This window comes from Ramlibacter rhizophilus (assembly GCF_004681965.1).
Lineage (GTDB): Bacteria > Pseudomonadota > Gammaproteobacteria > Burkholderiales > Burkholderiaceae_C > Ramlibacter > Ramlibacter rhizophilus.
In genome coordinates this window covers 499,505-611,666 of record NZ_SMLL01000004.1, presented here as the reverse complement: position 1 = coordinate 611,666, position 112,162 = coordinate 499,505, and the positions used below count along the sequence as shown (strand labels likewise).

At 69.9% G+C, this 112,162-nt stretch carries 102 protein-coding genes and 4 tRNA genes (2 of these 106 cut by a window edge); 58 read left to right on the top strand and 48 right to left on the bottom strand.

What is annotated here, in order from left to right; genetic code table 11:
• From EZ242_RS12800 to EZ242_RS12785, 4 genes are all read left to right on the top strand, one after another.
• Positions 1-1,366, top strand: partial view of an FAD-dependent oxidoreductase gene (locus EZ242_RS12800; protein WP_135285542.1) — the 3' portion only. The gene continues 344 nt to the left of window position 1, outside the view; 1,366 of the gene's 1,710 nt are visible here — the last part of the coding sequence; the start codon falls outside the window, past its left edge; its stop codon occupies positions 1,364-1,366.
• Positions 1,367-1,448: 82 nt separating this feature from the next.
• A complete protein-coding gene (locus EZ242_RS12795) occupies positions 1,449-2,468 on the top strand; it encodes an NAD-dependent epimerase/dehydratase family protein (RefSeq protein ID WP_135285541.1) in 1,020 nt (339 codons plus the stop codon).
• A gap of 6 nt (positions 2,469-2,474) precedes the next feature.
• Complete coding sequence (locus EZ242_RS12790) at positions 2,475-2,876, top strand: methylglyoxal synthase (RefSeq protein ID WP_135285540.1); 402 nt, start codon at positions 2,475-2,477, stop codon at positions 2,874-2,876.
• A gap of 127 nt (positions 2,877-3,003) precedes the next feature.
• On the top strand, positions 3,004-6,603 hold the full coding sequence (locus EZ242_RS12785; protein ID WP_135285539.1) for a PAS-domain containing protein: 3,600 nt from the start codon (positions 3,004-3,006) through the stop codon (positions 6,601-6,603).
• Positions 6,604-6,643: 40 nt separating this feature from the next.
• Here the strand turns inward: EZ242_RS12785 and EZ242_RS12780 are convergent, their stop codons facing one another.
• Positions 6,644-7,186: a PaaI family thioesterase gene (locus EZ242_RS12780; protein WP_135285538.1), complete on the bottom strand. Its 543-nt coding sequence runs from the start codon at positions 7,184-7,186 to the stop codon at positions 6,644-6,646.
• 65 nt (positions 7,187-7,251) lie between these two features.
• Here EZ242_RS12780 and EZ242_RS12775 point away from each other — a divergent pair, with 65 nt between their 5' ends.
• The 4 genes from EZ242_RS12775 (at position 7,252) to EZ242_RS12760 (ending at position 9,892) form a co-directional block, all read left to right on the top strand.
• Complete coding sequence (locus EZ242_RS12775; RefSeq protein WP_135285537.1) at positions 7,252-7,710, top strand: MarR family winged helix-turn-helix transcriptional regulator; 459 nt, start codon at positions 7,252-7,254, stop codon at positions 7,708-7,710.
• Positions 7,703-8,944, top strand: a complete 1,242-nt coding sequence (locus tag EZ242_RS12770) for an MFS transporter (protein WP_135285536.1) — start codon at positions 7,703-7,705, stop codon at positions 8,942-8,944. The genes EZ242_RS12775 and EZ242_RS12770 overlap by 8 nt, the downstream gene beginning before the upstream one ends.
• 7 nt (positions 8,945-8,951) lie before the next feature.
• Positions 8,952-9,389, top strand: coding sequence for a DUF1810 domain-containing protein (locus EZ242_RS12765; RefSeq protein WP_135285535.1), 438 nt, complete (start codon positions 8,952-8,954; stop codon positions 9,387-9,389).
• A gap of 83 nt (positions 9,390-9,472) precedes the next feature.
• The gene (locus EZ242_RS12760) at positions 9,473-9,892 is read left to right on the top strand and encodes a BLUF domain-containing protein (RefSeq protein ID WP_167784749.1); all 420 of its coding nucleotides are present in this window, start codon (positions 9,473-9,475) and stop codon (positions 9,890-9,892) included.
• A gap of 27 nt (positions 9,893-9,919) precedes the next feature.
• Here the strand turns inward: EZ242_RS12760 and EZ242_RS12755 are convergent, their stop codons facing one another.
• From EZ242_RS12755 to EZ242_RS12710, 10 genes are all read right to left on the bottom strand, one after another.
• The gene (locus tag EZ242_RS12755; protein WP_135285533.1) at positions 9,920-11,740 is read right to left on the bottom strand and encodes an ABC transporter ATP-binding protein; all 1,821 of its coding nucleotides are present in this window, start codon (positions 11,738-11,740) and stop codon (positions 9,920-9,922) included.
• A complete protein-coding gene (locus EZ242_RS12750; protein ID WP_135285532.1) occupies positions 11,730-13,472 on the bottom strand; it encodes an ABC transporter ATP-binding protein in 1,743 nt (580 codons plus the stop codon). The genes EZ242_RS12755 and EZ242_RS12750 overlap by 11 nt, the downstream gene beginning before the upstream one ends.
• A 781-nt stretch (positions 13,473-14,253) precedes the next feature.
• Positions 14,254-15,048, bottom strand: coding sequence for a WecB/TagA/CpsF family glycosyltransferase (locus tag EZ242_RS12745; RefSeq protein WP_135285531.1), 795 nt, complete (start codon positions 15,046-15,048; stop codon positions 14,254-14,256).
• A complete protein-coding gene (gene epsG / locus EZ242_RS12740) occupies positions 15,045-15,953 on the bottom strand; it encodes a chain length determinant protein tyrosine kinase EpsG (protein ID WP_205960637.1) in 909 nt (302 codons plus the stop codon). Before epsG ends, EZ242_RS12745 begins: the two co-directional genes overlap by 4 nt.
• Positions 15,950-17,335, bottom strand: coding sequence for a GNVR domain-containing protein (locus tag EZ242_RS12735; protein WP_135285530.1), 1,386 nt, complete (start codon positions 17,333-17,335; stop codon positions 15,950-15,952). The genes epsG and EZ242_RS12735 overlap by 4 nt, the downstream gene beginning before the upstream one ends.
• 19 nt (positions 17,336-17,354) lie before the next feature.
• Positions 17,355-18,230 (bottom strand): polysaccharide export protein EpsE, encoded by an 876-nt coding sequence (epsE, locus tag EZ242_RS12730; protein WP_135285529.1) that lies wholly within the window; start codon positions 18,228-18,230, stop codon positions 17,355-17,357.
• A gap of 53 nt (positions 18,231-18,283) precedes the next feature.
• Positions 18,284-19,453, bottom strand: a complete 1,170-nt coding sequence (epsL, locus tag EZ242_RS12725) for an XrtB/PEP-CTERM-associated polysaccharide biosynthesis outer membrane protein EpsL (protein WP_135285528.1) — start codon at positions 19,451-19,453, stop codon at positions 18,284-18,286.
• Positions 19,454-19,582: 129 nt separating this feature from the next.
• Entirely contained in the window at positions 19,583-21,007 is a 1,425-nt protein-coding gene (locus EZ242_RS12720; protein WP_135285527.1) for an undecaprenyl-phosphate glucose phosphotransferase, read from the bottom strand.
• Positions 21,000-21,803, bottom strand: coding sequence for an XrtB/PEP-CTERM-associated transcriptional regulator EpsA (gene epsA, locus EZ242_RS12715; RefSeq protein WP_135285526.1), 804 nt, complete (start codon positions 21,801-21,803; stop codon positions 21,000-21,002). Before epsA ends, EZ242_RS12720 begins: the two co-directional genes overlap by 8 nt.
• Before the next feature lie 450 nt (positions 21,804-22,253).
• The gene (locus EZ242_RS12710) at positions 22,254-22,559 is read right to left on the bottom strand and encodes a hypothetical protein (protein ID WP_135285525.1); all 306 of its coding nucleotides are present in this window, start codon (positions 22,557-22,559) and stop codon (positions 22,254-22,256) included.
• A gap of 101 nt (positions 22,560-22,660) precedes the next feature.
• Between EZ242_RS12710 and EZ242_RS12705 the strand changes: the two genes are divergently transcribed.
• On the top strand, positions 22,661-23,464 hold the full coding sequence (locus EZ242_RS12705) for a hypothetical protein (protein ID WP_135285524.1): 804 nt from the start codon (positions 22,661-22,663) through the stop codon (positions 23,462-23,464).
• Here the strand turns inward: EZ242_RS12705 and EZ242_RS22020 are convergent.
• The 3 genes from EZ242_RS22020 to EZ242_RS12700 form a co-directional block, all read right to left on the bottom strand.
• Positions 23,461-23,628, bottom strand: a complete 168-nt coding sequence (locus tag EZ242_RS22020) for a hypothetical protein (protein ID WP_167784748.1) — start codon at positions 23,626-23,628, stop codon at positions 23,461-23,463. The genes EZ242_RS12705 and EZ242_RS22020 overlap by 4 nt on opposite strands.
• Before the next feature lie 4 nt (positions 23,629-23,632).
• Positions 23,633-23,800, bottom strand: coding sequence for a hypothetical protein (locus tag EZ242_RS22015; protein WP_167784747.1), 168 nt, complete (start codon positions 23,798-23,800; stop codon positions 23,633-23,635).
• A gap of 94 nt (positions 23,801-23,894) precedes the next feature.
• Complete coding sequence (locus tag EZ242_RS12700) at positions 23,895-24,173, bottom strand: hypothetical protein (RefSeq protein WP_135285523.1); 279 nt, start codon at positions 24,171-24,173, stop codon at positions 23,895-23,897.
• Between the two features lie 221 nt (positions 24,174-24,394).
• On the opposite strand from EZ242_RS12700, the gene EZ242_RS12695 reads away from it, so the two are divergent.
• Together EZ242_RS12695 and EZ242_RS12690 are read left to right on the top strand one after the other, a co-directional pair.
• Entirely contained in the window at positions 24,395-25,399 is a 1,005-nt protein-coding gene (locus EZ242_RS12695; RefSeq protein WP_135285522.1) for a 2-hydroxyacid dehydrogenase, read from the top strand.
• Between the two features lie 14 nt (positions 25,400-25,413).
• Positions 25,414-27,492, top strand: coding sequence for a PAS domain-containing hybrid sensor histidine kinase/response regulator (locus tag EZ242_RS12690; RefSeq protein ID WP_135285521.1), 2,079 nt, complete (start codon positions 25,414-25,416; stop codon positions 27,490-27,492).
• A gap of 16 nt (positions 27,493-27,508) precedes the next feature.
• Here EZ242_RS12690 and EZ242_RS12685 read toward each other — a convergent pair whose 3' ends face one another.
• Positions 27,509-28,384, bottom strand: a complete 876-nt coding sequence (locus tag EZ242_RS12685) for a YihY/virulence factor BrkB family protein (RefSeq protein ID WP_167784746.1) — start codon at positions 28,382-28,384, stop codon at positions 27,509-27,511.
• A 182-nt stretch (positions 28,385-28,566) separates the two neighbouring features.
• Positions 28,567-29,406: an intradiol ring-cleavage dioxygenase gene (locus EZ242_RS12680; RefSeq protein ID WP_135285519.1), complete on the bottom strand. Its 840-nt coding sequence runs from the start codon at positions 29,404-29,406 to the stop codon at positions 28,567-28,569.
• 132 nt (positions 29,407-29,538) lie between these two features.
• Here EZ242_RS12680 and EZ242_RS12675 point away from each other — a divergent pair, with 132 nt between their 5' ends.
• Both EZ242_RS12675 and EZ242_RS12670 read left to right on the top strand, forming a co-directional pair.
• Entirely contained in the window at positions 29,539-30,468 is a 930-nt protein-coding gene (locus EZ242_RS12675; RefSeq protein WP_135285518.1) for a LysR family transcriptional regulator, read from the top strand.
• Between the two features lie 22 nt (positions 30,469-30,490).
• A complete protein-coding gene (locus tag EZ242_RS12670) occupies positions 30,491-32,137 on the top strand; it encodes an FAD-dependent oxidoreductase (protein WP_135285517.1) in 1,647 nt (548 codons plus the stop codon).
• A gap of 114 nt (positions 32,138-32,251) precedes the next feature.
• Here the strand turns inward: EZ242_RS12670 and EZ242_RS12665 are convergent, their stop codons facing one another.
• Positions 32,252-33,310 (bottom strand): maleylacetate reductase, encoded by a 1,059-nt coding sequence (locus EZ242_RS12665; protein ID WP_135285516.1) that lies wholly within the window; start codon positions 33,308-33,310, stop codon positions 32,252-32,254.
• Positions 33,311-33,555: 245 nt separating this feature from the next.
• Between EZ242_RS12665 and EZ242_RS12660 the strand changes: the two genes are divergently transcribed.
• From EZ242_RS12660 to EZ242_RS12640, 5 genes are all read left to right on the top strand, one after another.
• Complete coding sequence (locus EZ242_RS12660) at positions 33,556-34,161, top strand: nuclear transport factor 2 family protein (RefSeq protein WP_135285515.1); 606 nt, start codon at positions 33,556-33,558, stop codon at positions 34,159-34,161.
• A 27-nt stretch (positions 34,162-34,188) separates the two neighbouring features.
• A complete protein-coding gene (locus EZ242_RS12655; protein WP_135285514.1) occupies positions 34,189-35,367 on the top strand; it encodes an FAD-dependent monooxygenase in 1,179 nt (392 codons plus the stop codon).
• Between the two features lie 19 nt (positions 35,368-35,386).
• Entirely contained in the window at positions 35,387-36,406 is a 1,020-nt protein-coding gene (locus EZ242_RS12650; RefSeq protein WP_135285513.1) for an amidohydrolase family protein, read from the top strand.
• Positions 36,407-36,435: 29 nt separating this feature from the next.
• Complete coding sequence (locus EZ242_RS12645; protein WP_135285512.1) at positions 36,436-37,410, top strand: Bug family tripartite tricarboxylate transporter substrate binding protein; 975 nt, start codon at positions 36,436-36,438, stop codon at positions 37,408-37,410.
• Between the two features lie 139 nt (positions 37,411-37,549).
• Positions 37,550-38,353: a helix-turn-helix domain-containing protein gene (locus tag EZ242_RS12640; protein WP_240787067.1), complete on the top strand. Its 804-nt coding sequence runs from the start codon at positions 37,550-37,552 to the stop codon at positions 38,351-38,353.
• On the opposite strand, the gene EZ242_RS12635 is transcribed toward EZ242_RS12640, so the two are convergent.
• The 3 genes from EZ242_RS12635 to EZ242_RS12625 are packed head-to-tail and all read right to left on the bottom strand — an operon-like array spanning position 38,341 to position 40,446.
• On the bottom strand, positions 38,341-39,621 hold the full coding sequence (locus tag EZ242_RS12635; RefSeq protein WP_135285510.1) for a cytochrome-c peroxidase: 1,281 nt from the start codon (positions 39,619-39,621) through the stop codon (positions 38,341-38,343). The genes EZ242_RS12640 and EZ242_RS12635 overlap by 13 nt on opposite strands.
• A gap of 4 nt (positions 39,622-39,625) precedes the next feature.
• Positions 39,626-40,072 carry a FixH family protein gene (locus tag EZ242_RS12630; RefSeq protein WP_135285509.1) on the bottom strand — a complete coding sequence of 149 codons (447 nt, stop codon included), beginning with the start codon at positions 40,070-40,072 and terminating at the stop codon, positions 39,626-39,628.
• A gap of 17 nt (positions 40,073-40,089) precedes the next feature.
• A complete protein-coding gene (locus EZ242_RS12625; protein WP_135285508.1) occupies positions 40,090-40,446 on the bottom strand; it encodes a DUF3703 domain-containing protein in 357 nt (118 codons plus the stop codon).
• A gap of 154 nt (positions 40,447-40,600) precedes the next feature.
• Between EZ242_RS12625 and EZ242_RS12620 the strand changes: the two genes are divergently transcribed.
• Positions 40,601-41,446 (top strand): NmrA family NAD(P)-binding protein, encoded by an 846-nt coding sequence (locus EZ242_RS12620; protein WP_135285507.1) that lies wholly within the window; start codon positions 40,601-40,603, stop codon positions 41,444-41,446.
• 114 nt (positions 41,447-41,560) lie between these two features.
• On the opposite strand, the gene EZ242_RS12615 is transcribed toward EZ242_RS12620, so the two are convergent.
• The 9 genes from EZ242_RS12615 to folC form a co-directional block, all read right to left on the bottom strand.
• A tRNA-Asp gene (locus EZ242_RS12615) sits at positions 41,561-41,637 on the bottom strand.
• Between the two features lie 48 nt (positions 41,638-41,685).
• Positions 41,686-41,761, bottom strand: a tRNA-Glu gene (locus EZ242_RS12610).
• A gap of 36 nt (positions 41,762-41,797) precedes the next feature.
• Positions 41,798-41,873 (bottom strand) — tRNA-Ala (locus EZ242_RS12605).
• A 22-nt stretch (positions 41,874-41,895) separates the two neighbouring features.
• The gene (gltX, locus tag EZ242_RS12600) at positions 41,896-43,290 is read right to left on the bottom strand and encodes a glutamate--tRNA ligase (RefSeq protein WP_135285506.1); all 1,395 of its coding nucleotides are present in this window, start codon (positions 43,288-43,290) and stop codon (positions 41,896-41,898) included.
• A 4-nt stretch (positions 43,291-43,294) separates the two neighbouring features.
• Entirely contained in the window at positions 43,295-44,512 is a 1,218-nt protein-coding gene (locus tag EZ242_RS12595) for an O-succinylhomoserine sulfhydrylase (RefSeq protein WP_135285583.1), read from the bottom strand.
• Entirely contained in the window at positions 44,512-46,020 is a 1,509-nt protein-coding gene (gene purF / locus EZ242_RS12590; RefSeq protein ID WP_135285505.1) for an amidophosphoribosyltransferase, read from the bottom strand. Before purF ends, EZ242_RS12595 begins: the two co-directional genes overlap by 1 nt.
• A 6-nt stretch (positions 46,021-46,026) precedes the next feature.
• Complete coding sequence (locus EZ242_RS12585) at positions 46,027-46,515, bottom strand: CvpA family protein (protein ID WP_135285504.1); 489 nt, start codon at positions 46,513-46,515, stop codon at positions 46,027-46,029.
• 13 nt (positions 46,516-46,528) lie between these two features.
• Positions 46,529-47,320, bottom strand: coding sequence for an SPOR domain-containing protein (locus tag EZ242_RS12580; RefSeq protein WP_135285503.1), 792 nt, complete (start codon positions 47,318-47,320; stop codon positions 46,529-46,531).
• 20 nt (positions 47,321-47,340) lie between these two features.
• Complete coding sequence (gene folC / locus EZ242_RS12575) at positions 47,341-48,630, bottom strand: bifunctional tetrahydrofolate synthase/dihydrofolate synthase (protein ID WP_135285502.1); 1,290 nt, start codon at positions 48,628-48,630, stop codon at positions 47,341-47,343.
• A 34-nt stretch (positions 48,631-48,664) separates the two neighbouring features.
• Here folC and EZ242_RS12570 point away from each other — a divergent pair, with 34 nt between their 5' ends.
• The 5 genes from EZ242_RS12570 (at position 48,665) to EZ242_RS22010 (ending at position 51,944) form a co-directional block, all read left to right on the top strand.
• Positions 48,665-49,018, top strand: a complete 354-nt coding sequence (locus EZ242_RS12570) for an ArsC family reductase (RefSeq protein WP_135285501.1) — start codon at positions 48,665-48,667, stop codon at positions 49,016-49,018.
• 94 nt (positions 49,019-49,112) lie between these two features.
• Entirely contained in the window at positions 49,113-49,895 is a 783-nt protein-coding gene (locus tag EZ242_RS12565) for a glycine zipper 2TM domain-containing protein (protein ID WP_135285500.1), read from the top strand.
• Positions 49,896-49,964: 69 nt separating this feature from the next.
• Positions 49,965-50,282 carry a pyrimidine/purine nucleoside phosphorylase gene (ppnP, locus tag EZ242_RS12560; RefSeq protein ID WP_135285499.1) on the top strand — a complete coding sequence of 106 codons (318 nt, stop codon included), beginning with the start codon at positions 49,965-49,967 and terminating at the stop codon, positions 50,280-50,282.
• 26 nt (positions 50,283-50,308) lie between these two features.
• Positions 50,309-51,640, top strand: coding sequence for an argininosuccinate synthase (gene argG, locus EZ242_RS12555; protein WP_135285498.1), 1,332 nt, complete (start codon positions 50,309-50,311; stop codon positions 51,638-51,640).
• Between the two features lie 130 nt (positions 51,641-51,770).
• A complete protein-coding gene (locus EZ242_RS22010) occupies positions 51,771-51,944 on the top strand; it encodes a hypothetical protein (protein ID WP_167784745.1) in 174 nt (57 codons plus the stop codon).
• Positions 51,945-52,075: 131 nt separating this feature from the next.
• On the opposite strand, the gene murB is transcribed toward EZ242_RS22010, so the two are convergent.
• The gene (gene murB / locus EZ242_RS12550; RefSeq protein ID WP_135285497.1) at positions 52,076-53,116 is read right to left on the bottom strand and encodes a UDP-N-acetylmuramate dehydrogenase; all 1,041 of its coding nucleotides are present in this window, start codon (positions 53,114-53,116) and stop codon (positions 52,076-52,078) included.
• A 43-nt stretch (positions 53,117-53,159) separates the two neighbouring features.
• Here murB and EZ242_RS12545 point away from each other — a divergent pair, with 43 nt between their 5' ends.
• Genes EZ242_RS12545 through EZ242_RS12535 form a run of 3 tightly spaced genes read left to right on the top strand, consistent with a single transcriptional unit; the run spans position 53,160 to position 55,914 of the window.
• Positions 53,160-53,645: a YajQ family cyclic di-GMP-binding protein gene (locus tag EZ242_RS12545; RefSeq protein ID WP_135285496.1), complete on the top strand. Its 486-nt coding sequence runs from the start codon at positions 53,160-53,162 to the stop codon at positions 53,643-53,645.
• Between the two features lie 14 nt (positions 53,646-53,659).
• Positions 53,660-54,316, top strand: coding sequence for a retropepsin-like aspartic protease family protein (locus tag EZ242_RS12540; RefSeq protein WP_205960636.1), 657 nt, complete (start codon positions 53,660-53,662; stop codon positions 54,314-54,316).
• The gene (locus tag EZ242_RS12535; RefSeq protein ID WP_135285495.1) at positions 54,316-55,914 is read left to right on the top strand and encodes an MFS transporter; all 1,599 of its coding nucleotides are present in this window, start codon (positions 54,316-54,318) and stop codon (positions 55,912-55,914) included. The genes EZ242_RS12540 and EZ242_RS12535 overlap by 1 nt, the downstream gene beginning before the upstream one ends.
• Before the next feature lie 7 nt (positions 55,915-55,921).
• Here EZ242_RS12535 and plsY read toward each other — a convergent pair whose 3' ends face one another.
• From plsY to EZ242_RS12510, 5 genes are all read right to left on the bottom strand, one after another.
• Positions 55,922-56,554 (bottom strand): glycerol-3-phosphate 1-O-acyltransferase PlsY, encoded by a 633-nt coding sequence (plsY, locus tag EZ242_RS12530; RefSeq protein WP_135285494.1) that lies wholly within the window; start codon positions 56,552-56,554, stop codon positions 55,922-55,924.
• Positions 56,555-56,714: 160 nt separating this feature from the next.
• Entirely contained in the window at positions 56,715-57,212 is a 498-nt protein-coding gene (locus tag EZ242_RS12525; RefSeq protein ID WP_135285493.1) for an aminoacyl-tRNA deacylase, read from the bottom strand.
• Between the two features lie 3 nt (positions 57,213-57,215).
• Positions 57,216-58,274, bottom strand: coding sequence for an aldo/keto reductase (locus EZ242_RS12520; RefSeq protein ID WP_135285492.1), 1,059 nt, complete (start codon positions 58,272-58,274; stop codon positions 57,216-57,218).
• Between the two features lie 68 nt (positions 58,275-58,342).
• Positions 58,343-59,620, bottom strand: a complete 1,278-nt coding sequence (locus EZ242_RS12515; RefSeq protein ID WP_135285491.1) for a glycerate kinase type-2 family protein — start codon at positions 59,618-59,620, stop codon at positions 58,343-58,345.
• Positions 59,617-61,365 carry an acetate--CoA ligase gene (locus EZ242_RS12510; RefSeq protein WP_135285490.1) on the bottom strand — a complete coding sequence of 583 codons (1,749 nt, stop codon included), beginning with the start codon at positions 61,363-61,365 and terminating at the stop codon, positions 59,617-59,619. The genes EZ242_RS12515 and EZ242_RS12510 overlap by 4 nt, the downstream gene beginning before the upstream one ends.
• A gap of 24 nt (positions 61,366-61,389) precedes the next feature.
• Here EZ242_RS12510 and EZ242_RS12505 point away from each other — a divergent pair, with 24 nt between their 5' ends.
• From EZ242_RS12505 to EZ242_RS12480, 6 genes are all read left to right on the top strand, one after another.
• On the top strand, positions 61,390-62,301 hold the full coding sequence (locus tag EZ242_RS12505; RefSeq protein WP_135285489.1) for an alpha/beta fold hydrolase: 912 nt from the start codon (positions 61,390-61,392) through the stop codon (positions 62,299-62,301).
• 73 nt (positions 62,302-62,374) lie between these two features.
• A complete protein-coding gene (locus EZ242_RS22225; protein WP_135285488.1) occupies positions 62,375-63,304 on the top strand; it encodes an SEL1-like repeat protein in 930 nt (309 codons plus the stop codon).
• Positions 63,305-63,443: 139 nt separating this feature from the next.
• Positions 63,444-64,548 (top strand): peptide chain release factor 2 gene (gene prfB, locus EZ242_RS12495; protein WP_135285487.1). Its coding sequence is split into 2 segments (ribosomal slippage): positions 63,444-63,524 and positions 63,526-64,548, totalling 1,104 coding nucleotides; the frame shifts between segments, so codons are not numbered across the junction.
• An 11-nt stretch (positions 64,549-64,559) separates the two neighbouring features.
• Positions 64,560-67,223: an aminopeptidase N gene (gene pepN, locus EZ242_RS12490; protein WP_135285486.1), complete on the top strand. Its 2,664-nt coding sequence runs from the start codon at positions 64,560-64,562 to the stop codon at positions 67,221-67,223.
• A gap of 25 nt (positions 67,224-67,248) precedes the next feature.
• Positions 67,249-68,274: a class 1 fructose-bisphosphatase gene (locus EZ242_RS12485; RefSeq protein ID WP_135285485.1), complete on the top strand. Its 1,026-nt coding sequence runs from the start codon at positions 67,249-67,251 to the stop codon at positions 68,272-68,274.
• A 29-nt stretch (positions 68,275-68,303) separates the two neighbouring features.
• Positions 68,304-68,379: transfer RNA gene (locus EZ242_RS12480), tRNA-Thr, on the top strand.
• 181 nt (positions 68,380-68,560) lie between these two features.
• On the opposite strand, the gene EZ242_RS12475 is transcribed toward EZ242_RS12480, so the two are convergent.
• Together EZ242_RS12475 and EZ242_RS12470 are read right to left on the bottom strand one after the other, a co-directional pair.
• Entirely contained in the window at positions 68,561-69,265 is a 705-nt protein-coding gene (locus EZ242_RS12475) for a potassium channel family protein (protein WP_135285484.1), read from the bottom strand.
• Positions 69,255-70,583 carry a TrkH family potassium uptake protein gene (locus EZ242_RS12470; protein WP_135285483.1) on the bottom strand — a complete coding sequence of 443 codons (1,329 nt, stop codon included), beginning with the start codon at positions 70,581-70,583 and terminating at the stop codon, positions 69,255-69,257. The genes EZ242_RS12475 and EZ242_RS12470 overlap by 11 nt, the downstream gene beginning before the upstream one ends.
• 410 nt (positions 70,584-70,993) lie before the next feature.
• Between EZ242_RS12470 and EZ242_RS12465 the strand changes: the two genes are divergently transcribed.
• Positions 70,994-72,208, top strand: a complete 1,215-nt coding sequence (locus tag EZ242_RS12465) for a sensor histidine kinase (RefSeq protein ID WP_167784744.1) — start codon at positions 70,994-70,996, stop codon at positions 72,206-72,208.
• Positions 72,209-72,423: 215 nt separating this feature from the next.
• Here the strand turns inward: EZ242_RS12465 and EZ242_RS12460 are convergent, their stop codons facing one another.
• Together EZ242_RS12460 and EZ242_RS12455 are read right to left on the bottom strand one after the other, a co-directional pair.
• Positions 72,424-72,780: a response regulator gene (locus EZ242_RS12460; protein ID WP_167784743.1), complete on the bottom strand. Its 357-nt coding sequence runs from the start codon at positions 72,778-72,780 to the stop codon at positions 72,424-72,426.
• A complete protein-coding gene (locus EZ242_RS12455; RefSeq protein WP_135285480.1) occupies positions 72,777-74,294 on the bottom strand; it encodes a DUF7125 family protein in 1,518 nt (505 codons plus the stop codon). The genes EZ242_RS12460 and EZ242_RS12455 overlap by 4 nt, the downstream gene beginning before the upstream one ends.
• A gap of 228 nt (positions 74,295-74,522) precedes the next feature.
• On the opposite strand from EZ242_RS12455, the gene EZ242_RS12450 reads away from it, so the two are divergent.
• The 3 genes from EZ242_RS12450 (at position 74,523) to EZ242_RS12440 (ending at position 78,147) form a co-directional block, all read left to right on the top strand.
• Positions 74,523-76,559, top strand: coding sequence for a hybrid sensor histidine kinase/response regulator (locus EZ242_RS12450; RefSeq protein ID WP_167784742.1), 2,037 nt, complete (start codon positions 74,523-74,525; stop codon positions 76,557-76,559).
• A 77-nt stretch (positions 76,560-76,636) separates the two neighbouring features.
• On the top strand, positions 76,637-76,975 hold the full coding sequence (locus EZ242_RS12445; RefSeq protein WP_135285478.1) for a hypothetical protein: 339 nt from the start codon (positions 76,637-76,639) through the stop codon (positions 76,973-76,975).
• A gap of 38 nt (positions 76,976-77,013) precedes the next feature.
• A complete protein-coding gene (locus EZ242_RS12440) occupies positions 77,014-78,147 on the top strand; it encodes a sensor histidine kinase (RefSeq protein WP_167784741.1) in 1,134 nt (377 codons plus the stop codon).
• On the opposite strand, the gene EZ242_RS12435 is transcribed toward EZ242_RS12440, so the two are convergent.
• Entirely contained in the window at positions 78,148-79,221 is a 1,074-nt protein-coding gene (locus EZ242_RS12435) for a flavodoxin family protein (protein WP_135285476.1), read from the bottom strand.
• Between the two features lie 286 nt (positions 79,222-79,507).
• Here EZ242_RS12435 and EZ242_RS12430 point away from each other — a divergent pair, with 286 nt between their 5' ends.
• The 3 genes from EZ242_RS12430 (at position 79,508) to EZ242_RS12420 (ending at position 83,351) form a co-directional block, all read left to right on the top strand.
• Positions 79,508-80,671, top strand: a complete 1,164-nt coding sequence (locus tag EZ242_RS12430; protein WP_135285475.1) for a mandelate racemase/muconate lactonizing enzyme family protein — start codon at positions 79,508-79,510, stop codon at positions 80,669-80,671.
• 263 nt (positions 80,672-80,934) lie between these two features.
• Entirely contained in the window at positions 80,935-82,047 is a 1,113-nt protein-coding gene (locus EZ242_RS12425; RefSeq protein WP_135285474.1) for an endonuclease/exonuclease/phosphatase family protein, read from the top strand.
• Positions 82,035-83,351: a DUF2254 domain-containing protein gene (locus tag EZ242_RS12420; protein ID WP_135285473.1), complete on the top strand. Its 1,317-nt coding sequence runs from the start codon at positions 82,035-82,037 to the stop codon at positions 83,349-83,351. Before EZ242_RS12425 ends, EZ242_RS12420 begins: the two co-directional genes overlap by 13 nt.
• 51 nt (positions 83,352-83,402) lie before the next feature.
• On the opposite strand, the gene EZ242_RS12415 is transcribed toward EZ242_RS12420, so the two are convergent.
• Positions 83,403-84,305 (bottom strand): LysR family transcriptional regulator, encoded by a 903-nt coding sequence (locus EZ242_RS12415; protein WP_135285472.1) that lies wholly within the window; start codon positions 84,303-84,305, stop codon positions 83,403-83,405.
• Positions 84,306-84,399: 94 nt separating this feature from the next.
• On the opposite strand from EZ242_RS12415, the gene EZ242_RS12410 reads away from it, so the two are divergent.
• From EZ242_RS12410 to EZ242_RS12330, 17 genes are all read left to right on the top strand, one after another.
• On the top strand, positions 84,400-85,470 hold the full coding sequence (locus EZ242_RS12410) for a tartrate dehydrogenase (protein WP_135285471.1): 1,071 nt from the start codon (positions 84,400-84,402) through the stop codon (positions 85,468-85,470).
• Positions 85,471-85,526: 56 nt separating this feature from the next.
• The gene (locus EZ242_RS12405) at positions 85,527-86,480 is read left to right on the top strand and encodes a tripartite tricarboxylate transporter substrate binding protein (RefSeq protein ID WP_135285470.1); all 954 of its coding nucleotides are present in this window, start codon (positions 85,527-85,529) and stop codon (positions 86,478-86,480) included.
• Positions 86,481-86,691: 211 nt separating this feature from the next.
• Positions 86,692-87,996: a capsular biosynthesis protein gene (locus EZ242_RS12400; protein ID WP_167784740.1), complete on the top strand. Its 1,305-nt coding sequence runs from the start codon at positions 86,692-86,694 to the stop codon at positions 87,994-87,996.
• The gene (locus EZ242_RS12395) at positions 87,993-88,808 is read left to right on the top strand and encodes an ABC transporter permease (protein WP_240787066.1); all 816 of its coding nucleotides are present in this window, start codon (positions 87,993-87,995) and stop codon (positions 88,806-88,808) included. Before EZ242_RS12400 ends, EZ242_RS12395 begins: the two co-directional genes overlap by 4 nt.
• On the top strand, positions 88,805-89,470 hold the full coding sequence (locus EZ242_RS12390; protein WP_135285468.1) for an ABC transporter ATP-binding protein: 666 nt from the start codon (positions 88,805-88,807) through the stop codon (positions 89,468-89,470). Before EZ242_RS12395 ends, EZ242_RS12390 begins: the two co-directional genes overlap by 4 nt.
• The gene (locus EZ242_RS12385; RefSeq protein ID WP_135285467.1) at positions 89,467-90,576 is read left to right on the top strand and encodes a KpsE/RkpR family capsule polysaccharide export protein; all 1,110 of its coding nucleotides are present in this window, start codon (positions 89,467-89,469) and stop codon (positions 90,574-90,576) included. The genes EZ242_RS12390 and EZ242_RS12385 overlap by 4 nt, the downstream gene beginning before the upstream one ends.
• 2 nt (positions 90,577-90,578) lie before the next feature.
• Complete coding sequence (locus tag EZ242_RS12380; RefSeq protein ID WP_135285466.1) at positions 90,579-92,318, top strand: polysaccharide biosynthesis/export family protein; 1,740 nt, start codon at positions 90,579-90,581, stop codon at positions 92,316-92,318.
• A 31-nt stretch (positions 92,319-92,349) separates the two neighbouring features.
• Positions 92,350-95,868: a capsular polysaccharide export protein, LipB/KpsS family gene (locus EZ242_RS12375; protein WP_135285465.1), complete on the top strand. Its 3,519-nt coding sequence runs from the start codon at positions 92,350-92,352 to the stop codon at positions 95,866-95,868.
• 34 nt (positions 95,869-95,902) lie between these two features.
• Positions 95,903-97,990 carry a capsular polysaccharide biosynthesis protein gene (locus EZ242_RS12370; RefSeq protein WP_135285464.1) on the top strand — a complete coding sequence of 696 codons (2,088 nt, stop codon included), beginning with the start codon at positions 95,903-95,905 and terminating at the stop codon, positions 97,988-97,990.
• 57 nt (positions 97,991-98,047) lie between these two features.
• Positions 98,048-99,109 carry a dTDP-glucose 4,6-dehydratase gene (rfbB, locus tag EZ242_RS12365; RefSeq protein ID WP_135285463.1) on the top strand — a complete coding sequence of 354 codons (1,062 nt, stop codon included), beginning with the start codon at positions 98,048-98,050 and terminating at the stop codon, positions 99,107-99,109.
• 12 nt (positions 99,110-99,121) lie between these two features.
• A complete protein-coding gene (gene rfbD / locus EZ242_RS12360) occupies positions 99,122-100,039 on the top strand; it encodes a dTDP-4-dehydrorhamnose reductase (RefSeq protein ID WP_135285462.1) in 918 nt (305 codons plus the stop codon).
• Between the two features lie 11 nt (positions 100,040-100,050).
• A complete protein-coding gene (rfbA, locus tag EZ242_RS12355; protein ID WP_135285461.1) occupies positions 100,051-100,938 on the top strand; it encodes a glucose-1-phosphate thymidylyltransferase RfbA in 888 nt (295 codons plus the stop codon).
• Positions 100,938-101,486, top strand: a complete 549-nt coding sequence (gene rfbC / locus EZ242_RS12350) for a dTDP-4-dehydrorhamnose 3,5-epimerase (protein ID WP_135285460.1) — start codon at positions 100,938-100,940, stop codon at positions 101,484-101,486. The genes rfbA and rfbC overlap by 1 nt, the downstream gene beginning before the upstream one ends.
• Positions 101,487-101,877: 391 nt before the next feature.
• Complete coding sequence (locus EZ242_RS12345) at positions 101,878-102,795, top strand: lipase family protein (RefSeq protein WP_135285459.1); 918 nt, start codon at positions 101,878-101,880, stop codon at positions 102,793-102,795.
• A complete protein-coding gene (locus EZ242_RS12340; RefSeq protein ID WP_135285458.1) occupies positions 102,788-103,522 on the top strand; it encodes an SGNH/GDSL hydrolase family protein in 735 nt (244 codons plus the stop codon). The genes EZ242_RS12345 and EZ242_RS12340 overlap by 8 nt, the downstream gene beginning before the upstream one ends.
• Positions 103,519-104,904 carry a cytochrome P450 gene (locus tag EZ242_RS12335; protein WP_135285457.1) on the top strand — a complete coding sequence of 462 codons (1,386 nt, stop codon included), beginning with the start codon at positions 103,519-103,521 and terminating at the stop codon, positions 104,902-104,904. The genes EZ242_RS12340 and EZ242_RS12335 overlap by 4 nt, the downstream gene beginning before the upstream one ends.
• A complete protein-coding gene (locus EZ242_RS12330) occupies positions 104,901-105,251 on the top strand; it encodes a hypothetical protein (protein ID WP_240787065.1) in 351 nt (116 codons plus the stop codon). Before EZ242_RS12335 ends, EZ242_RS12330 begins: the two co-directional genes overlap by 4 nt.
• Positions 105,252-105,371: 120 nt before the next feature.
• On the opposite strand, the gene EZ242_RS12325 is transcribed toward EZ242_RS12330, so the two are convergent.
• Positions 105,372-105,893: a hypothetical protein gene (locus tag EZ242_RS12325; RefSeq protein ID WP_135285456.1), complete on the bottom strand. Its 522-nt coding sequence runs from the start codon at positions 105,891-105,893 to the stop codon at positions 105,372-105,374.
• A gap of 317 nt (positions 105,894-106,210) precedes the next feature.
• Between EZ242_RS12325 and EZ242_RS12320 the strand changes: the two genes are divergently transcribed.
• On the top strand, positions 106,211-106,501 hold the full coding sequence (locus tag EZ242_RS12320; RefSeq protein ID WP_135285455.1) for a hypothetical protein: 291 nt from the start codon (positions 106,211-106,213) through the stop codon (positions 106,499-106,501).
• Positions 106,502-106,505: 4 nt separating this feature from the next.
• On the opposite strand, the gene EZ242_RS22520 is transcribed toward EZ242_RS12320, so the two are convergent.
• From EZ242_RS22520 to EZ242_RS12295, 6 genes are all read right to left on the bottom strand, one after another.
• Positions 106,506-106,637, bottom strand: coding sequence for a hypothetical protein (locus EZ242_RS22520; RefSeq protein ID WP_276606538.1), 132 nt, complete (start codon positions 106,635-106,637; stop codon positions 106,506-106,508).
• Between the two features lie 141 nt (positions 106,638-106,778).
• Positions 106,779-108,041, bottom strand: a complete 1,263-nt coding sequence (locus EZ242_RS12315) for a phospholipase D-like domain-containing protein (protein ID WP_135285454.1) — start codon at positions 108,039-108,041, stop codon at positions 106,779-106,781.
• Between the two features lie 68 nt (positions 108,042-108,109).
• The gene (locus EZ242_RS12310; RefSeq protein WP_135285453.1) at positions 108,110-109,429 is read right to left on the bottom strand and encodes a TRAP transporter large permease; all 1,320 of its coding nucleotides are present in this window, start codon (positions 109,427-109,429) and stop codon (positions 108,110-108,112) included.
• Positions 109,430-109,445: 16 nt separating this feature from the next.
• A complete protein-coding gene (locus EZ242_RS12305) occupies positions 109,446-110,009 on the bottom strand; it encodes a TRAP transporter small permease (RefSeq protein ID WP_135285452.1) in 564 nt (187 codons plus the stop codon).
• Positions 110,006-110,986, bottom strand: coding sequence for a TRAP transporter substrate-binding protein DctP (dctP, locus tag EZ242_RS12300; RefSeq protein WP_135285451.1), 981 nt, complete (start codon positions 110,984-110,986; stop codon positions 110,006-110,008). Before dctP ends, EZ242_RS12305 begins: the two co-directional genes overlap by 4 nt.
• A 128-nt stretch (positions 110,987-111,114) precedes the next feature.
• Positions 111,115-112,162: the 3' portion of an indolepyruvate oxidoreductase subunit beta family protein gene (locus EZ242_RS12295; protein ID WP_135285450.1), read on the bottom strand. The gene runs 425 nt beyond the window's last position; 1,048 of the gene's 1,473 nt are visible here — the last part of the coding sequence; its start codon lies beyond the right edge, outside the window; it ends in the stop codon at positions 111,115-111,117.

Genomic DNA, 112,162 nt, shown 5'->3' with positions numbered 1-112,162 from the left:
GGACCTGCTGCCCCACTACGTGGCCGCCAACGCCCTGGCCGAGGCCGGCCGTTACGCCTACGACGCGCGCGAGGCCTTCCCGGACTCGCCGCCGCTCATCGCCGGCTTCGCCAGCGAGGTCGTGCGCAGTACCGGGCTCGAGCGCTTTTCCTGCCCGACGAACTTCGGACTGCGCTACCAGCGCCGCCTGGCCCTGGCGCGCAATGTGCGCGTGCTGCAGGGTGCGGTGTGCACCGGCATCCGCCTGGCGCCCGAGGGCGGCAGCGTGCGCACCCTGGACGTGGCCACGCTGGGCGGACCGCGCCTGCAGGTCAGCGCCCGCGCCACCGTGCTGGCCCTGGGCGGGCTGGAGACGCCGCGCCTCATGCTCGCCTCCAACGACGTGGTGCCGCAGGGCGTGGGCAACGAGCACGACGTGGTGGGCCGCTACTACATGTGCCACATCGCCGGCAACGTCGGCAACCTGGAGGTGCACGGCCGGCCCTCGGACGTGCGGCACGGCTACGAGATCGCGCCCGACGGGGTCTACTGCCGCCGGCGCCTGTCCATCGCCGCGCCCCGGCAGCGTCGCGAGGGCCTGCTCAACGCGGTGGCGCGGCTGCACTTCCCCCGCATCACCGACCCCTCGCACCGCAACGGCGTGCTCTCGGGCCTCTTCCTCGCGCGCCACTTCATCAGCTACGAGTACGGCAAGCGCCTGCACGACGCACCGGGCGCCTCGCCCGCGCTCTACCTGCGCCACCTGCTGAACGTGATGGCCGACCCGCTGGACACCGCGGCCTTCCTCACCCACTGGGTGCGCCACCGCACGCTCGCGCAGCGCAAGTTCCCCTCGGTGATCCTGCGCAACCGCCTGAACCGCTTCAGCCTGGAGCTGCAGGGCGAGCAGGTGCCGCAGGCGGCCAGCCGCGTGCGCCTGGGCGAAGGCGTGGACGCCCTGGGCATGCGCCGCCTGCACATCGACTGGCGCTACTGCGCCCAGGACATCGACTCGCTGGCCCGCACCCTGGACTGGATCGCCGCCGAGATGGCCCGCAGCGGCGCGGCGCGCCTGAGCTACTCGCGCGAGACGCTGGAGCAGGACCTGCTGCGCTACGGCGCCTACGGCGGCCACCACATCGGCACCGCGCGCATGGGCCGCGATCCGCGCGAGAGCGTGGTGGACCGCGACTGCAAGGTGCATTCCGTGGACAACCTCTACGTGGCCGGCAGCGCCGCCTTCCCCACTTCCAGCCAGGCCAACCCGACGCTCACCATCCTGGCGCTGTCCCTGCGCCTGGGCGCGCACCTGGCCGAGCGCCTGTCCACGCGCCGCGCCGCGCCGCTGGAGCTGTCGGCGGCGAATGCCACGGAGGCGAGCGCATGAGCACGCCGGGTCGCCCCAAGCGTTCAATCCCGGCGCACGCTGCGCGCAGGGTTCCCGGCGCACGCCGTGCGGAGGCAGCCCGATGAACCGCGTGCTGGTCCTCGGCGGCACGGGCTACATCGGAGCGCGCCTGGTCGCGCGGCTCGCCGCCGCCGGCATGCAGCCGCTGGCGGCGTCCTCGCGCGGCGGGCCCGGCGTGCTGCGGCTGGACACGCGCGACGAAACGGCCCTGTCCCAGGCCCTGGGGCAGTGCGACGCCGTGGTCAACTGCGTCGCCGGCAGCGGCCCGGCGATCGCCCTGGGCGCGCAGGTGCTGGCACGGGCCCTGGCGGCGAGCGAGTGCCGGCGGCTGGTCCACTTCAGCACCATGTCGGTGTACGGCGCGCAGGAAGGCCTGCTGGACGAGCAGGCCACGCTGAATGCCGGCCTGGGCTGGTACGGGCGGGCCAAGATCGACGCCGAGGCGCAGTTCGCCCGCCTGCCCGAGGCGAGCGTCACGGTGCTGCGCCCCGGCTGCGTCTTCGGACCGGGCAGCGAACTCTGGGTGGGCCGCATCGCGCGCTGGCTGGAGGCCGGCCGCCTGGGTGACCTGGGGCCGGGCGGCGACGGCTGGTCCAACCTGGTGCACGTGGACGACGTGTGCCAGGCCGCCGTGCTGGCGCTGCAGGCGCCGCCCCATCCCGACCAGCTGCGCACCTACAACCTGGCAGCGCCCGACAGCCCGCGCTGGAACGACTACTTTGCCGACCTGGCCCTGGCGATCGGCGCCACGCCGCTGCGGCGCGTGCGCTCGCGCCAGCTGCAACTGGACGCCTTCGTCGCCGGGCCGCCCCTGCACATCGGCCGCAAGCTGCTGGCGCGCGTGCGCCGCGACGCGCAGCTGCTGCCGCCCCCCATCACGCCCGGGCTCCTGGGCCTGTGGCAGCGCCACCTGCGGCTGGACGCCCGGGCCGCCACGCGCGAGCTGGCCCTGCCCTGGACGCCCTATGCCAAGGCCGTGCAGCAGTGCGCGCGCTGGTGGATCGACCGCACGCAGGAGCAGGCGCGGCCCTGGAACCCGCCGGCCCAGGCCCGCGCCGCCCGCCCTGACGGCAATGCGTGAAACGCCATGGCCACGGCGCCTTCGCCCCCGCGTGTCGCGCTGGTCGCCCACGACCGGATGAAGCCCGCGATGGTGCGGCTGGCGACCGAGTTCCAGCAGGTGCTGCGCCGCTGCGAGCTCTACGCCACCGGGACCACCGGCGAGCGGCTGCAGGCCGAGCTGGGCCTGCCGGTGCAGCGCATGCTCAGCGGTCCGCTCGGCGGTGACCTGCAGATCGGCGCGCGCCTGGCCACGGGTGGGATCGACTTGCTCATCTTCCTGCGCGACCCCATGACGCCCCAGCCGCACGAGCCCGACATCGGCGCCCTGCTGCGCGCCTGCGACGTGCACGACGTGGCCTGCGCCACCAACGTCGCCTCGGCGCGGCGCCTGCTGGCCACGCTCCTGGAGGCCCAGGCGGGCTCCTGAACGGCGCCGCGGCCCCTCGCAGTCGCGGCCGCGCCACGCTTCAGGCCCGCGAGGTGGGATTTTTATCAAGGGGCCGCCACGCCCCTTCCCTAGAATCGGCCAGCCCATCGGGCGCAAAGCCGAACCCGTGCAACCGAACCTCCCCCTGTCCGACGCGACCGTGCCGCAGCCGCAGGAGAGCCCCGTGCCGGAGCCGGTCGCAGCGGCTGCCTGGCGCGAGCAGATGCGGCTGCAGGGCGAGGCGCTGGACGGCATCGAGGTGGCGCTGTGCGCCTTCGACCTGGAGGACCATGCGCTGGTCTGGAACCGCGCCTTCCTGCGCCTGTTTCCCGAGCACCTGGGCCACATCCACGTGGGGGAGCACTACCGCCACAACCTGCGGCGCTTCTACGAGACCCGGCTGGAGCCGGACGAGATGCCCCGCATCGAGCAGTACGTCGCCGCCGGCGTGGAGCGGCACCGGCGGCAGACGCGCCCCTTCGAGTTCCTGCACGCAGGCCTGCGGGTGCAGGTGTCCTCCACCCTGCACCGTGGGCTTGGGCGGGTTCGCGTGTGGCGCACCCTGCAGCCGCTGCCGCAGGAGAGCGCGGGCGGCCTGGGTTTCCTGGCCGAGCAGGGCAGCGCCCTGCTGGAGGCCGTGCCCGAGGCGCTGGTCGTCTGCGCGCCGAACGGTCGCATCGCCTGGGCCAACGAGGGCTTCGCCAGGCTGTACGGTGCGCACTGCCCCCTGTCCGTGCTGGGCGAGACCACCATGACGATGTACGCGCGGGCCTGGGAGGCCGCCGGCGAGCCGGACAACCCCGAACGGCAGCGCGGCATGGCGCTGCTGCTCGAGCGCCTGCGCATGGCGGGCGCCCCCTTCGAAGTGCCGCTGCCCAAGCGGCGCTGGTGCCGCATCATCGCCCAGCCGGCGCGCAACGGGGCCATCTTCTACATCCACGCCGACATCTCCGAACTCAAGCGCTACGAGGCCGCGCTCCAGCTCACTCTGGACAATGCCGGCCGCGGCATCACGCGGCTGGATGCGCAGGGGCGGATCGTCCTGTACAACCGCCACATGCTCGAGCTGCTGGAGCTGCCAGAGTCCATGCTGGCCGGCGCGCCGCACGTGGACGAGATCGTGCGCTTCCAGGCGCAGCGCGGCGACTTTGGCGAGCACAACGAACTGCTCGATCCCGCCGTCCAGCCGCTGATCGCGCACCGCGGCGTCAACCACCTGGCGGCCATGGCCCACGTGCAGCGCTACCTGCGCCGCACGCGCGCGGGCCGCGTGATCGAGATCACCAACCATCCCCTGCCCGAAGGCGGTGCGGTGCGCACCTTCGCCGACGTGACCGACTACGTCCACGCGCAGGAGGCGCTGGCCGAGAAGACCCGAGCCCTGGAGATCACGCTGGACAGCATGAGCCAGGGCATCTCTGCCTTCGATGCGCAGGGCCGCGTCACGCTCTCCAACCGGCGCCACCAGGAGCTCTTGGACCTGCCCGAGGCGCTCATGGCGAGCCGGCCCACGCTGGAGCAGCTGGTGCGCTTCCAGATCGAGCGTGGCGACTTCGGCCCCCGCTTCGAGTACGTGGACGCGCAGGCGCGCGGCTACGTCTCGCTGGGCGACAAGCTCAGTGCGCTGCAGGGACCGGAGACCTACCTGCGCAAGACCGAGGACGGCCGCATGCTGGAAGTGCACACCCGGCCCCTGCCCGACGGCGGCGCCGTTCGCACCTTCACCGACGTCTCGGCCCATGTGCAGGCGCAGGAGGCCCTGGCGACGCAGCGCGCGCAGCTTGCCACGCTGGTCAACAACCTGCCCGACCGCGTCTGGCTCAAGGACGCCGAGGGCGCCTATCGCCTGTCCAACCCCGCGCACCGGCGCCACCACGGCCTGGCCGAGGAAGACGTCATCGGGCGCACCAGCCAGGAGCTCTTCGGGCCCGAGGTCGGCCGGCGCCACGCGGCCTCCGACGCGGCGGCGCTGCAAGCCGACGGCCCGCTGCTCTACGAGGAACGCATCGTGCGGCCCGACGCGAGCGTGCAGTACGTCGAGCTGGTCAAGGTCCCCATGCGCGACGAGCAGGGCCGCTGCCTCGGCCTGCTGGGCATCGCCCGCGACATCACCGCGCGCAAGGAGGCCGAAGCCGCCCTGATCCATGCCAAGAACGTGGCCGAGGCCGGCGAGCGCGCCAAGGCGGAGTTCCTGGCCAACATGAGCCACGAGATCCGCACCCCCATGAACGCCGTCATCGGCATGAGCGACCTGCTGCTGTCCACGCCGCTCACGCCGACGCAGCGCGAGTTCTCGCAGGCGATCCGCACCAGCGGCGACGCGCTGCTGCGCCTGATCAACGACATCCTCGACTTCTCCAAGATCGAGTCGGGCCACCTGGAACTCGAACGCGGGTCCGTGGACCTGGTCGAGTGCATCGAAAGCGTGCTGGAGATCATGGGCGGCGCCGCCGCCGACCGCGGCCTGGAGCTGCTGTACGACGTGGCCCATGACGTGCCGCCGCACGTGATGGGTGACGGCGGGCGGCTGCGGCAGCTGCTGGTCAACCTGGTGAGCAACGCGGTCAAGTTCACCCCGGCCGGCGAAGTGGTGGTGCAGGTGACGCGCCGCAACGACGCGCAGGGACGCGCGCTGCTGCACTTCTCGGTCCAGGACAGCGGCATCGGCATCCCGGCCGACCGCATGAACCGCCTGTTCCAGGTGTTCAGCCAGGTGGATGCCTCCACCACGCGCAAGTACGGCGGCACCGGCCTGGGCCTGGCCATCTGCCGGCGCCTGGTGACGCTCATGGGCGGGCGCATCTGGGTCGACTCGCGCGAGGGTGAAGGCTCCGACTTCCAGTTCGAGCTGCCCCTGGAAGCGGACCCCGATGCACCGCCGTCCAGCCCGCCCGCCTTCCACCAGGACGGCACGCTGCTGCTGGTGCATTCGAACGCCCGCGCCGGCGCGATCCTGTGCGCCCAGCTGCGCCGCTGGGGTTGGCAGGTGGACTGCACCCGCAGTGCCCAGGCGGCCCGCGAACGGCTCTGCGGCCCGCAGCCGCCGGCGGCGCTGGTGCTGGACGAGCGCGTGCCGGAAGCGTCCGACCTGCTGGACTGCATGGGCAAGTGCATCCCCGAGACGCCGTGGCTGCTGCTGCGCTGCGAATCGCGTTCCTCGCTGCCCGGGAACCTCGCGCCGAGCCAGGTCCTGCGCCGGCCCTTCCGGCGCGATGCCTTGCAGCAGGCACTCTCGGCCGTGCTGGACAGGACATCGCCCCCGGCGCCTGCGGCGGAAGCTGCCGCGCCCGCGCCGATCGCCCCGGCCACCGAGGGCGCACCGGCGCTGCGCGTCCTGCTGGCCGAGGACAACGACATCAACCAGATGGTGGCCGAGCACCTGCTCGCCAGCCTGGGCTACGCCGTGGAGATCGTCGAGAACGGACAGCTCGCCGTCGATGCGGTCGCGGCCGCCTGCGCGCCGGGTGGGCGGCCCTTCGACATCGTGCTGATGGACGTGCAGATGCCCATCCTGGACGGCCTGGCCGCCACGCGGCAGCTGCGCCAGGCCATCCCGGGCGGCCCGAAGCGGCCCTGGATCATCGCCATGACCGCCAACGCCATGCAGGGCGACCGCGACGAGTGCCTCGCAGCCGGCATGGACGACTACCTGAGCAAACCCATTCGCGCGAGCGACGTGGCGGCGGCGCTGCAGCGGGCCGCCACCGAGCTGGCGGCACGGGCCTGACAAGGCCGCTGCGCCGCCGCGCCCCGGCCCTGCGCGGGGCTCATCTCGTCATCTCGAACACCAGGCACGTCGTCGTCGCGTGCGCGTAGAGCGCGCCGTCCGGGCCGACCAGTTTCGCCTCGGCGGTGGCGAGCTGGCGGCCGCAGTGCAGCACCCGCCCCTCGGCCCGCACGCGCGGCGCCCGGGCACCGATGGCACGCACGAGGTTCACGCCCAGTTCCGCCGTGGTGTAGCCGCGCCCCGCGGGCAGGGCCGTCTGCACTGCGCAGCCGAGCGCCGAGTCCAGCAGCGTGGCGTACCAGCCGCCGTGGATGGTGCCCATGGGGTTCAGGTGCGCCGGGCCGGGCGTGCCCTGGAACACCGCCCGTCCCTCGCCCACCTCCAGCAGGATGAAGTCCAGCGTGCGCGCGATCGGCGCGTAGGGCAGCTCGCCGCGCAGCATGGCCTGCATGGCCGCCAAGCCCGTGAGCCCCGCGATCTGCTCCGGCCGGGCCACGCCGGGGCCGGGGCCGGCGTCGAGCACGGCGCGCACCGCCTGCTCCTGCGCCAGCCAGGTTTGAAGGACATCCTCGGCTCGATCCATGTCTGCTCCAATAGAGGTTGAAAAACAGCTTGCATATGCAACGGTTGCATCTACACTAATCGCCCATGGACGCCGTTGTCAAGCCGCAGGGCTGCACCAACTTCAAGCTGCGCCAGCTCATGCGGCGGGTGGCGCAGCATTACGACGCCGAGCTGGCCAAGGCGGGCCTGCGGACCACGCAGTACTCCCTCCTGTCCCATGTCGCCAGGCTGGGGCCGCTGCGGCCGGTGGACCTGGCGGCAGCCATGAAGATGGACGCCTCCACCCTCACCCGCAACCTGCGCCCGCTGGTGCAGGCCGGCTGGGTCACGCTGGCGCCAGGGCCCGATGCACGCAGCCGCACAGTGACGATCACCGCCGCCGGCCGCGACAAGCGCAGCCAGGCCCAGCGCCACTGGCGGGCCGCCCAGGAGGCGCTCAATGCCCGGCTGGGGCCTCAGCGCGTGATCGCCCTCCATGCACTGGTGGACGACTGCATGGAGCTGCTCGATCCCGCCTTCCACGAAGGGGCCGACGATGAATGAACCCCGCCTTTCGCCGTCCGCCGCGCCCGCCCTGTGGCTGGTGCTCTTCGCCGCGGCCGGCACCTTCGCGCTGACCATGGGCACGCGCCAGACCATGGGCCTGTTCCTCTCGCCCCTGAACACCGCCACCGGCCTGGGCTTCGCGAGCATCAGCCTGGCCTTCGCCTTCGGCCAGCTCTGGTGGGGCGTGACGCAGCCGCTCGCCGGCCTGGTGGCCGACCGCTGGGGTGCCGGGCGCGTGCTGATGGCCGGCGTGCTGCTGGTGACCCTCGGCACGCTGATCACGCCCTTCATGACGAGCACCCTCGGCCTGGTGCTGGCCGTGGGCGTGCTGGCGGCCGGCGGCGCCGGCATGGCCGGCCCGGCCGTGCTCATGGCCGCGACCATGCGCCTGATCCCGGCGCCGCGCCGCGGCCTGGCCACCGGCATCGTCAACGCCGGCGGCTCGCTCGGCCAGTTCGCGCTGGCGCCCCTGGCCGCCACGCTGATCGTGGGCATCGGCTGGGTCTCGGCCATGCAGGCCCTGGCGCTGCTGGTGCTGCTGTGCCTGCCGGCCGCCTGGCTGCTGCGCGGCGCGCCCTTGCCCGCCGCCGCACGAGGACCGCTGGCCGGCGCCACGGCGGGGATGGGCACGGGGGCGGCGATCCGCACGGCCTTCGCCCACCCGGGCTACCGGCTGCTGTCGGCCGGCTTCTTCGTCTGCGGCTTCCACGTGGCCTTCCTGGCCACGCACCTGCCAGGGGTGGTGGCGTCCTGCGGGCTGCCGACCCAGTGGGCGGGCTGGTCGCTCGCGATGCTGGGCCTGTTCAACATCGTGGGCAGCCTGGCCGCCGGCTGGGCGATCGGCCGCTGGCGCATGAAGTCGCTGCTGGCCTTCATCTACCTCGTGCGCGCGGCGGCGGTGCTGGCCTTCCTGCTGGCGCCCAAGACCGGGCCGGTGATGCTGCTGTTCTCGGCCGTGATGGGCCTCACCTTCCTGTCCACCGTGCCACCCACCGCCGGGCTGGTGGCCCGCTTCTTCGGCACCGCGCACATGGCCACGCTGTTCGGGCTGGTCATGCTCACCCACCAGGTGGGCGGCTTCTTCGGCGCCTGGCTGGGCGGCAAGGTGTTCGATGCGACCGGCAGCTTCGACTGGATCTGGTGGCTGGACATCGTGCTGGCCATCGGTGCGGCCCTGCTGCACCTGCCGATCCGCGAAGCGCCGCCGCGCCTGGCCGCGAGTGCCGCCTGAGACCGCCATGAACCGCCCCGACGACCCCTTCGACCTGGAACGCTTCACCGCGGCCCAGGACCCCGTTTGGACCGAGGTGCAGTCCGAGCTGGCACGGGGCCGCAAGCGCAGCCACTGGATGTGGTTCGTCTTCCCGCAGCTCGCCGGGCTGGGCCGCAGCACCATGGCGCAGTTCTACGGCCTGCAGGACCTGGAGGAGGCGCGCGCCTACCTGGCGCACCCCGTGCTGGGCGAACGCCTTCGCGCCTGTTGCGCCGCGCTGCTGGTCCACGCCGGCCGCCCCGCCGAGGACATCCTGGGCGCCATCGACGCCATGAAGCTGCGCTCCTCGCTCACGCTGTTCCTGCGCGCCTCGCCAAGCGAGCCGCTGCTGTCCGAATGCCTGGACCGATTCTTCGCCGGCCAGCCGGACGCTGCGACCGATTCGCTCCTGGCCAGGCACTGAAAAGCGGCCGCATCACCCCGCTTTTCCGCGCCGGCACACACAGGCGGCAAACCAGAATGGGTTGCACGCTTCGACCCTCGCGCATGCACGAGCCCGCTTCTTCCGCCTCTTCACCCGCCAGCCTGCCCCTGCGCAGCATCGGCTACGTCAGCACCGCCACCACGCCCCTGACACCCCCGCAGCTGCAGGAGCTGCTGGCGTTTTCACGCCGCACCAACCAGGAGGCCGGCATCACCGGGCTGCTGCTGCACTGCGGCGGCAACTTCATGCAGGTGATCGAGGGACCGTCCCTGGCATTGCAGGCGACCCAGGCCCGCATCCGCCGCAGCGCGGCGCACCACGGAATCATCCAGCTCTTCGACGAGCCCATCGAGGCGCGCGACTTCGCCGACTGGGACATGGCCTGCCGCTCCATCGGCCAGCCGCAGCTTCGGCAGGTGACCGAAGCCACGCCGTCGTTCCGGCGCCAGTTGCTCAAGGACTTCTGGGAGCGCAATCGCTGAAGCGCGGGTGGGCGCTCAGTCGGGCGTTCAGTCTGCGGCGTCCTCGTCCTCCAGTTGCTGCAGCTGGTAGAGGCGCTGGTAGAGCCCCCCGTCGATGGCCATGAGCTCGGCATGCGTGCCGCGCTCGGCGATCCGGCCGTGATTGAGCACGAGGATGCGGTCCGCATCGCGCACCGTCGAAAGCCGGTGCGCGATGGCCACCACCGTCACGCGGCCGCGCAGCCGGGCCAGGGCCTGCTGCACGAGCTGCTCGGTCTCCGAGTCGATGTGGGCGGTGGCCTCGTCCAGGAACAGGATGCGCGGCAGCCCGGCCAGCGCCCGCGCGATCGACAGCAGCTGCTTCTGCCCCACCGACAGGCGCGCCCCCCCTTCGCCGAGCGGCGTGTCGTAGCCCTGCTCCAGCCGCTCGATGAAGTCGTGGGCCTGCGCCGCGGCGGCGGCGGCCTGCACCTGCCCGTCGGAGAGCGCGCGCCCCATGGCGATGTTCTCGCGCACCGTGGCCGCGAGCAGGAAGGGCTCCTGCGGCACCAGGCCCACGCGGGCGCGGAATTCGTCCTCGCCGATGGCTTCCAGCGGGATGCCGTCGATGCGGATGCGGCCCGCTTCGGCGCGATAGAACCGCAGCAGCAGCGACAGCAGGGTGCTCTTGCCGCTGCCGGTGTGGCCCACGATGCCGTGGAAGCTGCCGGCCGGCAGGTGCAGGTCGATGTCCCGCAGCACCGGAAGCCCCGGCCGGTAGGCGAAGTCGAGCTGCTCCACGCGGATCTCCCCACGTGTCACCGCGCCCTCCTCCGGCGCGGCCGGCACCTCCGCCTGCGCCAGCAGCGCGTGCACGCGCGAGGCGCCGACCAGGGCCTGCTGGAGCTGCGAGAACTGCAGCGTGATCTGGATCAGCGGCTCCACCACGCGCGAGATGTAGCTGATGAACGCATACAGCACGCCCACCTCCACCGCGCTCAGCGCGCCCCCGGCGGCACGGGCGCCGAAGACCCACAGCACCGCCGCCAGCAGCAGCACGTTGAGCAGGTCCAGCACCGGCCGCAGCAGCCAGGCATTGGCGCGCAGTTCGCGCAGCCGCGAGCGGTAGTGTGAATCGTTGAGCGCCTCGAAGCGGCTGCGGAAACGCCCGGTGGCATTGCTCGCCTGCAGCACCGGCATGCCGGCGATGGACTCGGCCACCTGCGCGTTGAGCTCGCTGCGCAGCTCGCGCGTGCGGGTCACGGCCGGCGCGGACAGGCGCTGGTAGACCACCACGATCAGCACCACGGCAGGCACGAGCGTGGCCACGATCAGCATGAGCCGCCAGTCCAGCCAGAGCATGGCCACCAGCGAGCCGGCCAGGATGATGAGGCTGTCCAGGATGACGAAGAGCACCTGCACGTAGAGGGTCTTCACGGCCTCGGTGTCGTTGGTCACGCGGCTGACCAGCTGGCCGGTGATGGCCTGGTCGAAGAAGGCCATGGGAAGCCGCAGCACGTGCCGGTACACCTCCTCGCGGATGCGCTGGACCGAGCGCATGGCCACGCCGGCGAGCCGCACGAGCTGCCGGTAGCGCAGCCAGCTCGCGACCAGCCCGGCGACGAGCGCGCCCCCGAGCAGGCCGGCGATGGCGGGCACATCCGTGCGGCGCGGCAGCAGGAAGTTGTCGATGAAGTACTTGCCCGCGAGCGGCCCCAGCGCCTCCAGGCCGGCGGCCAGCAGCAGCCACGCCACCCCCAGCAGCAGGTGACGGCGTTCGGGCGCGGCGGCGCGCACGAGGAGGGCCGCGGCCGGGCCGGTCAGGCGCGGGCGCTTCGCATCGGCGGTCTCCGCGCGGGCGGGCGTGTCGGCGAGGGATTCAGCTGGCATCGAGGCTGGCCTGCAGTTGCTGGTAGCGCCACTGGCGCGCGTACCAGTGGCCGCTGGCCACCAGTTCGGCATGGGTGCCGCGCTCGGCCACGTGGCCGGCCTGCAGCACGACGATCTGGTCGGCGTCCTGCACGGCGCTCAGGCGATGGCTCACCACCACCACGGTGCGCCCCACCCGCGCGCGCCGCAGGTGCGCCAGGATGGCCGCCTCGGTCTGCGTGTCCACCGCCGACAGCGCGTCGTCCAGCAGCAGCAGCGGTGCGTCGGCCAGGAGTGCGCGGGCGATGGCCACGCGCTGGCGCTGCCCGCCCGAGAGCGTGACGCCGCGCTCGCCCACCGGCGTGTCGTAGCCCTGCGGCAGGCGCAGGATGTCTTCGTGCACGGCCGCCAGCCGCGCCGCCTCCTCCACCTGGGCGCGGCTGGCGTCGGGCCGGGCCAGGGCGATGTTCTCGGCCACGGTGGCCGAAAAGAGGAAGGCCTCCTGGGGCACCCAGGCGATGCCCGCGCGCAGCGCCTGCAGCGTGTAGTCGGCCAGGGCCGTTCCGCCCCAGCGCAACTCGCCCCGCGAGGGCGCGTTCTGCCGCAGCAGGAGCCGCAGCAGCGTGGACTTGCCCGCGCCGGTCGCACCCACCAGGCCCAGCGTTCGGCCGGGGGCGAGCGTGAGCGTCACGTCGTGCAGCGCCCAGCGGGCGCCGGGCGCATAGGCGAAGCTCACCGCATCCAGCTCGATCGCGCCCGGGCGCACCTGCGGCACGCTGCCGTGGTCGTCCACGCTGAGCGGCGCCTCCAGCACCGGCTCCAGCCGCGCCCAGGCGGCCTTGCCGCGTTCCAGCAGGGACAGCACCCAGCCCGCGGCGAACATGGGCCAGATCAGCTGCCCCAGGTACAGGCTGAAGCTGGTGAGCTGCCCCACGCTCAGCTCGCCCTGCCAGACCAGCCAGCCGCCCACGCCGAGCACGAGCACGGTGGCGGCTGCGAAGCTGAAGCCCACCGCCGGTTCGTAGGCCGCCTCCCAGCGCTGCGCATCGAAGCTGGCCTGGGCGGCGGCGGCCGTGCGCCGGCCGAACTCCGCCTCGTTGCGCGCCGACAGGCCCAGCGCGCGCACGGTGCGCACGCCGGACAAGGTCTCCTGCACGTGGTCGTTGAGCGCGCCGAAGCGCTCCAGCGACAGGCGCGAGGCCTCGTGCACGTGGCGCGAGATCCACCAGAAGGCCAGCGCCATGGCCGGGAACGGCAGCACCGCGAAAGCCGCGAGCCGCCAGTCCACGCCCAGGGTCATCATGGCCAGCACCAGCACCAGCGTGAGCGTGCCGTCGAAGCCGGCGAGCAGCGCCTCGCCGGCCGCCATCTCGACGGCGTCGATGTCGTTGGTGGCCAGCGCCATGAGGTTGCCGGTGCGCCGGCCCTGGTAGAAGGACGCGCCCTGCAGGCTCAGGCGCTCGTAAAGCCGCGCACGCAACTCCACGCCCAGGCGATAGGCGGCCGCATAGAGCTTCAGGCGCCAGCCCACGCGCATGACGTACACCACGGCGCCGGCGGCGATGAGCCAGGCGATCTCGACCGCCAGCTCACGCTGGCCCAGGCGGTTGGCCACCAGCGCATCCACCACCTGGCCGATCTGGCGCGGGATCCACACCAGCAGCACGGCGATCACCAGCAGCATGAGCGCGGACGCGGCATAGGCGCTGCGGTGGCGCGCGACGAAGCGGGCGATGAGGTGGTGCAGGGGCATGGAGCTGGGGGCCCTGGCGGCGGGCGGAACCGGTGATTGTTGTCCAGACGCGGGGCCTCTTGCGCGCTTCGGGCTTCTTTGAAGTGAACGTCCTGGGTTGCGTGGCTTGCCGGGTCTCGGCCCGGCGGCCGACCTCCTTTCTTTTGCTTCGCCAAAAGAAAGGAGGCAAAGAAAAGGCGACCCGGGTGGCTGCGACCCCGCGGCGTCGCCGCGGGGCGACCTGCGCCGAAGCGCTTCGGCCGGGGTCCGCGTGAAACTCGCCCTGCGGGCTCAGACAGCACGCGGCCCTTTTCCCGGCCGAAACACTCCGGCGCAGGCGCATCCACACGGGCGGCAGAGAGGGACACGGCCTGCGGCCGTGTCCTCGGGTGGTATTGCTCCCTCCCCCTCTGGGGGAGGGTTAGGGTGGGGGCTGCGTGCGACAACCACGCCACTTCTCGCGAGCCCCCATCCCGACCTTCCCCCAGCGGGGGAAGGAGGAAAGCCAGGCCGAGCGCAGCGATGGCCCGAGACAGCTCCCCTGTGGACGTGCCGAGGAGCGCAGGGCGGCGGGGAAAAAGAAGCGGGCCTTGTCTGAGCCCGCAGGGCGAGTTTGGCCCGCTTCCCCCGCCGTCCGAGCACCGCAGGTTGCCCTCTTCACCGCAACGCGGTGAAGAGGGACACGGCCACCGGGGTCGCCTTTCTTTGCCTCCTTTCTTTGGCGAGACAAAGAAAGGAGGTCGCCCGCCGGGGCGAGACCCGGCAAGCCACGCAAAAGATAACGCAACCAAAAAAAGAAAGCTTAGGCCGCCCGCCGCGCCGGCACGTCCCGCCTCAAGCTGTGCATCGCCAGCGTGAGCGCCCTGCGCACGAACACCGGATTGCCCATCACGTAGCGGTGGAACAGCCGCTTCGGCTCCCTTCCCAGCCGGTACAGCCACTCCAGGCCGAGCCGCCGCATCCACTGCGGCGCGCGCGGGGTGCGCTGGCCGAGGAAGTCGAGGATGGCGCCGCCGCACACGATGACGCAGGGGAAGTTCAGGGCAGCGCGCAGCACGACGGCTACTTCCTCCTGGCGCGGCATACCCATGCCCAGCACGATCAGCCGGGGCCGGTGCAGGGCGGCCAGGCGCACGTAGGTGGCCGTGTCGTGGAAGCCGTGCGCCACCACGCAGGGCGAGCCCGGCGCGATGCGGCCGACCACCGCCTGGCGCGCCCGCGACAGCCAGGGCTCCTGGGTGCCGAACAAGGCCATGGTGCTGCCCTCGTGCCGGGCCATGATCTTGGGGATCAGGTCGGTGCCGTTCATGTTCAGGCCCGGGCGCTGGTTCAGCAGCTCCATCAGCAGCGACAGGCCGATGCCGTCACGCAACAGCACGTCGGCCGACATCAGCGCCTCGAAGAACCGCCCCGAGACCGCCGTGCAGTTCATGGCATGGGCATTGACGAAGCCCACCACCACCGGTTCGCGCGGCTCGCAGAGCCAGTCGAGCAGCTGCTGTTCGCCGTGGGCGGAGTGCACCCGCGCGATGGATCGCACCAGCTCCTGCCAGCGCGGCAACCATGCGTGGGGAGGCACTGCCGCCGTGACGTTCATGAGCGACCGGCTCCGTTGAGCACCGCGCCAACCACCGTGACGCCGAAGTCGCGCAGTTCGGCCGTGAGCGCCGAGACGGCGGAGACGTTGCTGGAGTCGCGGCAGGTGACGATCAGGGCCGCGCCGGCCCGCGCCGCCACGGTGGCCGCGTCGGCACAGCCCATGGCCGCCGGGGTGTCCACCAGGATCACGTCGAAGCTGGCGCGCAGCGAGGCCATGAGACGGGCCAGGCCCTCGCGCGCCAGCAGCTCCTGCGGGTTGGGGGGGCTGATGCCGGCGGGCAGCAGCGACAGCCCCGGCACGCCCTTGATGTCCACCACCGCCTCGGGGCCGCTGCGGCCGGCCAGCAGGGCCGACAGGCCGATGCGCCCGGGCACGCCGAAGATGCGGTGCTGGCGCGGCCGGCGCAGGTCGGCGTCGATCAGCAGCGTGCGCTTGCCCAGCTGGGAGAACAGCACGGCGAGGTTGGCGGCGATGTAGCTGCGGCCTTCGCCCTTCTGCGGGCTGACCACGGCGAGCGCGGCATGCCGGGCGTCGTTCTCGAACCAGCGCAGCAGGAGCTGGCTGCGCACCGAGCGCAGGTGCTCCACGGCCGGGCTGTCGGGCTGCCAGGCCGCGACCAGCTCGCTGCTCAGGCCCGATTCCCGCGGCAGGGCGATGTGCCCGAACTGCAGGGCCAGCGCGAGGCGCACGTCCTGCGCGGTGAGCAGGCCCATCTCGATGCCGGCTTCGCCATAGAGCTGGCCGGTGCGCTCCTGGTAGTCGTGGATGCGCTCGGCATCCTCGAAGGAGATGCGTCCGGTATCCACCAGCAGCGCGCCCATGGGCAGCACGGCTTCGCGCGGCAGGGCGAGGGCCCCCTCGGATTCCCGGGTGAGGGCGACGACACGGGTACTGGTGCTCATGAGGCGCTCCCGGGAGAGAAGGCGAGCCGCTGGCGTGCGGCCGGCAGGGCGGTGTAGCGGCCGCCGGTGGCGGCGGGAACGGTGCCCAGGACCGGCAGCTGCGTGGCCATGGCGACGTCGTCGATGCTGCGCACGCGGCGGTTGGCCAGCTCCAGCAGCAGGGCGATGGCCAGGCCGAGCAGCAGGCCGGCGGCGGCGGCGATGGTCACCGTCTGGCGCTTGCTCGGGCCCACCGGGTCCTGCGGCGCGACGGCCGGCGCCAGCGGGCGCAGGTTGGTCATGGTCGTGAGCGCCGCCAGGCGGGTCTTGGACGCGTTGTCGCTGACCTGGTTGAAGGCCTGCTGCGCCGCCTGCACGTCCTGGCGCAGCAGGGCGAGGGTGCCGCGTTCGCGGTTGAGGGACAGCACGCGGCTGCGCTGGGCATTGAGCGCGGCCTGCAGCTCGCGTTCGCGGGCGCGGCCGGTCTCGAAGCTGGTGGTGATGGAGCTGTTGATCCGGCCGGTCTCCATGGCCAGGCGGCTGCGCAGCGACTGGAGCTCGGCCTGCAGCTGCAGGATCTGCGGATGGCGCGGGCCCAGCGTGGCGCCGGCCTGCTGCAGCTGCGCCTCGGTGCGGCCGATGTCCGCCTTCAGGCCGTTGATCAGGGGGCTCTGGATGACCTCTGCCACGGTGTCGCCGTTGCCACGCTTGCTCATGGCGTCGGTGGTCTGGGCCTGCACCTGCGCGAGCTGCGTGGCCAGCGTGGTCAGGCGGGCCATCTCGTGGTCGGCCATCTCCTCGCCGACGATGCCGGCGCGCTGCTGGAACTCGGACAGGCGGTTCTGCGCGACCTCCAGCTTCTGGCGGGCGGCGCGCACCTGGTCGTCGAACCAGGCGGACTCCTGCTTGGCCGGATTGGTCTTGAGGTCCAGCGCCGTCTCGACATAAGCCTTCGCGAAGGCGTTGGCCACGCGCGCGGCCTCGGCCGCCTCGTCGCCGGTCCAGTCGATGTTGATGATGTTGCTCTCACGGGCGGGGCGCACGTTCAGGCGTTCCTGCAGCCGCTCGATCTGCTCGCGCCGCTGGCCCTCGGGGGTGGTGGCGCGCAGGGGCTCGCGCAGCGCCTCGGGCAGGTCGGTGCTGAGCATGTCCAGCACGCGCCCGGTGACCCGGTCGCCGCGGGCGATGTCCATCTGCGTGGACAGGTAACTGGACAGCATGGCCGGCGAGTAGCCGCCGCCCACGTCCTGCGCGTTCACGTCGACCAGCACGGGAGCCCGCGCGGTGTAGGCGCTCGGGCGCAGCAGCGCCCAGGCGGTGGCTGCGCCGACGACCAGCAGGAAGACCACCGCAGCGGTCACCCAGCGCGCGCGCAGGATGGAGAGGAATTGATGGAGGTTCATGGACGGGCCTTCACGCGATTCAGAACAGGCTTTCGCGCACGTAGATCACGTCGTTGGGCTGCACCAGGTCCGTCAGGCGCGGCGTGGTCTCGACGATGCGACCGTCCGGGCCGGGGCGGTGCAGCTTGAGTCGGTTCTCGCTGCCGCGCGGGGTCACGCCGCCGCCGGCCGCCAGGGCCTGCATGACGGTCATGTTGCGCTGGACGCGGTACGGGCCGGGCCGCTGCGCCTCGCCGTAGATGTAGAAGACCGGCGCCCGGCTCACGTAGAGCGTGTCGCCGTCCTGCACCACGATGTCGTCCTCGGGTCGCGTGCCCGCGAAGAGGGACGGGATGTCGATGGCCTTGCGGAACTGCTGGCCGTTGCGGCTGCCGGTGACGACCAGCACGTCGTCGCCGTCCTGCGTGACACCGCCCGCGGCCGCCAGCATCTCGCTGGCGCGCACGCCGGTGGTTTCGAGCGGGAAGCGGCCGGGCTTCTGCACCTGGCCGAGCACGGCGACCTGGTTGCCGCGCACCTGCAGCAGGTTCAGGTTGACCTGCGGCGACTTGAGGTAGCCGCCCCGCACCAGCGCATCGGCAATGCGCTTTTCGGCTTCACCGATGGACAGGCCGCCGATCTGCACGCTGCCGATCAGGGGGTAGCGGATGCTGCCGTTCTCGGACACCCGGGCCTCGACGGTGAGGTCCGGGTTCTGGAACACCTGCACGCGGATCGAGTCGCCCGGCCCGAGCTTGTACTCGGGCCCGGGCTGCTGCGCGCTCGCGGGTGCCGCCGCCGAGCGGGCCGGCGCCTGGGGCGTGCCTGCACGCACCGGCCCGCCCGCCTGGGCGAAGGCCGAGACGGCGAAGGCGGAGGCGAGTGCGCCGATGACGATTCGTTGCGTGGTGTTCATATTGATTTCTCCCTGAGCGTTTGCGTGTGACAGCGTTGGATGCCGCCCGGCGGTTAGAAGCTGTACTTCGCCGCCACGCCGACGATGTTGGCGCGGTAGTCGAAGGCGTTGACGTTGGAGTCGCGGCGCTCCTGGCGCACGGTGCCCGTGACCAGCAGGTTGCGGCGCGGCTCCCAGTCGACGAAGACACCGAAGGTGTTCACGTCGTCCTCACGGCCGGCGTCGGGCGCGGCGGCCGAGTTGGTGTTCCAGTCGCGCGTCTCGTGCGCGTAGCGAAGCCGCACCTGGGTCTTGGCCGTGGCCCGCCAGATCGGCTGGATGTAGGTGCGCCAGGCGCGGACGTTGCCGCCGCCGGCCGTCTCGTAGGCGCCGATGTCGCGCTCGAAGCCGCCGGTCAGGGAGGTCTTGCCGGTGATTTCCCAGGCGGCCTCGACGTTGGCGATCATGCCGCTGAAGTCCAGGCCCGCGGCCGCGGCGCCTTCATGGTTGCGCTCCAGCCAGCCCAGCTTGCCATTGACCGAGGTCTTGGCGGTCAGCGGCAGGCGGGCTTCGACGGCCAGCTCGTTTTCCTTGAAGTCGGCGGCGAGGTTGTCGTAGCTGCCATCGCCGCGGCGGTAGACGACCACGGCGCGTGCGCCCGAGCGGAACTCGTAGCCCGTGCCCAGGCGCAGGCTGGTGACCGAGGGGCTGGACTCGATGGAGCGGGCCACCTCGCTGTCGCTCGTGCGGTGGCTCAGGCCGGCCAGGGCCAGGAAGCCGCCGCCGGGGGCGTAGGTGCCCTCGAGCAGCTGGGTGCGCTCGGTGCGTACGAAGGCCTCGGTCACACCGGTCGTGGCCGTGGTGGTGTCGCGGTACTCGCGCTGGGTGGCGCTCAGCACGCCCGTGAAACGCGGCGTGAAGGCGTAGTTCCAGGCGGCGCTGTAGTTGAAGGTGCTGTAGTTCAGGTCCGAGAAGTCCTGGTGCCGGTAGGCCGCCAGTTCGGCGTCCAGCACGATGCGCTGCAGGCTGTAGCGCTTGTCGATCCGGGCGCCGGCCGAGAGGATGCCGATGGTGTCCGACTCACCGTTGGGCGCGCGCAGCACATTGGAGTCGTGCTCGACCCCGGCGCCGACGCGAAACTGCAGGGTGTCTCCGGTCTCGGGGTTCTGCGCGTGGGCCAGCGGCCAGGCGATGCACAGGCACGCCACCGGCATCCATGCGTTCGTTCTAAGTTTCTTGCTCACTTCTTTCCTCTTTCTTCGAGTCGTCTGCCCTCGCCCCGGGCCGGGGTGTTTTCCCGTGACAACCCGTCATGCATGTTGAGTGACCTGGGACCATCACAACAATGGCTCCTTCGGGCTAGACCCCACTCCTCAATACGCCGAGCTGTCTCGAAAGACGAGTCGGATCGTACGGAAGATGATGTAGAGGTCAAGGCGCAGCGACCAGTTGCGCAGATAGTCCAGGTCGTAGCGGATGCGTCCTTCCATCTTTTCCAGGGAGTCGGTCTCGCCCCGGTAGCCGTTCACCTGGGCCCAGCCGGTGATCCCCGGCTTGACCTTGTGGCGGACCATGTAGCTCTTGATCAGGGCGCGATAGAACTCGTTGTGGGCCACCGCGTGGGGGCGTGGACCGACGATGCTCATGCGCCCCTGCAGCACGTTGACGAACTGCGGCAGCTCGTCCAGCGAGGTGCGCCGCAGGAAGCCGCCGATCGGGGTGACCCGGTCGTCGTTCCGGCTGGCCTGGCGGATGGTTTCGCCATCCTCCACCACGCGCATGGAGCGGAACTTGTAGACCAGGATCTCCTGCCCATCGAGGCCGTAGCGGCGCTGGCGGAAGATGACCGGCCCGGGCGAGCTGAGTTTCACGGCCAGGGCCACGGCCAGCAGCACCGGCGTGAGCAGCAGCAGGATGAGGCTGGCCAGCACGACGTCGCTGGCGCGCTTGAGGACGCCGTCCGGTCCCCGGAAGGGGGTCTCGCACACCGAGATGACCGGCATGCCGCAGACCATGTCCGTGCGGCCCTGGATCAGGTCCGTCACGAACATGTCGGGGACGAAGTAGACCGAGGCGGTGGTGTCCTTCAAGGCGTCGAGCAGCTCCTTGATGCGTGGCTGCGACGCCATGGGCAGGGACAGGTAGATCAGCTGCACGCGCTGCACCTTCACGAAGGCGGCGATGTCCGCCAGCCGACCGAGATAGCGCAGGCGGCCGTTGTGGTGGTGGCGCCCGTCGCTGCGGTCGTCGAAGTAGCCGACCAGCTCGACGCCGGTGTCGCGCTCGTTCGACAGCCGCTCGGCCAGGGACGCGCCCTGCTCGTTCAGGCCCACGATCACCGCCCGCAGCGGCGGTCCCTGCAGCCGCACCAGGTGCGGAGCGGCCCAGCGCAGCGCCCAGTGCACTCCGAGCTGGCTGGCCGGCGCGAGCCAGAGCCAGTTGAGGATCACGCCGCGCGACATCTGGCCCAGGTGCCCGGTGGCGATCCCCGTGGCCATCAGCAGTCCGGCGATCCAGCACCAGTCGAGCAGGGTGGACGTCACGACCCGACCTGCGGGCGCCCGAAGCCGTGCCCGGCCGGGAAAGGACAGCGCGAAGGCCAGGACCGAAGTCACCAGCCAGGCGGGCGACAGGGCTCCTTCGACCCACCAGACCAACGCCCAGAGCGACAGCACCAGGGCGAGCGGGTCCAGCAAGGCCTCCAGGGCGCGCAGCAGCCGGCTTTCGCTGGGTGCGCCCGGCGCGAGCGACAGGGGTACCGGCGGGGCCAGCACCGGGTGCGGCGATCCATCAGGCATAGGCACCGCTCATTCGCGTGAGCTTGGCCACCGCCTGCGCGCGATTGGTCACGTCCAGTTTCGTGAAGATGCTCTTCATGTGGTTCTTCACCGTGAACTCGCTGATTCGCAGGATGCAGCCGATCTCCGGGTTGGTCTTGCCCATGGCAACCCAGACCATGATCTGCCGCTCGCGCTCGCTGAGCGTGCCCAGGGGGCCGACCAGGGCATCGAGTTCGCCGCGCTCGAAGCGCTGCTGGCGCGAGGGCGCAGCCGGCATGGCGCGCAGCGCCAGGTCGATGAAGGGCATGAGCAGGCGCAGCATGGCAGGCGCGCCCTCGCTCGCATGGGCCTGCTCGCTCAGGGCAGCGAAGATGCGCTCGGCGCCGGTGCGGGGGTCGCGCGTGCCGTGCACCACCGCACTGCGCATGCCGGCCAGCGACTGCCCCGCGGGCCAGCCCGCGGCGGCGGCGCCGAACAGCTCGGCGCATCCGCGCAGGTCCACCCGGCAGGCGCCGTGCCGCGCCGCCACCCAGCAGTCGCGCAGGTAGTTGACCAGCGGCATCAGCCGTGCAGGCCGGCATTCGTGCGTGCGCAGGCCCGGAAGGCTGGAGACCAGGTCCACCTGCACCTCGGGCGACTGGAAGTCGCCCCAGGCGACCAGCAGCAGTTCGTGCGGCAGCAGCGCCTGCACGTCGTCGCGCAGCCAGCGCCACAGGTCCGCATGTGTACTCAGGGCCGCTCCACGCGTGGCTACCCGGAGGAAGGCCGCCGCGTGGGGGCTCTGCGCCACCGGCATGTCCAGCAGATCGTTCATTCGCAAACTCCCCGCGATTCAGTACGCCCGCTTACAAGCGGGGAGGGTCGGCATGGCACGAGACGCGCCATCGGCGGCTCCAGCCGGCGTGGCGTGTGCCGACGCGTCACCTCGAACACGAGCATGGCGCTCGGCTTGCAGCGATGGACGACTTCGCGGCAGCAGTGTGAAATTGCACATTTTTGGGCCTCCCTCGGTAACGACAGGATGCAATCGTGCTGCAGCGGGACAGCAGCGCTGTGTAGGCGGCCGACGGACGCCGCTGTCGGAGCCGCGCCAGCGTCCTGATGTGCATATCCAAACTGTGGTTTGCGTGAGCAGATGTGACGGCAGCCCCCTTGGCGTTACATCGCTTCACGGGTTGGCGCTCGTGGATGAGCGAAAACGCGCTGCGCATTCGCAACGCGGCTGGGTGGCTGCGGCGCGATGACAACGGCCGCGTGAAGGTGTTCAGAACCGCGGCAGGTCCTGCAGCCGGGTGCCGCTCGGCTCCTCCCCCAGGGCGAGGGTTTCGCGGCCGGCCGGCGTGACGCCGACCTTGAAGTTGGGGCCCAGGGGGCCCATGCCCTGCTCGGGCGTCCAGGCCACCACCGGGTCGCCTTCCAGCAGGCGGTCGATCACGGTCGTGGTCCGGGTGGGCGCCGGCGCCAGGTCCCACTGCATGCGGTCGACGTCGAGCAAACCCATCATGGCCTCCTCGATCTCGTCGGGGCTGAGCCAGCGCAAGGCGGTGATGGCGTAGACGGCGTGTTCCATGCGCAGGGATTGTGGGTGGCTCGGGCGCGGCACCGATCGGGCAATCGCGACACGCGTCGTGGGAGGGAACCGACGGCGGCAGGCCTAAACTTCCCGGCCTCGTGAACGCCTCGTCCTTCTTTCCAGCGCCGCTCGGTCGCGCGCACGCACGACGGCTGCGCGAGCTGTACCGCTCGGCCGGCTGGCCCTGCCAGGACACGGTGGAGCTGGAACTGCTCGCAGCCGGCATGCTCGAGCGCCTGCGCGACGCCCACGGCCGCGAAACGCTGCGCCTGACCGACGCCGGCATCGGTTTCGCCGCCGCCCAGGCGCAGCGCAACCGAGCCGCGCTGTCCCTGCACGAATCGCTGGTGGACCTCGTGGCGCAGCACATGATGCGCGCCGGCCGGGTGGTATGGACGGGGCTGAGCCTGCGGGCGCAGGTACCCGCCGACGCGGCGGGCGAAGCGTCGAGCCAGGCGGCGGGGCTGCGCTGGTGCGTGGCCCGGCCGGACGTGTTCTCGATCCGGCACACCTCGGTGGAAGCCTACGTGGAACCGGTGGTGCACGAGATCAAGGTGCGCCGCGCCGACCTGCTGGCCGACCTGCGCCAGCCGGGCAAGCGCGCCGCCTACCAGGACCTGGGTGCCTGCTGGTACGTCATCGGGCTGGACCCGGGCGGCCGCCCCATCGCCGAACCGGAGGAGATTCCCGCCGAATGCGGCGTGCTGCTCGCGCGCGGAACGCAGCTGGAGTGCCTGCGGCCGGCACCACCGCGGCCGCGCAGCACCCTGCCCTTCGGCGTCTGGATGGCGCTGGCCAAGGCCACGCCATTGGCACCGGAGCCGCTCCTGGGTGCGCAGGCGCAACTGCGCGACGACGCGCCGCCGGCAGAACCGCCGGAGCCGCCGCCGGTCAGCGCCTAGGTCCTCACCTCGTGCGCCTTGGGCGCACCCGGCGCTTCCGGCTCCACCGGTTTCCAGTCCGGCTGGAACTCCGGTTCGACCGGCAGGCGCGTCGGGTTGGCCGGCTCGGGCGATTCATCCCCGCCGGGCTGGTCGGGATCGGGTTCGACAGGGTGGGTGGCCATGGGATCAGAACGGGCTGGGGTCGCCGGCCAGTCCGGTCGTCGTCCTGGCTTGCTCCTCGACGGACGCCGGCTGCGGCGAGGCGGGCTGTGGCGGCGGCGCGAAGCCATCGCCCAGGTCCGTGGGCTGCGGCGGTGCGGCGTGCAGGCTCGGATCGAGCTGGTAGGGAATCATCGGGGGCCTCCTTGCCTGCCATGGTTGCACCGCACAACCATCGCGGCACGCGGCGCGGCACCCGCGTGCCTGTCAGTGCAGGCCGCGGCGCGCGTCAGAGCTTCTCGTCCTCCGAGATGCGCTGGGCCTCGCGGCGCATGACGGTGCTGGGTTCGTGGGTGAAGGGCAGCTTGGGCAAACCGATCAAGCTCTGCAGGTGAGCATGGGCGCGGTCCATGTCGGCGCCGATCATGGCCAGAGCGACTTCATGGCCGGGCTCGTTCTTGGCGATCTCGAGGTAGGCGGCGCGAAAACGCTGGTAGTCGGCTTCGGCCCGTGCAACTTCCTGCTGCGCCGCGACCATCTTGGCGTACTCGGAACGGCTGTAACGCATGGGGGATCCTGGTGTCCTTTGCCAATCGACAAATCCTAGGCATCGCGGGCCGCGCGTGTGTTCCCAGACTGAAACAAACGCGTGAAGGTATCGCTGAGGAACGAGCGACGCAGGCGTGCATGCAATTTGCTGCGACGCCAGCGAAGTGCTCCTACAGACCGGTGGCTCGGCCTGGCCGACAGTCAGGGGTCGTGTAACTTCCAGCCTCCACCGGCCCATCCATGCGCGTTGCGGTTTTCAGCAGCAAGTCCTACGACCGTGAGTTCCTGGCCCGCGCCAACGCCGCGGGCCGCCACGAACTGGTCTTCCTGGACGCCCGGCTGGACGCGGCCACCGTGCCCGCAGCGCTGGGCGCCCAGGCGGTCTGCGCCTTCGTGAACGACCGGCTGGACCGCGAGGTCCTGCAGCGCCTGCAGGAGATGGGCGTGCGGCTGGTGGCGCTTCGAAGCGCCGGCTTCAACCACGTCGACCTGGAGCAGGCGCAGGCCCTGGGAATCGCAGTGGCCCGGGTGCCCGAATACTCGCCCTACGCGGTGGCCGAACACACCGCGGCCCTGGTCCTGAGCCTGGACCGCAAGATCCACCGGGCGCATGCCCGCGTGCGCGAGGGCAACTTCGCGCTGGAGGGCCTGCTCGGCTTCGACCTGCACGGCCGCACCGTCGGCGTGGTGGGAACGGGAAAGATCGGCGAATGCTTCCTGCGCATCATGGGCGGCTTCGGCTGCCGGCTGCTCGCCACCGACCCGCAGCCCAGCGAGAGCTGCCGGCAGCTCGGCGTGCGCTACGTCGAACTGCCGCAGCTCCTGGCGGACGCCGACGTGGTGAGCCTGCATTGCCCGCTCACGCCCCAGACGCGCCACCTCATCGACGCGCCGGCACTGGCCCGGATGAAGCGCGGCGCCATGCTGGTCAACACCAGCCGCGGCGCGGTGCTGGACACACGCGCGGTCATCGGCGCGCTCAAGTCGGGCCACCTGGGCAGCCTGGGCATCGACGTGTACGAGGAAGAGGCCGATCTCTTCTTCCGCGACCTGTCCGGCGAGGTGATCCGCGACGACGTGTTCGCCCGCCTGCTGACTTTCCCCAATGTGCTGGTGACGGCGCACCAGGCCTTCTTCACCGAGGAGGCACTCACGGCGATCGCGCAGGTCACGCTGCGCAACCTGGATGCCTTCGAGGACCGCGGCCAGCCCGAGTACCCGGTCACGCCGGCGCGCCTGGCCTGACGGCACCGGCCCCCATGAACGACCGCAGTCCCCTCCTGACCAAGCCGCACCCGCTGCTGCTGCCGGACGGCGGCCAGGCCTCACCGCAGACCGGCAAGCTGCTGCTGGCCACCGACTGGTCCGCCACGCCGCTGGGGCCCATGGACGGCTGGCCCATGAGCCTGCGCATCGCGGTGAGCATCTGCCTGAACTCGCGCTTCCCGATGTTCGTCTGGTGGGGGCCCGAGCTGGTCAACATCTACAACGACGCGTACGCGCCCGTCCTGGGGCGGCGCCATCCTGCCGCCTTCGGCGAGGCGGCGCGCACGGTCTGGCACGAGATCTGGGACGTCGTCGGACCGCAGCAGGAGGCCGTGATGCTGCGCGGCGAAGCCACCTGGAACGAGCGCGTGCTGCTGGTGATGGAGCGCAACGGCTTCACCGAGCCGACCTACTTCACCTGGTCCTACAGCCCCATCTATCGCGAGGACGGCCGCATCGGCGGCCTGTTCTGCGCCTGCACCGAGGAGACCGGCCGCGTCGCCACGGAGGTCGAGCGGGACCGCCTCGTCGCCGAGGCGCAGCACACCGCGCGCATGCTGCAGAAGTGGTTCGACAACGCGCCCGGCTTCGTGGCGCTGCTGCGCGGGCCGCGCTATGTGTTCGAGATGGTCAACAAGGCCTACTACCAGCTGGTGGGCCACCGCGACATCCTGGACAAGCCCGCCTTCGACGCCCTGCCCGAGATGCGCGCGCAAGGCTTCGAGGCATTGCTGGACGAGGTGGTCGCCACCGGGCGGCCGTATGTCGGCCGCGCCGTTCCCCTGAAGGTGCAGAAGGCACCGGGGGAGCAGATGGTCGAGCGATTCATCGACTTGGTGTATCAGCCGGTCTTCGACCCCGCGGGTCGGGTGGTCGGCATCTTTGCGCAGGGGCACGACGTGACCGAACAGGTGGAAGCGACACGCACGCTGGAAGACGCCGACAGGCGCAAGGACGAATTCCTCGCCACGCTGGCGCACGAGTTGCGCAACCCGCTCGCGCCCCTGCGCCAGGCGGCGCAGCTGGCCCGGGAGCCCGGCCAGGATGCGCGGCGCCATGCCTGGGCGATGGACGTGATCGAACGGCAGGTGGGCACCATGAGCCTGCTGATCGACGACCTGCTCGACGTCTCGCGCATCTCCCGCGGCAAGCTGGACCTGCGGCTTGCGCGCATCGACCTGCGCACGGTGGCCACGCACGCGATGGGCGCGGCCTCGGCGGCCCTGGACGCGCGCCGGCACGCGGCGGGGCTCGACCTCCCCGCCGAGCCGGTCTGGCTGCAGGCCGACCCCGTGCGCGTCGAGCAGGTGCTGTCCAACCTGCTGTCCAACGCCTGCAAGTACACGGACCCGGGTGGCCGCATCGAGGTGGCGGTGAAGCGGACGGAATCGGAGGCGGTCCTCACGGTGCGGGACAACGGCATCGGCCTGGCCGCCGCGGACCGCGAGCGGGTGTTCGGCATGTTCTCGCAGGTGCATGCCGCGCTCGATCGCGCCGAAGGCGGGCTAGGCATCGGCCTGGCCCTCAGCCGGGGCCTGGTCCACCTGCACGGTGGCCGCATCGAGGCCCACAGCGAAGGCGCCGGGCGGGGCTCGACATTCACCGTGCACCTGCCGCTGGCGCAGGCCGGGAGCGTGGACGGCGAGGATCCGTCGGCACCTTCCAAGCAGGCGGGCGGCGCATCGTCCGCGGCGCGTTCGGAGAATCGCCGCGTCCTCCTGGCCGACGACAACCGCGACGCCCTGGAGACCATGGCCCTGCTGCTGGAGGCGCACGGCTACGAGGTGCATACGGCCGGCGATGGAGAAGAAGCGCTCGCGGCGCTGCGGCGCCTGCGCCCGCGCGTGGCCATCCTGGACATCGGCATGCCGCGCCTGAACGGCTACGAGGTTGCCCGGCAGTTCCGCGAGGACGGCGAGGCGGCGGTCGCCGTGCGCCTGATAGCGCTCACCGGCTGGGGGCAGACACAGGACCAGGTGCGGGCGCTGGAAAGCGGCTTCGACTTCCACTGCACCAAGCCGGTGGAGATCGCCCGGCTGCTCGAACTGCTGGAGCGCACCGCGCCGGACTGAGTTGCCCCGCAGCCACTCAGCTCGGCTGTTCGTCGGCCTTCACGCCCGGTGCCCGCTCACCTTTGCTCTTGCCCTTGGAGGAATGGTGCTCCAGCAGCGCGTTCACCTCTGAGCCCAGCAGGATGGTGAGGCCCGCGATGTAGAGCCACAGCATGAGCGCGATCACCGCGCCGATGCTGCCGTACACCGCGTTGTAGTTGCCGAAGTTCTGCACGTAGAACGCGAAGCCGCCCGAGGCGACGATGAGCACCAGCGCGCCGATGACGCTGCCTGGCAGCACGTAGCGCAAGCGCTGCTCGGTGTTGGGTGCGTAGTAGTAGGTGATGACGAAGGCACCGAAGAGCGCCAGCACGATGATGACCCAGCGCAGCACGACAAAGAAGGTGAGCAGGGCCTGGCTGAAGCCGAAGCGGTTGCCGATCCAGTCCTGCACCACGCCGCCGAGCACGATCATGGAAAAGGCCAGCAGCACCAGGACGACGAACAGGATGCTCAGGCCGATGGCCACCAGCCGCGCCTTCACGAACGGACGTCCTTCGGGCACCTTGTACGACGCGTTGAGCTGCTGCATCACCGCGTACATGCCGGTGGAGGTGGCCCAGATGGTGCCCAGGATGCCGAAGGACAGCAGGCCGCCGCTGCGGTCCTGCGTCACGTCCTCGACCACGCCGGTGAACATCTCCGCCGCCTGCTGGGGCAGGGCCTGGCGCAGCAGGTCCATGATGGCGTCGTCCACCCGTGGGATCGGCAGGTAGGGGATCAGCGCCATGGTGAGGATGGCCGCCGGAAAAACCGCCAGGGTGAGATAGAAGCCGAGAACGGCCGCGCCATTGCTGATGTTGTCGCGGCTGATTTCCTGGTACAGCTCGCGCAGGAACTGGCGTGTCGTCATGCCATGGAACATGGAACACCTCGTGTGTGTCGATGGGGGTGGCGCCGCAGCCCGGTGGCCGCGGAAGATCTGGCTCCAAGCCTGCCTTCGCGCCATGGCCGACTTCGTAGGCGCTCGCCGCATGTGCCTGCGCGCAGGCGTGAGGCGTGCCGCAGAGGTGCGCGGCTTGAGCCCCGTGTCGCTCAGGCGCCTTCGGACACGGGATTGAGCACGAAGTCGTACTCGACGAGATAGCTGCCGTCGGGCTGGCGCACCCAGTCGGCGATCAGCGACTGGCGCACGCCGAACACCGCATCCGAGTCCAGGTAGGCATCGCCGTTGCGAAAGACGTGGGTGATGAGCGTCTCGTAGCCCGGCGCCTCGATCATGAAGTGCAGGTGCGCCGGCCGCCAGGGATGGCGGCGCGTCGCCTCCAGCATGTCGCCGACCGGGCCGTCGTGCGGAATGGGATAGGACTCGGCCAGGATGGACTTGAAGTGGTACTCGCCTTCCGGTCCCGTGCGCAGCACGCCGCGCCCCTGGGGCTGCGCGAGGCCCGGGCGCTGCACGTCGTAGGTGCCTTCCGCGTCGGCCTGCCACACGTTGAGCTGCGCACCCGGCACGGGCTCGCCGCCCAGTCCCCGCACATGCCCGCGGACCTGGCAGGGGATGCCGGCCGCGCCGTTGGCCACGTCGGCCCCGAGGTCGTACTCGGGCGCGCCCTCGACGTAGAACGGGCCGAACACCGTGGCCTCCGTGCAGCCGGCGGGCTTGTCGTTGTTCATCGCCACCGTGAGCATGGACAGGCCGAGCGTGTCGGACAGCAGGATGAACTCCTGCCGCTTGTCGTCGGTGATGTGGCCGGCGCGGGTGAGGAAGTCGATGCCGCGCATCCACTCGGCCTCGGTGAGCCTCACCTCGCGCGCGAAGGCGTGCAGGTGCTGCACGAGGCTGGTCATGATCTCCTTGAGGCGCGGATCGGGCGTGTCGGCGAAGCGGGCGATCACGGCCTGCGTGATGTTGTCCTGGGTCAGGTTCCTCATGGCGTCTTCCTCGGGGCGCGGGCCCTCGCAACGTGGAGCACTGTAGGCACGGCCGATAATCCGCGGAAGGGCCTGGCGGCAATTGAGTTTTCCACCGCCCGCAACAAAGGCCCGGCCCGCGCAGGAGACACTGTGGATCGATGGAGCGAGATGGCCTTGTTCGTGCAGGTCGCCGAGACCGGCAGCCTCAGCCGCGCCGCGGACGCGCTGGGCCTGTCCAATGCCGCCGCGAGCCGGCACCTGGCCTCCCTGGAAGAACGCCTGGGCGCGCGGCTGGTCGAGCGCAACACGCGCCGGCTGTGGCTCACCGAGCAGGGGCAGGAGTTCCTGCGCCGCAGCAAGTCGATCCTGGCCGAGCTGGCCGAGGCCGAGTCCGCGGTGAACGCGGCCGCGCTCGATCCCACCGGCACCCTGCGCATCAGCGCGTCGCTCTCCTTCGCCATGCAGCACATCGCGCCGCGGCTGCCCGAGTACACGGCACGCTTTCCGAACGTGACGGTGCACGTGGAGACGGCCAACCGCTACCTGGACCTGATCGACAACAACATCGACGTGGCGGTGCGCACGCGCGAGTCCGAGCCGGACTCGAACATCACCATCCGCCGGCTGGCCGAGACGCGCCGCATCCTCGCCGCCTCGCCGGGCTACCTCTCGCGCCGCGGCCGTCCGCGCGCGCTGGAGGACCTGCAGCGGCACTCGCTCCTGATCTACACCTACGCCAACAACCCGCACGAGCTGCGCTTCAGCCGGGGCGGCGAGACCACCACGCTCTCGGTGCGCGGGCTGCTGGAGTCCAACGACGGGCAGGTGCTGCGCGCGGCGGCCCTGGACGGCCTGGGCATCCTGGTGCAGCCCACCTACATCCTCTACGAGGACATCGTGGCCGGCCGGCTGGTGCCGGTGCTGGACGAGTGGGACCTGCCGCGCCTGGGCATCAACCTGGCCTACCCGAGCCGCAAGTACCTCTCGGCCAAGGTGCGCACCTTCATCGACTTCATGGCCGACCACTTCCACCGCATGGATTACGAACGCAAGTGGACGCAGCGCTTCGGCAGCTACTGAGGCCCTGCCTCCCCCATTCCCGATGATCGACACCGATGTCCTGGTCGCCGGCGGCGGCCCCTGCGGCCTCATGCTGGCCAACGAACTGGGCCCGCGCGGCGTGCGCCTGCTGCTGGTCGATGCCAAGCCCGGCACCGCCTTCAATCCCCAGGCCAACGCCACCCAGGCACGCACCATGGAGCACTTCCGGCGCCTGGGCTTCGCCTCCGAGGTGCGGGCACAGGGCCTGCCGGCGGACCACCCCACGGACATCGCCTACTTCACCCGCTACACCGGCCACGAACTGGCGCGCATTTCGCTGCCCACCGCGGCCGAGGCCGTGCGCCGCATCCGCGAGATGGGCGGCTCCTGGAGCGCGGCCGAACTGCCACACCGCATCTCGCAGAAGTTCGTCGAGGCCATCCTGCGCCGGCACGCGCAGGCGCACCAGAGCAACGACATCCGCTACGGCTGGCGCCTGGCCGCCTTCGAGGACCGCGGCGACCATGTGCTCGCGACCATCGAGCCCTCGGGCGGCGGGCCGGCGCAGCAGGTGCGGGCCAGGTACCTGGTCGGCGCCGACGGCGCGCGCAGCAGCGTGCGCCAGGCCCTGGGCATCGCCTGGGGCGGCGAGACCGGCGTGCGGCGCGAGTTCATGGGCGGGCAGATGTTCGCGGTGTACCTGCGTGCGCCGCGCTTCTACGAGGTGCTGCCGCACGCGCGCGCCTGGATGTACGTGTCCTTCAATCCGCAGCGGCGCGCCTTCATGGCCTCGGTGGACGGGCGCGAGGAGTTCGCGCTGCATGCCGCGCTCCATCCGGGCGAGGACCCGTCCACCTGGACCGAGGCCGACGCGAAGCGGGTGTACTGGGAAACGCTCGGGCGCGAGATCGACTGCGAGGTGCTGTCCTTCGGCACCTGGCTGGCCGGGCATGCCCTGCACGCGCAGTCCCTGCAGCGCGGGCGCGTGTTCATCGCCGGCGACGCGGCGCACCTGTTCACGCCCACCGGCGGCCTGGGCTACAACACCGCGGTCGAGGACGCGGTGAACCTCGCCTGGAAGCTGGCCCACGTGATCCAGGGCCGCGCCACGCCCGCGCTCCTGGACAGCTACGAGGCCGAACGCCGGCCGCTCGCGCAGCGCAACACCGCCTTCGCGCGCCAGTTCGCCGACTCCGTGGGCCTTTTTCCCGCCGCGCCGCGCCTGGAGGAGGACAGCCCCGAGGGCGAAGCCCTGCGGGCAGAAGCCTCGGTGCGCCTGGACGCGCATGCCCGGCTGGAGTTCAACATTCCCGGCGTGACCTTCGGCGGCCGCTACGACGGCTCGCCCCTCATCGTGGCGGACGGCACGCAGCCGCCGCCGGACCGGCCCAACGAATACCAGGCTACGGCCTGCCCGGGCGGAAGGCCGCCGCATGCGTGGCTCGACGACGGCCGCTCGCTCTACGACAGCTTCCATCGCGAATGGACGCTGCTCGCCCTGGGCCCGAGCCCGCCGGACGCCGCCCCCTTCATCGACGCGGCACAGGCGCTCGGCCTGGACCTGCGGGTGGTGGCGCACGAGTCGCCCGCACTGCGGGAGCTCTACGCGGCACCGCTCGCCCTGATCCGGCCGGACCAGGTGGTGGCCTGGCGTGGCGGCGATGCGTCGTCGGCAATCGCAGTCCTGCGGCAGGCGACAGGCAGTTGACCCCTTCCCCCTCTGGGGGAAGGCTGGGATGGGGGCCTCGCGAGAAGCAGTGTGGTCGGCGCGCGCGGCCCCCTCCCCAACCCTCCCCCAGAGGGGGGGGAGGGAGTAACTCCCTCACGCCGGCCGCCGCCCCTCCCACGCATCCTGCAGCAGCTGCCGCAATGCGCCGCGCTCCAGCGGGCGCGGATTGGGGTACTGGTTCTGCAGCGCGATGTCGCAGGCGCGGTCCAGGTCTTCCGCTCGAAGACCGATGTCGCGCAGCGCCACCGGGGCGCCGTTGTTCGCCGCCAGATCGAACACCGCCTGCGCAGCGCTGGTCCCGGCCAGCGCACGCGCGATGCGCGCCATGGCCTCGGGCGCGGCCGGCGCGTTGTAGGCCAGCGCGTGCGGCAGCACGATGGTGTGGGTCTGCGCATGCGGCAGGTCGAAGCTGCCGCCGAGCGTGTGGCACAGCTTGTGGTGCAGCGCCATCCCCACGTGGCCCAGCACCGTGCCGCACAGCCAGGCACCGTACAGCGCCTGCGCGCGCGCCTCGAGGTCCCCGGGGCGGGCGCGCACGGTCGGCAGGCTGCGCGCCAGCGCGGCGATGCCCTCCTCGGCCATCAGGTCCATGACCGGATTGCCGTCGCTCGCATAGAGGCCTTCGGCCGCATGCGCGATGGCATTGATGCCGCTGGTGACGCTGATATCGGCCGGCAGGCCGAGGGTCAGCTGCGGGTCATAGAGAACCGTTCGCGGCAGCACGCGCGCGTCGCGTCCGGTCTTCTTCAAGCCGCCCTCGGTGATGCCGTAGATGGGCGTCATCTCGCTGCCGGCGTAAGTGGTGGGAACGGCCAGGATCGGGAGCCCCGATTCGAGCGCGATGGCCTTGCCCAGGCCGGTGGTCGATCCGCCGCCGATGGCCACCGCGCCGTCGGCGCCGAGTTCTCGCGCCCGCTCCCGCGCCTGGCGCGCCACCTCGACCGGCACATGCATGGCGGCGCCGTCGAAGATGCCGGCCGCCCGCGCGCCCAGCAGCGCTGCCGCCTGCTCGGCCAGCGCGCGCTGCCCCGGCGTGCACAGCACCAGCGCGCGGCGCACGCCCAGGCGTTCGATCTCCTCGTCCAGCCGCGCCAGCGATCCGGGACCGAAGACCACGCGCGCAGGCTGGGCCGTGTAGGTGAAGGGCTTCACGGCGTCGCTCCTGCGTGAGCCGGCCGAGCCAGGTCGTTCATGGGGGTGTCCTCGGAAAAGCAAGGCCCGCTGAGCTTCCAGCGAGCGCGGGCGGCGCAAATTATGGGCACGCGGCCCCGCCTCCGGCGGGTACAGAGTTCCAGCTGGCGCAAAAGTCCTTTTCGCAGGGCGCCCTTACGCGGCTGGGGCCTGCGGCTTAGAGTGGCCGCTGCAAGGGCTGCCTGCCCTGACGAGAGGAGACACCCATGAGCGACGAGCTCAGCGAAGAACTGAAGATCCGCCGGCTGGTCGAGCGCTGGGCGGTATGGCGCGACGCCGGCGACTGGGAGCGTTTCGCGACCGTGTGGCACCCCGAGGGCGTGATGATGGCCACCTGGTTCCAGGGCCCGTACCGCGAGTTCATCCGCGTGACGCAGGAGGGCTGGGCCAAGGGCGTGAGCATCCTGCACTTCCTGGGCGGCTCGGCCATCGAGATCGCCGGCGACCGCGCCATCGCGCAGACCAAGATGACCATCTCCCAGCGCGGCCCCGTGGAGGGCGTGCTGTGCGACGTGGTGTGCACGGGCCGCTTCTACGACTTCATCACCCGCCACGAGGGCGAGTGGAAGCTGCTGCACCGGCAACCGATCTACGAGAAGGACCGCATCGACCCGGTGGACCCGGCCGCGCGCCTGAACCTCGATTCCGCGCGCCTGGAGCAGATGCCCGAGGGCTACCGGCACCTGGCCTACATCCAGACCGGCATCGGCTACCAGGTCAAGATGGACATGCCCATGCTCAAGGGGCCCGAGGTGCAAGCGCTGTACGCACGTGGCGCACGCTGGTTGGCCGGCGGCGCGCTCGAGCGCTGAGCGGCACCGCCCGATGTGGACCGGGGCATGAAGGTCATCATCGCGGGCGCGGGCCTGGGCGGCCTCACCGCGGCGGCCTGCCTGCTGCAGCGGGGCGTTTCCGTTCGCGTGTACGAACAGGCGCGGGTGCTGGGCGAGATCGGCGCGGGTGTGCAGTCGAGCGCCAATGCGGTGAAGGTGCTGGACAGCCTGGGCCTGCGCGAGGCGCTGGACCGGGTGGCCGTGCGGCCGAAGGCCTTCGAGTTCCGGCGCTGGGACAGCGCGGCGCTGATGCACCGCATCCCCCTGGGCGAGCAGCACGAGGCGCAGCACGGCGCGCCCTACTTCCACATCCACCGCGCCGACCTGCACGAGCTGCTGGTGCGCAAGGTGCGCAGCCTCGACGCCGATGCGATCGTGCTCGAAGCGAAGGCACAGCGCTTCGAGGAATCGGCGGACTCCGTGACGCTGCATCTCGAGGACGGACGCCGGGTGTCCGGCGACGTGCTCGTCGGCGCCGACGGCATCCGCTCGGCGATCCGCGAGCAGATCCTCGGGCAGACGCCGGTGAGCTACACGGGCGATGTCGCCTGGCGGGCCGTGGTGCCCGTGGAGCGCCTGCCGCCGGACATCATGGACCGCGTCTCCACCGTGTGGTGCGGGCCGAAGAAGCATGCCGTCATGTATTACCTGCGCAGCGGCGCGCTCATGAACTTCGTGGGGCTGGTGGAGCACGCACAGCCCGAGGGCGAGTCCTGGACGCAGAAGCGCCCCTGGGAGGACCTCAAGGCGGACTACGCCGGCTGGCACCCGACGATCCAGACCGTGATCGACGCCATCGACCGCGACGCGTGCTTCCGCTATGCCCTCAACGACCGCACGCCGGTGGCGGGCTGGAGCACGCAGCGGGCCACGCTCCTGGGCGACGCGGCGCATCCCACCCTGCCCTACATCGCGTCCGGCGCGGCCATGGCCATCGAGGACGCGGGCGTGCTCGCGCGCTGCCTGGCGGAGAGTGCCTCGGTCCCCGGCGCGCTCGCGCGCTACGAGCACGCGAGGACCGAGCGCACCGCGCGCGTGGTGCGCGAATCCACCGCCAGCCGGGGCCTCTACCGCATCGAGAGCGAAGAGGCCATGCGCGAAGCGTTTCGCCAGAAGGACCTCACGCGCAGCCGCGCCGAGTGGCTCTATTCATACGACCCGGTGACCGTCGCGCTTCCCGCGTGAACACCCTGGGCAGGACCCCATGAAAAAGATCGACATCTACAACCACGTGATGCCGCAGCGCTACCTGGCGCTGGTGCAGCAGCACTCGAAGGACCCCGGCATCGTCAAGCGCATGACCAACCTGCGCATGCTCTGGGACATCGAGGCGCGGGTGGACATGCTGCAGAAGTGGCCCGAGGTGCAGCAGGTGCTGACGCTGGCGCTTCCGGCCCCGGAAGTGCTGGGCAACCCCGAGCTCTCGCCCGGATTCGCGCAGGTGGCCAACGACGAGATGGCCGCCATCGTGGCCCGCTGGCCGCAGCGCTTCCCTGCCTTCGTGGCATCGCTGCCGATGAACAACATCCCCGCGGCACTCGCGGAGATGGACCGCGCCATCGGCGAGCTGGGCGCGCGGGGCATCCAGATCTCCACCAACATCAACGGCCGTCCGCTGGACGAGGCCGAGTTCTTCCCGGTGTTCGAGCGCGCCACCCAGACGCACGGCGTTCCCATCTGGATGCATCCGGCCCGGCCCGCGAGCCGCGCCGACTACGCGAGCGAGGACAAATCGAAGTACGAGATCTGGCAGGTGCTGGGCTGGCCCTACGAGACCAGCGCCGCCATGGCGCGCATCGTCTTCTCGGGCCTGTTCGACACGCTGCCGGACCTGCGCATCATCACCCACCACTGCGGCGGCATGATCCCCTATTTCGCCGGCCGCGCCGAGACACTCTGGGCGCAGCTGGGAAGCCGCAGCGCCGACGAGAACTACGAGGACGTCCTCAAGCGCATGGCCAAGCGGCCCATCGAGTACTTCCGCCTCTTCTTCGGCGACACCGTGCTGGGCGGCAATGCCTCCGCCCTGCGCTGCGGCCTGGACTTCTTCGGCGCCGACCGCGTGGTCTTCGCCAGCGACTGCCCCTTCGACCCCGAAGGCGGCCCCATGTTCATCCGCGAGGGCATCCGCTCGGTGGAATCCCTGGGGCTGTCCGAGGAGGACAAGAACAAGATCTACCTGGCCAACGCCCTCAAGCTCCTGGGCCTGCCGCCGCAGCCCTGAAACGAATCCCCACCACCCGAGGAAAGCGAATGAACACCTTGACCCGCCGATCTCTCGTTGCAGCCGGCCTGCTGCTGTCGCTGGCCGCCACGGTGTCCGCGCAGGGCTGGCCCCGCCAGACCGTGACCATCGTCGTGCCCTACACGCCGGGCACGGGCATCGACATCATCGCGCGCACCCTCGCGCCCCGGCTGGCGCCGCGCCTGGGCCAGGCCGTGCTGGTGGACAACAAGCCGGGCGCCAGCGGCAACATCGGCGCCAGCGCCGTGGCCAAGGCGGCGCCCGACGGCCACACGCTGATGATCACGGTCAACACCTTCACCATCACGCCCGCGCTGATGAAGAGCATGCCCTACGACCCGGTGGCCGACTTCGCACCGGTCACCAAGCTCGCGTACGGCTCGATGGCGCTGGTGGTGAACCCGACGGCCATGCCGGTGAACAGCCTGGACGAGCTGGTGCAGTACGCCAAGGCGCGCCCCGGCAAGTTGAACTACGGCTCCCCCGGCAATGGCACGCCGCAGCACCTGGTGATGGAAGTCCTGAAGGACCGCCTGGGGCTGAACATCGTGCACGTCCCCTACAAGGGTGCAGCGGGCGCGAACACGGACCTCCTGGGCGGGCAGATCCAGCTCATGGTGCTGCCCCTGCACACGGCGCTGCCCTTCGTGCAGCAGGGAAGGCTGCGCGTCATCGGCGTCTCGGGCGAGCAGCGCAACCCCCTGGCGCCGGACACCCCCACCCTGTCCGAGCTGGGCCTGAAGAACCTGGAGGCGGACCTGTACTTCTGGCTCGCCGCACCCGCCGGCACGCCGCCCGCGGTGCTCGAGAAGCTGCGCAAGGAGTCCCACGACATCCTCGCCATGCCCGAGGTCCGCGAGAGCCTGCTCAAGCAGGGCCTGGTGCCCTCGCCCAGCACGTCCGAGGAGATCGCCAGCACCATCCGCAACGACGTCCAGCGCTGGAAGAAGTTCGTGGCGGCGCAGAACATCACGGCGGACTGAGGGCCGCGGCGGGCATCGGCGCGGCCGCCAGGGCTGCCGTGGGAAGCCGTCCGTGGCGGCTTTCCACGAGCGCTTGCCACGCGTGCGGTGATACGCTCGTGCGGCCATGATCCGGGCGCATTCCGCCCCCATCGCCACGATGCCCAGAGCCCAGTACACCGGAGACTTCGTCGCCTGGACAGGCGGCGCGATGTTCATCGGCTCCGGCGGCGGCACCGTGCAGCCGCACGCGCACTACGCCATCCAGATCGTCGTGGGCGCGCCCGGTGGCCTGCTGGTGCAAGACGGCCGGCGCGGCGCCTGGACGCCCTGCGCCGGCGCCATCATTCCCTCGCGAACGGTGCACAGCATCGACGTCGGCGCATGCGCCTGGTCCGCCGTGGTGTTCGTCGAGCCCGAGACCACGGCGGGCAAGGCCCTGGCGGTGCGCACCGAGCGGCGGGTACGCTTCCTGGAACCGCAGGACCTGTCCGCCACCATGGGCGCTCTCGAACAGGCCTGGCGCGATGCCCGCAGCGTCGCCGCGGTGCGGGACGCCGCCCACCATCTGCTGTCGAGCCTTTCCGGAACCAGCGCCAGCGCCCCTTCCGACGCACGGGTGCTCAAAGTCATCGAGTACCTGCGAGATCGCCCGGACGAAGCGCCGAGCCTGGAAGACGTGGCACGCGCCGTCCATCTTTCACCCAGCCGCTTGCGCCACCTCTTCGTCGAGGAGACCGGGATGCCGCTGCGCACCTACCAACTCTGGCGGCGCGTGCTGCGGGTCTGGGAGTTCCTCATGCAGGGCGAAACCCTGGCCGGCGCTGCCCACGCCGCCGGGTTCTCGGACTCCGCGCACCTGTCACGCACCTGCCGGACCATGTTCGGGCTGGCTCCCTCGGCCATGCAGATGTCCGGACCCTTGAGCGAGCGGCTGCGTCGCCCACCGCACTACCTGGGCTGATTCACGGGGCCGTCGAGGGTTCGCAGGAAGGCGGCCAGGTCCGCGATGTCGCGATCGCCGAGCGTGATGGTCTGACGCTCCGCGTGCTTCTCACCGGGGCGTGCGAGCTCGCTGTGACCCAGGACCGCCCGGGGCGACTCGGCGTAATGCCGCAGCACGTCCTCCAGGGTGGCGAACTGGCCGGCGTGCATGTACGGAGCGCGCGCCGCCACGTTGCGCAGACTCGGCGTCCGGAAGGCGGCGAGGCTGCCCGGGTCGTCGCTGGACAGGAAGTTCAGCTCCCCGCACTGCGGCGGCTTCGCGTCGCTGTAGGGACCCAGGCAGTTGAACGGGTCGGCCAGCAGCTTGCGCAGGCCGTCGGCGCGGCCGCGGTCGGGCCTGGTCGGGTCCAGCGGCGGCACGCCGGTGTTGTGGAACGCATGGTCCGTCATCAGCGGCCCGTTGTGGCAGCTCACGCACTGACCCTTGCCCAGGAACACGCGAAGCCCGCGCACGTCCTGCGGCGAGAACACCGCCTGCGCCTGGCCGTCCCGTGCGAGCGTCGCTTCCACGTAGCGGTCGAAGCGGGAAGGACCGTAGCTGATGCGGCTCTCGTACGCGGCGATGGCCTTGCCCATGTTGGCGAAGACGCGGTTGACCCGGTCACGCGTCGGCTCGGGCATGGCGGCCCACGCCGCCTTCTCGGCCGGGCTGCCCAGCGGGCTGGCATCCGGCAGCGTCCCCAGCGCAGGCAATTCGCCGAACGCGCGCCGGTAGTCGTGGGCGTAGTGCTCCTGGATGATGCGCGCGAACTTCGCCCGGTTGCCGCCGTGCTCCGCCGGGTCCTCCATCGGACCGAGCGCCTGGGACCAGAGGCTGTCCTTGCGGCCGTCCCAGAACAGAAAGGGCGTGTGGGAGGCGCCCGGCAAGGGCATGGTGCGCCGCGTGCCCCTTGCCAGGCCTTCCCCCAGGCGCTTGCCGTCTTCGAACTGCCCCGAAGCCGAGTGGCAGCTCGCGCAGGACACGCGTCCGTTGCGGCTCAGGCGCACGTCGTTGAACAGCGCCTCGCCGAGGCGGGCTGCGTGCGGATTCGACTCGTAGGCGTTGGACGGATCCTGGGGGCGGGGTCCCGCCTCCCGGATGTGCATCGAGGCGAGCACCTGCAGCTCGGACGGGGACCAGAGGTCGCGCAGCGGCGCCAGTGCCTGCGCGGCGACGACGGACAGGCCGACGCCGAGCAGCGCGACCCACAGCGTTCCCATGGCCAGGGCATGGATGCGGGGCTTCATGGCGTCACCGGGACGGAATCGCCGGATCCACGACGATGTTGAAGGTGACCGCATCGGCGCCTTCGCTGCCTCGGATCCCGAGCTTCAGGTCCCACCAGCCGGTCATGCTGAACTTCATGCCGTCGAGCAGGTACGTTCCATCTTCGAGCTCGCGCGTCACCCGGGGTCGGGTCGGATAACCGTGGCCGTGCTGCGGCATGCCGCCGTCGACGGAGAACTCGGCGCCCTTGACCGGGCGGCCGTCGGCGCCGGCCAGCCTGACCTTCCAGGCGTGCAACTGGTTGACGGCAGGCGCCGGCGTGGGCGCCACGATGGCCACCCGGTAGTGGCCGGCGGCGGACGGCTTCTCGCGCGACAGGTCCAGCGTGGAGGGCGGTGTCATGCAGCCGGTGAAGCCGGCGCAGGATGCGATGACCGCGGTGGCGGTGAGGAAGCGGGTGAACGTTCGCATGGTGTGCTCCCGGGGCTTCACCTGGCCGTGTCGATGAGCGCCTGGAGGTCACGCGGCACGGCGGCCGGCCGCAAGCCGCTCGTTCGCGTGGCCCCCGGATTGCCCTTGGGCAGCAGCCCGAGCGGCGTGAAGACGGCAGCGGCCGCGATGCGCCAGAGCTGCCCGGCGGCTTCGGCGGTCCAGTGGTTGCGAACGGCCATCTGCAGCATCAGTCCGTGCACGCGCACGTGGTGATACGTCGAGCGCTGGCCGAGCACGTGGGCGCGTTCGAGGTGGCGCATCGCGGTGTGGAACTCGCCCTGCGCTTCGGCGCTCAGGGCCAGGCGGATCTCTGCATCCACCGATGGGCGGATTCGTTCGGTAAAGCTGTTCATGGCGGCATCTCCAGGAAGTGGTTGTCGATGGCGCCATTGTTCGAAGCGAGGGCCGGTGTGACTTGAACGAATCGGCCGCTGTCGCAGCCCTTTCGTACAAGCGCGCCCGCGGCTCCTGCCGGCACCATCCGGCCCTTTTGAAAGGAGCGATCGAATGGAAAGCAGATTTCTCGTCACCGGTTCCACCGGCCTGGTGGGTGGCCTCGTGCGGCGTGCGCTGGCTGCCGAAGGACGCGACGTGCGGGCCGCGACGCGGCGGCCGGCGGCACCGGGTGATGTCCTGTTCGACCTGCTGGACGAGAAGACCTTCGCGCCGGCCCTGGCGGGCGTGAGGACGGTGATGCTCATCTCACGGCCCGGCGACGAGGACGCCCACCTGCTCGCGGAGCCCTTCGTCGCATCGATGAAGCAGGCAGGCGTCGCGCGGGTCGTGGTGCTCTCGGCGCTCGGCAGCGACAAGCGCCCGGCGTTCTCGCTGCGGAAGGTGGAGCAGCTGGTGGAACGCTCCGGCATGGCCTGGTCCCACGTGCGCCCGAACTTCTTCATGCAGATGCTCGCGCTGCCACCGCTGTCGTCCGAGCTTGCGAGCCAGGGCAGCCTGAGCCTGCCGCTGGCAGACGCGCGCATCGCCTACGTGGACGCGCACGATGTCGCTGCGGTCGTGCACCGGGCGATGCTGGACCCGCGGATGGATGGACGTGCCCTCGACGTCAGCGGACCGTCTGCCTGGAACCACGACGAATTGCTGGCGGTGCTCGCCGCGCGGGCCGACCGGCCGCTGCGATACGCCCGTCTGACGCACGACGAGGCGCGTGAGCTGATGCTGGCGCGGGGCATGGCGCCGCGTCAGACCGAACGCGTGTTGACGTTCTACCGTCTCATTCGGGAGGGCTTCTGCGCCAAGCCGGATGCCGAAGTCGCCCGACTCCTGGGCAGGCCCCTGCGGACCTGGCCGGCGTTCGTCGACGCGCATCTCGCGGCCTGGTCGCCACAGGCCTGAAGCCGGTCCTCACGCGAGGACAGGTCCGCCGTGTGCAGCGACGCTGTCGGCGTGAACCACGGAAAAAGGAAAAGCCGCTGCAGGTCATCGACTTGCAGCGGCTATCCAGAGACTTGGCGGAGTGGACGGGACTCGAACCCGCGACCCCCGGCGTGACAGGCCGGTATTCTAACCGACTGAACTACCACTCCGCGTCGGGGTTGCTTCGCACTCCGGGTGGAGTCAAGTGCAACCAAACTTGGCGACCCTACGGGGATTCGAACCCCGGTACTCACCGTGAAAGGGTGATGTCCTAGGCCTCTAGACGATAGGGTCAAAACCTTTGGACTTTTTACGTTCCTTCTCGACGACTGGTGGAGGTAAGCGGGATCGAACCGCTGACCTCTTGCATGCCATGCAAGCGCTCTCCCAGCTGAGCTATACCCCCGTTTGGCGTCGAGACCGAGATTCTATACCGGTTTTTGGCCCATCAGCAGACGCGACACAACTTCTTTTCGATCGGACAGCGCGAGCACCGCATCGAGCGAAGGCGTCTGCGGCGTGCCCATGACGAGGACGCGCACCGGCATGGCCAGTTGCGGCATCTTCAGGCCCGTGGCGCGCAGCGTTTCCTTGATGGCGGCGCCGATGGACTCCGGGGTCCAGTCGCAGCCTTCCAGCATGCGCGCGAGCATGCCGATGGCCGGGCGCACGCTCTCACCCAGGTGCTTGCCCAGGTCCTCGGCCGAGGGCTGCACGGGCCGGTAGAACTTCTGCGCCCAGTCGGCCAGGACGAGAGTGGTATCGCAGCGGTCCTTGAAGAGCGCGCAGATGCCGGCAAGGCGCGCATCGGGCTCGATGCCGCGCGCGCGCAGCTGCTCGGCGACAAGCGCGGCAAGCGTTTCGTCGCTGGTCATCTTCATGTGCTGCGCGTTCACCCAGCGCAGCTTGGCCTCGTCGAACTGCGCGGCGCTGCGACCGAGGTGGTCCAGGTCGAACCACTGCAGGAACTGTTCGCGGCTGAAGATCTCGTCGTCGCCGTGGGACCAGCCCAGGCGCGCCAGGTAGTTGACCACCGCGTCGGCGAGGAAGCCTTCGTCACGGAATTGCGTGACCGGCTTGGCGCCATTGCGCTTGCTCATCTTCTCGCCCTTCTCGTTCAGCACGGTGGGCAGGTGGGCATACACCGGCGGCTCCTGGCCGAGGGCGCGGAAGATGTTGATCTGGCGCGGCGTGTTGTTCACGTGGTCGTCGCCGCGGATCACGTGCGTGATGCGCATGTCGATATCGTCGACCACCACGCAGAAGTTGTACGTGGGCGTGCCATCGGGCCGCGCGATGACGAGGTCGTCGAGTTCGTCGTTGCTGATCTCGATGCGGCCCTTGACCTTGTCCTCCCACGCCACGGAGCCGCCCAGCGGGTTGCGAAAGCGCAGCACCGGCTGCACGCCCTCGGGCACGGGCGGCAGGGTCTTGCCCTCCTCGGGTCGCCAGGTGCCGTCGTAGCGGGGCTTTTGTTTGCTCTCCATCTGCCGCTCGCGCAGGGCGTCGAGTTCGGCCACGCTCATGTAGCAGGGGTACACCAGGCCCTCGTCGCGCATCTGCGCGATGACTTCGCGGTAGCGGTCCATGCGCTGCATCTGGTAGTGCGGCCCCTCGTCGTGGTCCAGGCCCAGCCAGGCCATGCCTTCGAGGATGACGTCCACCGCCGCCTGCGAGGAGCGCTCCAGGTCGGTGTCCTCGATGCGCAGGATGAAGTCACCGCCCTGCGAGCGGGCGAAGGCCCAGGGGTACAGGGCCGAGCGGATGTTGCCCAGGTGGATGAAGCCGGTGGGCGACGGTGCGAAACGGGTACGGACTTTCACGGGTTCAAATCAGGTCCAGGCCGCGCGCGAGGTCGGCCTTGATGTCATCGAGGTGCTCCAGGCCCACGGCCACGCGCACGAGGTTCTGGCGGATGCCGGCGGCCTGGCGCTGCGCCTCGGTGAGGCGGCCGTGCGAGGTGCTGGCCGGCTGGGTGATGATGCTCTTGACGTCACCGAGGTTGGCGGTGATCGACAGCAGTTGCGTGGCGTCGATGACGCTGAAGGCGTTGCGACGCGCGGTGTCGGGGTCCTGCCCCTTCACGTCGAAGGAGACCACGGCGCCGCCCTTGCCGGACTGCTGGCGCATGGCCAGCGCATGCTGCGGGTGGCTCTCCAGGCCCGGGTAATAGACGCGCTCGACCGCGGGGTGCGCCTCCAGCCAGCGCGCCAGTTCCAGCGCGCGCTGCGACTGCGCTTCCATGCGGATGCCCAGGGTCTCCAGGCCCTTGAGGACCACCCAGGCGTTGAAGGGCGAGAGGGTGATGCCGGCACTGCGCATGACCGGGATCAGCTTGTCGCGGATCAATTGCTGGCTGGCGCAGACCGCCCCGGCGATGACGCGGCCCTGCCCGTCCAGGTACTTGGTGCCGGAGTGGACGACGATGTCCGCGCCCAGGCGCGCCGGCTGCTGCAGCGCCGGCGTGCAGAAGCAGTTGTCCACGGCCAGCAGCGCGCCGCCGTCATGCGCGATGTCGGCCAGCGCGCGGATGTCGCAGACCTCGGTGAGCGGGTTGGTGGGCGTCTCGGCGAAGAGCAGCCGGGTGTTGGGACGCATGGCGGCCTTCCACTCGGCCAGGTCGGTCTGCGAGACGAAGCTGCTTTCCACCCCGAACTTGCCGAACTCCCCCGCGATGAGCTTGATGGTCGAGCCGAAGACCGAACGCGAACACACGACGTGGTCGCCGGCCTTGAGCAGGCCCATGCACAGGAGCAGGATCGCGCCCATGCCGCTGGCCGCCGCGATGGCGCCTTCCATGCCCTCCATGGCCGCCAGGCGCATCTCCATGCTGGCCACCGTGGGGTTGGTGAAGCGCGAGTAGATGTAGCCCTCTTCCTCCCCGGCGAAGCGGCGGGCCGCGGTCTCGCTGTCGGGCTGCGTGAAGCTGGAGGTGAGGTACAGCGCCTCGGCGTTCTCGCCGTACTGGCTGCGCTCCACCGCGGCGCGCACGGCCAGGGTGTCGGGGTGCAGTCCTTCGGGCAGGGGTTTGGGGGTGCGGGGCATCATGCTTCCTGCGCGTTGGGCAGGGCCAGGCGGGAGGTGTCCTCGCCCAGCGGGTCTTCCTGGCCGACGCGCGCCTCGTTGATGCGCGCGATGTCGTTCGGGTCGATGTCCCCGGTGACGTACACGCCGTCGAAGCAGGACGCGTCGAAGCCATCGAGCTTCGGGTTGAGCGAGCCGACGGCGCGCTTCATGGCTTCCACGTCCTGGTAGATGAGGGCATCGCAGCCGATGATCTGGCGCACTTCCTCGATGGTGCGGCCGTGCGCCACCAGCTCGTCGGCCGTGGGCATGTCGATGCCGTACACATTGGGAAAGCGCACCGGCGGCGCGGCGCTGGCCAGGTACACCTTCTTCGCGCCGGCGTCGCGCGCCATCTGCACGATCTCGCGGCTGGTGGTGCCGCGTACGATGGAGTCGTCCACCAGCAGCACGTTGCGGCCCTTGAACTCGCTGCCGATGACGCTGAGCTTCTGGCGCACCGACTTCTTGCGCACGCCCTGCCCCGGCATGATGAAGGTGCGGCCGACGTAGCGGTTCTTCACGAAGCCTTCGCGGTAGGGCACGCCCAGCAGGTGCGCGAGCTGCGTGGCGCTGGGCCGGCTCGATTCCGGAATGGGGATGATCACGTCGATCTCGTTCGGCGGCACGGTGCTGATGACCCGCTTGGCCAGCGTCTCGCCCAGGTTCAGGCGCGCCTGGTAGACCGAGATGCCGTCCAGCACCGAGTCGGGCCGGGCCAGGTACACGTACTCGAACATGCAGGGATAGGACCGCGGATGCTCGGCGCACTGGCGGGCGTGCACGTGGCCCTGCAGGTCCACGAACACCGCCTCGCCCGGCGCGATGGGGCGCTCCAGCGCGTGGCCGGTGCTCTCCAGCGTGACGGACTCGCTGGCCACCATCACCGTGCCGTCGGCGCCGCGCCCCAGCGACAGCGGCCGGATGCCGTAGGGGTCGCGGAAGGCGACCAGGCCGTGGCCGGCGATGAGCGCCACCACCGCATAGGAACCACGCACGCGCCGGTGCACCGCGGCGACGGCGGCGAAGACCTCCTGCGCCTGCAGCGGCACGCCGCGCGAGGCCCGGTCCAGCTCGTGCGCGAACACGTTGAGCAGGACTTCGGAGTCGCTCTCGGTGTTGATGTGGCGGTGGTCGGTCGAGAAAAGCTCGGCCTTGAGGGCCTGCGCGTTGGTGAGGTTGCCGTTGTGCGCCAGCACGATGCCGAAAGGCGCGTTCACGTAGAACGGCTGGGCCTCCTCCTCGCTGTAGGCATTGCCGGCCGTGGGATAGCGCACCTGCCCCAGGCCCACGTTGCCGGGCAGGGCCCGCATGTTGCGCGTGCGGAAGACGTCACGCACCATGCCCTTGGCCTTGTGCATGAAGAACTTGCGCTCCTGCTGGGTCACGATGCCGGCCGCATCCTGGCCGCGATGTTGCAGCAGCAGCAAGGCGTCGTAGATCAGCTGGTTGACTGGGGCGTTGCTCACAACGCCGACGATTCCGCACATTGCCAATTACCCCGGTAGATACCGCCCGAACCGTTCGGGCAGCATCGGTTTCAATCCTCTGATCGCCGCGACGGCCAGGGGTGCCCCGGCCGATTCGCGCCAGGTGGGCGTGCTGGTCAGCGGCACCAGCAGGAACACCACCGCGATCGCCAGCACGATCACCACGCCGCGCATGACCCCGAAAGCCGTGCCCAGCACGCGGTCCGCCGGCCGCAGGCCGATGGCCGACACCAGCCGCCGCACCAGCGTCGCCACCAGGCCGGCCGCGAACACGGCCACGATGAACAGCAGCACGAAGCCCACGGCGTAGCGCAGCGGCTGGCTGGCCTCGCCCATCGGCAGCCAGCCGGCGACGTCGGGCGCCAGCCACTGTGCCACCACGAAGGCCGCGATCCAACCCAGCAGCGACAGCAGCTCGTACATGAAGCCGCGCCAGGCGCCGATCAGCACCGACAGGCCCAGCACGGCCACGAACACCCAGTCGAGCACGGACATCCGGCCGCAGGCCCTACAAGGTGAGGACTGCGGCGGGCAATTCCAGGCCCTTGATCTTCTGGGCCGCCTTGTCCGCCTCGGCCCGCTGCGTGAACGGGCCGACGCGCACGCGGATGCGCGGGCCCTCGGCCGTCTGCGCGACATGCACATAGGTCTTCACGCCCGCCCGCTCCAGCCGCTGGCGCACCTCGCGCGCCTTGCCCGCTTCGGCAAAGGCACCGACCTGCACCACGTAGCGCTCGGCCGCCACGGCCGAGGCAGCCCGGCCTTCGAGCAGCGCGCGGGCGCGGGCGGCTTCGTCGGCCGCGGCCTCGGCGCGGGTGGCAGGCTTGGGTTCGGCAGGCTTCGGCTCTGCGGGCTTGGGTTCGGCAGGCTTGGCGTCCGCGCCGGGCCGCGACTCGGCGGCGGGACGGGCTGGCGATGCGGCAGGCGCGGGCGGGGCGCTGTCGGCCTGGGCCACGGCTCGCTTCGCAGGCTCGGACGCGGGCGCAGCAGGCGGCGTGGCGGCGGGGCTCGCGACGCCGCCGGAGGTGGCCGGTGCGGGCGTGACCGCGCCGGCGGCCTCGGTGCCGGCGGCCAGGGGCGCCGCACGCTGGCGGTCGGGGATCTCGATGGGGATGTCCACGGCCACCGGACGGGGCTGCGTGTCGAACAGAAGCGGGAATCCGATGATGCCCGCCAGCACCAGCACCGCCGCGCCCATGAGGCGTTGCCGCGCGCGTCGCCGCATGGCCTCCACGCTCTCTGAGGGAGCGGGCCTGGCGACGGTTGCGCCCTCACCCTTGCGGAACTTGAAGAAAGCCATGGCGCCGGGTCTGGATGGTGTCAGTGACGCAGGTGCGGAGCCTGCAGGCGAGGCGTGCCGCCTTCGAGGATGCCGCCCACGGTGTAGAACGAACCAAAGACCACGATTCTATCAGTGGGGTCCGCCGCGGCCGCCGCGGCATCGAGCGCCTCGCGCGGGCTCGCATGCTCGCTGGCTTCGACCGCGCGCGGCCCGCGCACCGCCTCCCAGCGCGCGCGCAGCTGCGCGGCGCTCGCGGCGCGCGGCGTGGGCAAATCGCAGAAGTACCAGCGGTCGGCCAGCGGCTCCATGCGGCGCAGCATGGCCTCCAGGTCCTTGTCGGCCATGGCGCCCAGGACGACGTGGGTGCGCGGGTAGAAGCCCATGGCATCGAGGTTGGCGACCAGGGCCGCGACCGAGTGCGGGTTGTGGGCCACGTCCAGCACCAGCGCCGGCTGGCCGGGGATGATCTGGAAGCGCCCCGGCAGCTCCACCATCGCGAGGCCCGTGCGAACCGCCTGGGCCGTGATGGGCAGGCGCTCGCGCAGGGCCGTGAAAGCCGCCAGCGCACCGGCGGCATTGATCAACTGGTTGGCGCCGCGCAGCGCCGGATAGGCCAGGCCCGCATAGCGCCGCCCGCGACCGGCCCAGGCCCATTGCTGCTTGTCGCCCGCCACGTTGAAGTCGTGCCCGAAGCGCCACAGGTCGGCGCCGATCGCCTGCGCGTGCTCGATCACGCTGGCCGGCGGCACGGGGTCGCTCACGATGGCCGGCCGCCCGGCGCGCAGGATGCCGGCCTTCTCGCGGCCGATGGCCTCGCGGTCGGGCCCCAGGAATTCCTGGTGGTCCAGGTCGATGCTGGTGATGATGGCGCAGTCCGCGTCGATGACGTTGACCGCGTCCAGCCGGCCGCCCAGGCCCACCTCCAGGACCACCAGGTCCAGGCCGCGCGAGGACAGCAGGTCCAGGATGGCCAGCGTGGTGAACTCGAAATACGTCAGTGCGACGCCCTCGCGCGCCGCCTCCACGCGGGCGAAGTGCGGCACCAGCGCCTCGGCCTGCACCGCCTCGCCGCCGATGCGGCAGCGCTCCTCGAAGCGGACCAGGTGCGGCGAGGTGTAGAGCCCGCACCGCCAGCCGGCCTTGAGCGCGATCGATTCGAGCATGGCGCAGGTCGAGCCCTTGCCGTTGGTGCCGGCCACCGTGATGACACAGGCGTCGAAGCGCAGCGCCATGCGGTCCGCCACCGCGCGAACGCGGTCCAGTCCGAGGGCGATGGTTTTCGGATGCAGGCGCTCGCAGTGCGCCAGCCAGTCTTGCAGCGTTTCCATGAGGGGCCGATTGTCGGGCTTAGGATCGGGCGCCATGATCATCGTCCACGGCATCCCGAATTGCGACACGGTCAAGAAGGCGCGCGCCTGGCTGTCGGCGCGGCAGGTCGAACATCGCTTCCACGACTTTCGCAAGGACGGGCTCGATGCCGGGCGGCTGGCGCAGTGGATCGCGGCACTGGGCTGGGAGGCGCTGCTGAACCGGCGGGGCACCACGTGGCGCAAGCTCGACGAGGCCAGCCGCGCCGCCGTCATGGATGCGCGCAGCGCCAGTGACCTCATGCTGCGCGAGCCTAGCCTCATCCGCCGACCGGTGGTGGACTGGGGCCCGGGGCTGAGCGTCGGATTCGACGAGGACGACTGGGCGGAGCGGCTCGGCAGGACCTGAAGCGCGGCTTTTCACGCTCTTTACTCCAGGCGCATGGGCAGGAGGCTGCCGGGTGCCTAGAATTTCAACATCCCGTGCGAGCCGAGTCGTCATCATGAACACGCCCCTCTCCAAGCCCGTCGGCATCGCCGTCCTGGGCGCCCTCACCTTCCTTGTCTCGCCCGCCCTGCATGCACAGGAAGTCGGCCGCGTGATCTCCAGTGTCCCGGTCATCCAGCAGGTCGCCGTGCCGCGGCCGGTGTGCAACAGCAACCCGGTGCTGGTGCAGCAGCCGTCGAGCGGCGCCGGCGCGCTGATGGGCGCCATCGCGGGCGGCGCCGCAGGCAATGCCATCGGCGGCGGCAGCGGCCGCGCGGTGGCCACGCTGCTGGGCGTCATCGGCGGCGCCGCGCTGGGCGACCGCGTCGAAGGCCCGAACACCCAGCTGCAGCAGGCCACGAACTGCGTCACGCAGACCTTCTACGAGAACCGCGCCGTGGGCTACAACGTGACCTACGAGTACGCCGGCCGGCAGCACACGGTGCAACTGCCCTACGACCCGGGCCCCACCCTCTCGCTGCAGCTCGTGCCCGTGGGTGCTGCGCCCACCGCGCCGCCGGCCCCGGCTGCCGCCGCACCGGAGGCATCCCCCCTGCCCCCGGTCACCCTGCCCTCGGCCAGCCCGCCCGTCACCGTCATCCGCGAAGTGGTCACCGTGCCGGTCTATCCCCCGGCCTACGCGCCGGCCTATCCCTCCGCGGTCTATCCCTCCGCGGTCTATCCCTCCGTTTATCCGCCGCCCTACGGCTACTACCCCGCGCCCGCCTACCGGCCCTTCGTGCCCAACGTGTCGCTGCACCTGGGCTACGTGCGCGGCTCGCGCAGGCACTGGCACTGAGCGCGCGGCCGGGCCCGGGGCCCGGCGCTCGGCCTAAAATGCCCGGTTTTCCACGGCGAGACCGGGTCCATGAGCACCACGAGAATCGACGGCGTGTCCGTCACCCCCCAGGCCAATGTGTACTTCGATGGCAAGTGCGTGAGCCACAGCCTGGTCTTTCCCGACGGCACGAAGAAATCGGTGGGCGTGATCCTGCCGTCCACGCTCACCTTCAACACGGGCGCCGCGGAGATCATGGAGTGCGTGGCCGGCGCCTGCGAGTGGCGCATGGCCGGCGAGGAAACCTGGCAGCGCAGCGGCGCCGGTGAGCGCTTCAGCGTCCCCGCCAACGCGCGCTTCGAGATCCGCACGACCGAGCCCTACCACTACATCTGCCACTTCGGCTGAACCCGTCCCTTGCCCCCGCGCCTGCCATGAGCACCATCCTCGAACACGTTCCCGTCGGCCAGAAGGTCGGCATCGCCTTCTCCGGCGGGCTGGACACCAGCGCCGCCCTGCACTGGATGCGCGGCAAGGGCGCCATCCCCTACGCCTACACCGCCAACCTCGGCCAGCCCGACGAGCCTGACTACGACGAGATCCCGCGCAAGGCCATGCAGTACGGCGCCGAGAAGGCGCGCCTGATCGACTGCCGCCGCCAGCTCGCGCAGGAAGGCATCGCCGCACTGCAGTCCGGCGCCTTCCACATCTCCACCGCGGGCCTGACCTACTTCAACACCACGCCGCTGGGCCGCGCCGTCACCGGCACCATGCTGGTGGCCGCCATGAAGGAGGACGACGTCAACATCTGGGGCGACGGCAGCACCTTCAAGGGCAACGACATCGAGCGCTTCTACCGCTACGGCCTGCTGACCAACCCGGCGCTGAAGATCTACAAGCCCTGGCTGGACCAGACCTTCATCGACGAACTCGGCGGCCGCGCCGAAATGTCGGCCTTCATGAACAAGGCCGGCTTCGCCTACAAGATGTCCGCGGAGAAGGCCTACTCCACCGACTCCAACATGCTGGGCGCCACGCACGAGGCCAAGGACCTGGAGCACCTGAACTCGGGCATCCGCATCGTCAACCCGATCATGGGCGTGGCCTTCTGGCGCGACGACGTGGCGGTCAAGGCCGAGGAAGTGTCGGTGCGCTTCGAGGAAGGCCAGCCCGTGGCCTTGAACGGCCGCAGCTTCGCCGACCCGGTGGAACTCATCCTGGAAGCCAACCGGATCGGCGGCCGCCACGGCCTGGGCATGAGCGACCAGATCGAGAACCGCATCATCGAAGCGAAGAGCCGCGGCATCTACGAGGCCCCGGGCCTGGCGCTGCTGTTCATCGCCTACGAGCGCCTGGTCAGCGGCATCCACAACGAGGACACCATCGAGCAGTACCGCGACAACGGCCGCCGGCTGGGCCGCCTGCTCTACCAGGGCCGCTGGTTCGACCCGCAGGCCCTGATGCTGCGCGAGACGGCCCAGCACTGGGTGGCCCGCGCCATCACGGGCGAAGTCACGCTGGAGCTTCGGCGCGGCAACGACTACAGCCTGCTGGACACGGCCTCGCCCAACCTCACCTACAAGCCCGAGCGGCTCACCATGGAAAAGGCCGAGTCCATGTTCTCGCCACGCGACCGCATCGGCCAGCTCACGATGCGCAACCTGGACATCAGCGACACGCGCGAGAAGCTGGGCGTCTATGCCCAAGCCGGGCTGCTCTCCGGCGGTGACGCGGACCAGCTGCTCAAGCTGGCCGGCGGCAAGTAGCTCGTCGCTGCAGGCGCCGCCGACGCGCGGGTCGGCGCGCGCTGACGCCCAGCCGCGCCAAACTCGCGCTCGGCCCGGGCAGGCGCGGCCTCAAGCTGGCGGTTTTCAACGATCAACGAAGGAAACCGCCATGGCCCTGCTCAGAAAAGTCGTCATGCTCGCCGTCACGTCCGGCCTCGCCAAGAAGGCCTGGGACTCGTACCGCCAGAAGAATCCCTTGGCCGCCGCGCGCGCCAAGGACAAGCTCAAGGAGACCGGCCGCGATCTCAAGCAGGGCGACCGGGACCGTCCGAAGTCCTGGTAGGGCTGTGGGGTTCAGGCTCCTTCCCTCTCTGGGGGAAGGCTGGGATGGGGGCTGCGAGAGAAGTGGCATGGCCGGCGCGCGTGGCCCCCACCCCTGCCCTCCCCCAGAGGGGGAGGGAGTGAGTTCCAACATCAGACCACCACCGGCTCCGGCTCCAGCCGGATGCCGAAGCGCTCGTACACGCTGGTCTGGATGGCGCGGGCGAGCGTGACCACCTCCCCGCCCGTGGCGCCGCCCCGGTTGACCAGCACCAGCGCCTGCTTCTCGTAGACGCCGGCCTTGCCGACCGACTTGCCCTTCCAGCCACAGGCGTCGATGAGCCAGCCCGCGGCCAGCTTCACCGTGCCATCGGGCATGGGGTAGTGCACGATGTTCGGCTCGCGGGCGATGATGTCGTGGCACTGCTCGGGCGTGACCGTGGGGTTCTTGAAGAAGCTGCCCGCGTTGCCCAGCACCCGCGGGTCGGGCAGCTTGCTGGCCCGGATGGCGCAGACCCAGTCGTACACCTGGCGCGCCGTGGGGTCCTGCACGCCTGACTCGGCGCGCCGCCGCGCCAGGTCCATGTAGCCGAGCACCGGCCGCCAGGGCTTGGGCAGGCGAAAGCGCACACGCAGGATCAGCGCGCGGCCGCACAGGCCCATGTCGCCCGGCTTGGCCGGCGTGTGCTTGAAGACCGAGTCGCGGTAGTCGAAGGCACACTGGGCCGGGCCCAGGGTGAACACGTCCCCGGTGGCCAGGTCGATGGCGTCCAGCGACTCGAAGCGGTCCTGCACCTCCACGCCGTAGGCGCCCACGTTCTGCACCGGCGAGGCGCCCACGCTGCCCGGGATCAGGGCCAGGTTCTCCAGGCCGGGGAAGTCGTGGTCCAGGGTCCAGGTGACGAAGTCGTGCCAGTTGACCCCGGCGCCGGCCTCGATCACCGTGGCGCGCGGACCGTCTTCCACCACGCGGATGCCGGGGATCTCCACCTTCAGCACCAGCGGCTTGACGTCACCGGTCAGCACGATGTTGCTGCCGCCGCCCAGCACGAACTTCGGAGTCTGCGCATGCTCTCCATCGGCCAGCAGCGCCTGCACGTCGGCGTCGCCGCGCACGCGCACCAGCTCGCGCGCCTTGGCGACGATGCCGAAGCTGTTATGCGCCTGCAGCGGCACGTTGTGCTCGACGATCATGGGAGAATTGTCGCATCCGGATTCGGGACACGGAGCCTGTTCAATGCCATCTTTCGATACCGTCTGCGAACCCAATCTCGTCGAGGTGAAAAATGCCGTCGACAACGCCGCCAAGGAAATCGGCACGCGCTTCGACTTCAAGGGCACCTCGGCCCACGTCGAGATCAAGGACAAGGAAATCACCCTGCTGGGCGACGCCGAGTTCCAGCTCCAGCAGATCGAGGACATCCTCACCGGCAAGCTCGCCAAGCGCAGCGTGGACGTGCGCTTCCTCGACAAGGGCACCGTGCAGAAGGTCGGCGGCGACAAGGTCAAGCAGGTCTTCACGGTGCGCAGCGGCATCGAAAGCGAGCAGGCCAAGAAGATCCAGCGCCTCATCAAGGACAGCAAGCTGAAGGTCCAGGCCGCCATCCAGGGGGACGCCGTGCGCGTGACCGGCGCCAAGCGCGACGACCTGCAGGCCGCCATGGCCCTGATCCGCAAGGACATGCCCGACCTGCCCCTGAGCTTCAACAACTTCCGCGACTGAACACCCTGCCTCCCATGATCCGCCTGCCGATCCGGCGCGCCCTTGCCGCCTGCGCGGTGCTCGCCGGGGCCGGCTCGGCCCTGGCCCAGGCCGTCGCGCTGCAGGGCACCTTCGGCCAGCGGGCGCTTCTGATCGTGGACGGCGCGGCGCCCAAGGCGGTGGCCGTCGGCGAGACGCACCAGGGCGTGCGGCTGGTGTCGGTCGCCAACGACCAGGCCGTGGTGGAGGTCGGCGGCGTGCGCCAGAGCCTGCGCGTGGGCGAGGCGCCCGCCAGCGTGGGACAAGGCGCGGGCGGGCCGCGCGGCCACCGCATCGTGCTGACCGCCGGCACCCACGGCCACTTCACGGGGGTGGCCGCGGTCAACGGGCGCGCCATTCCCTTCCTGCTGGACACCGGCGCCTCCACCGTGGCCCTGGGCGCGCCCGACGCCGAGCGTGCCGGCCTGAACTACCGCGCCGGCCGGCCGGTGCGCGTCAACACGGCTAATGGCGCCACGCAGGGCTGGTTCCTCAAGCTGTCCTCCCTGCGCATCGGCGAGGTGGAAGCCTACGAGGTGGACGCCATCGTGGTGCCACACCCCATGCCGCACATGCTGCTGGGCAACAGCTTTCTCACGCGCTTCTCGATGAAGCGCGAGAACGAGCAGATGGTGCTGGAGCGGCGCTACTGATGCCCCCGGCCAAGCCGCCGCTGGAGACCCAGTCCGCCCTCGGCCCCCTGCGCCTGCCGGTGTTCCGCATGCTGTGGATCACCTGGTTCATGGCCAACACGACCATGTGGATGAACGACGTGGCGGCCGCCTGGCTCATGACCTCGATCGCGCCCACGCCCCTGTGGGTGGCACTGGTGCAGGCCGCCTCGACCCTCCCCGTCTTCCTCCTCGGCCTGCCCAGTGGCGCGCTGGCGGACATCGTGGACCGTCGCCGCTACTTCATGGTCACGCAGTTCTGGGTGGCCGGCATCGCCACGGTGCTGTGCGTGGCCGTGCTGCTGGAGTGGATGACGCCGGCGCTGCTGCTGTTCCTGACCTTCGCCAACGGGGTGGGGCTGGCCATGCGCTGGCCGGTGTTCGCCGCCATCATTCCCGAGGTGCTGCCGCGCCCCCAGCTGCCCCAGGGGCTGGCCCTGAACGGCATCGCCATGAACGGCTCGCGCATCGTGGGGCCGCTGCTGGCCGGCGCCATCATCGCGAGCGCGGGCAGCGCCTGGGTCTTCGTGCTCAATGCGGGCCTGTCGATGCTGGCCGGCTTCATCATCATGCGCTGGCGTCGCGAGCACCGCGAGAGCCCGCTCGGCCGCGAGCGCCTGACCAGCGCCATGCGCGTGGGCCTGCAGTTCGTGCGCCAGTCGCAGCGCATCCGATCCATCCTGCTGCGCGTCGCGCTGTTCTTCCTGCACTCCACCGCCATCCTCGCGCTGCTGCCGCTCCTGGCCCGTTCGCTGCCGGGCGGCGGGGCCGGTACCTTCACGCTGCTGCTGTCGGCCATGGGGGCGGGCGCCATCGTTGCGGCCCTGCTCATGCCGCGCATCCGCCGCGCCGTCACCATCCCCCAGCTCGTCTTCGGCGGCACCGTGGTCCAGAGCGCCTGCGCCGCCGTCCTGGCCTACGCCAACACCACCTGGGTGGCGGTGCCGGCCATGCTCATCTCGGGCATGGCCTGGATCTCCTCGGCCAATTCACTCACGGTGTCCGCGCAGATGGCCCTGCCCGACTGGGTCCGCGCGCGCGGCATGTCGATCTACCAGATGTGCCTGATGGGCGCCACCGCCGGTGGTGCGGCGCTGTGGGGCCAGGTCGCCACCGTCAGCAGCATCCACGACGCCCTGCTCTGGTCGGCTGGCAGCGGCCTGGTGCTCATGACGCTGGCCTACCGCCTGATGCCCGACCGCGGCACCGAGGAAGACCTCACGCCCTCCAACGTGCTGAAGGTGCCGGACATTCCCGTGCCCAAGGAAGCCGGCCGCGTCCTGGTGCACATCGAGTACCTGATCGACCCGGCCCGCGCCCGCGAATTCCGCGCCGTGATGTACCACAGCCGCCGCAGCCGCCTGCGCCAGGGCGCGCTGGACTGGCAGTTGCTGCACGACATCAACGAGCCCGGCCGCTATGTGGAGCAGGTGGTCGACGAATCCTGGACGGAGCACCTGCGCCGCTTCGACCGCATCACCAACGCCGACACGCAGCTGCGCGAACGGCGCCTGAAATTCCACATCGGCAGCGAGCCGCCGCGGCTGACGCGCTTCGTGATCGACGACCTCGCGCGCTGAAAAGCTCTCAGCGCGCCTTCTTCGCCCCCAGCCGCGACTCCGTCCCCTTCAGGAGCCGGTCGATGTTGGCGCGGTGCCGCCAGATCAGCAGCAGCCCCATCACCACCAGCGCCATCACCAGCGGCGCATCGGCCTGCCAGGCGAGGCGGTCGCCGAGCAGGAAGTAGGCCGGCGCGAACACCGCCGCGACCAGCGAGGCGAGCGAGGAGTAGCGGAAGAAGAAGGCGATGATGAGCCAGGTGAGACCGGTGGCGAGGCCCAGCAGCCAGTCGATGCCGAACACCGCGCCCAGGAAGGTCGCCACGCCCTTGCCGCCCTGGAAGCGGAAGAACACGGGGTACAGGTGGCCCAGGAAGGCCGCCACCGCGACCAGCCCCACCGTGCCCGACTCCAGCCCGTAGGGCGCGCCGAAGGCCTTGACCAGCAGCACGGGCACCAAGCCCTTGCCGGCGTCGAGCAGCAGGGTGATCAGCGCCGCCGGCTTGCTGCCCGAGCGCAGCACATTGGTCGCGCCCGGGTTGCCGCTGCCGAAGCTGCGTGGATCGGACAGGCCCATGAGGCGGCTGACGATCACTGCGAAAGCGAGGGAGCCGAGGAGGTAGGCGGCGACGGCGGCGAGGAGGGGCAGGAGGTAGGGCACGCCGCGGATTCTGCCAAACGCGGCCGTGGGGTCTGGGGATCGTCGCGCCGGCTACGCTGCTTCACGCGCAGCCCCCATCCCTGCCTTCCCCCAGAGGGGGAAGGAGAGGAACCCCCCTCCCCCTCTGGGGGAGGGCTGGGGTGGGGGCCTCGCCCGCCGACTACGCCACGTCCAGCGCGCAGCGAACCGCCTTCGCGTCCAGCAGCCGCACGCACACCCCCGGCTCGATCCCCACCAGATACCCCCGCCGTCCCCCATTGATCACGATCCGCGGCAGGGCCAGGATGCTCTCCTCCACGTACACGGGCATCTGCCGACGCGTCCCGAACGGCGAGGTTCCGCCCACCTGGTAGCCGCTGTGGCGGCTGGCCACCTCCGGCTGGCAGGGCGCGACGGACTTGGCGCCGATCTGGCGCGCGAGGTTCTTGGTGGAGACGCTGCGGTTGCCGTGCATCAGCACGACCAGGGGCCGCGCCTTCTCGTCCTCCATCACCAGCGTCTTGACCACCGAGAACGGGTCCAGCCCGAGCACCTGCGCGCTGTGCTGCGCGCCGCCATGCTCCACCCACTCGTAAGGGTGCTCGGTGAACGCGACGCCATGCGCCTTGAGGAAGGCGGTGGCGGGTGTTTCGCTGACGTGGGCCGCCTTGCGGGCCATGTCTCAGGCGGCGGGGTCGCGCATCTCCCAGCGGATCTGGTCGATCTGCGCGAGCAGTTCGGGCGACAGGCGCGTGCCCCAGGCGTCCAGGTCTTCGTCCAGCTGCGCGAGCGAGGTCACGCCGATGATGGTGCTGGCGACCTGCCACTTGGTGTAGCAGAAGGCCAGCGCCATGCGCGCCGGCGTCATGCCGTGGTCGCGCGCGAGCTGGTTGTAGCGGCGCGCGGCGGCCAGCGCCTCCGGGCGGCCCCAGCGCTGCTTGCGCACGCTCTCGTAGCGGGCGATGCGCCCGTCAGGCGCATCGGGCCCCTCCACGCCGCTCGCGTCGTACTTGCCCGTGAGCAGGCCGAAGCCAAGGGGCGAATACGCCAGCAGCGACACGCCCAGGCGGTGCATGCTCTCGTCCAGCCCGTTCTCCAGCGCGCGGCTGATGAGGCAGTACACGTTCTGCACGGTGGCGATGCGCGGCAGCCCGTGCTGCTCGGCCAGGCGCACGAACTCGTGCACGCCGTACGGCGTCTCGTTGGACAGGCCGATGTGGCGCACCTTGCCATCGCGCACCAGGCGGTCCAGCGCTTCGAGCTGCTCCAGGATGGGGGTCTGGCTGCGCTCCTTGGACGGGTCGTAGTAGAGGCTGCCGAAGGCCGGCACGCTGCGCTCGGGCCAGTGGATCTGGTAGAGGTCGATCACGTCCGTCTGCAGCCGGCGCAGCGACCCTTCGCAGGAGGCGACGATGTCGGCGGCCGTCATGCCCGCGCCCTCGCGGATCCAGGGCATGCCACGCGAGGGGCCCGCCACCTTGGTGGCCAGCACGATGCGCGAACGCGCCGACGGGTTCTTGCGCAGCCAGTTGCCGATGATGGTCTCGGTGGCACCGCAGGTCTGCGCGCGCGCCGGCACCGCGTACATCTCGGCGGTGTCGATGAAGTCCACCCCGCGCTCCAGCGCCCGGTCCAGGATGGCGTGCGCGCGGTCTTCGGGCACCTGCTCGCCGAAGGTCATGGTGCCCATGCAGATGGGGCTGACTTGGAGGTCGCTGTGGCCGAGTCGGACGGGGGTCATGCGTGCAATGGGGTCGAGTGGGGACGAAGCCGGCGAGTGTAGGCCGCATAGACCGGCCCGCGGGTCGGCTACACGATCAGCGTCGCCCGGAAATCGTTGACGTTGGTGCGCGTGGGCCCGGTGACGACCAGATCGCCCAGGGCCTCGAACCAGGAGTACGCGTCGTTGCGCGCCAGGAACTGCGGCGCCGACAGGCCCGCGGCCAGGCCACGCTGCCAGCTGTCGGGCCCGAACACCGCGCCGGCGTTGCTCTGGCTGCCGTCGATGCCGTCGGTGTCGGCGGCCAGGCCCCAGATGCGCGCGTGACCGGCCAGGCCGATGACCTCGCCCAACAGGAACTCGGCATTGCGCCCGCCGCGCCCATTGCCGCTCACCGTCACCGTGGTCTCGCCGCCCGAGAGCAGCACCGCCGGTGCGGCCAGGGGCTGCGCGAAACCGGCCACCTGCCGGGCCATGCCCGCGTGCACGCGCCCGACCTGCCGCGCCTCGCCTTCGATCGCATTGCCCAGGATCAGGGCATTCAAGCCCTGGCTGCGCGCCGCCTGCGCGGCCGCTTCGAGGGCCGACTGCGCGGTGGCGATGACGCGGCATTCGCGCGGACCCGCCGCGCTGCCCACGGCTGGCGCCGGCGGCGACACCAGCACGCGGCGGATGGACGGCGGCGGCGTGATGCCGTAGCGCGCCAGGATGTCGAGTGCGTCCGCGGCGGTGGAGTCGTCCGGCAGGGTCGGCCCCGAGGCCACGGTGCGCGGATCGTCGCCCGGCACGTCGGACACCACCAGGGTCCAGACCGCCGCCGCGCCCGCGGCCTGCGCGAGCCGGCCGCCCTTGAGCGTGGACAGGTGCTTGCGCACGCAGTTCATCTCGTGGATGTCGGCGCCCGAGCGCAGCAAGGACGTGGTGAGCGCGCGCTTGTCCGCCAGGCTCACGCCGTCGGCCGGCGCGGTCAGCAGCGAGGAGCCGCCGCCGGAGATGAGCGCGACGACGAGGTCGTCGGGGCCCAGCCCCGTCACCAGCGCACGAATGCGCTGCGCCGCCTGCAGGCCCGCCTCGTCCGGCACCGGATGCCCGGCCTCGACCACCTCGATGCGCTCGCAGGGCTCGCCATGCCCGTAGCGCGTGACGACCAGGCCCGACAGCGGCCCGTCCCAGGCCCGTTCCAGCGCCAGCGCCATGCGCGCCGCGGCCTTGCCGGCGCCCACCACCACCGTGCGCCCGCGCGGCCGGGGCGGCAGGTGGCGCGGCACGGCCTGCAGCGGATCGACCGCATCCAGCGCCTGGGCGAACAGGCCGCGCAGCAGTTCCCGGCCGGCTTCCGGCGTGAGCGAAGTGAAGTGTGTCGTCATGCCGCCTCCCGGGCGCGCGCCTCTTCCTGCAGGCGCAGCACGCGGCGCTGCACCTTGCCGGTGGTGGTCATGGGCAATTGCTCGATGAACTCGATTTCCTTGGGGTATTCATAGGGCGCGAGCTGCCCCTTGACATGCTCCTGCAGCTGGGCGACCAGCCGCGCCTCGTACGCGGCCTTCTGTGCGCGCGAGCGCTCCTCCTGCGCCTGGGCCGACAGCACCACATAGGCCTTGACCACCGCGCCGCGCTCGCGGTCCGGCTTGGGCACCACGGCCGCGTTGGCCACCGCCGGGTGCTTGACCAGGCAGTTCTCGATCTCGCCCGGGCCGATGCGGTAGCCGGCGGCCTTGAACACGTCGTCCGCGCGGCCCTGGTACCAGAGGTAGCCGTCCTCGTCGCGCACCGCCAGGTCGCCGGTGCGGCACCAGTCGCCGCTGAACTTGTCGGCGCTCGCCTTCGGGTTGTTCCAGTAGCCCAGGAAGAAGATGGGATCGGGCGCGCCGTGCGCGTCCAGGCGGTGCAGCGCCACGTCGCCGGCGACGCCGGGCGGGCATTCGTGGCCGTCCTCGTCGATCACCGCCACGCGATGCCCCGGGTAGGGCCGCCCCATGCTGCCCGGACGGGCCGGCCAGGCCACGGGCGAGTCGCGGCCGTTCATGGCGCAGTTGCCCACGATGTAGTTGATCTCGGTCTGCCCGAACATCTCGTTGACCACCACGCCCAGTGCCTCGCGGCACCAGTGGAAGACCGCATCGCCCACCGCCTCGCCGGCGCTCATGATGGCCTCCAGCCGCAGCTTGTAGCGGCGGCGCGGCTCGGGCACGGCCTTCATCATGGCCTTGAGGGCGGTGGGGAACAGGAAGCTGTGCGTGACGCCGTGCTGCTGCATCAGCTCGAAGGCCAGCTCCGGCGAGAAGCGACCGTTCCAGGCCACGATGGGCCGCCCGAAGTACAGCGTGGGCAGCAGCGCGTCCATGAGCCCGCCCGTCCAGGCCCAATCGGCCGGGGACCAGAACACGGCTTGCGAGGCGCGCGCGGCATGCTCCGGGTCGAAGCCGAACCAGTTCTGGCTGCACACGAAGCCGGGCAGGTTGCCGATCAGCGCCCGGTGCGGGATGAGCGCGCCCTTGGGCGGGCCGGTCGTGCCGCTGGTGTAGATCAGGACCGCCGGGTCCTCGGCGAGGGTGTCCACCAGCGTGAAGCGGGTGGGGCGGGTCGCGGTTTCGGCCGCCCAGTCGATGTCGGCACGCAGGGCCGCCGCGCCCAGGCCCACCAGGCAGCGCAGCGCGGGGCAGTCCTTGCGCACCGCCGCCAGCGAGGCGATGGCGGTCTCGTCGCACAGCGCCACCACCGCGCCGCTGTCCTGCAGGCGGTACTGCAGCGCCTCGGGACCGAACAGCATGGACAGCGGCATGGCCACCGCGCCCATCTGCAGGATGGCCATGTAGGCAATGGCGGTCTCGAAGCGCTGGGGCAGCACCAGCGCGACGCGGTCGCCGCGCTGGACGCCCAGGTCCGCCAGCAGGTGGGAGAGGCGGCTGGCGCGGCGCTGCAGTTCCGCGTAGCTCAAGGCGCCCTGCCCGTTCGGCGCCCCGTGGGCCAGGATGGCGACGCGCCCGGCGGCATCGTCCGCCTCGGCCCAGCGGCCGCAGCACGCCTGGGCGATGTTGAAGTGTTCGGGCACCTGCCACCGGAAGGCGCCGTGCAGCGCCGCGTGCGTGTCTCTGGCTTGACTGCCTGCCATCCGCCGTCTCCTATGATCGGCCGAATGTATCAACCCCGGCGCGAGGCGCGCAGCACGTTTGTCCCGATCCGCCAGCACCGCTACCACCTGCGCCTGTGGGGGGAGCCCTCGCCCGCGCAGCCGCCGCTGGTGCTGCTGCACGGCTGGATGGACGTGTCGGCCTCCTGGCAGTTCGTGGTGGACGCCCTCGAACAGGACCGCTTCATCGTCGCGCCCGACTGGCGTGGCTTCGGCCTGACCGAGGGCCCGGTGGTCGACCATTACTTCTTCCCCGACTACCTCGCCGACCTCGACTTCCTGCTCGACCACTTCGCCGGCGACGCGCCGGTGGACCTGGTCGGCCACAGCATGGGTGGCAACGTGTCCATGCTGTACTGCGGCGTGCGCCCCGAGCGCATCCGCCGCCTGGTGAACCTGGAAGGCTTCGGCATGCCGGCCTCCCGGCCCTCACAGGCGCCGGGCCGCTACGCCCGGTGGATGGACGAACTCAAGGAACTGCACCGGGGCGAGAAGACCTTGCAGACCTACGCCTCGGCCGAGGGCGTCGCCCAGCGCCTCATGAAAACCAACCGCCGCCTGCCGCAGGACCAGGCCGAGTGGCTGGCGCGCCACTGGGCGCGCGAAGGCGACGACGGCCGCTGGCACATCCTGGGCGATGCCGCGCACAAGGTGGTCGGCGCCCAGCTGTACCGCGTGGACGAGGCACTGGAATGCGCGCGCCGCATCACCGCGCCCGTGCTGTGGGTGGAAGCCGGCGACGACAGCCTGGACAAGTGGTGGCAGGGCAAGTTCACCCTGGCCGAGTTCCATGAGCGCCTGAAGCTCGTGCCCGTGCTGGAAAAAGCGCGCGTGGAGGACGCCGGCCACATGCTCCACCACGACCAACCGACGCGCGTAGCCCATCTGATCGAGACTTTTTTTGCGAAAAGCACCTGAGCTCAACGTAGGTCGCTTGCACCCGTTGTCGTAGGAGCACTCCTACCCTAAGCTGTAACCTCAGATTGCTGAGGTGAAGGCTTTGAAGTTCAAGATGCTTTCGGCGCTGCTCGCGGCGGCGCTCCTCGTCCCGGGCCTGGCCCGTGCGAACGACGATTTCCAGCAGGGGCTGGCCACCATGTGGGAAGTCCTGTGGCACCAGAGCGGCACGCCCACGCGCGTGGTGCGCTGGGAGAACGCGATCCACATGCGGCTGTCGGGCATCGACCTGGCAAAGCATCGCGCCACCGTCGTGCAGGCCATGGACGCCGTCACGCGCGAAGCCGGCGTGCGGCTCATCGACGTCACCGACCAGCCGGACGTCCATGCCAACCTCACCATCGAGATCACGCCCGACGTCGCGCTGGAGGACAACCAGCCCTGCGTGACGGTGCTGGGCTTTCGCAACGAGACCCACATCGAGAGCGCCTCGGTGCAGATGCGCAGCAAGGACGCCTGGCGCTGCGCCCACCATGAGGCCATGCATGTCATGGGCGTGCGCGGCCATCCCGCCGGCAAGACGGTGCTGAGCTATTTCCCGATCAAGGTGGACGGGCTGCTGCCCCTGGACCAGGTCATGCTGCGCGCCTGGTACTCGCCCCGGATGATGGGCGGCATGACCCCCTTCGAGGCCATGAACGTGCTGGCCGACGAGCTGGTCGCCACCCAGCCGGACTCCGCCCTGGCCATGGCCGAGCGCGACCGCTTCCTCTCCGACACGGTCAACCAGATGCGCGCCTTCGCCAGCGGCGCGGGCGACGTCCCGGCGGTGGTGCGCCGCTCGGGCAAGAGCACCGAGGACGGCATCCGCTGGGGCCGCACGGAAATGAGCTACTTCCTGGGCGTGGCCTACCTGCAGGGCGCCGGCGTCGCGGCCGACCGCACCCAGGCCATCCAGTGGCTGGAACGCGCCGCCAGCGCCGGCAACCGCCGGGCGCAGGCGCACCTGGGCAGCTTCAGGTAAGCACGAACAAGAGCGGAGGGCCGAGGGGCCGAGAGGCTGGGCAGGGGCCGGGAAGCGATTCCCGGCCCCTTCTCCTTTGGGCGCCCTCGCTCCACGGGGGGCGCGTGCCAAAATCCGCGTCTTTGGAAGACCCCTCCCCATGGACGCAGAACGCATCAACCTCATCGGCACCCAGCTCCAAGACCTCCAGTCCCGTTGCGCGGACTTACGGAGGTATCTTTGACTACGATGCCAAAGCCGAACGACTGAGGACCGTCAACGCCGCGCTGGAAGACCCCGCGGTCTGGAACGACCCCAAGAAGGCCCAGGAACTGGGCAAGGAAAAGCGGCAGCTGGACGACATCGTCCTGAAGCTGCAGGAGCTGGACCGCGAACTCGCCGACGACCTGGAGCTCTACGAGATGAGCAAGGACGAGGGCGACGAGGCGGGCCTGGCCACCATCGAGGCCGACGTCGCGCGGATCACGGAGCACGTCGAGGCGCTGGAATTCCGGCGCATGTTCAACAAGCCCGCCGACCCCATGAACGCCTTCCTGGACATCCAGGCCGGCGCGGGCGGTACCGAGGCCTGCGACTGGGCCGGCATGCTGCTGCGGCAGTACCTGCGCTATGCCGAGCGCAAGGGCTTCAAGGCCGCGGTGGAAGACGAGTCCGCCGGCGAGATCGCGGGCATCAAGAGCGCCACCATCAAGGTCGAAGGCGAATACGCCTACGGCCTGCTGCGCACGGAAACCGGCGTGCACCGCCTGGTGCGCAAGTCGCCCTTCGACTCCGCGGGCGGACGGCACACCAGCTTCGCCAGCGTCTTCGTCTATCCGGAGATCGACGATTCGGTCGAGATCAACATCAACCCGGCCGACGTGCGCGTGGACACCTTCCGCGCCTCCGGCGCCGGTGGCCAGCACATCAACAAGACGGACTCGGCCGTGCGCCTCACGCACGTGCCCACCGGCATCGTGGTGCAGTGCCAGGACAGCCGCAGCCAGCACAGCAACCGTGACGTCGCCTGGCAGCGCCTGCGCTCACGCCTGTACGACCACGAGATGCGCAAGCGCATGGAAGAACAGCAGAAGCTTGAGGACACCAAGACCGACGTGGGCTGGGGCCACCAGATCCGCAGCTACGTGCTGGACCAGAGCCGCATCAAGGACCTGCGCACCAACCTCGAGATCTCCAACACCCAGAAGGTGCTGGACGGCGACCTCGACCCCTTCATCGAAGCCTCGCTCAAGCAGGGCGTCTAAGGACACAAGCAATGCGTGAAGGACAGAACGCGGTGATCCACCGCGCCGACTACCGGCCGCCGGCCTTCTGGATCGACAGCGTGGAACTCTGTTTCGACCTCGATCCGGTCAAGACCCGCGTGCTCAATCGCATGCGGCTGCGCCGCAACCCGGACCAGCCCGCCCAGGCCCTGCGCCTGGACGGCGAGGAACTCAACCTCGCCCGCGTGCTGGTCAACGGCCAGGGCACGTCCTTCAAGCTGGAGGACAGCCAGCTCATCCTGGAGAACCTGCCCGAAGGCAACGCGCCCTTCGAGCTGGAGGTGTTCACCACCTGCGCTCCGGCGAAGAACACCAAGCTCATGGGCCTGTACGTGAGCAACGACTCGTTCTTCACGCAGTGCGAGGCCGAAGGTTTCCGGCGCATCACCTACTTCCTGGACCGCCCGGACGTGATGGCCAGCTACAACGTCACCCTGCGCGCGGACAAGGCCGCCTATCCCGTGCTGCTGTCCAACGGCAACCTGGTGGAGCAAGGCGACCTGGACGGCGGCCGCCACTTCGCGCGCTGGGTGGACCCGCACCGCAAGCCCTGCTACCTCTTCGCCCTGGTGGCCGGCAAGCTGGTCGCGCGCGAGCAGCGCATCACCACCGCCAGCGGCGCCGACCACCTGCTGCAGGTCTACGTGCGCCCCGGCGACCTGGACAAGACCGAGCACGCCATGAACTCCCTCATGGCCTCCATCGCCTGGGACGAGGGCCGCTTCAAGCTGCCCCTGGACCTGGAGCGCTTCATGATCGTCGCCACCAGCGACTTCAACATGGGCGCGATGGAGAACAAGGGCCTGAACATCTTCAACACGAAGTACGTCCTCGCCAGCCAGGCCACCGCCACCGACACCGACTACGCCAACATCGAGAGCGTGGTCGGCCACGAGTACTTCCACAACTGGACCGGCAACCGCGTCACCTGCCGCGACTGGTTCCAGCTCTCGCTCAAGGAAGGCCTCACGGTCTTTCGCGACCAGGAGTTCAGCCAGGACCTGGCCGGCGAGGCCTCGGCCCGCGCCGTGCGCCGCATCGAGGACGTGCGCGTGCTGCGCACCGCGCAGTTCCCCGAGGACGCCGGCCCCATGGCCCACCCGGTGCGGCCCGACCAGTACCTGGAGATCAACAACTTCTACACGGTCACCATCTACGAGAAGGGGGCCGAGGTCGTGCGCATGATGCAGACGCTCGTGGCCGGCGAGGGCGACCCGCTGGGCCGCGCCGGCTTCGCGCGCGGCATGGCGCTGTACTTCGAGCGGCATGACGGCCAGGCCGTCACCTGCGACGACTTCGCCCAGGCCATCGCCGACGCCAACCCCGGCTCGCCCCTGGCGCGCCTGCTGCCGCAGTTCAAGCGCTGGTACAGCCAGGCCGGCACGCCCCGCCTGAAGGCCCGCTCGCACTGGGACGCGGCCACCGGCACCTACAGCCTCGCCCTCTCGCAAAGCTGCACGCCCACCCCGGGCCAGCCGCACAAGGACCCCTTCGTCATCCCGGTGCGCCTGGGCCTGCTGGACGCCGAAGGCCGGCAGATCAGCGACGGCCTGCACGTGCTCACCGAGGACAGCGACACGCTCACCATGAGCGGCCTGGCCGGCGAGCCGGTGCCCTCCATCCTGCGCGGCTTCACCGCCCCGGTGATCCTGGAGTACGACTACACCGACGCGCAGCTCCTCATCCTGCTCGCGCACGACACCGACCCCTTCAACCGCTGGGAGGCCGCGCAGCGCCTGGCCATCCACCGCGCGCTGCACTTCATCCGAAGCGGCGAGCACGTGGAGCTGGACGCGCCCTTCGTCGAGGCCATGCGCGCCGTGCTGCGCCACCCCACGCTGGACTCGGCCTTCAAGGACCTGGTCCTCACCCTGCCCTCGGAAACCTACCTGGCCGAGCAGCTGGACGAAGTCGATCCGCAGCGCATCCACGCCGTGCGCGAAGCCATGCGCATGGGGCTGGCCACGGCCCTGCGGCACGACTGGGAATGGGTGTACGAGCAGAACAAGGACACCGGCGCCTACCGGCCCGACTCGCGCTCGGCCGGCCGCCGCGCCCTGGCCGGCATGGCCCTCACCCACCTGTGCCTGGCCGCGCGCACCAGCGGCGACCCGGTCTGGCCGGGCAAGACGCTGCAGCGCTTCAAGGACGCGGGCAACATGACCGACCGCTTCAACGCCCTGGCGGCCCTGGTCGCCTGCGGCCACGAGCTCGCCGCGCCGGCGCTGGCGAGTTTCCATGCCCTCTTCAAGAACGAGGCGCTGGTCCTGGACAAGTGGTTCGCCCTGCAGGCCGGCGCGCCCGACCATGGCGGCAACATCCTGCCCGTCGTCAAGCAGCTCATGCAGCACCCGGACTTCAACCTGCGCAACCCGAACCGCGCGCGCAGCCTGATCTTCAGCTACTGCAGTGCCAACCCCGGCGGCTTCCACCGCCGCGATGCGGCCGGCTACGTGTTCTGGTGCGAACGCGTCATGGAGCTGGACGCCATCAACCCGCAGGTGGCCGCGCGCCTGGCGCGCGCGCTCGATCGCTGGAAGAAGCTCGCCGACCCCTACCGCGGCGCCGCCCGCGAAGCCATTGCCCGCGTCGCGGCCAAGCCCGACCTGAGCCGCGACGTGCGTGAAGTGGTCACGCGCGCGCTGGCCGACTGAGCGAACACGAGGAGAACCCGACACCATGACCCAGAAGCGAATCTCCCTGACCCAGTACCTCGTCGAGCAGCAGCGCGTCGACGGCCTCATTCCCGGGCAGCTGCGCCTGCTGCTGGAAGTCGTCGCCCGTGCCTGCAAGCGCATCAGCCACGCCGTCAACAAGGGCGCGCTCGGCGACGTGCTGGGCACGGCCGGCAGCGAGAACGTGCAGGGCGAAGTGCAGAAGAAGCTGGACATCATCGCCAACGAGGTGCTGATCGAGGCCAACGAATGGGGCGGCCACCTCGCGGCCATGGCCAGCGAGGAGATGGACGGCATCTACCAGGTGCCCAACCGCTACCCCCAGGGCGAGTACCTGCTCATGTTCGACCCGCTGGACGGCTCGTCGAACATCGACGTCAACGTGAGCATCGGCACCATCTTCAGCGTCATGCGCAAGCCCGAAGGCGCCGCCGTCTCCGAGCAGGACTTCCTGCAGCCGGGGCACCGGCAGGTGGCGGCCGGCTACTGCGTCTACGGCCCGCAGACCACGCTGGTCCTCACCGTGGGTGACGGCGTGGCCATGTTCACGCTGGACCGCGAGATGGGCAGCTTCGTGCTGGTGGAGGAACACATGACGATCCCGGCCGACACCCGGGAATTCGCCATCAACATGAGCAACATGCGCCACTGGGACACGCCGGTGCGCCGCTACATCGACGAATGCCTGGCCGGCAAGGAAGGCCCGCGCGGCAAGGACTTCAACATGCGCTGGATCGCCTCCATGGTGGCCGACGTGCACCGCATCCTCACCCGCGGCGGCATCTTCATGTACCCCTGGGACAAGCGCGAACCCAACAAGCCCGGCAAGCTGCGCCTCATGTACGAGGCCAACCCCATGGCCTGGCTGGTCGAACAGGCCGGCGGCGCCGCCACCAACGGCTACGAACGCATCCTGGACCTGCAGCCCACCCAGCTGCACGAGCGCGTGAGCGTCATCCTGGGCAGCAAGAACGAAGTGGACCGGGTCACGCAGTACCACCAGGGCAAGGAGGCCCCGGGCACGGTGTGAGGGTCTGGCTATAATCGCCGGCTTCGGTCGCCGGAGTAGCTCAGTCGGTAGAGCAGCTCATTCGTAATGAGAAGGTCGGGGGTTCGATTCCTCTCTCCGGCACCATTTGACCAATCAGGTCGTCTCACCGAGCCTCAAAGTAAGCCCGTTTCCCACTGGAACGGGCTTTTTTTGTCTCAGCGCATGTGAGTCTCTGCCATGGCGTTCCATCACAGAGGCGGTACTTGGGTTGGCAGTCGGCTTGGCCCCGTTGGAAGTCCGCTGCTCCCTCTGAGCGCATTGAGGCCTATTTCGCCTTCAGCGCCTGCGCCGCGAACTGCTCAACCCGCTTGGTCGGCCCGGAGACGATCAGGAGGTCGCCGGGGCGTACCACCGTGTCAGGAGTGGCGTGCTGGAAGTCCTGGCGGGACCGCTTCACGCCCACGACCGTGACTCCGAAGCGCTCGCGCACGCCCGACGCGGCGAGCGACTGGTCCTGGCACATGGCCGGAGCCAGGATCTTGGCGATCGCGAACCCGTCCTCGAACTCGATGTAGTCCATCAACCGCCTGGAGATCAGGTGCGCCACGCGCAGGCCCATGTCCGCCTCGGGATAGACGACGTGATGGGCGCCAATGCGCTCGGCGATCCGCCCGTGCTCCGGTGTCATCGCCTTAACCCAGATGTCCTTGATGTTCAGCTCGGTGAGGGCCACGACGGACATCAGGCTGGCCGCGAGGTCGGTTCCGATCCCGACGATCCCATGCGCAAAGTCTGCTACCCCCAACTGCCGCAGTACGCTGACGTCGGTCGCGTTCGCCTGCACGGCATGGGTCAGGCGGTCGGCCCAGTGTTGCACGAGCGCGCCGTCGGAGTCGATTCCCATGACGTCGTGACCGAGCTCCACGAGCGACTGCGCCAGCGCACCGCCAAAGCGGCCAAGCCCGAGCACGACGACGCTGTCTCCCCGCGCGAAGGAGAACTGTTCAGTGAAAAGCAACTTACCCAACAATTGGATGCTCCTCTGCGTACCGATAAGGCATGCGCCGCCGGCCTAGCACCAGGGCAGCGGCGAGCGTGATCGTGCCGACGCGGCCGGCATACATCAGCACCGTGAGCACCAGCAGCCCGGCCGGGGGAATGTCGGCCGTGATTCCGGTGGAGAGGCCCACGGTGGCAAAGGCGGAGATGACCTCGAAGATCACCCTGTCCGCTGAATAAGGCGTCAGGCGCAGGAGGATCATGGTGCCGGCCGTGACCAGCAGCGCGCCCAGCACCAGCACCGTGATGGCCTGCCGCTGCGCGGTGGTGGAGATGCGCCGACCGAAAGCCTCGTTGTCGGGCAGGCCGCGGATCTCCGAGAAGACCAACAGGACAAGGATGAACACCGTTCCAACCTTCACGCCGCCGGCCGTGCCGGCGCTGCCGGCTCCGATGAACATCAGTGGATAGTGAAGCGCCCAGGTTTCCCGATACAGGGCCGAGATGTCCAAACTGTTGAAGCCGGCGGTGCGAGCCGAGACCGAGGCGAATGCAGCGTTGAGGACTTTCTCGCCCAAGGGCATGGGGCCGAGCGTGGCCGGATTCGTCCATTCGAACCACAGCACGAGGACAAATCCGACCGCCAGCAGAATGCCCGTGCCGAGCAGCGTGAGCTTGCTATGCAAGGACCAGTGGCGCGGGTCGCGCAGGCGCAGGCGCAGATCGTGCAACACGGGGAATCCGATGCCCCCAACAATGATGCCGAACATCAGCGGGACCAGGATCCAGCCGTCCCGCCCGTAGCGCATCACACTGTCCTCATGAATGGAGAAGCCCGCGTTGTTGAACGCAGACACTGCGTGAAACACCGCGTTCCATGCCGCCTCGCCCCAGCCGAGGCCATACCAGGCGTGCAGGCGCGCTGCCAGGATGGCGGCGATCAGCAACTCGCATACCGCGGTGACGACTAGCACCAGGCGGGCGACGCTCGCGACATCGCCCAGACCGATCACATGCGCTTCCACCTGGGTTACGAGCCGCGTCCGCAGCCGAAGGGAGCGGTTGACCATCACCCCCAGCAGCGTCGCGCCGGTCATGAAGCCGAAGCCGCCCGCCTGGAACAGCAGGAGGATCACTACCTGGCCGAACGGGCTCCAGTAGGTCCCCGTGTCGACAACCACGAGTCCGGTGACGCAGACCGCGGAAACGGCGGTGAAGAACGCCGTGACGGTCGGGGGCGGCTCGCCGGTCGCCGTGGCAACGGGGAGCATCAGCAGCAGGGTCCCAAGGGCGATGGCGAGTAGGAACGCCATCGCGACCGCCCGGGTGGGATGGAGCAGGGTTCTCATCGGGGTGGAGTCGATCTGCCTGGCGTGCTACTCATGTTGCGGCGTTCGCGAGTCGCGCAGGAATGTCATGCCTGGATGTTCGCACAGCCGAACCACAGGCTCGACCGCGCGCACACTGGCACAAACACAGTCGTGTAGTCGTCGCCACCGCTAGAAGCAGTAGCGCCAGATCAACTAGACTGGATCAACAGGCGCATGTGGCCGGAAGAGGACACTCTGGGAGTTGCCGGTATTTTTGGTGGTATTTTGGCCAGTCCGGGCTCGTGGCTAAGCTTGGTGCGCCCTGCAGCCCGGTTTTGGATTCCTCTCTCCGGCACCACCAGAAAAGGGCTTGCCGCTGCTCGATGCGCAGCGACCCCTTTTTCCGTTTCCGGCGCTTGGAGGCGGCCTGCAGATGTCGTGAGCAGGAAATGAACATCAGTGCCTTCTTGAACGAGCAGGTGGAACCCATCGTCGATGAGTGGGTCGTCTTCGCGCGGTCGAAGCTTCCTGCATCTCACCAATTCACCCGTCACGAACTTGCCGACCACGCGAAAGTGCTGTTGCTCGCGATTGCGGCCGACATGGCGCAAGCCCAGGGGGGCGGCGACCAGCACGACAAGTCCCAAGGCAACAAGCCGGAGAACGCGCCGAACATCACGCGCACCGCGCGCGAACACGCCGAACAGCGCTTCGACCAGGGATTTTCACTGGACCACCTGCTGTCGGAGTACCGCGCACTCCGTGCCTCCGTCATCCGCAGGTGGACCCAGCAACTCCAGGAAGCACGCAAAGACGACCTGGAACAGCTGACTCGCTTCGGCGAGAGCATGGACCAGGCGCTCTCCGAGTCGGCTTCCCTGTACTCGAAGAAGGTGGATGACTCGCGCAACCTCCTGCTGGGGGTCCTGGGGCATGACTTGCGCACGCCGCTGGGCGTGGTCCAGATGAGTGCGCAGTACCTCCTGCGGGCCGACACGCTGACCGGTGGCCAGACGAAGGCCGTCGCCCGCATCGTGACCGCCTCGGAGCGGATGCGGGACATGGTCAAGGACATCCTCGACTTCACCCAGACCGCCTTCGGTGTGGCGCTTCCCATCACCCCCGTCCCTGCAGATTTCGGCGTCATCACGACGAACATCGTCACCGAGGTCGCGGCATTGCACCCCGACAGCAGGATCGAGCTGACTTGCGAAGGGGACCTGAGCGGCCGCTGGGATGCCGCCCGGATCGGACAGATGCTCGCCAATCTCATTGCAAACGCGGTTCAGCACGGCGCAGCAGGGGCGCCCGTGAACGTCTCCGTGGACGCAGACGAGGAGGCTGTCCGCGTGAAGGTCACGAACGCGGGCCAGCCAATCCCCGCGCGAGCACGAGAGAACATGTTCACGCCGCTGCGCCAGAGGCCCACCGTCGAGGCAGACAGGCGGCCTGGCTCCTCCGGCTTGGGCCTGGGCCTCTACATCACCAAGGAAATCGCAGTCGCACATGGTGGCACCGTCGAACTGGCGTCGGATGACGAACAGACCACCTTTTCCGTGCGGCTGCCACGCGTTCCGCCGTTGGCAGCGGACAGGCGGGCCCAGAACCCCCAGCTGTCACTCAAGCCGCCGCCGCTCGGCGGCGCGGGGAACGCGCAGCCGTAGGGCTTGCCGAGGGCAACTACTACGTCAAGGGCGGAACCGGCCGCTTCGAGGAGGCGACCGGCACCGGCGCGCTCTTCGGAACCCTGCAGGGCGATCTCACGACCGTGGTCCAGCTCGTCTCGATGTCGGCCGAAGGGCGGATCAAGTACTGAGGAGCGCGGGCAGCAGAAAGCGGCACACCGTCACGCGGCCGCAAGGGTGGGCGGCCCATGCTCCTACTTGCCCTTCGTCAGCTTCCCCACCACCTCCAGCAGCCCGTCCAGCGTGAACGGCTTCTGCATCACCTCGTCCCAGGCGCCGTGCGGGTGCAACTCCGGCTCCACCGCGCTCATGATCACCACCGGAAGGTCTTTTCCTTGCGGGCGCTTGCGCACGGCTTCCACGAGGTCGTAGCCGGACACGTAGGGCATCATCACGTCGGTCAGGAGCAGGTCCGGCCGCACCTGCTCCAGCACCTCCAGCGCCTGGCGGCCGTTGCGCGCGGAGGTGGCCTCGTAGCCTTCCAGTTCCAGCACCGCGCAGATGGTCTGGACCAGGTCGTATTCGTCGTCCACGACGAGGATCCGGGTCACGACATGCCTCCTGCACTGCGCGGGAATCCGGAAAGAATCTGCTCCGCCGATTCGAACGAGCCGCTGACCTCGATGCCGCCTTCACGGATCGTGAATTCGCGGATGGACGTGTCGTAGCCGCTCTCGCGCATCTTCATGATCGACAGCAGGCGGTGCAACTGCGACTTGAGCTCCACGTACCGCAGCAGGATGACCGTTTCCACCACGTGCGCCAGCTCCGGGTGCGGCAGTTCGATGGAAGTGCCGAACATGGGCAGCTCCGCCGAGATGAGGGTGGTCACGTCCCAGGTGCGCAGCTGGTTGGTCAGCGCGGAGAGAAAGCGCGGCAGCCGGTCGTCGTACACCGCCGCGGCGGCGAAACCCTGCACGCCGTCGATGAAGAGGCGCCGACGCGCGGGCTGCTCGGCGCGCACGCGATCCAGCAGGGACTCGGCCAGGGCGTCCATGTAGTGCTCCAGGGGCGGCTGCCAGACCAACTCGATCATGCCCTGCTCGACATACGGGCGAAGGGGAATGCCCATGTGCTCGGCGCGCTCCAGAAGGCGCGGCGGCGGCTCGTAGAACGCGAAGTACAGGCCCTTGTGGCCCTGGCGAGCGCCTTCCACCAGGAAACTCAGGCCCAGCGTGGTCTTGCCCGAGCCCGGCGCTCCCAGCAGCGCAAGCGTGGAGCCGGACAGGATCCCGCCGTTCATCATGCGGTCCAGCTCCGCGATGCCGAAGCCCATGCGCTTGCGCTCCTCGTTCGCCAGTTCGGGCGGCGCGTCGAACTGGATTTCGATGCGTGGATGGATCTGGACGCCCAGCCCGGTGATCTCCACCTCGTGGCGGCCGCGCAGGTAGCCGCTGCCGCGGAACTTGTGGACGGTGAGCTCGCGCACGGCGCGGGGGCCGACCAGCTTGTCCGACAGCTCGATCACGCCATCGACCATCGCGTCCTCGTCCCGGCGCTGCTCACCGCCTTGCTCCACCGCGCACAGGAGCGTGGTGGTCTGCGTGAGCGCGGTGAAGGCCTGCAGCTGGTTGAGGAATTCGCGCGCCCGTACGCGGTCGCTGGCAGCCTGCTCGATGGATTCAAGCCCGTCGATCACCAGCAGGCCCGGCCGCTGCTGGTGCAGCGTGGACTGGATCAGGCGCAGCACGCCGTGCGGTCCTTCGTCGCGCAGCGTCTGGTAGGCCGCCATGTACTTGAGCCGCGATCCCACCAGCCTTGCATCGAAGAACCGGAGGCTGGACAGGTGCCGGACCATCTTGCCGTGCGACTCCGCCAGGACCGTGAGGTACACGCAGTTCTGGTCGGTGAAGGCGATGTGGTTGAAGCACAGCTGGTTCGCCAGGATGGTCTTGCCCGCGCCCGGAGGGCCGTAGAGCGTGTAGGTGCCGCCGCGGAAGAAGCCGCCCTTGAGGATGAAGTCCAGGCGCGGCACGCCCGTCTTCACGCGGCCGCCCTCGGCCGTCACGTCCTGTTCGGTCTCCGGCCTGGGCGGCTGGGGGTTCTCGTCTTCGGGTTTGGACACTGGCGCTGGCCTCCCATCGGCGGCAGGACTTCTCTTCGCGGGACGCAGAACGTAATGGGCAGGCGCCGCCGCTCCTGTAGGCGCGCACCCCGGCCCGCAGTGCGACGGCCCGGAAGGCTGAGGAAGCCGAATCGCCACTGACGATGTGCATGACTGCCGACGCGTGCAGGCGCGTGGGAGCAGATACCCTGTTGCATGCTCCGCGCGTCCGTATTCCAGTCCGTCTTCATGCAGTCCCCCATCGGGGAGTACCTGCTGAGCCCCAGCGAGGACCCGGTGATCCTGGCCGTCAACGACTGCGTCCTGCGCAGCGCCGGCCGCTCGCGGGAAAGCCTGGTCGGCCAGCGCCTCTTCGCGGCCTTTCCCGGCAATCCGGACGACCCGGGCGACACGGGCGTGCCGGCGCTGCGCAGCTCGCTCGCCCGGGTGATCGCCACCGGACTCAGCGACACCCTGCCGCTGCAGCGCTATCCGATCCGCACCACGCGGCCGGACGGCAGCGAGGACTTCGAGGAACGCTACTGGCGCGCCATCAACATCCCGATCCACGACGCCGAGGGCCGGCTCGTATGCATCGCCCACCGCACGGAGGACGTCACGGACCAGGCCCGCGTCGCCGACGCGCTGCGAAGCAGCACCGACCGGCAGACTTTCCAGTTGAACCTCGCCGACGCCCTGCACGAACTCGAGTCGCCCGAGGAGATCGCCCTCACCGCCTCGGCCATGCTGGGCGAGCAGCTGGGCATCACCCGCGTGACCTACGTGGAGGTGGACGACGTGAGCAGCACCTTCGTGCAGCGGCACTGGGAACCCAGGGGCTCCGAGCCATTGTCGACGGAGCGGCGGCGTCTCGACGAGTTCGGCCCGGAGGTCATCGCCACCTTGCGCGCGGGCGTTCCCCTGGTGATCCGCGACGTGGAGCAGGACCCGCGCACCGCACCGCACAAGGCCGCCTACGCGAGCCTCGGCGTGCGGTCCAACGTGGCCATTCCCCTGATCAAGGGCGGGCATCTCGGCATGGTGCTGAGCCTGCAGCACGACCAGCCGCGGGACTGGACCGACGCGGAGATCGGCCTGGCGGTCGATGTCGCGGCGCGGACCTGGTCCGCCGCCGAGAACGCGCGCGCCCAGATGGAGCTGCGCGACGCGAGCCGGCGCAAGGACGAGTTCCTTGCCATGCTGGCCCACGAACTGCGCAACCCGCTGGCCCCGATCAGCACCGCCGCGGAACTGCTCTCGCTGCAGCCGATGGACGAAGGCCGCCTCCAGCGCACGGCCGCCATCATCACGCGTCAGGTGCGCCACATGACGGGCCTGGTGGACGACCTGCTGGACGTCTCGCGCGTGACGCGCGGACTGGTGAACCTGGAGGAGTCCCCCCAGGACATGAAGACCATCGTCGGCAACGCGGCCGAACAGGTGCGTCCGCTCATCGAGATGCAGGGCCACCAGCTCACGCTCGCCCTGGCGCCGGTGCCGGCGCACGTCCTCGGCGACGGCAAGCGCATGGTGCAGGTGCTGAGTAACCTCCTGAACAACGCCGCCAAGTACACGCCCCCGGGCGGGCACATCCAGCTGGTGACGGAGGTGGACGAGGCGAGGGTGTGCGTGCACGTCAAGGACGACGGCATCGGCATTCCGAAGGACGTGCAGCCGCGCATCTTCGAGCTGTTCGCGCAGGCCGAGCGCACGCCCGACCGCTCGCAAGGTGGCCTGGGCCTGGGGCTTGCGCTGGTCAGGAGCCTGGTCGAACTGCATGGCGGCACGGTGTCCGTGGCCAGCGACGGCCCCGGCAAGGGGAGCTGTTTCACGGTCACGCTTCCACGCCTGCCGGAACCGGCCGGCAGCGGCCAGCCGGCGAGCGGCCCGGTGCCCCGCCCGAAAGGACGAGCGCTGGACGTGCTGGTGGTGGACGACAACCGCGACGCCGCGGAGACACTGCAGCTGCTGCTGGAAAGCGCGGGCCACCGCGTGCGCATCGAGCACGACCCGTTCCGCGCCCTGGAGGCCGCCGTGGCGCAACCGCCCCAGGCCGCCATCATCGACATCGGCCTGCCGGCCATGGATGGTTACGAGCTGGTGCAGCGGCTGCGGGCCAGGCCGGACACGGCCGATGGCGTGTACATCGCCCTCACCGGCTACGGACAGGCCGCCGACCGCGCGAAGGCTCGCGACGCGGGCTTCGACGCGCACCTGGTCAAGCCGGCAACGCCGGACGACATCCTCGCGCTCCTCGAACGCTCGTCGCGCGTGGATGGCCGCTGAGGCGCGCTGCGTTGCGCCTTCGCCGCAAGGCGCAATTGCTTACAGCCGCACCGCGGCGCCGCCAGTACAAGGCGCGCATGACGTTACTGCACAGCATCATCGCCCTCGCCATCGGCGCCCTGCCCCTCGCCGCCCTGGCCGACCGCGACAAACATGAGCACGGCTGGCGCGGCCACCACGGCGCCTACAAGCAGGAGTGGTGGGACGGCCATTGCAAGGTCGAGCGCAAGTACAAGTCCAACGGCGACTACAAGGAAGAGCGCAAGTGCCGGAACCCGCAGCCGCCGGCCGTGGTGTATGTGCCGGCGCCCGTCGTGGTGCCGGCGCCCGTCTACATGGCGCCGCCGGTCATCATGCCGGCACCGGTCTTCGTCGAACCGGGGCTCGTCATCCAGGGCACGGTGCGCGTGCGCTGAGGCTGTCAGGCGCGGCCTTGCGGCTCTACACTCAGCTCGTGAGCGCCTCCCCGCCCCTGGAGACCCCCATCGCGTTACGCCGCCCCGAGCTGGCAGGCGCCGCGAGGCGCTACGGCACGGCCGCTCTCATCGTGGCGGGCGCGGCCGTTCTGCGCTGGCTCCTGCAGCCCGTCGCTGGCTCGACGCCGCCCTACATCACCTTCTACTTCGCCGTGCTTGCGGCCGCCGCGCTGGGCGGGCTGGGACCGGGCCTGGCGGCGACGGCCCTGGGCGCGGCCCTCGGCTTCACGCTGGGGCGGCTGGAGGGCTACCAGCCCGCCGAGCTGTCCGAGCCGATGCGCCTGCTGCTCTTCGTGCTCCTGGGCATCGGCGCGAGCCTGATCGCCGGTCGCATGCACCGCGCCCTGGGCGCGGCCCACGAGACCGCCGAGCGCTTTCGCGCGAGTTCCGAGGCGCTGGCCCTCGCCAACGAGCGCCTGCGCGAGACCGACCGCAACAAGAACCGCTTCATGGCCGTGCTCGCCCACGAGCTGCGCAATCCGCTGATGCCCATCCGCAATGCGCTGACCATCATGGCCCAGGGCGATCCGCAGCGGACCCAGCGCATGCTGCAGGTCATCGCGCGGCAGGTGGGCCACCTCGAGAGCCTCGTCACGGACCTGCTGGACGTGACGCGCATCGACACCGACAAGCTCACCCTGCACCGCCAGCCCATGGACTTGCGCGAGCTCGTGCGCCAGGCCGCCGACGACTATGCCCCGCTGCTGGCCGCGCGCGGACTCGCGCTATCGGCCCAGGTGCCCGATGCGCCAGTGCCCCTGCACGGCGACCCGGCCCGCCTGGCGCAGGTCCTGGGCAACCTGCTGTCCAACTCGCTCAAGTTCACGCCCCCAGGCGGTGAGGTGCGCGTGCGGCTGGAGCGGGAGGCAGGCCAGGCACTGCTGCAGGTGGAAGACACCGGCTGCGGCATTCCGGCCGAGGCGTTGCCGCATATCTTCGACGCCTTCGCGCAAGGCGAGCACGAACGCTCCGAAGGCCTGGGCCTGGGCCTCACGCTGGTCAAACGGCTGGTGGAAATGCACGGGGGCCAGGTGCAGGCCACGAGCGAGGGGCAGGGGCGGGGCAGCCGGTTCGTGCTGGTGCTTCGCCTCGAGCCTCCAGCCCCCGGCTAGTCACTTCGGCCGCGGCCGCTTCAGGTCCTTGCCGGGAGCGCTGAGGCGGCCTTCACGCAACTCGGACACCGCCTGCGCCAGGGCACGGGCGGCGTTGCGGACTTCCTCCTGCACGGCGGTGTCCTCGTCCAGCGTGGCGTGGCTGGTGGCATAAGGTTCGTAATAGCCGATGTAGCGGTCCAGCCGCGCGGCGGGCCCGGCGTCGATCAGGCCCATCCAGTCCAGCCAGTCACTCAGGACCCGGCGCGTGTTTTCGATGCCGGCCACGTCGCCGTGCACCACCACGCCATAGGCTCGCCCGGCCAGGTGCTTGGGGTAGTCCCAGCCTGCCAGTTCCAGCGCCTTGGCTTCCTTGGGCGTCTTGCCGTGCGTCGTCGTCGGGTCGGGGTTGCCGCCGTCGGCGCAGACCAGCCGGTCCATCATCAGCTTGAGCGGGCTGGAGACGGTGTACCAGTGCGTGGGTGCCACCAGCAGCACCCCGTGCGCGCCGACCCACTGCTCGTAGATCTCGCCCATCCAGTCGTTCACCTGGCTCAGTTCGTGGTTCGGGTAGCAGCTGCAGGGCCAGTGGCACAAGGGCATGGCGGTGGACACGCAGCCCTTGCAGGGATGGATGTGGCGGTCGTAGTCCGAAGCCAGCCGGCTCAGGTCCAGGAAGTCGGTTTCCAGCCCCGCGCCCGCGAGCGTCTCGCGGGCGATCTGCGCCAGCCGGAAGCTCTTGGACATCTCGCCCGGGCAGGTGCCGTCGTTGCGGGGCGAGGCGTTGATCACCAGCACGCGCGAGGGCGTTCCCGCCTGGGCCCACCGGGCCTGCGCCGCGGCGAGCCTGCGGCTGGTGTCCATCCACTGCACCGACAGCTCGTGCGCCGGATCGGCGAAGCCCGCGCCCGCTGGCTTGGTCACCGGCGACTTGCGGGCTCCGCAGTAGCCCTGCCAGGCAATCTCCTCCAGCCGGGCGATGGCCTCATCCTCACTGCGGAACGCCGGGTCGAAGAAACGCGCACGAAAGCGCTCGCGGAACTCCTCGCGTGAATGCGCCTGCGGCGCCTGGCCTTTTCGCACGTCCACATTCATGCCGGCTTTCTCCTTCAGCTGGCGTTCACTGTAAGCAGATCGGACGCGGGCAGGGCTCCATGAGTCGCCACAGCGGTGGCAAGACGTATCGTGGCCCGACGCTACGCCAGCGCGGCGGGGCACCGCCGGCCGGACGCTGAAGCCGCCAAACAGCCGAGTCACGGTGCGCGAAGCAGTCGCAGGCACAACCATGCCCTCCGTCTTGCGAACCGGCCGCCGGAGGCGAGCCTTGCGGCGGGCCGCGCCGTAACATGCGGGCCTCCTGAGCTCCCACGCCACCCGCGCCATGAAGATTCTCGAAATCCGCGAACAGACCCTGCCCATCGCGAGCCCGATCCGCAACGCCTACATCGACTTCAGCAAGATGACGCTCAGCCTCGTGGCCGTCGTCACCGACGTGATCCGCGACGGCCGGCCGGTCGTGGGCTACGGCTTCAATTCGAACGGACGCTACGGCCAGGGCAAGCTGATGCGCGAACGCTTCATTCCACGCGTGCTGGAAGCGGGCGCCGACACGCTGCTCGACGAGCGCGGCATCCTCGATCCCCACAAGGTGTGGGCGGCCATGTTCACCAACGAGAAGCCCGGGGGGCACGGCGAGCGCTCGGTCGCCATCGGCACCATCGACATGGCCGTCTGGGATGCGGTTGCCAAGATCGAAGGCAAGCCCCTGTTCCAGCTGCTGGCCGAGCGCTATGGCACGGGCCAGCCGAACCGGCGCGTCTTCGTCTATGCGGCCGGTGGCTACTACTACCCGGGCAAGGACCTGGCCAAGCTGCAGGACGAGATGCGCAGCTACATCGACCGCGGCTACTCGGTGGTCAAGATGAAGATCGGCGGCGCCTCGCTGGATGAGGACCTGCGCCGCATCGACGCGGTGCTGGAGGTGCTGCAGGACGGCCAGCGCCTGTGCGTGGACGCCAATGGCCGCTTCGACCTGGATGCCGCCATCGCCTATGCCAAGGCGCTGTCGCCCTACGACCTCTTCTGGTACGAGGAAGCCGGCGACCCGCTCGACTTCGAGTTGCAGGCCACCCTGCGCAGCTACTACCGCAACCCGATGGCCACCGGCGAGAACCTGTTTTCCATGCAGGACGCCCGCAACCTGATCCGCTACGGCGGCATGCGCCCGGACCGCGACTGGCTGCAGTTCGACTGCGCGCTCAGCTACGGGCTGGTCGAATACCTGCGCACCCTGGACATGCTCCAGGCCCACGGATGGTCGGCCAGCCGCTGCATTCCGCACGGAGGCCACCAGATGTCCCTGGCCATCGCGGCCGGGCTCGGCCTGGGCGGCAACGAGTCCTACCCGGACCTGTTCCAGCCCTTCGGCGGCTTTCCCGACGGCGTGCAGGTGCAGGACAGCCACGTGGTCCTGCCGGACCTCCCCGGCATCGGTTTCGAGGGCAAGGCCGACCTGTACCGGCAGATGAAGGCGCTGTCGGACTGAGGCGCTGTCGGGCGGAGACGCTGTCGGACGGAGTCCCGGCGGCGGCGCTGAAAGGCGCCAAGCTCCCGCGCTGCCGCGTCCGCTGCGAAGGCGCGCCGTCCTACCGCGGCAGGCATTCGGCACCTCTATGGTTCGACTCCGATCCTTGTCGCGCGCTGCGCGGCAGGGGACCCCCGCCATGCCAGGACACGCGCGCTCGGCGCCGCCAGCCGATGGGGAGCCGCGAGTCCTGGCCCGGCGCAGAGCCTGGAGGAGCGTGAACGATGTGGAACGCAGCCGCCGTCACCCTGGGCGCCTTGGTCATCGTGCTGAGCGTGCTGCCGCTGCTGCGCAGCAAGGTGTGGTGGATCCGCGTGTGGGAGTTTCCCCGCCTGCAGCTGGGCCTGCTGGGCGTGCTCGCGCTGGCGTGGCTGATCAGCCTGTCTCCCCTGGACACCCTGCCCCGCCTGATCCTGGTGTCCCTGCTCGCCCTCTGTACCGTGGCCCAGTTCGCCGCCGTGTGGCGCTACTCGCGGCTCGCGCCGGTGGAGGCGCAGACCAGCGACGGCGCCGACCCGGACCGGCGCCTGAGCCTGACCGTGAGCAACGTGCTGGAAAGCAACCGCCAGGCCGATCGCCTGCTGGCCCAGCTGCGGCAGGCGGATGCCGACATCGTGCTCTGCGTCGAGACCGACGACTGGTGGCGTGAGCAGCTGGACGCGCTGACGGCGACCCATCCCCACACGATCGCCTGCCCGATCGCCAACACCTACGGCATGCTGCTGTACTCGCGCCTGCCCCTGCACGAGCCGCGGATCGAGTTCCTCGTGCAGGACGACGTGCCCTCCTTCCACATGCTGGTGGGCCTGCGCAACGGCCAGCGCGTGCGCCTGCACTGCGTGCACCCGCGTCCGCCGGCGCCCAGCGAGGCCGAGAGCTCGGTTCCGCGCGACGCCGAACTGCTCATGGTCGCGCGCAAGATCCGCGATGAGACGCTGCCGGTGATCCTCTGCGGCGACCTGAACGACGTGGCCTGGTCCCGCACGACCCGGCAGTTCCAGAAGGTGAGCGGCCTGCTCGACCCGCGCAAGGGACGCGGCATGTTCGCGACCTTCCACGCGCGCCTGCCCGGTTTGCGCTTCCCGCTGGACCACATCTTCCACTCGCCGGAGTTCCGCCTGGTCTCGATGGGCCGCCTGGGCTACGTGGGCTCGGACCACTTCCCCATGCACGCGGTGTTCAGCCTGGAGCCCTCGGCACGCCACGTCCAGAGCGCCCCGCAGGCCGACGCGGAAGACCTGCAGGAAGCGCGCGAGACGGTGGCGCAGGGCCTGCGCGAGGAAGCCACGCCGCGGCAGCAGGAAGCCGGCGCACCGACGCCGCGATGGACACCCTGAACTTTCTTTTGTATCGCCTGCGCGAGAAGCTGTGGGTCAAGCCCCTGCTGGCCTGCCTGCTCTCCGTGGGCGGCGCTCTGGCGGCGCAGGGCGCCGACGGGATCGACCTGGGCCGCAAGCTCCCGCAGGTGTCCGCCGACACCATCGAGGAGCTGCTCAAGCTGGTCGCGGCCAGCATGCTGGTGATGGCGACGCTCGCGGTCGGCTCGATGGTGGCCGCGTATGCATCGGCCGCCGGCTCCGCCACGCCCCGCGCCTTCCCGCTGGTGGTGGCCGACGACGTGTCGCAGAACGCGCTGTCGGCATTCACCGGCGCCTTCATCTTCAACGTGGTGGCCTTCATCTTCGTGAGCAACGGGTACTACGGTCGCGTCGGGCGCTTCACCCTGTTCGTGCTGACCGTCCTGGTGCTTGCGTTCGTGCGGGTGACCTTCGTGCGCTGGGTGGACCGCATCGCGCGGCTCGGCCGGCTGGGCATGGTGGTCGGCACGGTCGAGAAGGCGACGCTGCAGGCGCTCCAGGCGCGGCGCTGCACCCCGAACCTGCGCGCACGGCCCGGCGACGCGGCCAGCCACGACGGTGCGCCGGTGTACTGCGACGCGATCGGCTACGTGCAGTACGTGGACGTCGGCAAGCTGCAGGCGTGCGCCGAGGCGCTGGACGCCCGCATCGAGGTCACCGGCCTGCCGGGCACCTTCGCGGCGCCGGGGCGGCCGGTGGCGCGCGTGGTCAGGGGGGCGGCAGGCGGGCCGCTCCCGCCGGCGCAGCAGGAGCAGGTGGCGCGCTGCTTCACCATCGGCAACGACCGCAAGTTCGACCAGGACCCCCGCTTCGGACTGATCGTGCTGTCGGAGATCGCCAGCCGCGCGCTCTCCCCGGCCGTCAACGACCCGGGCACCGCCATCCAGGTCATCGGCGCCTTCGTGCGCCTCTTCGTGGCCTGGGGGCGCCCGCTGCAGGCGGACGAGGTGCAGCCGGTGCTGCATGACCGCGTGTCCGTGCTCCCCCTGTCCCTGGAAGACATGTTCGACGACGCTTTCTCGGCCATGGAGCGCGACGGCGCTTCCGTGGTGGAGATGGGCGTGCGCCTGCAGAAGGCCTTCGTGGCGCTGGGCGCAAGCGGACACCCGCAGATGCGCACGCTGGCGCAGACGCATTCGCGCCGCGCACTGGAGCGCGCCGCACGCAGGCTCGACGCCCCCGAGGATCTGGCGGCGCTGGCGAAGGCCGCCCGGACCCTGGGACCCCAGGCCACCGCGCAAGCGACGCCGGCCCGGACGGGCCAGGCCCGCACCAGCGCCTGAGCGCGCGCCCGGCCCACCCCCTGCAGGCCATCGCGCGCTGCGCGGGCAGGCTCAGTCCCCGCGAGTGAAATGCTCCGCCAGGTGGTCCACGAAGGCGCGCACGCGCGTCGTGGACTGGTGGCGCACGGGGTAGACCGCATGGATGTCGGCGGCCGGCGCCTGCCAGTTCGGCAGCACCTGCACCAGCCGGCCGCTTCGCAGGTAGCGCCCCACGTCCCATTCGGCGCGCAGCACGATGCCCAGCCCCGCCAGCGCCCACTGGACGGCGACCTCGCCGTCATTGGTGCTCAGGCTGCCGTGGACCTTGACGGCCTCCACCCGCTTGCCCGCGCGCAGGCGCAGCAGACCATAGGCCTGGTCGCCCTGGCGGATGGCGATCAGGCTGTGGGCCGCCAGCTCGCGCGGGCTGCGCGGCTCCCCCTGGCGCTGCAGGTAGGCCGGTGAGGCGCACAGCAGGCGCCGGTTGGGCGCCAGCATGCGTGCCACCACGCGGGCGTCCGGCGGTTCGCCGAAGCGCACGCAGACGTCGAAGGCGTCCTCGGACAGGGCGGGAGGGTTCACCGACAGCTGCAGCTGCACCTCCAGCTGGGGGTGCCGGCGCGCGAAGGCGGCGATGGCCGGCGCCACGTGCATGCGCCCGAAGCCCAGCGTGGCATTGACCCGCAGCAGCCCACCCAGCGCAGCGCGCCCGCCCTGCAACTCGCGCTCCAGGGCATCGATCTCGCCCAGGATTCGGCGCGACTGCGCCAGGTAGGTCTCCCCCTCCGGCGTCAGCACCAGGCGCCGGGTGGTGCGGTGCGCCAGGGACACGCCCAGCCGCGCCTCCAGGGCGGCGAGCCGCTTGCTCACGGCCGAAGGGCTGACCTGCAGGTCGCGGCCGGCGGCCGAGAGGCTGCCGCAGCGCACCAGCACGCTGAAGAACTGCATGTCCTGGGACGCGGTGGAGGACGGCATGGATTCGTGAGCCTGGAGTCAACAATGGCTTGAATTCTGATGCGTCTTTTCCTCGCCGGCGCCCCTAAAGTGCACCGCAGAAGGACACACCACGATGAAGACCTACAAGATCGCCTGCATTCCCGGCGACGGCATCGGCAAGGAAGTCGTGCCGGCGGGGCAGGAAGTGCTGCAGGCGCTCGCCGCGAGCCAGGAGCGCTTCCGCTTCGAGTTCACCAGCTTCGGCTGGGGCGGGGACTTCTACCGCGAGCACGGCGTGATGATGCCGGCCGACGGCCTGGACGCGCTGCGCGGGATGGACGCCATCCTGTTCGGCTCGGCGGGCGACCCGCACATTCCCGACCACGTCACGCTCTGGGGCCTGCGGCTGAAGATCTGCCAGGGCTTCGACCAGTACGCGAACGTGCGCCCCACGCGAATCCTGCCGGGCATCGACGCGCCGCTCAAGCGCTGCGCGCCGGCCGACCTGGACTGGGTCATCGTGCGCGAGAACTCCGAGGGCGAGTACGCGGGCGTGGGCGGCCGCGCCCACCAGGGCCACCCGATCGAGGTCGCCACCGACGTGAGCGTGATGACGCGTGCCGGGGTGGAGCGCATCATGCGCTTCGGGTTCCGGCTGGCGCAGTCGCGCCCGCGCAAGCTGCTCACCGTGGTGACCAAGTCCAACGCGCAGCGCCACGCCATGGTGATGTGGGACGAGATCGCCCTGGCCGTGAGCCGCGAGTTCCCCGACGTGCGCTGGGAAAAGGAACTGGTGGACGCCTGCGCCGCCCGGATGGTGACCCGGCCGGCTTCGCTGGACACGCTGGTGGCAACCAACCTGCACGCCGACATCCTGAGCGACCTGGCGGCCGCCCTCTCGGGCAGCCTGGGCATCGCGCCCACGGGGAACATCGATCCCGAGCGGCGCTACCCCAGCATGTTCGAACCGATCCACGGCTCGGCCTTCGACATCATGGGCCGGGGCCTGGCCAACCCGATCGGCACCTTCTGGAGCTGCGTGATGCTGCTCGAACACCTTGGCGAGACCGACGCCGCGGCGCGCCTGATGGCGGCGCTGGAAGCCGTGACCGCCGATCCTGCGCTGCACACGGGCGACCTCGGTGGGAAGGCCCGCACCGCCGACGTCACGGCAGGGGTTTGCCACCAATTGCTCCAGCGCTGATTTCCTGCGACAAAGCGCAGCGCCAGCCACTATCACCAACGACAGGAGACGCACCGATGAAACGAGTCCTCAGCACGCTGGCCCTTGCGCTGGCAGCACCGCTCACCATGGCGCAAACCGCCACGTGCCCGGACAAGAACGTGCAGTACTGGCAGGCCTTCCCGCCGGGCGGCGAATCGGACCTGTCCGCGCGCCACCAGCAGGCGGTGATGAAGAAGAAGTGCCCGGCCATCGAAACCGTGGTCCAGTACAAGGCGGGTGCCGGCGGCGCGCTGATGTGGTCGCAGATGAACCAGCTGCCGGGCGACGGCGTGAACGTGGTGGGGGTCAACCTGCCGCACATCGTGTTCCAGCCGATCCAGGGCGACGTGCAGTACAAGACGCAGGACGTCACCCCGGTGTTCTGGTTCCACTTCACCCCGGACATCCTGGTCGTGCACGGCGAAAGCCCCATCAAGACTTTCCAGGACTTCGTCGCCGCCGCCAAGGCCACCCCCGACAAGATTTCCCTGGGCGGCTCCGGCCAGCTCTCGGCCAACCACGCGGCGCACGAGCGGCTGAACAAGGCCTTCGGGATCAAGACCGTCTATGTGCCGTTCAAGGGAACGGGCGACATGGCCACCTCGGTGATCGGCGGCCAGGTGAACGGAGCCATGACCTACGTTCCCTTCGCCATCGCCAACAAGTCGCGCGTGCGCCCGCTGGCCGTGGCCATGGAGCAGCGCCACCCCCTGCTGCCGGACGTGCCCACCTTCAAGGAGCTGGGCGTCAACTGGGTTGACGGCGCCTACCGCGGCATCGGCGTGCCCAAGTCCACGCCGCCAGAGGCGCGCAAGCGCCTGTCGGACCTGTGGCGGGCCATGAACGAGGACCCGGAGATGAAGGCGCTGGCCGCCAAGAGCGGCTTCGAGCTGGTGAACGTCGGTGTCGAGGAAATGGACAGCTTCATGGCCGACAAGGTGAAGCTCTATACCGAAGGCGCGAGCCTGATCGGGCTGGGCAAGAAGTAAGGCGCCTGCGCAACGGGCTGTCCCTCGCGCAGCCCACTGCTCAACGAAAGGCAGAGACGACTAACTGATTCATATACCAAGCGGTACACCCAGCATGGTTTGATTTAGCTCCTCGACAAGAGAACCTTCGTGTAATAGCATGCACGGGGTCGGCGGGGGCATTCAGGTGTACAGCGAAGTAGGCGTGTTCGGCAGGGCAGCGCGCGGGGTCGTGAACGACTCCGCGGCTGATGCCTTCCTGGCCGATCTTTCGCCGCAGTGCGTGGGCGCCAACCCTGCCCTGCTGCGCCTCATGCAGGCGCGCCGTGTCCTTTTGCTGCAGGGGCCCGTCGGCCCCTTTTTCGACCGCCTGGCCGACTGGTTGAAGCAGCGCGGCACGGACGTCGCGCGCGTGGCCTTCAACGGCGGCGACCTGCGCGACTGCCGCAGCGTCCAGCCGGTGGTGTTCGACAAGGGACCCGCACAGTGGCCGCACTTCCTGGAGCAGCTGCTGCACCTCTGGGAGCCCGACACCATCGTGCTCTTCGGCCAGTGCCGCAGCCATCACCGCGTGGCACGCGAGCTCGCCGGCCGCCGCAGGCTCGCCTTGATCGTGACGGAGGAAGGCTATTTCCGCCCCGGGCACCTGACCATGGAGCTTGACGGCGTCAACGGCCTTTCCACGACGCTCAATCGTTTTTTCTGGGATCCCGCCGCGGTCCCTTCGGTCAGCCTGCCACCCGCGGGCCGCGAGACGTGGCTTTGGCAGAAGATGGCCCTGCATGCCTGCGCGCACTACCTCGCCCTGTGGCGCGGCCGCAAGGCTTTCCCCGACTACGAGCACCACCGCGAGACCTCCGTACTGAACTACAGCAGCTACTGGATCGGTTCGCTGGCGAAGAAGTACCTGCGTGCGCTCCCGGATCACCTGACCACCTCGAACCTGAGCGCCAGCTCCTACTTCTTCGTTCCGCTGCAGCTGGAAAGCGACTCGCAGATCACGCAGCACAGTCGTTTTCCGGGCATTGCCGACTTCGTGGTTGAAGTCATGCACTCCTTCGCAAGGCATGCGTCCGATCACATGCAGCTTGTATTCAAGCAGCACCCCCACTCGCGCGGCGGTCCGGGCCATGCGGCGCTGATCCGCGCCACGGCGCGCGAGCTGAGGATCGCCGGGCGCGTGGTGCACCTCGTGGAGGGCCACACACCCACGCTGGTGGAGAACGCGCTGGGCGTGGTCGTGATCAACAGCACGGTGGGCCTGCAGGCGCTGGCACGCAGGCGTCCGCTCAAGGTCATGGGCGAGGCGCTGTACAACCAGCCCGGCCTCACCTTCCAGGGCGACCTGGACTCCTTCTGGTTCGAGCGCCCCGCGCCGCGGGCCCGGATCGTCGCCGGCTTCCTCGAACAGTTGCGCAACCTCACCCAGGTGCCCTGCCACGTCTACGGGCTGCGCGATACGCCCCTGCCCTGGCCCGTGGAGCCCTCGCGGCGGCGGCGCGGCACCGCGGCAGCGGTCCCGAAGGACCCGCGGTGAGCGCTACCCCCTCCCTCCCGGCGCCGCGCGCGCCGGGCCGCTCGCCCTGGCGCATCACCTGGCAGGTCTGGAACGCCCTGCTGCTGCGCGAAGCGCTCGCCCGCATGTTCGGCAAGCGCGCCGCGCTCGTATGGCTGGTGCTGGAGCCGGCGGCGCACATCGCCTTCATGGTGTTCGTGATGTCGGTGCTGCGGCTGCGACACATCGGCGGCATCGACACCGCCCTGTGGCTGATGACGGGCATGCTGGCCTTCTTCCTGTTCCGCCGGGTGGCCTCGCAGGGCGCCGCCGCCATCGACGCGAACATGGCGCTGTTCACCTACCGCCAGGTCAAGCCGGTGGACACCGTGATCGTGCGCTGCGTGCTGGAGGCGCTGCTCATGGCCATCATCGCGGCGGCCATGCTGGGCATCGCCGCCCTCCTGGGCGTGCCCATGCAGCTGGCGTCGCCGCTGATCGTGATCGGCGCCGTCGCGGGCCTGTGGCTGCTGGGCCTGGGCTATGCGCTGTGCGTCTCGGTGGCCAACCAGCTCGCGCCGGAGGTGGGCAACATCATCGGCCTGCTGCTGGTGCCGCTGTACCTGCTGTCCGGCGTGATCTTCCCCATCGCGGCCATTCCCTACCCCTGGCGCGAATGGATCCTCTACAACCCCGTCGCCCATGGCGTAGAGGCCGTGCGCGTGGGGCTGTCCGACTACTACCACGCAGCGCGCGAGACCGACCTGGCCTATCTCTATGGCTTCGCGCTCGTGCTGATCTTCCTGGGCCTGGCCCTTCAGGTGCGCCACCGGCGCAGGCTGGTGGCGCAGTGATCGAGGTCATCGACGTGCACAAGCGCTACCAGACCGACCACGGGCCCGGTCCCTGGGTGCTGCGCGGCGTGAGCCTGCGCATTCCGCCCCACACCAACGTGGGCCTGATCGGCCACAACGGCGCCGGCAAGTCCACCCTGCTGCGCCTCATGGGCGGCGTGGACGAGCCCACGCGCGGGCAGGTGCGGCGCAACTGCCGCGTGTCCTGGCCCATGGGCTTCGGCGGCGGCCTGCAAGGCACCCTCACGGGGCGGCAGAACGCCAAGTTCGTCTGCCGGGTCCACGGACACGAGAACGACATCGCCGACCGGCTGGCCTACATCCAGGACTTCGCGCAGATAGGCGCGGCCTTCGACGAGCCGGTCAAGACCTATTCCAGCGGCATGAAGGCGCGCCTGCAGTTCGCGCTCTCGCTGGCCTTCGACTTCGACATCTACATCTCCGACGAGGTGACCTCCACCGGGGACGCGGCCTTCCAGAAAAAGGCAGCCGCGGCCTTCAAGGCACTGGTCCACCGCGCCGGCCTCATCATGGTTTCCCACAGCGACGCCACCCTGCGGCAGTTCTGCAGCGCGGGCATCTTCCTGCACCAGGGCCAGGCCCACTGGTTCGACAACATCGACGACGCGCTGGCCGCGTACAAGCAGGGCGTGCCCGCATGACGGCCCGCAGCGTCTTCCGGTCATTCGTGCGCCGCGCGCCCCTGTGGGGCCTGGTGGCACTCGCCATCGCGGTGCTCGCCACCTTCTGGCTCTTCATCGCGGCCGACCGCTACGTCTCCGAAGCCCGCGTGGTGCTCCAGCGCTCGGACCTCTCGCAGGGCCAGACGGTGGACTTCGCCAACCTCATCGCCGGCGGCGGCGGCGGCAACCGCGCCGACCAGCTCTGGCTGCGCGACCACCTGCTTTCCACCGAAATGCTGCGCCAGGCCGATGCGGCCCTCAAGCTGCGGGCGCACTACAGCGAAGGCGGCGACTGGTGGACGCGCCTGTCCTCGGCCGACGAACCCATCGAGCTGTTCAAGGAGTACTTCCACCAGCGCGTCGCCATCGAGCTGGACGAGTTCGCCGGCGTGCTCTCCATCGAGGTGCAGGCCTACACCCCGGAGATGGCGCAGGCCCTCGCCGCCTTCCTGCTGCAGCAGGGCGAGGCCGCCATGAACCGCATGGGCCACAGCCTGGCGCAGGAGCAGGTGCGCTTCCTGGAGCAGCAGGTCGGGGCGCACAGCCAGCGCGTGCAGGCCACGCGGCTGGCGGTGCTGGAGTTCCAGAACAAGAAGGGACTGGTGTCGCCGCTGGCCACCACCGAGAACCTGGCCGCCGTGGTCTCGCGCCTGGAGGCCCAGCTCTCGGAGCTGCAGACCCGCCGCCGCGCGCTCCTGGGCTACCTGCAGGCCAGCGCGCCCAACGTGGTGGAACTGGACCTGCAGATCGCCGCCACCGAGAACCAGATGCGGCAGGAACGCGGCCGCCTCGCGGCTCCCGGGGGGCGCACCCTCAACGCCACGGTGGAGGAATTCCAGCGCCTGCAGCTGGAGGCCGAGTTCGCGCAGGAGGTCTACAAGACCGCGCTCGTGGCCCTGGAACGCGGCCGCGTGGAGGCCACGCGCACGCTCAAGAAGCTCACCGTGCTGCAGGCGCCCTCGGTGCCCGAGTACCCGATGCGCCCCCGCCGCTACTACAACACGCTGGTGTATTCGCTCCTGGTCCTGATGCTGGCCGGGGTCGCGCACCTGCTGCTCGCCATCGTGCGTGACCACCAGGACTGATCATGCGCATCGTCACCTCCCTCTCCGTTCTTGCCCTTGCCGGCAGCGTGTCGCTGCAGGCGGTGGCGCAGGTGGTGCCGACCACCGGCGCGGCACGCTCCACGGCACCCGCTGCCGCGGCTGCGCCGACTGCGTTGCCCGCGACCGCCCTTCCCGGCCTGCGTGGCGCCGTGCCTGCGGCGCCCGCGCCCGAGCCGGTCGCGCGCATCGCGCCGGTCACCTCCCAAGCACCCGCCACCACCACCGACGTCTTCGGCGCGCAGCTCTTCACCGGCGCCTTCGCGCGCGAAGGCGCGACCCAGTTCAACCCGGACTACCTCGTCGCCACCGGCGACACGCTGCAGGTGCGCCTGTGGGGTGCCTTCGACTTCGATGCGCAGCTCGTGGTGGACCCGCAGGGCAACGTCTTCCTGCCGCACGTGGGCCCGGTGCCCGTGCGCGGCGTGCGCAACCAGGAGCTGCAGGCGGCGATGGACACGGCGGTGCGCCGCGTCTTCCGCGCCAACGTGAGCAGCTATGCCAGCCTGGCCGCGGCGCAGCCGGTGCGCGTCTTCGTCAGCGGCTTCGTCGCGCGGCCGGGCCTGTACAGCGGCACCAGCATGGACAGCCTGCTGCACTACCTGGACCAGGCCGGCGGCATCGACCCGGACCGCGGCAGCTTCCTCGACGTGCAGGTGCAGCGCAACGGCCAGCAGCGCGCCGCCGTCAACCTGTACGAGTTCCTCCTCCAAGGCCGCATGCCTGCGCTGCAACTGGCCAGCGGCGACGTCATCTTCGTGCCGCCGCGCCAGAACACGGTGAGGGTCGGCGGCCTGGCCATGAACGCGAAGCGCTTCGAATTCAGCGGCGACTCGCGCAGCGTGGCGGACCTCATGCAGCTGGCCAAGCCGCAGCCTTCGGCCACGCACGTGCGCGTGGTGCGCAATACCGGCACGGTGCGCAACACCGAGTACTACGCCCTGCAGCAGGCCGCCAGCGTGGTGGTGCAGGACGGCGACGAGATCGAATTCACCGCCGACAAGAAGCCCGGAACGATCACCGTGCGCGTGGAAGGCGAGCACCAGAGCCCGCAGGAATACGTGCTGCCCTATGGCAGCCGCCTGGGCGAACTGCTGGACCGCATCGAGCCCAACCCGCGCTCGGACGTGGCGAACCTGCAGCTGTATCGCCAGAGCGTCAGGCAGCGGCAGAAGGAAATGCTCACCACCAGCCTGCGCAGCCTGGAAACCGCCCTCCTCACCGCCCGCAGCGGCAGCAGCGACGAAGCGCGCCTGCGCAAGGAGGAAGCCGACCTCACCCTGGCCTGGGTGGACCGCGCCAAACAGGTCGAACCCCTGGGCCAGGTGCTGATCGCGCAGACGCAGGACAAGTCCAGCATGCTGCTGGAAAACGGCGACGTGCTGCGCATCCCCACCAAGGACGACCTGGTGCTGGTGGGCGGCGAAGTCCTCTTTCCCAACGCCGTCGCCTTCCAGAGCGGCCTGAGCCTGAACGACTACATCCAGCGCGCCGGCGGCTTCACGCAGAACGCGGACAACGCGCGCGTCGTCGTGGCCCGGCGGGATGGCAGCTTCGAGCAGGTGGACACCGGCAAGCTGCTGTCCTTCACGCCCCGTCTGCAGGCCGGCGACCAGGTGCTGGTGCTGCCGAAGGTGGACGAGAAGAACCGGCAGTTCTGGAAGGACATGACGCAAATCATCTACCAGATCGCGGTGAGCGCGAAGGTGGTTTTGGGACTTTGACGGCAGCAGGCTTCAGCACGGGAATCCAAAAATGAATCGCATCCTCTATTACGTCGAGCCCTGGATCGAGCTGTCTCCGGACTTCCGGTTCGGCGCATTCAAAGATGCCGTTTTTCAGCTCGCGCAGCTGAAGAAGCACGCGCCGGAGCTCGACTGCCGCCTGCTCATTGGCGAGGGCATTTGCGAAGCGATCGCGCGCGACGGCTATACCGGCCATCGTGAGTTCGAGGTCGGTGTGCTGCATCTGGACGAACTCACCGCGGTCTACAAGAACGCCGGCAAAGCAGCCGAGGCCTTCCTGACAGGGGCAAGCTCGGAAGACGACCTCGAGCGGCTCGCACGGCTGTGCCGTCGCGCCTTGCCGGGTTTCGAGCCCGACGTCGTGCTGATGCACGAGACCCATGCGCCGTTCATCAGCAAGGCGTACCCGTCTTCCCTGGTGCTTCACAGCATGTATGGCATGAGCTACCGCATGCCCTTGCCGCGGCTGACCATGTTCGACCCTGCCGGCCTGTACCAGAACTCGCTGCTGGCACGGCATGCCGCCGACCTCCGCGCCGAGTGCCTGCCGGCCAGCGAGGCGAAAGCACTCTGCGACGCGAGGAACTGGTTCGTCTCGCAACTTGCGCCACATGACCCGACCTGGCAACTCATCGAACCGGAGCAGTCCCGGTTCGACAAGCTGCTGCTCGTGCCATTGCAAGTGGATGGGTACTACGCGTTCAACTTGTGCAGTGAGTTCGAGACGCAGGCCGAATTCCTGGAGACGGTGCTGCGTGCCACACCGCGCACGTGGGGAGTCGTCGTCACGGAACACAGTGAGTACAAGCCGTCGCTCGGCGAACTGACGGTCCAGCGGCTCAAGCGGTCGCATCCGAACCTGATCTACAAGAAGGAACTGAATGCGATCCCCTACGTCTCGCAGTTCCTGTTGGCGCACGTCGACGCGGTAGCCACCGTGTCGAGCTCGCTGGCGCTCCAGGCACTGGTGTTCGACTGCCCGGTGATCGCCGCCGGCAGCTCGCACATCAACGCCGTTGCAACCTGCGACTTGCGGAAGCTGGCGGATGTTTTCGAACTGCACCAGCCGCGAAGCCGGGATCCGCTGCTTCACTTCTTCCTGACCCGCTACCACTGGGCCACGGCAGATCACGTCCACGACGGCGCGGGACTGTACGCCCTCCTCTCCAGCTTCTGGAACCTGCATGAGAGCGGCATGCGCGGGCTCGAGCTGCTGCCCGCGCCCCGGTCGCTGCGGGATGTGCTCGAGCGGCTGAAGCACCACTCGCAGTGGCGGGCCTGGACCACCGAACTCAAGAAGCGGGGCATCGCGCCGAATCCCCACCCGGTCCATGCCAGGATCGTTTTCAACGAAGCGGTTTCATTCGATCTCTTCGACACGCTGGTCTGTCGCCCCTTCGTCCAGCCTCACGAACTGTTCCAGTTCATCGAGCCGCTTGCAAGGGAGCTGACCGGAAACATCTACTTCCCGTTTCACCACCTGCGGCGGGAAGCCGAGCGCCTGGCCCGGGCAGCCCATGGTCACCGGATCGAAGTCACCCTGGATGAAATCTACGCGCAGCTCGCGTCCATCACCAGCTTCCCCCGGCCGCTTCTGGAGCGGATCAAGGCACTCGAACTCAAGGCCGAACTCGCCCTCATCGCGCCGCGACGGGGGCTTGTGCGGGCCTGGAAACTGGCGGGCACGCTCGGCAAGCTGCGCTCGATCATCACCGACATCTACCTCGAGGAGCACGCGATCCGCACGCTCCTCGCGAAGAACGGGTTCGCAGACTTCGACCTCCTCTTCGTCTCGGCCACCGAGCGGGTCAGGAAGGAGGATGGAACCATCTATCCGAAGTACATGGCCGCGGTGAGGCAGCTTCAGCCGGCACTCAAGAGCTTCCTCCACGTGGGGGACAACGCCCGTGCGGATGGGGAGATGGCGCGTCGCTTCGGCATCGAAGCCCTCGTCATCCCGAAGGCGACCGAACTGCTACGCAGGACCCGTGCCGCCGAACTTCTCAAGGACGCTTTCGCGCAGCCCAGCTACGACACCAGCATCCTGGCCGGCATGCTGGCGAACCGGTTTTTCTCCGCGCCTTCCAGCGGAGCGGACCACGCCAGCCTGTGCGACGGGCACTTGTTCAACGTCGGGTATGGCGTGCTGGGCCCCTTCGTGCTGGGCTATGTCCAGTGGGTGATCCGGCGGCTGCGGGCGCACAAGGTCGACCACGCCTACTTCCTGGCTCGCGATGCCTACCTGGTCATGAAGGTCTTCGAGGAATTCAAGCGCTGGATACCGGACCTGCCGTCGTCGAGCTACCTTTACTGCTCCCGGCGCTCCGTACTCGTGCCCGGCATCAGTGAAGAAGAAGACATCTTCGAAATCGCCACGCTCAATTTCGGCACGACGACGGTCGAAAAATTCCTCAACACCAGGTTTGGCCTGAACGTGGCCGAACTGCCGCCCAAGCTGCTTCGTGAGCACGGCATGAGCGCCGACGGTTCCACCTTCATCGGCTACCCGCGAGACCTCGGCGCCGTGGTCAGGCTGGTGACGGACCTGAAGCCCTACATCTATGAGAAGGCAATGCAGGAACGCGCCACGTTCACGCGGTACCTGGAGCAGGAGGGTGCGACGGACGCGGGCCGCAAGAGCGCGTTCGTGGACATCGGCTATTCCGGAACGATGCAGCGAAAGATTTCGCAGCTCACCGGCGTCGATTACCACGGCTACTACATGCTCACGCACAACTACGTGCTGCACTACTTCCGTGACAAGGTCTTCGAGGCCTGGCTCGAGGAGTACGACAGCCAGCGCGCGCCGTACAAGCACTCCTTCAACCAGTTCATTCCCTTGATCGAAAGCCTGCTGAGCTCGACTGAAGGCAGTCTCCTGTGCTTCCGGGACGTGGGCGGCGCCCTGGAGCCGGAGTACCTGTACGCGAGCAACGAGCGCGAGCGGATCGCCTTCGTGGAGGGACTCCATGCCGGCGCCATCAGCTTCGTCAAGGATTACCTCGGGATGTTCGGCGAGTTCTCGGAAGCGGTGGAACTGTCGCCGCAGGTGGCGTCCTTCATCATGCTGCGCTTCGCAGAGGACCCCGCGCCCGCCGACGTGCGGGCCTTCGAAGGACTGATTCTCGAGAACATGTTCGCAGGGGCGGAGTTTTCAGTGATCAGCAACCCCGCACGGCTTCTCAACGCGAAAGGGGAGCTGACCGTCGCCGCCATGGAACACCTCGTGTCCGAATCCAAATGGAAGCAGGGCGCTCGCGTTTCGTACAGGCGCTACCTGCCGGCCGGCGCCACCGCCACCGCCACCGCCCCCGCGGCCACCAAACCGGCGGCGACACCGGCCGTGGTCCCGCGGCCGTCTGCGCAGCTCGACAGGCGCACGCGGCTTCGGAACAAGCTTCGCAACACGCCTGACCGGTTCTTCCTGGACTCGAAGTCGCGACTCCTCCGGCCCCTGGGCTATCTCTTCAGGAGCCGGGTCGCCAGCGCGCCCCTGCGCTTTGCCATTCGGAAGATCGTTTCTGCGTAAGGGAGGCGCGGCCACCGCCACCGGAGCGGGATTGATGCAGCAAGCACCCGAAGTCATCGCCGCCGGCTCGACCGGCATTCGCTCCATCCCCACGCTGCCCGCACTGCTGGGTGCCCCGGTGGTGGGTATCGGGGCGCTGCCGGCTTCGGGCGCACACCGCCTGCTCGTCGCAGCCTGGGGGCGCAAGCCGAGCGCGGTCCGCGCCGAGGCTTACGCACGCAAGCGCGGGCTGTCGGTGGTGCGGCTGGAGGACGGGTTCCTACGCTCCTATGGCACCGGTGGCGCATTCCCGCCTCTGTCGGTCACACTCGACCGACTCGGCATCTATTACGACAGCTCGCGGCCAAGCGAGCTGGAGGAGCACCTGCAGCACGCGGCCATTGATCAATGCGGGTCGGCAAGAACGGCCATCCTCCAGCACCGCCTGTCCAAGTACAACCATGCACCTGCTGCCTTCGCGCGCCAGGATCATGGAGGGCGCGGCAAGGTGCTGGTCGTCGACCAGACCCTCGGCGACCTGAGCATCGAGCTGGCCGGCGCCAGCCGGGAATCGTTCACCGCCATGCTCGCCGCCGCCCGCGCCGAGAACCCCAGCGCCACCCTCTACGTCAAAACCCACCCCGAAGTCAGCTCCGGCCGCAAGCGCGGCTATCTCACCCACATCCAGGACGACGACCGCACCGTCGTCATCCGCGAAGCCGTCAATCCCCTGAGCCTCATCGAGCAGATGGACCGCGTCTACGTGGTCACCTCCACCATGGGATTCGAGGCCCTGCTCGCCGGCAAGCCCGTCACCTGCTTCGGCATGCCCTGGTACGCCGGATGGGGCGTGACGGACGACCGGCAGACCTGCCTGCGGCGCACGCGCAAGCGCAGCGTCGATGAAATCTTCGCCGCCGCCTACCTGCACTACACGCGCTATCTGAATCCCGAGACGCACGAGCGCGGGACCATCTTCGACGTGATCGGCTGGCTGGTGCGCCAGAAGGCCATGGCGGACCGGCTCTACGCACCCGAGCGCCGCCGCAAGATCATCGGCGTCGGGTACCGGCGCTGGAAGGCGGCCAACCTGCAACCGGTGCTGTCGCTGGAGCCGAAGAACGTCACCTTCGTGCCGGACGCGCACGCGGCGCAGGCGCTGCAGCCCGCCGCCGGCGACTGGCTGGTGTACTGGGGCGCCACGGCACCCGCCGGCGTGGCCGAACTCGCGGCGCGCACGGGGGCCGAGTGCATCCGCATGGAGGACGGCTTCATCCGCTCCGTGGGCCTGGGCTCGGACCTGATCCGCCCGCGCTCCATCGCGCTGGACCGCAGCGGTATCTACTTCGACGCCACGCGCCCTTCGGACCTGGAGACGATGCTGCAGGAGGCCGCCTTCAGCGAGGACGACTTGTGCCAGGCGCGCCAGGCGCGCGAGTTCATCGTCGCCCAGGGCCTGACCAAGTACAACCTGGAGCCGCGCGCCACCCCGCAGTGGCCCGGCAGCGCCGGCCGGCGCGTGGTGCTGGTGCCGGGCCAGGTGGAGGACGATGCGTCCATTCGCCTGGGCTGCACCACGGTCCGCGGCAACCTCACCCTGCTGCAGGCGGTGCGCGCCGCGCGGCCCGATGCCTACATCGTCTACAAGCCGCATCCGGACGTGGCCAGCGGCAACCGCGCCGGGCGGCTTGCGCTGTCGCAGGCCCGCGCGCTTGCGGACCATGTGGAGACGCAGGTGAGCGTGGTCAGCTGCATCGAAGCCTGCGACGAGCTGCACACCATGAGCTCGCTCTCCGGCTTCGACGCCCTGCTGCGGGGCAAGCACGTGGTCACCTACGGCCAGCCCTTCTACGCCGGCTGGGGCCTCACCGAAGACCGCGCCGAGAACGCCACGGCTTTCGCGCGCCGCACGCGCCGCCTCACGCTGGACCAGCTCGTGGCCGGCGCGCTGATCCGCTACCCCATCTACTGGGATTGGACGCTCAAGGGCTACACCAGCTGCATGGCGGTGCTGCGGCAGATCGCGGCCGAACGCGACGCGCTGGAGGGGAGCGGCGGCCTGGAAAAACTGCGCAGCGGCTGGTGGCGCCGGCAGGGCCGCAAGCTGCGCATCCTCTGGAGCGCCTGGACCGCGCGCGCCTGAGAGGGCGGGACGATCAGTGACAATCCCCCCGCGACCCTCCCGCACGCACCTCCTCCCATGATCCTCGTCACCGGCGGCGCCGGCTTCATCGGCAGCAACTTCGTTCTCGACTGGCTCGCGCACAGCGACGAGCCGGTGCTGAACCTCGACGCCCTCAGCTACGCCGGCAACCTCGCCAACCTGCGCAGCCTGCAGGCCGACGCGCGGCATGTCTTCGTCCATGGCGACATTCGCGACCGGGCCTTGCTGGACCGCATGCTCGCGCAGCACCGGCCGCGCGCCATCCTGCATTTCGCGGCGGAAAGCCACGTGGACCGCTCCATCCACAGCCCGGACAGCTTCCTGGGCACCAACGTCCAGGGCACCTTCACGTTGCTGGAAGCGGCGCGCGACCACTGGAGTGGCCTGCCGGCCGCGGAGCGCGAGTGCTTCCGCTTCCTCCACGTCTCCACCGACGAGGTCTTCGGCTCGCTCGGGCCGGCCGACCCGCCGTTCCGGGAAGGCGACGCGTACGAACCCAACAGCCCCTACTCGGCAAGCAAGGCCGCCAGCGACCATCTCGTGCGCGCCTGGCACCACACCTACGGCCTGCCGGTGCTCACCACCCACTGCTCCAACAACTACGGGCCCTTCCAGTTCCCGGAGAAGCTGATTCCGCTGATGATCGTCAACGCGCTGGCCGGCAAGCCGCTGCCGGTGTATGGCGATGGCCTGAACGTGCGTGACTGGCTGTACGTGAGCGACCATTGCGCCGCCCTGCGCACGGTGCTGGCGCGCGGCCGCATGGGCGAGAGCTACAACATCGGCGGCTGGAACGAAAAGACCAACCTGGAGATCGTGCGCACCGTCTGCGCCCTGCTCGACGAGATGCGGCCCGATGCGGCCGGCCCGCGCGAGCGGCTGGTCACCTTCGTGGCGGACCGCCGGGGCCACGACCGTCGTTATGCCATCGACGCACGCAAGATCGAGCGCGAGCTGGGCTGGCGCCCGGCCGAGACTTTCGAGACCGGCATCCGCAAGACCTTGCGCTGGTACCTGGCCCACCCGCACTGGATCACGCAGGTGCAAAGCGGCGCCTATCGCGACTGGGTGTCCACGCAGTACGGGGCCAACGCCTGAACGATGCCGGCCATGAAGATCCTCCTCCTTGGGAAAGACGGCCAGCTCGGCTGGGAGCTGCAGCGCGCCCTCGCGCCCCTGGGTGAACTGATCGCCCCGGGCCGCAGCGGCGCGGCCGGCGCCTGCGGCGACCTGTCGCGGCCGGAGGAACTCGCCGCCACGGTGGCCGCCCTGCAGCCGCAGGTGATCGTCAATGCCGCAGCCTTCACCGCGGTGGACCGCGCCGAGCAGGAAACGGCGCTGGCCCGCCAGGTCAACGCCCTCGCACCGCAGCGGCTCGCGCAGGCGGCCCAGGCCCTCGGCGCCTGGATGGTCCACTTCAGCACCGACTACGTCTTCGACGGCAGCGGCGATTTGCCCTGGCGCGAGGACGATGCGCCGGCGCCGCTCAATGCCTATGGCCAGACCAAGCTCGAAGGCGAGCGGGCTGTGCGCCAGGCCTGCGCGCGCCACCTGGTGCTGCGCACGAGCTGGGTGTACGGCGCGCGCGGCGGCAACTTCGCCAAGACCATGGTTCGCCTCGCCAGCCAACGCGAGGCTTTGCAGGTGGTGGACGACCAGGTGGGCGCGCCCACCGGCGCGGAGCTCGTCGCCGACATCACGGCGCATGCGCTGCGCCATGCCCTTCGTGCCCCGCAGGTGGCGGGCACCTACCACCTCGCGGCCGCGGGTGCGACCAGCTGGCATGGCTATGCCACCCACGTGCTGCGGCGGGCCGCAGCACTCGGCCGGACGCTGAAGGTCGCGCCGGATGCGGTACGCCCCATTGCCTCGGCGGATTACCCCACGCCCGCCCGCCGGCCGCTCAACTCGCGGCTGGACACCCGCCGCCTGGCCGACACCTTCGGGCTGCACCTGCCGCCCTGGCAGCAGGGCGTGGACCGCATGCTGGACGAGTGGCTCGGCGCCGGTGAGGCGCCGGGCGCCTGAAGGAGATGGACATGGCTCGCAATCGAAAAGGCATCGTGCTGGCCGGGGGCTCGGGCACCCGGCTGCACCCGGTGACGCTCGGCATGAGCAAGCAGCTGATGCCGGTGTACGACAAGCCCATGGTGTACTACCCGCTCGCCACGCTGATGCTGGCCGGCATCGACGAGATCCTGGTCATCTCCACGCCGCAGGACACGCCGCGTTTCCAGCAGCTCCTGGGCGACGGATCCGCCTGGGGCATCTCGCTGCAGTACGCGGTGCAGCCCAGCCCCGACGGCCTCGCCCAGGCCTTCCTGATCGGCGAGGAGTTCCTGGGCGGTGCGCCCAGTGCGCTCGTGCTGGGCGACAACATCTTCTACGGCCACGACCTGTCCACGCGCCTGAAGGCGGCCGCGACGCGCGAGGACGGGGCCACCGTGTTCGCCTATCCGGTGCAGGACCCGCAGCGCTACGGCGTGGTGCAGTTCGACGACGCGGGCCGCGCCATCAGCCTGGAGGAAAAGCCGGCGCAGCCGCGCAGCCGCTACGCCGTGACAGGCCTCTACTTCTACGATGCCGGCGTGGTCCCGCTGGCCCGTTCGCTGTCGCCCAGCGCGCGCGGCGAGCTGGAGATCACGGACCTCAACCGCCTGTACCTGGAGTCGGGCCGGCTCGACGTGCAGCTCCTGGGGCGCGGCGATGCCTGGCTAGACACCGGCACGCACGATTCGCTGCTGGAAGCCAGCCAGTTCATCCAGACGCTGGAGAAGCGCCAGGGCCTGAAGATCTGCTGCCCCGAGGAGATCGCGTGGCGCCAGGGGTGGATCGGCGACGCGCAGCTGCGCACGCTGGCCGCGGGCCTGGGCAAGAGCGGCTATGGGCAGTACCTGGAGCAGCTGCTGGTGGATCGGGTGTTCTGATGAAGGTAATCGCCACCGCCATTCCCGACGTGAAGGTCATCGAGCCGCGCGTGTTCGGCGACGACCGTGGCTTCTTCATGGAGTCGTTCACGCAGCGCGCCTTCGAAGAAGCCGTCGGGCCGTGGTGCTTCGTGCAGGACAACCACTCGCGCTCGCGCCACGGCGTGCTGCGCGGACTGCACTACCAGCTCGCGCCCCATGCGCAGGGCAAGCTGGTGCGCGTGACGCGCGGGCGCGTGTTCGACGTGGCGGTGGACCTGCGACGCAGCAGCGCCACCTTCGGCCGCTGGGTCGGCATGACCCTGGACGACACCGAGCACCGGCAGCTCTGGATCCCGCCCGGCTTCGCGCACGGATTCGTGGTGCTGAGCGGCGAGGCCGACTTCCTCTACAAGACCACGGCGTACTACGCGCCGCAGGCGGAACGCTGCATCCGCTGGGACGATCCGCGGATCGGCATTGACTGGCCCGATGTGGGAAGCGAGCCGACCCTGTCCGGCAAGGACCGCGCCGGTGTCGCGCTGGCCGATGCAGACCACTTCGACTGACGCCATGTGGGGTGACCCCGTTCGCCCAGAGCTTGTCGAAGGGCCCTCACCAAACCCCGTTCGCCCTCAGCCCGCCGAAGAGCGTCGACAAGCTCAGCCCGAACGGAGTGGGACGGTTCGCCCCGAGCCAACACCCGTTCGCCCTGAGCCTGTCGAAGGGCCCCCACCCCCCCTGCGCACCCGCCGACTCCACTACTTCGCCGGCTTCGACCCCCGCGGCGCCGCCTACTACCACCGCCTGTGCCGCACCGAAGCCGCCAGGCCTCAGCCCCATGGCGGCGCGCTGCAGGTCGGCCCCCGCAAGAAGCTCTCGCCCCACACCAGCCGCTGGCCCGTCACCTGGACGCCCAGCACAGGCCACAGCGCCCCCGTCCACACCGAGCACGTCTACATGGGCTGGGACGACATCGTCCGCGCGCACTGGACCCGCCACCCCGGGGCGCTCGCGCTCGAATTCGTCCGCACCTACGTCCACATCTTCCGCCACATCGGCGCGGCCCGCGTCTGCCGACTGTACCGGCCCGCCTTCCATGCCGGCGCGCTGCCGCTGTGGATCGTCTTCGGCCCGCTGCTCGCGGCCCCGGGCCTGGGCGCTGCGTTCGGCGCCTGGGGCTGGATGGCAGGGGCGCTCGTCGCCGCCGCAGTGTGGGGCCTTGCCACGCGCGGCGGCCTCTTCTGGCTGCTGCGCATCTACACCTTCTTCATGCGCATGGCGCAGGGCCCCATACCGGGGCTGGCGCAGCGCACGCGCGAGTGGGTCGATGCCATCGTGGCCATGCAGCAGGCCGAGCCGGTGGACGAGGTGCTGCTGGTCGGCCACAGTGTCGGCACGCTCGTGATGACAGACGCCGTGGCGGCGCTCCTGCGGGATGCACGCTGGCAGGCCCTGCAGGCCGGCCGGCCCACCCTGCTGCTGACGCTCGGCCAGAGCTATCCCATGGTCGCCCTCGCTCCGTCCGCGCAGGCGTTCCGGGAGACCCTGCAAGGCCTTTGCACCCACCCGCGACTGCGCTGGTGGGACGTCACCGCGCGCATCGACCCGCTGTGTTTCCACGGGCTTGCGCCGATCGCGGGCACGCTCCTGGCCGGCGAAAAGGACGCCCGCTGGCCCGTGCGCCATGCCGCCCGCTTCATGCACATGTACGAGCCGGCCCGCTGGCGCCAGATCCGCGCCGACAAGCTGCAGGCGCATTTCCTGTACCTGCAGACGCCGCAGAAGCCCGGCAACTTCTCGCCGATGGACGTGCTGTACGGGCCCCGCGGGCTCGCGCAGCAGATGCAGGCGCAGGGAGAGCGGCTCCATGCCTGATTCGTGGCGCATGCGCCTGGCCCGCCGCTGGCGCCGGCATTGCGACCGGCATGCACGACGCTCGGTGCTGGTGCTGGGCGACTCGCACGTGCGCGTCTTCGAGCACTGGTGGTTCATGTGGGCGCTGCCGGACGTGCGCTGGCACATCACCTACGTGCCTGGCGGCACGGCAACGGGCCTGTACAACGCCGGCTCGCAGACGCAAAGCCGTGCCCGCTTCGAAGCCGCGCTGCGCGAGCACCCGCGCCCCGAGCTGGTCCTGCTGAACCTGGGCGAGGTCGATACCGGCCACACCGTCTGGGCCCGTTCGCAGCACGGCAAGGGGAGCGTCGACGCCCTGCTTCACCAGGCGGTGGACGCGTACTGCCGCTACATCGGCGAGCTGGCCCGGCGCTGCCGCCTGGCCGTGATCGGCGCGCCCCTGCCCACGCTGCCCGACGACTTCGTTCCCGGTGACGCGGTGGCCACCACGCGCCGCGCCGTCTCCATGACCCAGGCCGAGCGCACCGCGCTCACCCTGGCCTTCAACGACCGCGTGGCCGCCGAATGCCGCGCCCTGGGCGTGCCGCACCTGGACGACCGCGCCGAGAGCCTCGGCGCGGCCGGCACCGTGCGCCGCGAATGGGTGCGGCCCGACATGCCCGACCACCACTACCACCGCTTCACCTACGCCCGCTGGCTCGCCCGCTCGCTGGCGCCGCTGCTCACCGACGACCGTTCCCGATGACGCCGTTCTGCCCCGCCTACCCCGCGCCGCGCAAGAGCCGTGCCTCCACCCTGCTGATGTTCTTCAGCGCCCGCCACTCCTGGCTGGATGCGCTCTACGAACGCAGCTACGCCATGCACATGGGCGAGGTGCACCTGCCCGGCCTGGACCTGTACATGGTCAACGACCCGGCGCTGGTTCGCCGCGTGATGCAGGACGAGGCGGACAACTTTCCCAAGAGCCCGCTGCTCGGCGAGGCGCTCAAGCCGCTCCTGGGCGAGAGCATCTTCACCACCAACGGCGCGCAGTGGCAGCGCCAGCGCCGCATGATGAACCCGGCCTTCGAGCAGGCCCGGCTGCAGGTGGCCTTCCCGAAGATGCGCGAGGCCACCGCCGACATGCTGGAGCGCCTGGCCCGGCTGCCCGACGGGGCCGAGTACGACCTGGAAGTGGAGATGACGCACGTGACCGCGGACATCATCTTCCGCACCATCTTCTCCACGCCGATGCGCGGCGAAGACGCGCGCCGCATCTTCGAGGCCTTCGCACGTTTCCAGGCGCTGGCGCCGCGGCTGCTGCTGCCGTCCATCTACGGCGTGCGCTGGCTGGTGTTTCCCTGGGACGCCTGGCGCAGCCGCCGCGCCGCGCGCGAGATCCGCGGCCTGCTGGAAAAGCTCATTCGGCCTCGCTTCGAGGCGCACCGTGTCGGCCGACCCGGCGGCGAGACGGACATCCTGCAGGCCTTCATGGACGCGCGCGACGAGGCCACCGGCCAGCCCTTCGGCTTCGACGAGCTGGTGGACCAGGTGGCGATGCTGTTCCTCGCGGGGCATGAAACCTCCGCCAGTGCCCTCACCTGGGCCGCGCACCTGCTGGCCCACTCGCCGCACATCCAGGACCGCATGGTGGCCGAGCACCGCGATGTGATCGGCGCGCGCGAGCCGGCCGCCGGCGACATGAAGCAGTTGACGCTCACCTGGAACGTGTTCCGCGAAACCCTGCGCCTCTTCCCGCCCGTGGGCTTCATGGCACGCCAGGCGACCCAGGGCTGCCCCATGCGCAAGAAGCAGGTGGAGGCCGGATCGACCATCGTCGTCGCGCCCTGGCTGATCCAGCGGCACCGCGAAATCTGGCCGCAGCCCGATGCCTTCGATCCGGACCGCTACGAGGACGAGGCCTCGCGCGAGCCGCTGCGGCGCGGCTACCTGCCGTTCGGCATGGGCCCGCGCGTATGCCTGGGCGCGGCCTTCGCGCTGCAGGAAGCGGCCCTCATCCTCTCCAGCCTGGTGCGCCACCACCGGCTCACGCCCGTGCCGGGACACGAACCCCGCCCGGTGGGCCGCCTGACCATCCGCTCGGCCAACGGCGTGCGCCTGCAGCTGCACCGGAGGGCTGCGGCATGATGCGCGAGCGCCTCGCCGGGTTCCTGCTGATGTGCGTGGTGGTGCCGCTGGCGGTCGTGGGCTACCTGATGCTGGTGTGGATCGGCCTCTTCGGCCCCAACCAGCGCGGACGCGCGGGCGTGCGCGCGCTGGACCACTTCGTCAATGCCACGGTGTTCGACGGCTACGCCTGGGAGTCGATCTCCTCGCACGCCTGGCGCGTGCGCGAGACCAAGCGCTGGGCGCGCGTAGTGATCCGCATCACGGACCGGTTCCAGCCGGACCACTGCATGCGCGCCAACAAGCGCGAGCAGCAGGTGGTGGACCTGGTGCTCAAGGCCAAGCTGGACCAGCAGACGATCTTCTGAGCAAACTCCCTCCCCCTCTGGGGGAGGGCTGGGGTGGGGGCTCGCGCGCCGACCACGCTGCTTGACGCGAGGCCCCCATCCCAACCTTCCCCCAAGGGGGGAAGGAGGCGCCGTCCGCCCCTACTGCTCGATCCTGTAATTGAACTGCAGCAGCACCGTCGAAATCGTGTCGCGGCCGGCCCAGTTCACGGGTGGCACCCAGGCCAGGTTCACACCGAAACCCGATCGCTGGTCCGTGAGCGACAGCGTGGGCAGCACCGCGGGCACGAGCTTCATCGTGCCGCGCCACGACGTGGACTTGTAGTACAGGCTCGAGTACGCCCCCGCATGCAGGCGCCAGGTCCCGGTGTGGGCCACCTCGCGCATCAGCGCCACGCCGGCGTAGGAGCCCCAGAGCGAGCGGGAGTCCTCCAGCGTGGCGGCCACGTACCGCACCTGCCAGAGGCGGTCGGCCGCGCCGTTCCAGGGAATGCCCGCCACACGCCGCTCCAGGGCGAAGCTCTCGTGCCGCTCGTTCCATTGACGTCCTGCCACCAGCGTCTCGCGCGCGTGGCTGGAGACGCCGCCCAGGGTCATGAACCACTCGTCGTCCCCCTTGGGCTGGCCCGCAGTGCCGAAGGCCTGCGCCAGGGGTGAGTGCAAGATGCATGCGGTCGCGACGGCGCGCGCGATTCGGCTGGTACATCTCATGCCGGACTCCCTGATTTGTGAAGTCCAGCATAGAAGTCGCTGGCTCAGGCAGTGCATTGGCGTTGCAAGTGCAATTAGGTGAAACGCGCAGTAACGCTGCGGTAGGGCACGTTCAGACCCCGGGCGAAAGCGAAAAAAGTGCTGATTTCTGAATCGGTTGACCTGGATCGGCCATCGTTACATTACGATACGAGTCTTCCGGGCATCCAAGGTGTATCGATGCGGCAGCTCCACTTCCCCCAGGCCACCCGCGCGGTGCGCCTGCAGCCATGATGGCGGCCAGCCGGCAGGAGGCACGGGACTCCGCGTTCCGGCGCTCGGGCTATGGCGACCGCCAGCGGCCGCACCGCCTGGACCGCCACAAGCGAGACTGGCGCGAGGAAGGCCTGGCGATGATCCTGCTGGCGCCCGCTGCCAGTTTCGGCTTCACCTACCTGCTCACCAAAGGCGTGATCGACGCGGTGAACAAGGGCGACTTCACCTACCTGATGCTCTGGGGCATGGAGGCCCTGATCGCGGCCAAGCTGCTGTGGCCGGGGTTCCTGGACGAGGTGATCTGACGGGTCACGCGAGCCAGCGCCAGACCAGGAAACCGATCAGCCCCCAGAACACCAGGCACAGGACGACGCCCAGCCACACCCACGGGCTCAGCAGGAGGCTCTGGTAGCGCCTGTCGTGATCCAGGTCGGGTTCCATCGCTTTGGAACAAGGGTTGGTGCGCACAGCGACAACGGCACTGAGCATAGGGCGGCCAGCCAGCGCGCAAACGTATGCAAATGTCGAAATGTTTTCAGGCCCGCAACGTCCTGCCGAGCGCTCCCCCCTCCGGTTCAATCTTCAGAGCACTTCGTTGAAGGCGTAGCACACCCGTTCGAGGACCTTGTTGCGCAGGCCCCGCCGGCGCCACCGATCGAGTCGGATCTCGTTCGCCCGCGCGGCATAGCGCTCGAACACGGCATCCAGCCGGGCGGCGAGCGGGGTGTCCAGGATGCCCAGCGTGATCTCGTCGTTGATCTCGAAGGACCGGTCGTCGAAGTTGCTCGACCCGATGGCGCTCCACGCGCCGTCGATGGTCATGATCTTCTGGTGCAGCAGCGTGTGCGGGTACTCGAAGAGGCGCACGCCGGATTCGAGCAGGCGCTCGAAGTTGTGGCGTCCCGCGTGCTGCACCATCGGGTTGTCCGAGCCACTGGTGGAAGGCATGAGCACGCGCACGTCCACCCCGCGCCGCACGGCTTCGCCCAGGCTGCGGACGGCCTCGGGTTCGGGGATGAAGTAGGGGTTCTGGATCCACAGGCGCCGGCGCGCCAGGCAGATGGCCGCGTGGTGCAGGATCTTCACCGCCGGCGCCGAACCTTCCGGCTTGACGTAGGCGGCGAAGGCGCTCACGTCGCCGGCCGGCTCCAGCGGCGGGAAGAAGGCGTCGCCGACGAACATCTCGCCCGTGACCGCACCCCAGTTCTCGCTGAAGGCCGCCTGGATGCTGTGCACGATGGGGCCGTGCAGCAGCACGCTCACGTCCGCGAAGTGCTGTCCGTCCTCGGCGTCCCCCAGCCACTCGTCCACCACGCAGTGCCCGCCGATGAAGGCTTCGCGCCCATCGATCACGACCATCTTGCGGTGCGTGCGGTCGTTGAGCATGCCCAGCGTTTTGAAGGACAGCGGGTGGAAGCGCGCGATGCGGCAGCCGCTGTCCTGCAGTTGCCGGCGAACTTCATTCCCCATGCCGCGCGTTCCGGTGGCGTCGAGCGTGAGGCGCACCTGCACGCCGGCACGGGCACGCTCGCACAGCACGTCCGCCAGGCGCTGGCCGAGCACACCGTCCTTCCACAGGAAGGTCTCGAAGTGGATCGAGCGGCGGGCGGCCCGCAGATGCTCGACCAGCACGTCGAAGAAGGCGCCGTTCTCCAGCACCTGCACGGCGTTGCCCGGAGCGCACCGTCCGAGCGTGAGGCCCGCCAGCGAGGGCATCAGCTTGTCGATGGGAAGGTCGCAGCGCAGATCGAGCACCGGGTTGTTGTGGCGCCGCACGGACCACAGCACGAGCAGCGACCCCGCGGCCACCGCGGCGCTGATCGCCACCCACCAGCTTGCGTCCATGCGGCCAAGCGTAGGAACGCCGGCGCGGCCGGCGTGTAGGTGCCGAGCTTGAAAGCTCGTGCGTGGGACTACCCCATCCAGGCCGGCAGCCAGGTCGCGATGCCCGGCAGCCAGAACACCGCCGCGAGCAGCAGCAGGCTCATGAACACATAGGGCGCCACGGCCTTGAAGATGTGCAGCATGGTGACCGAGGGCGGCGCCACGCCGCGCATGGTCATGAGCAGCAGCCCGTGCGGCGGCAGCAGCAGGCCGAGCTGCATGCAGATGAGGAACATCACGCCGAACCAGATGGGGTCGATGGCGAGCGCCTGCACGATGGGCATGAAGATGGGCAGCGTGATCATCATCATGCTCACCTGGTCCACGAAGATGCCCAGGAAGATCAGCATGGCCATCATGCCGGCGACGATCATTTCGGTGGACCAGCCCTGCCCGGTGATGAGCTGAACCAGCCCGTTGCTCGCACCCGAGAACGAGAGGATCTGCGCGAAGGTGGTGGCCCCCAGGATGATGAAGAGGATCATCCCCGAGATGGCCGCCGTTCCCTTGAGCGCCTTGACCAGCGCGTCCCAGCGCAGCGCGCGGTAGGCGGCCGCGAGCACCAGCGTCGCGAAGGCGCCGAGCGCAGCGCACTCGGTGGGCGTGGCCCAGCCCAGGGTGAGCGCGCCCACCACCACGCCGAAAATCGAGAGCGTGGGGAGCACGTACAGAAAGAAGGGCCGCCAGCGCTCCCAGCCCGTGTGCGTGGGGGCGTCCTCCACCGCCGGCGCGAGCTGCGGGCGCAGCTTCACGCTGGCCACGATCCAGGCCACGAATGCGACCGAGAGGATGAGGCCCGGCACCACGCCGCCGATGAGCAGCTTGGAGATGGAGATGCCCGACAGCGACCCCAGCAGCACCGTGAGCGCCGAGGGCGGAATGAGCATGTCCACCGCGCCGATGGCCATGATGGGGCCGGTCGCCAGCTGCGGGTGGTAGCCGCGCGCCAGCATCACCGGCAGCAGCAGCGAACCCAGCATGGCGGTGGTGGCGATGGTGGAGCCGGAGATGGCCGAGAACACCGTGCCGGCCACCACCGCCACCACGGCCAGGCGGCCGGGGATGCGGCGGATCAGGCGTTCGATGCCTTCGATCACCTTGAGCGCCAGCCCGGTGTGGAACAGCACCTCCCCCATCAGCACGAAGAGCGGGATCGGGGTGAGCGAGAACGCGGTGACCGAGCTCACGCTGCTGCGCGCCAGCTGCATGAGGCCGGGCTCGCCGCCCATGTAGAGCCAGGCGCCGATGATGTTGACCGTGATGAAGGTCAGCGCCACCGGCATGCCGATCAGCAGCAGCAAGGTGGATCCGCCCAGCATCAGCCAGGCCGCGGCGACCCAGCCGGTCATGCGCCTGTCCCCTGTCTCATGCCGCGCTCACCGCGTCCTGCCGCGGTCCGCGCTCGGCGTGCCAGAGGCGCTGCATGCGAAAGACCATCTCGATGGCCAGCAGCACGAAGACGATGGGCAGCGGCGCGAGCGACCACCACTCGGGCGTTACCAGCGTCTTGATGCTGAGTGCGCCATCCGCATAGCTGGCCCAGGCGGCCCGGGCGCCGTACCAGGCGATGAAGAGGCAGCAGGTGAGGCCGATCACGTCGCCCACCCACTCCAGGGACCATGCGAGGCGCTTGGGCAGCGCCTGCAGCAGGATGTCCACGCGGATGTGCTGGCCCTGCCGCAACAGCCAGGGCGCGACGAGCACCGTGGTGAAGTACAGCATCAGCTCCGAGACCTCGTTGCTCCAGGCCAGGCCGCGCGGCAGCCCGGGCACGGCGACATTGCGCAGGAACACGTCGGCCACGATGACCAGCATCATGGCGAAGAGCACGGCGCAGCCGGCCAGCGCCAGGGCGGCGAGCAGGCGGCCGTAGGCGCGGGAGACCGCGCCTGCCGCTTTCCCTGGTGTGCGGGCGGGCGCGCCGCTCACTTGGCCGCGGGTGCGAACAGCGGCTTGAAGCGCTTGGCCACCTCGGGGCTCTGCTTCTCTGCGCCGGCCCAGGCGACCTCATAGGCCTTGTCGCGGAAGGCCTTGGAAGCGGCCGCGTCGAACTTGATGGCCTGGATGCCGGCCTTCTCCTGGCGCGCGGTTTCCTCGGCCTTGTACTTCTCCCAGAAGTCGTTCTGCGCCTCCAGCGCCAGCACCTGCTTGTTCAGGAAGTCGCGCTGCGCGGGCGTGAGGCGCCGGTAGGCCGGCAGGTTCATGATGAGCGAGACCTCGGCGTCGTAGAAACCGGGGTCGATGCGGTACTTGGTCTTTTCCTGCCAGTTCAGGTCGAAGATGCCGCCGATGGGCCAGCCGTAGCCATCGACCACGCCGCGCTCCAGGGCCGTGTAGACCTCGCCGGGCGCGGTGGTGACCACGTTGGCGCCCAGGGCCTGGAAGAAGTCGCGGTACACGGGCGTGATGCGGATCTTCTGGCCCGAAAGGTCCGGCTTGTCCACCTTCTTGTTCGTGTAGATGTGGAAGGGCTGGTTTTCCACCATGCGCCCCAGGTACTGCATGTTGGCCTTCTCGTTCCAGACCTTGTTGATGGCGTCGAAGGCACCGTTCTTGCGCTGCTGCGCGATGGGCACCTCGGTCAGCTTGAGGAAGTCGGCTTCCGGCATGACGTTGGTGTAGAACGCGCCGGTGGACATCGCCATGTCCACCACGCCGGTCTTCACGGCGTTGCCCACCTCGAAGGTGGGGATGGCCTTGGGGCCGCCGATGAAGTTGATCTGCAGCACGCCCTTGCCCTCGGCGTTCACCTTCTTGACCCACTCCTGCAGGCGCTGGGCATAGATGCCGTTCTCGGCGAAGGCGCTGACCAGCCGCAGCGTGGTCTCCTGCGCCAGGGCCGGTACGGCAAGGCCCGCGCTGAGCGCGAGGGCGGCGGTGGTCTGGATCATCAGGCGTCGTTGCATGGTCTTGTCTCCTGGTGGGTTGTGATCTTGTGGGCAGGGGCGCGTCGGACCATAAGCGCAGCCACCGTGCCGGTCAATTCAGGAAGACGCGAGTGCCGCATGGTCAGGACGAGGCGAGTGCCGCCTCATCAGGACGACGCGAGTGCCGCATCGAGTGCCCGGCCGTTCTCGTCGGCCAGCGCCGCGCGCGCCAGCGCCTGCAGGCGCTGGGCACCGCGTTCGTCGTTCTCCAGCGCGGGCAGCGTGGCCATCAGGCGCTCGAAGTTGCGCCAGCCGCGCGCATGCGTGTCGCCGTAGCCCTTGACCAGGCGCTGCGCGCGCACGACCTCCAAAGCCAGCGACGGGTGCGTGGCGGCCAGACGGCGCACCTGGCCCAGCCAGGCCTCGATGCGCGCCTGCTCCTGCTCGTAGCGCAGCGACCGCCGCCGCAGCCCGCGCAGCGAAGCGATGGCATAGAGCTGCAGGTAGCCGCCCAGCGAACTGGTGCGCACCACGCGGCCCTTGCGCGTGAAGGGCCCGAGCGCACCGCGGGCCCAGGACGTGTGCAGCAGCCAGCGGCCCAGGCCCGCCGGCAGGATGTCGGCGATCTCCTCCACGCGCGGGTGCATGAACTCGTTGATCTGCAGCATCTGCGCGGGCGCGAGGCGCACCTCGCCGGCCACGCGGTCGAAGCGGCTGCGCCGCGTCTTGAGGTCGGCCACGCGGATCGCGTCTTCATAGGACATCCACAGCGCCAGGTGCCGCGCGGTCTCCTGCAGCAGCTCGCCTTCGTCCTTGAAAGGGCGCAGCCGGTCCAGGTAGGCGGCCGCGTAGTCCAAATCCTGGTAGTCGGCCAGGCGCAGCACGCCGTGGCGCAGGATGTCCCGGGCCTCGGCCGAAAACTCGCGCTCGATGCGCTCCCCGAGCGGCGCGAGGCGCGGCCCCAGCGCCACGGCGGGCGCGGGCGCGACCGGCTCGTGCGCAGGCGCGAGCGCGGCCGCGTGCCCCGCGGCGAAGGCCTTCAGGCTGGCCTTGACGCCGACGCCGCCCCGCTCGATGGAGGCCTCGAACTGCTCGCGCGTGAAGGGCAGCGCGCCCGAGGCGGCCAGCGCGCCGTACAGCACCGGCGCGATGGGGCCTCCGGCCTGCTCGGCGAGCGAGGCGAAGTCGGCGGTCACCAGCCGGGCGGCGGCCGCG

What these genes read in the sequence shown, in the direction of transcription:
- rfbA (WP_135285461.1), top strand. Translation starts at nt 100,051, where the DNA reads ATGGCTCGCAATCGAAAAGGCATCGTGCTGGCCGGGGGCTCGGGCACC.
- EZ242_RS12510 (WP_135285490.1), bottom strand. Translation starts at nt 61,365, where the DNA reads ATGGCAGGCAGTCAAGCCAGAGACACGCACGCGGCGCTGCACGGCGCC.
- EZ242_RS12415 (WP_135285472.1), bottom strand. Translation starts at nt 84,305, where the DNA reads ATGCCGTCCTCCACCGCGTCCCAGGACATGCAGTTCTTCAGCGTGCTG.
- purF (WP_135285505.1), bottom strand. Translation starts at nt 46,020, where the DNA reads ATGTGCGGAATCGTCGGCGTTGTGAGCAACGCCCCAGTCAACCAGCTG.
- EZ242_RS22015 (WP_167784747.1), bottom strand. Translation starts at nt 23,800, where the DNA reads ATGATTCCCTACCAGCTCGATCCGAGCCTGCACGCCGCACCGCCGCAG.
- EZ242_RS12700 (WP_135285523.1), bottom strand. Translation starts at nt 24,173, where the DNA reads ATGCGTTACAGCCGTTCCGAGTACGCCAAGATGGTCGCGGCGCAGCAG.
- EZ242_RS12485 (WP_135285485.1), top strand. Translation starts at nt 67,249, where the DNA reads ATGACCCAGAAGCGAATCTCCCTGACCCAGTACCTCGTCGAGCAGCAG.
- EZ242_RS12645 (WP_135285512.1), top strand. Translation starts at nt 36,436, where the DNA reads ATGAACACCTTGACCCGCCGATCTCTCGTTGCAGCCGGCCTGCTGCTG.
- EZ242_RS12695 (WP_135285522.1), top strand. Translation starts at nt 24,395, where the DNA reads ATGCGCGTTGCGGTTTTCAGCAGCAAGTCCTACGACCGTGAGTTCCTG.
- EZ242_RS12580 (WP_135285503.1), bottom strand. Translation starts at nt 47,320, where the DNA reads ATGGCTTTCTTCAAGTTCCGCAAGGGTGAGGGCGCAACCGTCGCCAGG.
- EZ242_RS12430 (WP_135285475.1), top strand. Translation starts at nt 79,508, where the DNA reads ATGAAGATTCTCGAAATCCGCGAACAGACCCTGCCCATCGCGAGCCCG.
- EZ242_RS12330 (WP_240787065.1), top strand. Translation starts at nt 104,901, where the DNA reads ATGATGCGCGAGCGCCTCGCCGGGTTCCTGCTGATGTGCGTGGTGGTG.
- EZ242_RS12595 (WP_135285583.1), bottom strand. Translation starts at nt 44,512, where the DNA reads ATGCCCCGCACCCCCAAACCCCTGCCCGAAGGACTGCACCCCGACACC.
- EZ242_RS12710 (WP_135285525.1), bottom strand. Translation starts at nt 22,559, where the DNA reads ATGGAACACGCCGTCTACGCCATCACCGCCTTGCGCTGGCTCAGCCCC.
- EZ242_RS12410 (WP_135285471.1), top strand. Translation starts at nt 84,400, where the DNA reads ATGAAGACCTACAAGATCGCCTGCATTCCCGGCGACGGCATCGGCAAG.
- EZ242_RS12380 (WP_135285466.1), top strand. Translation starts at nt 90,579, where the DNA reads ATGCGCATCGTCACCTCCCTCTCCGTTCTTGCCCTTGCCGGCAGCGTG.
- EZ242_RS12655 (WP_135285514.1), top strand. Translation starts at nt 34,189, where the DNA reads ATGAAGGTCATCATCGCGGGCGCGGGCCTGGGCGGCCTCACCGCGGCG.
- EZ242_RS12780 (WP_135285538.1), bottom strand. Translation starts at nt 7,186, where the DNA reads ATGGATCGAGCCGAGGATGTCCTTCAAACCTGGCTGGCGCAGGAGCAG.
- rfbC (WP_135285460.1), top strand. Translation starts at nt 100,938, where the DNA reads ATGAAGGTAATCGCCACCGCCATTCCCGACGTGAAGGTCATCGAGCCG.
- dctP (WP_135285451.1), bottom strand. Translation starts at nt 110,986, where the DNA reads ATGCAACGACGCCTGATGATCCAGACCACCGCCGCCCTCGCGCTCAGC.
- EZ242_RS12545 (WP_135285496.1), top strand. Translation starts at nt 53,160, where the DNA reads ATGCCATCTTTCGATACCGTCTGCGAACCCAATCTCGTCGAGGTGAAA.
- EZ242_RS12465 (WP_167784744.1), top strand. Translation starts at nt 70,994, where the DNA reads ATGAACATCAGTGCCTTCTTGAACGAGCAGGTGGAACCCATCGTCGAT.
- EZ242_RS12765 (WP_135285535.1), top strand. Translation starts at nt 8,952, where the DNA reads ATGAACCGCCCCGACGACCCCTTCGACCTGGAACGCTTCACCGCGGCC.
- EZ242_RS12535 (WP_135285495.1), top strand. Translation starts at nt 54,316, where the DNA reads ATGCCCCCGGCCAAGCCGCCGCTGGAGACCCAGTCCGCCCTCGGCCCC.
- epsA (WP_135285526.1), bottom strand. Translation starts at nt 21,803, where the DNA reads ATGAACGATCTGCTGGACATGCCGGTGGCGCAGAGCCCCCACGCGGCG.
- epsE (WP_135285529.1), bottom strand. Translation starts at nt 18,230, where the DNA reads ATGAACACCACGCAACGAATCGTCATCGGCGCACTCGCCTCCGCCTTC.
- EZ242_RS12520 (WP_135285492.1), bottom strand. Translation starts at nt 58,274, where the DNA reads ATGACCCCCGTCCGACTCGGCCACAGCGACCTCCAAGTCAGCCCCATC.
- EZ242_RS12435 (WP_135285476.1), bottom strand. Translation starts at nt 79,221, where the DNA reads ATGAATGTGGACGTGCGAAAAGGCCAGGCGCCGCAGGCGCATTCACGC.
- epsG (WP_205960637.1), bottom strand. Translation starts at nt 15,953, where the DNA reads ATGAGCACCAGTACCCGTGTCGTCGCCCTCACCCGGGAATCCGAGGGG.
- EZ242_RS22520 (WP_276606538.1), bottom strand. Translation starts at nt 106,637, where the DNA reads ATGGAACCCGACCTGGATCACGACAGGCGCTACCAGAGCCTCCTGCTG.
- EZ242_RS12775 (WP_135285537.1), top strand. Translation starts at nt 7,252, where the DNA reads ATGGACGCCGTTGTCAAGCCGCAGGGCTGCACCAACTTCAAGCTGCGC.
- EZ242_RS12680 (WP_135285519.1), bottom strand. Translation starts at nt 29,406, where the DNA reads ATGAGGAACCTGACCCAGGACAACATCACGCAGGCCGTGATCGCCCGC.
- EZ242_RS12735 (WP_135285530.1), bottom strand. Translation starts at nt 17,335, where the DNA reads ATGAACCTCCATCAATTCCTCTCCATCCTGCGCGCGCGCTGGGTGACC.
- EZ242_RS12525 (WP_135285493.1), bottom strand. Translation starts at nt 57,212, where the DNA reads ATGGCCCGCAAGGCGGCCCACGTCAGCGAAACACCCGCCACCGCCTTC.
- EZ242_RS12540 (WP_205960636.1), top strand. Translation starts at nt 53,660, where the DNA reads ATGATCCGCCTGCCGATCCGGCGCGCCCTTGCCGCCTGCGCGGTGCTC.
- EZ242_RS12755 (WP_135285533.1), bottom strand. Translation starts at nt 11,740, where the DNA reads ATGCCAGCTGAATCCCTCGCCGACACGCCCGCCCGCGCGGAGACCGCC.
- EZ242_RS12470 (WP_135285483.1), bottom strand. Translation starts at nt 70,583, where the DNA reads ATGAGAACCCTGCTCCATCCCACCCGGGCGGTCGCGATGGCGTTCCTA.
- rfbB (WP_135285463.1), top strand. Translation starts at nt 98,048, where the DNA reads ATGATCCTCGTCACCGGCGGCGCCGGCTTCATCGGCAGCAACTTCGTT.
- EZ242_RS12640 (WP_240787067.1), top strand. Translation starts at nt 37,550, where the DNA reads ATGCCCAGAGCCCAGTACACCGGAGACTTCGTCGCCTGGACAGGCGGC.
- EZ242_RS12385 (WP_135285467.1), top strand. Translation starts at nt 89,467, where the DNA reads ATGACGGCCCGCAGCGTCTTCCGGTCATTCGTGCGCCGCGCGCCCCTG.
- ppnP (WP_135285499.1), top strand. Translation starts at nt 49,965, where the DNA reads ATGAGCACCACGAGAATCGACGGCGTGTCCGTCACCCCCCAGGCCAAT.
- EZ242_RS12770 (WP_135285536.1), top strand. Translation starts at nt 7,703, where the DNA reads ATGAATGAACCCCGCCTTTCGCCGTCCGCCGCGCCCGCCCTGTGGCTG.
- EZ242_RS12650 (WP_135285513.1), top strand. Translation starts at nt 35,387, where the DNA reads ATGAAAAAGATCGACATCTACAACCACGTGATGCCGCAGCGCTACCTG.
- EZ242_RS12310 (WP_135285453.1), bottom strand. Translation starts at nt 109,429, where the DNA reads ATGACCGGCTGGGTCGCCGCGGCCTGGCTGATGCTGGGCGGATCCACC.
- EZ242_RS12340 (WP_135285458.1), top strand. Translation starts at nt 102,788, where the DNA reads ATGCCTGATTCGTGGCGCATGCGCCTGGCCCGCCGCTGGCGCCGGCAT.
- EZ242_RS12790 (WP_135285540.1), top strand. Translation starts at nt 2,475, where the DNA reads ATGGCCACGGCGCCTTCGCCCCCGCGTGTCGCGCTGGTCGCCCACGAC.
- EZ242_RS12620 (WP_135285507.1), top strand. Translation starts at nt 40,601, where the DNA reads ATGGAAAGCAGATTTCTCGTCACCGGTTCCACCGGCCTGGTGGGTGGC.
- EZ242_RS12445 (WP_135285478.1), top strand. Translation starts at nt 76,637, where the DNA reads ATGACGTTACTGCACAGCATCATCGCCCTCGCCATCGGCGCCCTGCCC.
- EZ242_RS12505 (WP_135285489.1), top strand. Translation starts at nt 61,390, where the DNA reads ATGTATCAACCCCGGCGCGAGGCGCGCAGCACGTTTGTCCCGATCCGC.
- EZ242_RS12795 (WP_135285541.1), top strand. Translation starts at nt 1,449, where the DNA reads ATGAACCGCGTGCTGGTCCTCGGCGGCACGGGCTACATCGGAGCGCGC.
- EZ242_RS12720 (WP_135285527.1), bottom strand. Translation starts at nt 21,007, where the DNA reads ATGCCTGATGGATCGCCGCACCCGGTGCTGGCCCCGCCGGTACCCCTG.
- EZ242_RS12565 (WP_135285500.1), top strand. Translation starts at nt 49,113, where the DNA reads ATGAACACGCCCCTCTCCAAGCCCGTCGGCATCGCCGTCCTGGGCGCC.
- EZ242_RS12635 (WP_135285510.1), bottom strand. Translation starts at nt 39,621, where the DNA reads ATGAAGCCCCGCATCCATGCCCTGGCCATGGGAACGCTGTGGGTCGCG.
- EZ242_RS12570 (WP_135285501.1), top strand. Translation starts at nt 48,665, where the DNA reads ATGATCATCGTCCACGGCATCCCGAATTGCGACACGGTCAAGAAGGCG.
- EZ242_RS12625 (WP_135285508.1), bottom strand. Translation starts at nt 40,446, where the DNA reads ATGAACAGCTTTACCGAACGAATCCGCCCATCGGTGGATGCAGAGATC.
- EZ242_RS12405 (WP_135285470.1), top strand. Translation starts at nt 85,527, where the DNA reads ATGAAACGAGTCCTCAGCACGCTGGCCCTTGCGCTGGCAGCACCGCTC.
- EZ242_RS12630 (WP_135285509.1), bottom strand. Translation starts at nt 40,072, where the DNA reads ATGCGAACGTTCACCCGCTTCCTCACCGCCACCGCGGTCATCGCATCC.
- EZ242_RS12375 (WP_135285465.1), top strand. Translation starts at nt 92,350, where the DNA reads ATGAATCGCATCCTCTATTACGTCGAGCCCTGGATCGAGCTGTCTCCG.
- EZ242_RS22020 (WP_167784748.1), bottom strand. Translation starts at nt 23,628, where the DNA reads ATGGCCACCCACCCTGTCGAACCCGATCCCGACCAGCCCGGCGGGGAT.
- EZ242_RS12515 (WP_135285491.1), bottom strand. Translation starts at nt 59,620, where the DNA reads ATGACGACACACTTCACTTCGCTCACGCCGGAAGCCGGCCGGGAACTG.
- EZ242_RS12690 (WP_135285521.1), top strand. Translation starts at nt 25,414, where the DNA reads ATGAACGACCGCAGTCCCCTCCTGACCAAGCCGCACCCGCTGCTGCTG.
- EZ242_RS12425 (WP_135285474.1), top strand. Translation starts at nt 80,935, where the DNA reads ATGTGGAACGCAGCCGCCGTCACCCTGGGCGCCTTGGTCATCGTGCTG.
- pepN (WP_135285486.1), top strand. Translation starts at nt 64,560, where the DNA reads ATGCGTGAAGGACAGAACGCGGTGATCCACCGCGCCGACTACCGGCCG.
- EZ242_RS12420 (WP_135285473.1), top strand. Translation starts at nt 82,035, where the DNA reads ATGGACACCCTGAACTTTCTTTTGTATCGCCTGCGCGAGAAGCTGTGG.
- EZ242_RS12685 (WP_167784746.1), bottom strand. Translation starts at nt 28,384, where the DNA reads ATGACGACACGCCAGTTCCTGCGCGAGCTGTACCAGGAAATCAGCCGC.
- EZ242_RS12450 (WP_167784742.1), top strand. Translation starts at nt 74,523, where the DNA reads ATGCAGTCCCCCATCGGGGAGTACCTGCTGAGCCCCAGCGAGGACCCG.
- EZ242_RS12670 (WP_135285517.1), top strand. Translation starts at nt 30,491, where the DNA reads ATGATCGACACCGATGTCCTGGTCGCCGGCGGCGGCCCCTGCGGCCTC.
- EZ242_RS12335 (WP_135285457.1), top strand. Translation starts at nt 103,519, where the DNA reads ATGACGCCGTTCTGCCCCGCCTACCCCGCGCCGCGCAAGAGCCGTGCC.
- EZ242_RS12315 (WP_135285454.1), bottom strand. Translation starts at nt 108,041, where the DNA reads ATGGACGCAAGCTGGTGGGTGGCGATCAGCGCCGCGGTGGCCGCGGGG.
- EZ242_RS12345 (WP_135285459.1), top strand. Translation starts at nt 101,878, where the DNA reads ATGGGCTGGGACGACATCGTCCGCGCGCACTGGACCCGCCACCCCGGG.
- argG (WP_135285498.1), top strand. Translation starts at nt 50,309, where the DNA reads ATGAGCACCATCCTCGAACACGTTCCCGTCGGCCAGAAGGTCGGCATC.
- rfbD (WP_135285462.1), top strand. Translation starts at nt 99,122, where the DNA reads ATGAAGATCCTCCTCCTTGGGAAAGACGGCCAGCTCGGCTGGGAGCTG.
- murB (WP_135285497.1), bottom strand. Translation starts at nt 53,116, where the DNA reads ATGATCGTCGAGCACAACGTGCCGCTGCAGGCGCATAACAGCTTCGGC.
- folC (WP_135285502.1), bottom strand. Translation starts at nt 48,630, where the DNA reads ATGGAAACGCTGCAAGACTGGCTGGCGCACTGCGAGCGCCTGCATCCG.
- EZ242_RS12760 (WP_167784749.1), top strand. Translation starts at nt 9,473, where the DNA reads ATGCACGAGCCCGCTTCTTCCGCCTCTTCACCCGCCAGCCTGCCCCTG.
- EZ242_RS12745 (WP_135285531.1), bottom strand. Translation starts at nt 15,048, where the DNA reads ATGAACGTCACGGCGGCAGTGCCTCCCCACGCATGGTTGCCGCGCTGG.
- EZ242_RS12660 (WP_135285515.1), top strand. Translation starts at nt 33,556, where the DNA reads ATGAGCGACGAGCTCAGCGAAGAACTGAAGATCCGCCGGCTGGTCGAG.
- EZ242_RS12370 (WP_135285464.1), top strand. Translation starts at nt 95,903, where the DNA reads ATGCAGCAAGCACCCGAAGTCATCGCCGCCGGCTCGACCGGCATTCGC.
- EZ242_RS22010 (WP_167784745.1), top strand. Translation starts at nt 51,771, where the DNA reads ATGGCCCTGCTCAGAAAAGTCGTCATGCTCGCCGTCACGTCCGGCCTC.
- EZ242_RS12320 (WP_135285455.1), top strand. Translation starts at nt 106,211, where the DNA reads ATGATGGCGGCCAGCCGGCAGGAGGCACGGGACTCCGCGTTCCGGCGC.
- EZ242_RS12750 (WP_135285532.1), bottom strand. Translation starts at nt 13,472, where the DNA reads ATGCCCCTGCACCACCTCATCGCCCGCTTCGTCGCGCGCCACCGCAGC.
- EZ242_RS12585 (WP_135285504.1), bottom strand. Translation starts at nt 46,515, where the DNA reads ATGTCCGTGCTCGACTGGGTGTTCGTGGCCGTGCTGGGCCTGTCGGTG.